Here is a 112,696-nt window from a genome sequence, read left to right as displayed (position 1 = left end):
ATTGAGAAGCGCTTGGTTGCGCGAACGAAACCTGGAGGCTTGGTGACGTCGGCGTCCCCCCGCGGTCGGCCCGGCGGCAGGAGCGCCGCCGCGGTGAAAATCCGGAAGTCTGAAAGTCTATTCGTCGTGATCTTGCTCTTGATGCGGGGAAGAATCAGCGGTGGCTTCCGTTTCGCGAAACACCAGTTCCAGAAGGATTCCCGTGGGCGTCTGGATGAAGAGGCGCCGCTCGCCGAGTTCCGGTAGCTCCATCCGCGAATAGGAGAGGCCGAGGCCGTCCAGCTTGCGGCGCATTCCATCATGGTCGGCAAGACGAAAGCCCACGTGGTCGATGGTCTCGCCAGCTCGATCGACTGGCCCGCCATGACCTGGAATCAAGTGCACAACAGGCCCGTCATCGGCATAGAGCCAATAGCCGGGAAAGGAGAAGGCCGGCCGATAGCCTGGCTTCAAATCCAGTACGACTTCCAGGAAGGCACGTGTGCCTTCAAGATCGTGGGTTCGCAGTGTGACGTGATCAAGCATGATGCCCTCGCGCAGTGATGTCGCGCAACATATCTCTTCTCGATTTTGGATATTATCCTGCGATAATTGGATATACTATCCACCAACGGGAAAGTATCGAGAGGTGGCCATGCTCGACGATATCAGCGAACTGCGCACATTCGTCCGTATCGTCGGGGCGGGGAGCCTGTCCGCTGCCGGCCGGGAGATGAGCCTTGCACTCAGTGTCGTCAGCAAGCGGCTAGCAATGCTTGAACGCCGGACAGGGATGCGCCTTCTTGCCCGCAGCACCCGTCACCTCGCGCTGACGGAAGAAGGGCAGACTCTCTACGACAGAGCCCAGCGCATCCTAGCCGAGGTCGACGAAGCGGAGGCGGCGCTGACGAATGGGAGCGTCGAGCCGCAAGGCGTGTTGCGTGTGAGTGCACCGGTGGCGCTTGGCCGCGCCCATGTCAGCCCGGTCTGCCGGGATCTGGTTGGCGCGCATCCGAAGGTCTCCATCGACCTCACACTGACCGATCGGCTGGTGGAGCTGATCGACGAGGGAATGGATGTTGTCGTTCGGATCGGCGCGCCAAAGGACTCCGGCCTGGTCATGCGGAAGCTGGTCGACAACCATCGCATTGTCGTGGCGGCGCCGGACTATCTCATGCGTCGAGGCGCCCCCACGGCGCCGGCAGACCTGGAGGGTCATGAGTGTCTGCAGTACCGCGGCGTTGGAATCCAATGGAGCCTGGTGGGGCCTGGCGGGGAGGCGGCCCAGATAAAGGCCACGTCCCGTCTGCGGTGCGACAATGGCGAGGTCGCGCATGATTGGGCGCTCGCCGGCTGCGGCCTCATCTTCAAATCCTGGGTGGATGTGGAGCCGGATCTGCGCGCACGCCGCCTTGTACACGTGCTGCCCGAGTGGCGCAGTGATCCTGCGCCCGTTTGCGCACTCTTTCCTTCGAACCGCCAGCTTCCGACTCGCGTGCGGCTCTTCGTCGATGCCATGGTGGATCGGCTCAGCAGGTTTGCTGGCGGCCGCCTCGAGGTTGGTTCTTGACCGGTACGGTGCCTCTTCCGCCGACATTTGCCTGCGGTGGTGCCAGTCCCATCTTTCCCGTCGCCATGGCTGCAAGTCGGACAACGAGCCTTCTGGGCAGCAGCCGAGGCAGCCAGGTGGCGAACCGCACGCTCGGCCGTCCAGGATAGGCCACGGCCTTTCCCTGGTCGAAGGCGCGAAGGATCCCACGAACCACCATTTCGGGCGTGTCGAAAGACCGGTCGGACATCGTCGTCGGTGTGCCTTCGAAAAAGCTGGTCGCTGTCGGTCCAGGACAGGCCGTCATGACCCGAACACCTCTCGGAGCCAGTTCATGGTGTAGCGCTTCGCCGAAATGCAGGACGAACGCTTTCGACGCAGCGTAGGTCGCCATATAAGGCAGAGGTTGGAAGGCCGAGTTGGAGGCAATGTTGATGATGCCACCACGCCCGCGAACCGACATGGCCTGGCCGAAGCGATGGCTGAGACCAACCAGCGCCTGTACGTTGACTTGAATGCTGGCCTGTTCCTTGGAGTGGTCATGGTCGAGGAAATGGCCTGACAGACCCAGCCCCGCATTGTTGATCAGAAGATCGACCGGCATGCCCTGCTCGGTCAATTCCGCAAATATGTCATCGATGGCCCTGGGATCGGCGAGATCCGCCGCGATCACGTGACTCCTGACGCCATAGCGGGCGGTCAGCCGAGCCGCGAGTGTATCCAACGCGTCTTTGGAGCGAGCGATCAGGACCAGATCAGCGCCGCGCGCGGCGAGCTCTTCCGCAAACACCAGCCCCAGTCCCTTGGAGGCGCCCGTGATGAGGACTGTCGAACCTTTATAGGTGAACATCTCAATCTCCCTGAGCCGTCAGGCGGCTTGCTGCATGGGTGAGTAATCGGTGTAGCCGTGATCCTGGCCGCCAAAGAGCGTGGCGGGGTCAAAATCGGCGATCGGAAGCCCCTGCGCGAGGCGCGCGGGCAGGTCGGGGTTGGCGACAAACGGACGTCCGAAAGCGACAAGATCCGCATAACCGTGTTGAAGGACCCAGTTAGCTCGCTCGACATCGTAATTGCCGGCCACGATGATCGTGCCCCTGAAGCGTGCGCGGACTTGCCTGCGAAACTCCTCTGTGAACTGCGGCGCGTCATCCCAGTCGGCCTCGACCAGATGCACGTAGGCGACCTGCTGGGCCTCGAGAAATTCGACGGCCTCCAGGATGGTGGGCAGGATATCCGGGCAAGCCATGCCGCGGGCGGTGAGAAAGGGCGCCAGGCGGATGGCCGTTCGATTGGCACCGACCTCCGCCGCCACTTCGCAAACCAGCTCCTTGAGAAAACGCAAACGGTTTTCCCGCGAACCGCCATATTCGTCTGTCCGAACGTTCGACGTCGTGCGCAGAAATTGATCGACGAGATAGCCGTTGGCGCCGTGGATCTCGACGCCGTCGAAGCCCGCGTCGATCGCGTTCCGCGCAGCGCGTCTGAAGTCCGAGACAATGTCGCGGATCTCGTCCCTGTCCAAAGCTCGCGGCGTTGGACAGTCGACCATTTCTCCCTTTCCCGTCGCCGGGTCCACCTTCCAGATCTTGCCTTCAAATGCCACGGCCGAGGGCGCGACGGGCAGGTCGCCATTGTGAAAATCGGCATGCGACATCCGGCCGACATGCCACAGCTGTGCAAATATGCGGCCGCCCTCGGCATGAACGGCCTCGGTCACCAAGCGCCATCCCGCGATCTGTTCGGGGCTGTAGATCCCCGGCGTGAACGAGTAGCCCTTGCCTTGCGGTGAAACCTGGGTGGCTTCTGTCACGATGAGGGCGGCGGAGGCGCGCTGCGAATAGTAGCGGGCGTTCATGGCGTTGGGCACATCGCCCGGCTGGGTGCTTCGTGCCCGGGTCATCGGCGCCATCACGACACGATGTGTCGCCTGGCGGCCGCCGACATGAACCGAAGTGAAAAGAGGGGACGACATTGCAGGGCTCCTTCTGTTGCCCTTGATTTAAGCCTCCTCGATTCCATAGCCAATCCACCGTATTGGACATATATCCTCCACGTTTTGGAAAGAGTAACGGGGGCTCGGGGATATTGGGGAACGGAGACTCCCTAAGATTGCGGCGGCCAGCGGCGCGCGACCTCGGGTAAATCGCCATCATGAATTGACCCCCCGCATCCGCGACAACATCAAAGGCATAGCGTGTCGATCGGCATCCGAACCACATGCTGAATCACGGCACAGGACTTCAACACGTCAGAAATGCGAGCGCTTCGATAGGTCTATGCAGGTGTAATCAAAGAGATTTTGCTATTTCTGGCTTAACAAAACTTTATTTATCATATTCATAACCTTGGCATTGCGTTATATTCCCTAAGATTATGTCTTTCCTTCTCTCCTCACTAGAGCTGGTGCATCCCCTGAACAAGAAAAAATCTGACGGGCCGCCGAATTATATAATCGGTATGTCCCGTAGCAAATATACGTTTACCTCATAACTTTGACTTTTACCGGCTACGTTATGAAATTCAGCGCAAATATTGAGGTGTGACAATTTTAGAATCTTTGGTTTTCTCGGGCCAATGGTAAGTTAGCTTGCGCTTCGCATGCAGAGATTAACTGTGCCTGGGCTAGTCGGGGCGACGCGAGATCTAATAGCTAGCTTGGATGCACCGATTATTTTGATAGTCTCGCCCATCTAATTGCAGATCGGGCGCAACATCAGAGTGTGCCAGATTCGCATGTGCAGCGAATACTTCTACTCGACAAGAGTTCAACAAGAGATTTAAGGTGATATCGCACAACGTTAGAAAGTGTCCTTAAAGTATATGAATACCACCTCACCCTATGAACTAGCTTCGCACACTACATTTGCTCGTGTTTTCCGGTCTGGAAAACTGACGCTGGGTTTCATCATGCCATTGGAAGCCTACCCTGATGGGCCTTTGCCAACTCTGGCGGATCACGTTGAACGTGTGCAACAAGTTGAGGAGGCAGGCTTTGCAGCCCTTTGGTTGCGGGACATTCCCCTACTTGATCCTCACTTTGGAGATGCTGGCCAGGCCCTTGATCCTTTCGTGTATATGGGATTCCTTTCCGCAATTACGTCACGAATTGCGATTGGAACGGCGGGCGTTGTACTTCCGCTTCGTGACCCTCTCATATTAGCCAAGCAGGCAACAAGTGCCGACTATCTGTCTGGCGGCCGTCTTTTGCTTGGGCTTTCTTCAGGCGACAGAGCTTCGGAATATCCCGCCTTTGGCGTTGAATTTGAGACACGTGCCGAGCGCTTTCGCGATGCGTTTGACGTCCTCGGCGTTGCGACACGGCAGGCCTTCCCCTCTCACCAATCGAAATATTATGGGCTTCTGAGCGGTGCTCTCGACCTTATTCCGAAACCGACCTCTGGCCATATACCGTTCATAGCCATTGGTCGCTCGGGTCAAGAGCTCGAGTGGCTCGCGGCCAACACGGATGCCTTGATCTCATACGGAGGAGACGCTCGGCGTTTGTCAGAACTTGCGGCTCGATGGCGTGAGTTTTATCCCGACCAGATATCAAAGCCGTTCGGCTATGGCACGATGTTCGACTTACTTGACGATCCGCACGCTCCTCTTCAACAGGGTCCCGTTCTCCGTATAGGCCGACATGCACTCATCGATGTCCTGCAGCGCAACCAGGCCGAAGGCATCGCACATGTAATGCTCAATATGAAACCGTGTCGTCGGCCGGCCGTCGCCGTAATCGATGAGCTCGCAGAGTTCGTCCTGCCGTTCTTTCCTACACCTTAAAGCGTTTTACTTTCAGGTCGAATCACCAAGAATCGCAAAATGCTTTTGATGCCTGTGAGTTAATTTCGAAATTCGCTCCTACCTGAACGCATTTTGCTCTAGCTAGCCGAACTGTTGGCCGCCGTCGACCAGTGGGATCTTCTTGACGGGCGCTATGTGGCACGAGGCGCACCTTGGTGGAGGGAGAAGGGATCGAACACTTCGCCGCGTTCGTGACACGGTAATTGATGGGCCATGGCATGCCCGACTGCTCGCTGTCGTGAGGCTTGGCCGGCGCTAGGGCTGCTTTCCGATCTTCGAAGCCGTAGGCTACTCGACCTTCTCCCTCCTAGGACAATCTCCTCGATCATTCTTGCCAAACCTGGAATGGGGGAGACCCCACGACGATTAGGAAGGTTGATGGGAGTGGATCGGCACTTCGAGCACCATCGATCATCGAATGCGGCTGTCGTCTCCCAAAGGGGGGCCGAACCCATTTGCTATGCCGGTGTAAGGGGATGTGCAGCCTTCTACTCTAGACGTTCGCTCCCTGCTGAACCGAACCTACAGGATAGGGCTTATGGTGGCGCAGGCATTTTGCACGATCCGGCGTGCGCCTGACCAGGCGCGCACACTCGCTTCGTCAATCGGCACCGACTCGGCGATGTAGGCCATTTGTCTCTGCCTCACCTGCCCCGTGATCACAGGGTCACGCAGGAGTACGTCGTTCTCGAAATTGAGGTCGAAGCTTCGCACGTCCATGTTGGATGAACCGAGGAACGTCACTTGCCCGTCAATGGTCAGCGTCTTGGCGTGCAGCAGCCCGCCCTCGAACTCGTAGATTTTCGCGCCGGCCGCGAGTAGTCGTTTGTAGTGGCTTCGGCTGGCCAGGGCCACGAAGCGAGAATCGTTGCGTCGCGGGAGCACCAGGGTCACGGCGATGCCGCTCGCCGCGGCTCCGCACAGCGCGCTGGCGACTGTCTCGTCCGGCACAAAATACGGCGTTGAGATGATGAGTTCCTGCCGAGCCTGGGAGATCAGCTTGCTGAAGAGCTGAGCAGTCGTACCGTGCTCGACCGTGGGGCCTGTGCCCACCACCTGAGCATAAAAACCTCCTTCCAGATCTCCCTCGAACTCGGGGAAGTCGGTCAAAGCTCCATGGCGTTCGGTAAACCAGCCTTGGGCGAACAGGGCCTGCATCTGCCCCACCACCGGGCCTTCGAGGCGCAGCATGATGTCGACCCAGGGTGCGAAGCGGGCCTTTGGAAGAAAGGCGGCGTCGGCACAATTCTGACTGCCGCAATAACAGGTCTGGGCGTCGACAATCGTGATCTTTCGGTGGTTGCGCAGGTCCAGGCGATTGGCGGTCAACAGCGTGAGTGGCGTTGGCAGAGGCAGGGCCGCCACCAATTCAACGCCAGCATCACGCATGGCCTGCCAATGTTCCGAGCGGATGAAGGCGCGCGAACCGAGCGCGTCCGCCATGATCCGGCAGCGCACACCTCGCCGGGCAGCACGTATGACCGCCTGCGCCGTGCTTACGCCCGTGTGGTCGCTAAGCCAGATGTAGTAGAGGATGTAGACGTGATCGCGGGCGCCTTCGATATCGGATATCAGACGCTGCCTTGCCTCTTCGCCTCCTGACAACAACTCCGCTCTATTGCCCGGGAGTGCAGGGAAGCCATTGATCGACGTGGCGTAGGCAAAAGCAGTGCCCGGCTCCTGCACACCAGGGAAATCCTCGGGTTGCCCGATCATCTTCTCCAAGTGATGAACACGTTCGAGGAAACGCTTCGAGAGCCTGACCTCGCCAAAGAAAAAGTAGACGAGCAACCCCGTTATCGGCAGCAGCAGCAGGAGAAGGACCCAGGCAACGCGCGTGGTCGGTGAGATGTCGTCGCGCAGCATGATGCGCAGGACGACGAGGCAAGTCGCCATAAGGTGCAGCACCAGCAGTAAGAACGCTATCATTCGTAGCTCGCGAGAATATCAACCGACTCAAGCCTTCCATGTATGAATAACCGATGGCGATAAGCGCCGCATTCATTGTTCTATGGTGTCCCAATTAGAGTGGGAGCGCCCGAGGTGGTTCAGCGCGTGAGCATGTTTCTTCGTCGCGCGATCTGCAGACCTGGCTTGAGCGACGCCAGCAGGAAGACGAAGCGCTTGGCGGGATCTCCAGCCTATGTGGCAGCAATGGTGAATTTGCGTCTGCCCTCGCAACGTGCGCCTCAGGCGTGCCGGTATATTGAAGGCCTCTGCTGATCAGGGCTTCTCAGGCGTCGAAGGCCCCCAGGCCGTCCGCTATCAGATTGGTAGCGACCACGAGCGAGATGATCGCAAGGGCGTTGAAGGCCACGACCCACCAGAAGCCACCGGTCAGGAAGCCGTAGCCATCGGCGATCGCCAGCCCCCAATCGGGCGAGGGGGGCTGGATGCCGAGGCCGAGAAAGCTCAGGGTCGCCACGGTGAAGAAGGCATAGCCCAGCCTCACAATGCCTTCGATCAGGATCGGCTGGCGCACGTTGGGCAGGATCTCGGATAGCATGATCGAGAGGGCCCCCGCGCCGCTGAGCCGGGCGGCACTGACATAGTCACGTTCGCGCTCCGCGCGCACGGCGGTCCGCACCGTGCGGGCCACCAGAGGCGCATAGACGAGTCCGATGACGGCAATGACGGCAAGGTTCGAGGAACCGACGGCCACGAGCGTCATCAAGGCAAGGACGATCAGGGGCAGGGACATCAGGGCGTCGAGAAGGCGGCCGACAATCGCATCCGTGATGCCGCCGACATAGCCCAGAACCAGGCCGAGGATGGAGCCGACGCCGACGCCGAGCACGGTAGCGAGAGGGGCGATGGTGAGGATGTCGCGGGCACCGACGATGACGCGGGCAAAGACGTCGCGGCCGAGCTGGTCGGTGCCGAACCAATGTGTCGTATCAGGCGGCGTCAGGCTTGACAGTATATCGTCGGCGTAGGGGTCGATCGGCACGAGCGAGGGGCCGAAGACGGCGCACAGGACCCAGAAGGCCAGGATGGCCGTTCCCAAGAGCAGGCCCGGGCGCAACTCCCACTGCTCCGATACTGGGCGATCTTGCGATACCCCTCCGGTTTCCAGCGACGCGGCGCTCATAGCGCCCCCGACCGGCGCAGGCGAGGATCGAGCACGGCCTGGAGCAGGTCGCCAACCGCTGCTCCGATAGCATAGACCGCAGCCATCACCATGACGCCGGCTTCGAGCATGGGGAAATCATGTGCCTTCGCGGCGCTCAACACGAGATTGCCGAGGCCCTGGATATGGAAGAGGGACTCGATCACCACCAGGCCGCCCAGCAGGTAGCCGATCTGCGTGGCGATGACGGTGATAGTCGGCATCAGCGCATTGCGCAGCACGTGCCGGAGCAGCACCGTGCGGGTCCGCAGCCCTTTGAGGATAGCGGTGCGCGTGTAGTCGGCGCCGAGCGCCTCGACCATGCCGGCGCGCGCCATGCGGGCGATATAGCCGGTATAGATCAGCACGAGGGGCAGGGCCGGCAGGATGAGATAATAGATTCCCGCCCACAGGCCCGAGCCGTCCGGCGCCACGCCGGTGATTGGAAACCAGCCGAGCCAAAGAGCGAGGATCATCAGCAGAACCAGCGCGGTGACGAAATCCGGCACGATCGCCGCCGAGACGCTGGTCAGGATGATCAGGCGATCGGTGAGGGAGCCAGCGCGCAGTCCTGACCAGACACCCGCGCCGATACCGATCGGGACCACGAGCAGGAGCGCCACGCCAGCCAGCGCAGCCGAGTTCCGGAGGGCCTCGATCACGAAGGGAGCCACCGGAGCCCGCAGGGCGAGGGAAGTGCCGAAATCGCCCTGCAGAGCCTGGCTCAGCCAATCCCAGTATTGCACGAACACCGGCCGGTCCGTGCCATATTGGTGATTGATCGCCGCCACGGCCTGCGCATCCGCCAGGGGACCGAGCAAAGTCCGCCCGACATCACCGGGCAGGACCTGCGCGCCGATGAAGATGGCCGCGCTGACCAGCCAGAGCGTCAGAACCAGGAGCGCGAGACGGACAAGGATGAAGCGGCCGAACCTCAAGTGGAGTGCCTTCCCGTCCGCTTCACGACACGAAGGACGCGCGATCGAGCAACAGGTGGGAAATCGCGGTGAAGCGCACGCCCTGGACCTTGGCACTGGTGATGCGGCTATATTGCGAGAAGTAGGCAATCACCACGGGTGTCTCATCGAGCAGCAGGGTCTGGATCTTGTTGGCTGCAAGCCTTTGCGCCTTCAGGTCGCGGGCTGCGCCGTAATCTGCCAGCAGCGCGTCATAGGCCGGGTTGTTGAAATGGGCGGCGTTCCAGGTCCCCGTACTCTTGAGCGTGGCATTGAGAAAGATGTCAGGCGTACCGCGGTGGCCATAGTCGGTGATGCCGAAGGTGGAATCGAGCCAGTCGGACTTGCCGAAGACAGCCTGGCCATAATAGGCGTCCTGGGGTTCGATATTCAGCGTGACCTCTATGCCGATCTGCTTGGCGAAATTCTGGACGAGAACGGCATAATCGGGGATTTCATAGGCGCGCTCGGTGGTCAGGGTCACCGGGAAGCCGTTTGGTACCCCCGCCTCCGCGAGCAGCCGCTTGGCCTCGGCGATATCCTGCTTGCGCTGGGGGATGCCGGTATCGGTGGAAGGAAAGACAGGCGCGAAGGGAGTGTCATTGCCGACGATGGCACGCCCGCGGAACAGACCCTTGACCAGGGCCTCGCGGTCGATGGCCAGCGCCAGGGCGCGGCGCACGCGCTTGTCCTTGAAGGGGTTCTGGTCGATGCGGAAATGCAGCTCGTCGTGCGAACTCGCCTGCACGCTCAGGATCTTGAAATTGGCACTGTTGCCGATCGAAAGGGCCGTGCGCGGCGTGTAGGGGATGACATCGACCTGCCCCGCCTGCAGAGCGACGAGCTGGGCCTGCGGATCGTTGTAGAATGAGATCTCGACGCGATCGGGCAGGGCCTTCTCACCCCAATAGTCGGGATTGCGCACGAAGCTCGCGCCCTGCTTGGGGCGGAAGCTCTCCAATTTGAAGGGACCGGTGCCCGGGAAGGTCTTCTCGAAATTGCCGGCATAGTCGGCGGGAAGGATCACGGCATTGACCACGTCCGAAGAGACGTAGAACGGGAAATTGCCATTGGGGACGTCGAGCGTGAAGGAGACGGTGTGATCATCGAGAGCCTTTATCGCGCCCTTGGAGAACAGCCCCTTGTAGGCCGACAAGGCCGAAGAGCCGCTTGAGGGGTCGATCAGCCGGTCGAAGGTCGAGACGACGTCCTTGGCCGTCAGGACATGTCCGTCATGGAACTTGACGCCCTCGCGCAATTTGAAGGTCCACACCCTCGCGGCCTCATCCGCCTCCCAGGACAAGGCCAGGGCCGGCTGCAGCCCCTTCTCGGAATCGTCAAACAGCAGATATTCGCCGACCTGGCTGATAACGCCGATGCTGGCCGGATCGGTAACGGCGACCGGGTCGATCGCAGCCGTGGGCTGGTCGAGGGCGACACGCACGGTGCCGCCTGCCGCCCCGGTGGCCGCGTGCGCCGAGCCCGGCAGCCCGAAGTTCTGCGAGGCGGCGAGGCCCGTCAGGCCGATGAGACCGGCGTAACGGATGAGCTGGCGCCGGTTGAGATGACCCTGCAGATATTCATCGACGGCGACGTTCCAGATATCGCCGGAGAGGCCGCGCAACTGGTTGAGATCGGTTTTCTTTGACATGGCTTGTTCCAATCGGAGGAAAAATCAGGCGACGCGTTCGCCGTCGAGCCGAATTTCGTCGACGGCGTCGGGATAGAAGGCAATCAGGCCCTTGATCTTGGGAATTTCGGGAATGGGGTTGCCATATTCCCAGGCGACATCCTTGCGGATCGTGCCGTCCTTGAGCCGGGCCGACCAATAGGAGGCGAGGCCCTTGTAGGGACATCGTGTCTGGCTGTCGGACGGCACGAGACGGTCGAGCCGGACATCCTCGTGCGGAATGTAGAAGCGCGTCGGCAGATGGGTCTCGAAGACCAGCACCGGCTTGCGGCTGTCGGCGATCAACTCGCCGTCGAGCCAGACCTGGACATGGCTGGTGCTGTGCAGTGTGTCGACCCGCGCATAGGGATCGCGGGCATGCACGAAGACTTCCTCGTCCTCCTCATACCAGTGATCCGCGGCGTTCCACACGAAGGCGATATAGCCGGCGAGCGGCGCAAGTGTCGGATCGATAGGGGCTGGAAACGACCACGCGGCATTCTCGGCACGCCGGTTGCCGACCTTCAGTGTCCAATACTGTGCCTTTCCGCCCAACTCATGCTGGCTGCGGTGCTCGGAAGGCACCAAATGCTGTTCGGTGACCGCGGCGCGCGGGAAGTAATAGACTGGCAGGAACTGGTTGCTGCGCAGCACGAGAACGTTGCGGCTGTCCGCGATCGTCTCGCCGTTGAAGGTCACGCGAATGCGCTTGGGACTGTGCAATAGGTTGACGAGCCGCGGCGTGTGGGATTCGCGTGGCTGCAGTTTGGGGCGGGGAGTGATTGCGACGTTCATGACGGATCCGGGTCTCGTGGTTCAGGAAGCGGCGCGATGGGTGTCGCGGGCGGTAGCGAAGCGATTGGCCGGACGTGGCAGGCCAAGCCGATCGCGCAACGTCCCCGGCTCATATTCCTGGCGGAACAGGCCACGGCGCTGCAGCTCCGGCACGACCTGTTCGGCGAAGTTGACCCAGTCCTCCGGCAAGAGCGGGAACATCAGGTTGTAGCCATCGACGGCGCCCGTCACGAACCAGGCCTCGAGCTGATCGGCGATCTGCGACGGCGTTCCCGTGACCGGATGGACGGAGCCGGTATTGGCGAGCTTGCGGGCGATCTCGCGGATGGAAAGGTTCTGCTCGGTCCAGTCCTTGACGCGGTTGAGGGAGGTACGGCCGCCATTGAAGGTGCTCTCGTCGGGAAGTGCAGGCAGCGGACCGTCCGGCGGATAGGCCGAAAGGTCCAGGCCCGCCCAGCTCGAGAGCAGGTCGATGGCGACCCGGTCCGGCAGCAGCGTGTCAAGGAAGGCCTGCTTTTCCGTGGCCTCGTCGGCCGAGGAAGCGACGATCGGCAGGATGCCAGGCAGGATCTTGAAGCTCTCCGGTTCGCGGCCGAACTTCTTCAGCCTTGCATTGATGTCCGCCCGGTAGCGCAGTCCATCCTCATTGCTGCGGATGATGGCGAAGTGCACGTCGGCATAGCGGGTGGCGAGGTTCTTGCCGGCCTCCGAAGAGCCAGCCTGGACGATCAGCGGGTGTCCCTGGGGAGGCCTGGGCACATTGAGCGGCCCGCGCACCCGGAAATGCTGGCCCGTGTGGTCGACGCGGTGCACCCGATCCGGATCGGCGAAATAGCCGGTCTCCTTATCGATGAGGACGGCATCGTCTTCCCAGGAATCCCACAGGGCCGTCGCAATATCGAGGAATTCGCCGGCACGGGCATAGCGGAAACCGTGCTCGATATTGCCGTCGCGCCCGAAATTGAGCGCCTCCTCGTCCATGGCTGAGGTCACAACATTCCAGGCCGCACGGCCGTTGCTGACATGGTCGAGCGAAGCGAACAGGCGCGCAAGATTGTAGGGCTCGTAATAGGAACTCGAAGCTGTGGCGATCAGACCGATATGCTTGGTGACCGCGGACAGCGCCGTGAGCAGGGTCAGGGGTTCGAGCCGTGCATTGGCGTAATGGGCGACGCCGCTCTCTACCGAATCCCAGATCGCCACATGGTCGGCGACGAAGATCGCATCCAGCTTGGCCCGCTCGGCGGATTCAGCCAGGCGGCGATAATAATCAAGGCCGAAAATCTCCGCGAACGGCGCGCGAGGATGGCGCCAGGACATCCGGTGATCGCCCTGCGGGTTGAAGAAGAACGCGCTCAAGATCATGTGTCGGCGGGCCATGGAAATTCCTCGATGCCGGGATGACGGCGTGGCAGGGGGCTGCGCCTTCAATCCGATTTGCTTGCGCTATAGATTTATCCATATAATCTACAAATCAAGTAGAAAATTATGAACACACCATGGCGGTCATGACGGTGGGATTTGAAGATGCCGGGACAGCGACCGGCCCGGTGCTCGACATTGGCGATCTGTCGATCTGGTATCGGCAGGGCCGGGCCTGGCGCCCGGCCGTGCAGTCGCTTTCCCTCACCATCCGCAGAGGGGAGGCGTTCGGCCTGGTGGGCGAATCGGGATCCGGCAAGAGCTCGGTCGCCATGGCGGTCTTGCGCTATCTGCCGACACACGCCCGCTCAGCGGCTGAGCGCCTCGTCTTCGAGGGGCGGGAGATCTCCACCTTGCCACCGGTCGAGCTGCGTCGTCTGCGTGGCAACCGGATCTCCGCCGTCTACCAGCACCCAGGTTCGGCCCTGAACCCGAGCCTGACGATCGGCAGGCAGATCGCCGAGACGCTTGTGGAGCATCGCGGCGCAAGCTGGTCCGAGGCGCGCCAGCGGGCCGAGCAGCTCCTCGCGCGCGTACGCGTGCGAGACCCTCGGGCCGTGCTCGACCTCTATCCGCACCAATTGTCAGGAGGCATGCAGCAGCGGGCCACCATTGCGATGGCTATTGCCCTGGAGCCGTCGCTGCTGGTGCTGGACGAGCCCACGACCGCCCTCGACGCCAGTGTCCAGGCCGAGATCATCGCCATACTCGATGATCTGCGCCGTGAGCATCGGACGAGCCTGCTGCTGATCAGCCACGACATCGGCCTCATCCGTCGCGCCACCGACAGGGTCGGCGTCATGCAGGGCGGCGTCCTGGTCGAACAGGGCGATACGCCCGCCGTGCTGAACCGGCCGCAGCACCCCTATACCCGTGGCCTCATCGATAGCATTCCGCCATGGGACTTCACCAAAAGACATGGCCGGCTGCGCGGCATGGCCTTGGATGGCGGGCTCGAAAGAGCTGCCCCCTTCTCCAAGCAGGGAGCGGCGCCAGTTTCCGCTTCTTCCGGAGATGGCCTGGACACGGCGGCCCTGCAGTGCCGCGGCGTTTCGCAGAGCTTCGGAGGTCATAGGGTGCTCCAGGGTGTCGATCTCGATATCGCCCCCGGAGAGACCTATGGCCTGATCGGGGAGTCGGGGTCGGGCAAGTCCACGCTCGCCCGTATCGTGACCGGCTTGCAAAGGCCGACATCCGGCACGGTCTCACTGTTCGGGAATGTCCTCGCGCCGCGGGTCGAACGTCGTACGCTGCAGGACAAGCGTAGCGTCCAGATGGTGTTCCAGTCTCCCGACATGACCCTCAACCCTCGTCAGAGATTGCGACGCATCCTTGCCCAGCCCCTGCGGCGGTTGGCGGGGTTGCGCGGCAAGGAAGTTGCCACCCGCCTCGGCGCGTTGCTCGAAGCGGTCCGCCTGCCGGGCGATTTCGCCGCGAAGCGGCCCGCCAACCTGTCCGGCGGACAGCGCCAGCGGGTCGCCATTGCCCGTGCTTTCGCCGGCGCACCACGCTTGGTCGTCCTGGATGAGCCCACATCGGCGCTGGACGTATCGGTGCAGGCCACCATCCTCAATCTCCTCAACGATCTGCAGCGAAGCAACGGCACCAGCTTCCTGTTCATCAGCCACGACCTGAAAGTCGTGCGCTACATGGCGGATCGGATCGGTGTGCTCTATCGCGGCCACCTCGTTGAATCCGGCCCCTCAGACCGCATCTTCCACGGTCCAAACCATCCCTATACCAGGCTGCTGATCGCGGCTTCAGCCGAAAGCGGGCGAGATGCGGCGTCATCACAAGACGAGGACCTGGCGGAGACGGCATCGGGTCAACCGGGGTGCGCCTTCGCTCCACGCTGCCCGCTAGCCGAGCCGCGCTGTTCGCACGAAAAACCACCGCAGCGGTTCGATGGATCCAGCCATCAAATCGTGTGCTGGCAGGAGGTCGACAAGCTCGCGGACCAGTCGATAACGAGGCGGGCGCCGCGAGCCCTCACTGAGGTCACGGGGCAGCTCGAAATATACCCATAGGACTTCGATCCTGGCTGCCTCCGGCGGTGGATGATTGCAGCGCACGGCTGCGTGATTGCTGGCACGAAGCCCCTGGGGTCCGAATTAAGCTGTGGCGCCCCAGAAGGTTGAGTTTGCGGAAATGCTGTCGCGCCTGGTGGGATGCGAGGCCGAGTGAGCCTCCAACTCTGAAGCATCTGCGCATATTCCGGAATAAACCTCTCTTGACAAAACCGTCGCAATTGGGCGGGGTCCATATACATCCAGACATGACAATGCCAGGCGAAGGCTGAGCGGCAAACGAATATACAAACACAACGCGTGAGCAATGATCGCAGGCGAGAAACGGTGACGTGTATAGCGGATCTCGGGTTCGGGCATGCGAGCGCATCAAACCTATTATCCTCTGCACCGAAGGCAATGTGATAACGTCGGGCCAAGATCGTAAAGCTTTGTAGCGGGCCGAAGGACCACATTCTGCATTACTCCCTACCAGCTCGAAGCTCTAACAACAGGTCATCGGATCGTGGCTATGCAGAGCGGCAAGGCACAGCAGATCGACACGCCGCTGAACCGTTCTGTGGCAGGTTTCTTCGGCAGCCCGCCAGTTACTTTTCTCAACGCTGCGCCGACCGTCGATGACACGGGCCTCGAAGGCAACGGATTTCGACCAAAGGCCGATGGCATTCCGGCGATAGCTCTCAAGTCGTGCGGCGGATCCGAAGAGGTGGGCCTTCGCCTGGAGCAACTGCGCATCGCTTCGCCGAGTGAAAACGATCAGGCAGGGGCCTTGTGCGGCCGCATCAACCTGATCGAATCTTTGGGGTCACAGACCATGGTTCGAGTCCAGGTCGGCGAGAAACCGGTCATCGCTCAATTTGAGTGGCGACCGGTGCTTGGGGTCGGTGACGAGGTCCCCTGCATCGGATGGACAGAAACTTCCATGCCTTCGATCGAGGGAGCGGTCGGTCCCTGCTTGCGCATTCCTGATTCAGCGAAAGGTGGTTTGGGCGATGAAGAAGCTTATCAATAATCCTCGTGATGTAGTTCGCGAGATGCTGGAAGGCGCCGTTGCATTGGCACCGGGTCGAGCGCTGCTTGATACCGAAACGGTGATCATTCGCTATCCCTTGCCGGTAGACAGGCCAGTGGCGGTCCTTTCCGGAGGGGGTAGCGGCCACGAACCGGCACATGCCGGTTACGTTGGCGAGGGAATGCTGACGGCGGCGGTTGCGGGTGACGTGTTTACTTCGCCAAGTGCGGATGCAGTGCTGGCGGGGATCAAAGCTGTCGCCGGTCCGGCTGGCGCCGTGCTGATCGTCAAAAACTACACTGGAGACCGGCTCAATTTCGGCCTTGCCGCTGAGATGGCTCGGACCGAAGGCATTCCGGTCGAGGTCGTCGTCGTTGCCGATGACGTGGCTCTTCGCAACACAGTAGAGAGGGATCGCAGACGCGGTATTGCCGGTACGGTCCTCGTGCATAAGATCGTCGGTGCAGCGGCTTTGTCGGGCAAATCGATCGAAGAGGTTGCGGAACTGGCGCGGGCGGCGGCTCGGGAAATAGGCTCCATGGGCGTTGCTCTGGGGCCTTGTACGCTTCCGGCTGTCGGCCGTCCGGGATTTCTGCTTGCCGAAGACGAGATCGAACTCGGCTTGGGGATTCATGGCGAAGCAGGTGTCAAACGCAGCAAGCTGTTGCCGGCCGATCAACTCGTTGAGACAATGCTGGCGACAATCGCCGAAGATCTTGGCCTTACCATGGGCGATTGCGTCGTGCTGCTGGTCAACGGGCTGGGCGCGACACCACCAATGGAGCTCGATATCATCACGCGCGCCGCCCTTACGGGCCTGCGACAGCGGGGCCTTGATGTGGCTCGTGCCTGGTCTGGCACCTTCCTGTCCGCTCTCGACATGCCAGGCTGCTCTCTCTCCATTTTTCGTGTGAACGAAACGCAATTGGCCCTGCTCGATGCGCCAACCGATGCTCCGGCCTGGCCGGGGAAGGGGGCAGTCAATTTTGAAGTGCCTGTAAAGGCAACTCTGAATGTTCGGCCGGCCCCGCAACCAGGCTCTGCGTCGCTTTCGCCAGAGGGAGAACGGGTCCGTAGCGCTGCAATGGCAGCCGCGGGAGCTTTGATTGCCGCAGAGGCAACCTTGACCGATCTTGATACGAAGGCTGGGGACGGTGACCTGGGCAGTAGCATGGCCCGTGGCGCAGCTGCCATTCAGGCGCTTCCTTCTGCGGCGTGGCAATCACCCTCTATCGCCCTGTCTTCGATGGGCGATGCCTTGCGCCGTTCGATCGCGGGTAGTTCAGGTCCTTTCTATGCGACGGCACTGCTCCGCGCGTCCCGGCACATCGCTGACAATCAGCCCCCCACGTCCGCCGTTTGGGCCGAGGCGTTCCAACTCGCGGTGGAGGCCATATCGGATCTCGGAGGTGCGAGGCCAGGCGATCGAACGATGCTTGATGCACTCAAGCCGGCGGCAAATGCTTTCTCCGAGAGCATTTCGAGAGGGCACTCGATTGAGGCATCGTGGAATGCCTCCATTTTTGCGGCGCAGGAGGGTGCGCGCGCAACGGCGGCCATGAAGCCAAGACTTGGGCGTGCCAGCTATTTGGGTGATCGTGCCGTTGGTGTACCCGATGGCGGTGCGATAGCCGCCTCGATTTGGATCGAAGCTCTCGGAACGAGCATCGCAAGGCGCTGAAGTAAAGCAAGTTCTTTCTGGCCGGTTTCGTACGCGGCAAGCGTGATTCACAAGCCAAGAGTGCCGCTCTCCAACTGAACGCCTGCTCGGCACCATGGAGATGCTGAGGTGATTAGCCTTGGCTCTGAATCTATAGTGAGATGTGAACCTCCTCGTCGGCGGGTCCGCATCTGACCAAAGACAGATTGCGACCCGAAGAAACGTCCGTTCGTCGTCGCTGTCTTCAGCGGGCAGTTTTTTTGCTTGCTTTGTTTATAAATAAGCATTTCAATAAACAAACGGCTACCGAGTTGACGCTAGATCAGGACCGGTGGCGAGGGAACGCAAGTTGTTGAACATTCGGCCAAATGGTCGATTGGGCGGTACGCTTATTTGAATAGCGACCGCGGAAAGCAGGCGAGACAGAGGGAGGGAATCAGCATGAGGAAAGTATTGGCATTGGCGGCGATGGTCGCCGCAGCTTTGGCGGTTGCCGCTCCGGTCGAAAAAGCGCACGCACAAGGAAAATCGCTCACCTTGTGTTGGGCCGCTTGGGACCCCGCTAATGCCCTGGTCGAGCTCGGCAAGGATTTCACGGCCAAGAGCGGCATCGAGATGAAGTATGAGTTCGTTCCATGGACGAGCTACGCCGACCGCTTCCTCAATGAGCTCAACACACACAGCAAGCTTTGCGATCTCATCATCGGCGATAGCCAATGGATCGGCGGATCGGCGGAGAACGGGCATTATGTCAAACTGAATGAGTTCTTCGACAAAGAAGGCATCAAGATGGATGACTTCATGCCCGCGACAGTGGTCGGCTATTCGGAATGGCCGAAAAACACGCCGAACTATTGGGCCCTGCCGGCAATGGCCGATGCGGTCGGCTGGACCTATCGCAAGGACTGGTTCTCACGCCCAGAGATTCAGGCGGAGTTCAAGAAGAAATATAATCGCGACCTCGCGCCACCCAAAACCTACGAAGAACTCAAACAAATTGCCGAATTCTTCCAAGGGCGTGAGATCGACGGCAAGAAAGTCTACGGCGCCTATATATTTACCGAGCGTGGCTCGGAGGGCATTACGATGGGCGTGACCAACGTGCTGTACGACTACGGCTTCGACTACGACAACCCGAAAAAATCCTACGAAATGGAAGGTTTCGTGAACTCGGAAGGGGCTGTCAAGGGTCTCGAGTTCTACAAGGAACTCTATAAGTGCTGCACAGCGCCTGGCATGACCAATGCCTACATGTCCGAGGGGCTCGACGCGTTCAAGTCTGGCCAGGTCGCCATGCAGATGAACTGGTTCGCCTTCTTCCCCGGACTTTACAAAGACCCGAATGTGGGAGGGGACAAGATCGGCTTTTTCGTCAATCCGGGCGCCAAGTTGCACTTCACGCAGTTGGGCGGTCAAGGCATTTCGGTCGTGTCCTATTCCGACAAGCGCGATGATGCGTTGCAATACATCAAGTGGTTCGCGCAGCCGGCGGTACAGCAAAAGTGGTGGGAACTGGGAGGCTACTCCGCCCTCAAGGCTGTCGTTCAGGCGCCGGGATTTGCGAAGAGCGCGCCCTTCGCGCCGGACTTCCTGGAGTCGATGGGGATCGTCAAGGACTTCTGGGCGGAGCCCTCCTATGCCGAGCTGTTGCTCGACATGCAGAAGCGCGTTCATGATTACGTCGTCGCCGACAAGGGGACTGCCAAGGAGGCGCTCGATCTTCTGGTGAAGGACTGGGAAAAAGTCTTCAGGGAAGATGGCAAAATCAACTGATCCGCCGTCTTCCTCAAAAGCCTGTGCTGGGCTCCACTTCGTTGCCGTAATGCGGCGTATGGAGCCCACTCCCCAAGGCTCTGATGGGTGATGCGAATGCTGGAAATGCGCCCCGTTGAGACGCTGGCCGAACGAACCGCTGGCTTGACCTCCCCAAAGATCGCCAAGCGTGTTCGCGGGCTCTCGGACCGGGCGATCGCCTGGCTTTTCATCACCCCAACCATGCTGCTGCTTCTGGCGATCAACATCTTTCCTTTGATCTGGACCATTCGGCTGTCGTTCACCAATTACAAGGCGAACAGGCCGAATGCGCCGATAAAATGGTTGGGTGTGGAGCGTTATTCCGACCTGCTCAGCGATCCCGACATCTGGCACGGCATGCAGGTCACGGCACGCTTCGTCGTGTCCACGGTCGCCATCGAGACGGTGCTCGGCTTCGCGCTCGCTTATTTGATCGATCGCAAATTCAGGGGACATGGATTCTGGACGACAGTGATCCTGATCCCGATGATGCTGTCGCCGGCCGTCGTCGGCAATTTCTGGACCTTCCTCTACCAGCCGCAGACCGGCCTCTTCAATTACATCATTGCCTTCTTCACGGGCGTCGATCCATCTTCCTTTCAAATGATTGGTGACGTGCGTCTGGCACCCTGGTCGATCGTCATCGTCGACGTGTGGATGTGGACGCCCTACGTCATGCTCATCTGCTTGGCGGGCCTGCGCTCAATTCCGGATTACATCTATGAGGCTGCCGAGGTCGACCGCGCGTCGAAATGGCGGCAGTTCTGGTCGATCACCCTGCCGCTCGCCCTGCCTTTCATCATGCTCGCCGTGTTGTTTCGCGGCATCGAGAACTTCAAGATGTTCGATATGGTCAATCTGTTGACCAATGGCGGCCCCGGTTCGACCACGGAACTGGCCTCGATCACCTTGAAACGCGAAGCCTTCGAGAAATGGACGACGGGCTATTCCTCGGCCTTCGCGGTCATCCTGTTTGTGACCATCTTCGGCCTCGCCAATATCTATGTGAAGGCGCTCAACCGGGTGAAACAGAAATGACAGGTAGCATCGCCGCTCACTCGATCGTCGAACCGAGCCGTCTCACCAAGCTGATCGCTGGCGCGCTCGTCATCCTCTACGCGGTCGTCTCGATGGTGCCGCTGGTGTGGATCGTTCTGACCGGCTTCAAGACGCCTCCGGACTCCATCAGCTACCCTCCCAAGATCTTGTTCGAGCCATCGCTGGAGGGTTATGTCAATCTATTCACGACGCGCACCCGCCAGACGCCAGACTTCATCGCAACGCTGCCGCCGGCCCAGACTTGGTACAATCGGCTGGTACGCTCGCGCAACATGGTGATCGCAGGCCCATCCAAATACATTCCGCGCTACATCAACTCGCTCATCATCGGCTTTGGATCGACCTTCCTCGCCGTCGCACTCGGCACTTTGGCCGCCTACGGTTTCTCCCGCTTCAAGGTGCCGCTCAAGGACGATCTGCTGTTCTTCATTTTGTCGACCAGGATGATGCCTCCCATCGCGGTCGCAATCCCGATTTATCTCATGTACCGAGAACTCGGCCTCACCGACACCAAGCTCGGCATGATTCTTCTTTATACGGCGGTCAACGTCTCGCTCGCGGTATGGCTCCTGAAGGGCTTCATCGACGAGATTCCGCGTGAATATGAAGAAGCAGCGATGATCGACGGCTACACGCGCTTGCAGGCCTTTCGCAAGGTCGTGCTGCCGCAAGCCGCGACCGGTATTGCCGCGACCGCGATCTTTTGCCTGATCTTCGCCTGGAACGAATACGCCTTTGCGGTTCTGCTTACATCGGGCGATGCACAGACGACACCGCCCTTTATCCCCTTCATCATCGGCGAGGGCGGTCAGGACTGGCCGGCAGTCGCTGCAGGCACGACTTTGTTCCTGATCCCCATTGTCGTGTTCACGATATTGCTGCGCAAGCACCTGCTGCGGGGCATTACATTTGGGGCAATGCGCCGATGACCATGATCAAGCAGGAAGCAAAGACGCAGGCGGCGCCGCGGCGGCGGCTCTTCCGTCGTGGGCCGTGGGAGAATGTCGCGACCGCAATCATCACGCTCGGCGTCGTGATGCTCTGCCAGCCCTTCCTTTTGGTGCTTTACACCTATTCGTTCGTGACGATCCTGATTGGCGTCGTGATGTTTACGATTGTCACCAAGCTACCTGATTGAGGCTCGCGCAATGGCGGAAATCAAGGTCGACAATCTCCAAAAGGCCTTCGGTGATTTCGTCGCTGTCAAGAACTCGACCTTCACGATCCAGGATGGCGAGTTCTTCTGCCTGTTGGGTCCGTCAGGCTGCGGCAAGACGACGACGCTGAGGATGATAGCCGGCCTCGAATTGCCGACTTCCGGGTGTATTTTTCTTGACGGGGAGGATGTGAGCCTCAAGCGCGCGGCGCAGCGCGATATCGCCTTCGTCTTCCAGCTCTTCGCGCTCTATCCCCATATGAGCGTTCGCCAAAATATAGGCTTCCCGCTCAAGAGCCAGGGCATGGGCCGCGCTGAGATCCGCGAGCGCGTCGCGCAGGCGGCCCAGATTTTACAGATCCCCCATCTCCTCAATCGTTCGGTGTCTGGACTGTCCTCGGGCGACCGCCAGCGTGTCGCACTCGGGCGTGCAATCGTGCGCCAGCCCAAGGCCTTCCTGATGGACGAGCCGCTCGGCGCCCTCGATACGGAATTCCGCCATGTCATGACCGGCGAGCTGCGCGCATTGCACGACCGGCTCAAGTCGACGACGATTTATGTGACACATGATCAGCTTGAGGCCATGGCAATGGCCGACAAAATCGCCGTGATGAACGGTGGCCTTATCGAACAGCTCGACACGCCCCGCAACATCTACGACAAGCCGGCGAGCTTGTTCGTCGCCGATTTCATTGGCTCGCCTCCGATGAATTTCCTGAGCTTCCATGGCAATGTTGAGAAGGGCGCGGAAAAAGTTCGCGTCGAAGGCGGCGAGATCGGCGTCCCAAGGATCCATGAAAGTTTGGGCGAAGGCGAATTCATCCTGGGCGTGCGTCCGGAACATGTGCAATTCGCCGATGGTGGCGCCCTGCGGGGTGTCGTCTTTGGCGTCGAATACCTCGGCACGACCCAGATCGTCACCATGACGACTCCCCACGGAACTCTGCGGGCTCGCGCGCCCGCCGATTTCATTCTGAGCATTGGTGAGCGGCTGAGCCTCGCGCTCAAGCCGGAGAAGCTCTCGCTCTTCGACAAGGCGAGCGGACGCGCGATCTCGACGGCTCTAACCGATGGGCCTCTTCATGGCTGATGTCGTCCTTGCCAATGTGACGAAGCACTTCGGCGATACGGTCGCGGTGAGTGACCTTACGATCGAAATCGCCGACGGCTCCTTCATGGTTCTGCTCGGGCCGACGGGGGCGGGCAAGACCACCACGCTGCGTCTTGTCGCGGGCCTTGAGGTGCCCGACCACGGGCGGGTGGCCATAGGGGACCGCGACGTCACGGCGGCGCCGCCGGCTGCGCGAGATGTAGCCTTCGTTTTCCAGCAGTATTCACTCTATCCACATCTGTCAGTGTACGACAATCTCGCTTTCCCCCTGCGCTCCCCGACGCGGCGAACGCCTGAAGACGAGATCCGGCGCAAGGTGACGGAAACGGCCGCGCTGTTGCACATTGAGAGCAAGCTTGGCAATCGCGCGACGAACCTATCGGGTGGCGAGATGCAGCGTGTGGCGCTGGGTCGGGCGCTGGTGCGCCGCCCCGCCATCTATCTGATGGATGAACCCCTGTCTTCGCTCGATGCGAAACTACGCGCCGATCTGCGGCTCGAGCTTAAGCGCATTCAGATGGAGCTCGGCGCGACCCTTCTCTATGTAACTCACGATCAGATCGAAGCAATGACAATGGCGACCACGATCGGCGTCATTCAATCGGGGCGAATCGCGCAGATCGGCACGCCGCGCCAGATATACGAGACTCCCAACAGCCTCTATGTCGCGGCCCGCCTCGGCCAGCCCTCGATAAACCTCTTGCCACGCCGCCTCTTGCCGGGCATTGCCGCGCCCTCGGAGGCTACGACAATCGGCGCGCGCACCGAGCACCTTCGAATCGCCAAGGCGCGGGGAGCCGAGGCGCATGGCCGTGTGACCTGGATCGAGCATCTAGGCGACCAGAACCATCTGCACATCAAGATCGACCAACACGAAGTCGTCACGCTTGTTGACCCTGACGCTGGCCTCGCGGTGGGCGACGAGGTCGGCATCGTTCTCGTCAGACCGCTGTACTTCGACCAAAATGGAATTCGAATTGCAACGTGAAGGCCCCTGATATGCGCGCCCTAAGAAAAAACAACATGCGCTCGATCGGTCAGATGGATCCCGCCGCCCGCTCTTCGTCACCTGTGATCGCCGCTTTTGCGAGGAGTACGGAGAAAGCTGATGACCAATGTTGGCATAGTCATTGTATCGCATTCCCCCAAAGTGGCCGAAGGCGCTGCGGACATGGTGCGTCAGATGGTCGGCGAAGACGTTCGCATCGCCTGGACTGGCGGCGATACGGCTGGCGGCCTCGGGACGAACTTCCAGGCTATCACGGAGGCTATTCATCGCGCCTGGTCAGAGGCTGGAGTTGCCATCCTTGTCGATCTTGGAGGAGCAGAGACCAATAGCCAGATGGCGGTTGAAATGCTTCGCGAGGACTGGCGCGACCGCGTTGTGATATGCAACGCCCCGATCGTCGAGGGGGCGGTGATCGCCGCGACCGAAGCCTCGGGCGGCGCCAGCCTGGCTACGGTGCGACACATTGCGGAGGAGTGGTCGCGATGACCGCCCCCGCGCGACAAAGGCCGTTTCGCATCGCGGTGCCATCGCCACGATCAGGCATGTCCTGGTGGTATCACATGCATAGGATCGAGACGTTACATGGATGACTTCACGGCGACCTCGTCGACGCCACTGACGAATCCAATCGGGCTTCATGCGCGGCCTTCTGTAAAGCTCACCAGGCTCGCCAAGACCTTTGCGGCGCATGTTGAGGTCGCAACAGCGCCAAACGGCCCGTGGGTCGATGCTAAGAGCATCGTCAAGGTCATGGCGATAAAGGCAAGGAAGGGTGCGGTCCTTCATTTTCGCGCCACCGGCCATGATGCCCGTGCCGCGCTTGCCGCGCTGCAGGAGCTGGTCGCTCTCGACTTTCACGAGGATAGGGTAGGTCACAGCGATGACGGAGCTTGATAGGCACATGAGCGAGCTTCGTTTCACTGACAAGATTGCGCCGGGTGGACTTGCCGACGGGCACTTTGCCGGGGTCAAGAACGCCTGATGAATAACGCTCCGAACCCCAGCAGCAAGGCCGCCAGAGTCGAGACCTACAAGAGGATTCTTCGTGATATCCTCGATCAGCGTCCCTCCGGCACTCGGCAGCGGCTTGCAACCGCTCTAGGAAAAAATCGCAGCTTCGTCTCGCACATTTCCAGTCCGGCGTATCCGGTACCCATCCCGGCCCCGCATCTCGAAATCATTTTCGAGATCTGCCATTTCTCGCAAGCCGAGAAGAGCACCTTCCTGGACGCGTTCACGCGTGCTCACCCGAACCGGCTGAAATCGGTTCGCGGCGGACCCAGTTTGCGCAGCCTGAAACTCGATGTCGTCGACTTCGGTGATGCGGCGAAGAATCGCGAGTTCGACGAACTTGTGCGTGAAACCGCGCGCCGCCTTGCACGGCTGATACGGCACGGTGAGTAACCTCCAGTTGAAAGTTGCGCTTCAGACATAGCTCTCCGTTGGCACTGTCAGGTTATCGCGACTTCATCGCGCCAGCGCACTGGAGCCTTTTGAGATCATCGAGAGCAAAATGACGGCTTGATACCCCCAGCTCCTTTATACTTCCTCGTCTGGAATGGCTTTGTTCGCATAGCGCCTTTTATGGGCCGGCTCGCCTCACGAGAGTCGCTTCGATCTCCTTGGTCAGCTTCAGGGAAGCAACCGGGCGAGGGAGAGGTAGCCGCCAGGTTGGACAAATGCGAGGCTAGCGGAAGCTACGACCGCTCCAATCAAGGCGAAAGAGAACAATGCCGGGGCGGAGGAAGAAGTAAGGGTAACGGCCCCGGCCACCCATGACTTTCTGCGCCGTGCCTGGTTGAAAGCCAGGTTGGCTCCTCACACCTGCCCGATGCGCCATTGATAGGGCGGCGGCGTGCCGTTGACGGCGAAGTCGCCGACGATGCGGTCTTTATAAATGCGGGGGTTGTGTGAGGACAAGGTGCGGGCGTTGCGCCAATAGCGGTCGAAGGCGCTTGTTCGCTGGGTGGCGGAGGCGCCGAGGGCGTCGAACAGCAGGGTCGTAGCATCGAGAATCAAGTTCGAGACTACAGTCTGCGCCTGCGCAACTTCAAGTTCGGCGATCGCATTGGCCTTTTCCTCGGCCGCGGCATCGCTCTGGAAGTGAGCATCAAAGGCACGCTGCAGGGCCTCTGCAGACTTCAGCACGATGGCGCCTGCCGAATAGGCTGCACCGCGGATGCGCCCGACGATTTGCAGCACTTGCGCGTCCTCTGCCGGGTGCGGGGAGGGGGCGTTTGAATAGCTGCGCCGCCGAGCCTTCACTGCCTGAGCGACATCGTCCGTAACAGCCCGGCCGATGCCGGCAAGGGTGGTCAGGTGCACCAACTGGTAGAAGGCCGCCGAGTATTTGAAGCGCTCGTCATCGATGATGACGTCCTGCGCGTCCACGGGTGCATCGGTGAACGTGGTGGTGCCGCTGGCGGTGAGGATCTGACCGAAGCCGTCCCAGTCATCGATGACGTTGACGCCCGGCGCATGGCGCGAAACCACGGCAGAGAGCGAGGTACCATCTTCGCCGCTGGCGCCGATGTCGATCCAGTCGGCAAAGAGGGAACCGGTGGTGTAATATTTGGCGCCTGTGACATGCGCCTTGTCCGCCCGCCGCTTGACTATTGTAGAGAAGGCGGCCTGTTTGGCCTCGCCGATCTCCGTCCAGGCGCTGCCGGCGATCTCCCCCTTGGCGAGGCGCGGCAGCCAGCGGTCGCGCCGGTCCTGCGAACGCGAATTGACGATGTCTTCGGCAAAGCCGAAATGGGCGCGCAGAGCCTGGGTGACGTTGGAATCGGCCTGGGAGAGCTCGGCTAGCAAGGCGAAGAGCTGTGGCAGGGTGGCGCCGAAGCCGCCTTCCTCGGCCGGCACGCGCAGTGCTCCGAAACGGGCATCCTTGAGCCAGGCGATCGGTTCGTGCGGCAGGGTGCGATTGAGTTCCCGCGTGACGGCACCCTCGCGAATCCTGGCAAAGACCGGCCGGAACTGCGACGCCAGATCCTCGTAATTGCCGCCGGGGCCGCTGCCCCATCCTGCTTCCACCGTCGAGTGCGACTGCGTCATCCTATTGTTTCTCTTTGATTTTCAGAAAATTTGCCCGCCAGGTTCAGGCGGTCCGTCCAGAGGCAGATGAGCCTCAAGTGTCAAAGCTTTATATATTTTCTATAAAAATACTAGACATTTGAATCGAGCGACGTTTTCATAGCGTATTCGATGCGGCGTCCCGGTGCGGCGCTGCACTTATTTCAGCTTTGGAGACCAGCATGGCGCGCCAGATCCGTTTCAACGCCTTCGACATGAACTGCGTCGGCCATCAATCGCCGGGCCTGTGGGCGCATCCGCGCGACAGGTCATGGAAATACAAGGATCTCGATTACTGGCAGGATCTCGCCCGCACGCTGGAGCGCGGCATTTTCGACGGCATCTTCATCGCCGACGTCGTCGGCTATTACGACGTCTACAAGGGCTCCAACTATCACGCCATTCACCAGGCGGCGCAGATCCCGGTGAACGATCCCCTGCAACTCGCCGCGCCCATCGCGCTCGCCACGGAACATCTGGGCATCGGCATCACCGCCTCCACCTCTTTCGAGCACCCCTATACCTTCGCCCGACGTCTCGCCACGGCCGACCACCACACCAAGGGGCGCGTCGGCTGGAACATCGTGACCTCCTATCTGGAGAGCGGTGCCAAGAACATCAGCCAGGGTGGGCTGCGCCAGCACAACAACCGCTACGAAGTCGCCGAAGAATATGTCGAGGTGCTCTACAAGCTCCTGGAGGGCTCGTGGGAGGAGGGCGCGGTATTGCGCGACCGCGAGCGGCGCATCTTCACCGATCCCGCCAAGGTCCATGAGATCGGCCACAGGGGCAAATTCTTCGAGGTGCCCGGCTATCAGCTCACCGAGCCCTCGCCCCAGCGCACGCCGGTGCTCTACCAGGCCGGCGCCTCCGGCCCAGGCAAGGCCTTTGCTGCCGGCCATGCCGAATGCGTCTTCGTGGCGGCGCCTACCAAGTCGCTGCTCAAGGCCTATGTCGCCGATATCCGCCGCCAGGCCGCGGCGGTCGGGCGCGATCCCCGCAAGATTCTGATCTACAACCTCACCACCGTCATCGCCGACGAGACGGACGCCAGGGCGCAGGCCAAGTTCAGGGAGTACCAGTCCTACGCCTCCTATGACGGCTCGCTGGTGTTCCTCTCCGGCTGGAGTGGTATCGATTTCGGCCAGTATAAGCCGACGGACCCGATCAAGAAGGTCGAGACCAACGCCATCATTTCTGTCGTCGAGCACTTCGCCGGCGAGGACAAGACCTGGACCATGGAGGAGCTTGCCCTCTGGGGCGGCATCGGCGGCCTCGGCCCTGTTTTTGTCGGCTCCGCCGCCACGGTTGCCGATACGCTGCAGGAATGGGTCGAGGAGACCGACGTCGACGGCTTCAACCTTGCCTATGCGGTGACCCCGGAAAGCTTCGAGGACGTGGTCGGCTATCTCGTGCCGGAACTGCAGAAGCGCGAGGCTTATGCCGAAGCCTACAAGCCCGGTACCTTGCGTGAGAAGCTGTTCGGGGCCGGGCCCTATCTTCCAGAGAACCACCCCGCTCATGCCTATCGCGATATCGAGGCGGTGAAGCGCCGCGAGGCGGCCGAGCGCGAAGCGGGTGTCTCCCGTCTTGCTACAGGCCGGTGACAACAATGTCGGCGCCGCTACTCCAGCTTCACGATGTCTCGCTCTCGTTCCGGGGCATCAATGCCTTGAGCCGGCTCAGTTTCGATGTGGCCGAGGGCGAGATTTGCGCCCTGATCGGGCCAAACGGCGCCGGCAAGAGTTCCCTGCTCAATGTCATCAACGGTGTCTACCGCGCCAATGAGGGGGACGTGGTATTCGACGGCACCCGTTTCGAGGCGATCCACCCTTACAAGGCGGCGCATCTGGGCATCGGCCGTACCTTCCAGCACAATGCCCTGTTCGATCGGCTGACTGTCTTTGAGAATGTATTGGCCGGGCTTGCCCAGCATGGCCGCGCTACCTTTGTCGAGAACATCTTTAGGGTCGGGCGCGACGCGACGGAGCGACGGAGTTTCAATGCCCGCGCTCTCGAAATCCTGGCTTTCGTAGGCCTGGATAGCCATGCGGACACCATCGTCTCAACCCTGCCCTATGGGCTGCAGAAGCGCGTCGATCTCGCCCGGGCGCTGGTGGCAAAACCTAAGCTTCTCCTGCTCGACGAGCCGATGGCCGGCATGAACCAGGAAGAAAAGCAGGAAATGAGCCGGCTCATTTCAGAGGTCAACACCAAGCTGCGCACCACCATCGTGCTGATCGAGCACGATGTCGGCATCGTCATGGGCCTCGCCCACCATGTCGTCGTGCTCGACTATGGCCGCAAGGTTGGCGACGGCCCGCCCGACGAAGTGCGCGCCAACCCTGACGTCATCGCCGCCTATCTCGGCACGGTCCATTGAGGCTGCCATGAACTTCTTTCTCGAAACATTGGTCAGCGGACTCCTGGCGGGCGTGATGTATTCGCTCGTCGCCATCGGCTTCGTGCTGATCTACAAGGCCTCGGGCGTGTTCAATTTCGCGCAGGGCGCCATGCTGCTCTTCGCCTCACTCACCTTCGTGACCCTGGTCGAGCACGAGATCCCCTTCTGGCTTTCGCTCGCCGCCACAGTGGTGGTGATGATCATAGGCGCTGCGTTGATCGAGCGCCTCGTGCTGCGCCCCCTGATCAATCGCGATGCACTGACCCTGTTCATGGCGACTCTTGGCCTCAGCTTCGTGATCGAGGGGCTCGCCCAGCTCCTGATGGGCTCGGATGTCCACATGCTCGACCTCGGCATCGACGATATCCCCATCTCGATCGGTGGCCTCTCGATAAGCCAGTTCGACCTCTTTGCGTCTGGCAGCGCGCTCGCCATCGTCCTGGCCCTCTCCATCCTGTTCGACCGCACTCGCATGGGCATTTCTCTGCGAGCCGTGGCCGACGACACGCTGGCCGCCCAATCCATCGGTATCCGTCTGCCGACGATCTGGCGCATCGTCTGGAGCGTCGCCGGCGTCGTGGCGCTGGTGGCCGGCCTGGTCTGGGGCGCCAGGCAGGGCGTGCAATATTCGCTCTCGCTGGTGACGCTAAAGGCTCTGCCGGTGCTGATCATCGGCGGCTTCTCTTCGGTGCCCGGCGCTATTGTCGGCGGGCTGCTGGTAGGCGCCACCGAGGCGCTCGCCGACATTTATATCGGGCCGCTGCTGCAGGGCAGCGTCTCCACCTGGTTCGCGTATATCCTCGCCGTGGCCTTCCTGCTGGTGCGTCCTGCCGGGCTGTTCGGCGACCGTGCCATCGAAAGGGTCTAGCCGATGTCGTTCGTGTCCCAACGCACCGACGGCGCGTTGCTGCCTGAGGGCGGAAGCCTCAACCCCCGCCTGTTCGCCATTGCCGGCGGGCTTGCCGTCGCTCTCGGCATAGTCCCGCTGCTGGCGAGCGATTACTGGCTGTCCTCGATCATCATCCCAACCCTTGTGATGGGCGTAGCCGGCATCGGGCTGAACCTGCTCATGGGCTATGCGGGCCTGGTTTCGCTGGGCTCGGCCGCCTTCATGTCGATCGGCGCCTTCGCCACCTATAATCTGCTTCTGCGCCTGCCAGTGTTGCCCCTGCCGGTGGCCCTGGTGATGGCCGGCCTGATCGCCGCCGCGGCCGGCGTCGTCTTCGGACTGCCGAGCCTGCGCATCAAGGGTTTCTATCTTGGAGCCTCGACGCTGGGCGCGCAGTTCTTCTTCGAATGGCTGTTCACCAACTACAACTGGTTTTCCAATGGCAGCCAGTCGCTGACCATCTCGGCGCCGCGCCTGCAGATCTTCGGGCATGATCTTTCCTCCGCTACCGGTCGCTATCTGCTGGTCGCCGTCACCGCGCTGGTGCTGATCGCCTTTGCCTATGCGGTGGTGCGCAGCCGTGTCGGACGCGAATGGATGGCGATCCGCGACATGGACACCGCCGCCGCCGTGATCGGCATCCATGTCGCCAGCCGCAAACTGCTCGCCTATGGCATCAGTTCCTTCGTCTGCGGCATTGCCGGCGCGCTCTGGGCTTTCGGCTATCTCGGCACCTCGGATGCCCACACTTTCGATCTCGACAAGTCCTTCCAGGTGCTGTTCATCGTGCTGATCGGCGGCTCCGCCACGATCTGGGGCAACTTCCTCGGCGCCGCCTTCATCGTGCTGACGCCGATCGTGCTCGACCGCATCGCCCCCTATACCGGCCTCGGCGCCTTCGCCGATCAGGGCGCACTCTCCAACATCCAGCACATCCTTTTCGGGGCGATCATCATCCTCCTGCTGATCAAGGAGCCGGATGGCCTTGCCAGCCTGCTCAGGCAGCTGCGGCAGAACTTGTTGCGAAGGCTCCACGCGCCAGCTTGATCCGACCTCACAGAAAGACGGCCTGAACGGAGGCTTTGGTCCGCCGACAGGCGAAGAATGTCCAAAACCAACCAAAAATAGCAAATCAGCAACGGAGACGAACTCATGCCTTCCACTTTCCTCAAGGCCCTGGCCGTGGCAGCCGGGCTCGGCCTTGCCGGGCTCTCCGCCTCGGCGCCGGCCCTCGCACAGGACCACAAAGGTGAGCAGCTCTACCCGCTCTTCACCTATCGCACCGGCCCCTACGCGCCGTCCTTCATCCCCTTCGGTGCCGGCAATCGCGATTACCTCAACTACATCAACGATGTCGAAGGTGGCGTGGATGGGGTGAAGATTTTCATCCAGGAATGCGAGACCGCCTATGAGATCGAACGCGGCATCGAATGCTACGAGCGCTACAAGAACGGCTATGACGGCGCCCTGACGGCGGCGATCTATCCGCATTCCTCCGGCCTCGACGTGGCGCTGACCGACAAGGCACGCATCGACAAGATCCCGATCGTTTCGCCGGGCGGCGGCCAGAACATTGCTACCGACGGGCGGGTCTTTCCCTATCAGTATCCGCTGATCTTCGATTACTGGAGCGAGGCGCAGATCGTCGTCGATTTCATCGCCCAGAAGGCCGGCGGCTACGACAAGCTCAAGGGCGTGAAGATCGCCACGCTCTATCACGATTCCGGCTATGGCCGCGACACCATCGAGCCGCTCGGCATTCTCTCCAAGAAATACGGCTTCACCGATATCCAGATCCCGGTGCCCCATCCCGGCGAGCAGCAGCAGGCGCAGTGGCAGCAGATCCGCAGCGCGGGTGCCGACTGGGTCTTCCTGCGCGGTTGGGGTGTCATGACACCGGTGGCGATCAAGACGGCGGCCCGTGTCGGCTTCCCCGCCGATCACATCATCGGCGATATCTGGAGCGGTTCGGAAGATGACGCCCGCCCGGCCGGCAGTGTCGCCAAGGGTTATCTTGCCGTCTCGGTGTTCCCGCCCGGAACCGACTACGACATCATCAAGACGCTGAAGGAGAAGATCGTCGATGCCGGCAAGAGCGATCTCAAGGACAAGGCCAAATTCGGCACGGTCTATTACAATTACGGGGTGATCGAGGCGATTACCTTTGTCGAGGCCTTGCGGGTCGGCCACAAGAAGTTCGGCAACCGTCCGCTCACCGCCGAGGAGGGCCGTTGGGCGCTGGAAAATCTCAGCCTCGACGACAAGCGCATCGCCGAACTCGGCGCCAAAGGCCTGATCTCGCCGCTGAAAACGACGCCCGACAATCACAAGGGCGAGACCATCGCGGCCAAGATCATCCAGTGGGACGGCGCCAAGTGGAATGCGCTGACCGACTGGATCAAGGCGGACTCGACGCTCTTCGCCGATACCATCCGCGCCAAGGCGGCGGCATACGCTCAGGAAAAGGGCATCACGCCGGTGGCGCAGACGAACTGAGCGCGACAGACCCCTCTCCCGAACGGGGAGAGGGGCAAGGATGAGAGACTGGACTTAGACGAGTGAGGCGCAAGGATACTTTGCCCCACTCGTTGGAGGCTAGACCCTTATCCGGCTGCCGCCCCTTCTCCCAACTGGGAAAAGGTATCCTTTCCGGAGAGGCCATGAACACCCCATCACCCCACCCCCGACCCCAAGCCTACCTCGATGTCTCTGGCATCGAGGTACATTACGGCCAGGCGATCCTGGCGGTGCGGGATGTCTCGCTTTCCGTCGGCCAGGGCCAGATCGTCGCCCTGCTAGGAGCCAATGGCGCCGGCAAATCCACCACCCTCAAGGCCATCTCCAACCTGCTCGGCCCCGAACGCGGGGCGATCACGCGCGGCAGCGTCTCCTGGCAGGGCGAGCTCGTGAGCCGCCTGTCTCCTTCAACTCTCGTAGGCCGGGGCGTCGTGCAGGTGCTTGAAGGCCGACATTGCTTTCCGCAGCTCACCGTTGAGGAGAATCTTCTCTCCGGCGCCTTCCTGCGCCGGCCTGGACGTCGCGAGCTCGCCGAGGATCTCGAACAGATCTACGCCTGGTTCCCGCGCCTGAAACAGAAGCGCAAGACCAAGGCTGGTCTCACCTCGGGCGGCGAGCAGCAGATGACGGCGATCGGCAGGGCCCTGATGACGCGCCCCAGGCTGATGCTGCTGGATGAGCCCTCCATGGGGCTTGCCCCGATCGTGGTGCAGGAGATCTTCGAGATCATCCGCAGCCTCAACAACGACAAGGGCGTCAGCTTCCTTATCGCCGAGCAGAATGCCAATCTGGCCCTGCGCTACGCCGACCATGGCTATGTGCTGGAAACTGGCAGTGTCGCCGCATCGGGGCCAGCGGCAGAGCTTGCCGCACGGGAGGATGTGAAGGCGTACTATCTTGGAGCGACAACTATGAAGTAGGTAGTTTCGCCGATTCTGTCGCAACCGCGAAGTAGCGCCGCGAAAGGGCCAAGGGACCGATGTTCATGCGGCCAGGATCTTAAACCGCTCGGCCAGCGACGGTGCCGGATTATAGGCGCACTTGACCTGTCGTTTGCGCATCATGTGGACCACCTCAATGCCGGCGAGGACCGTCCCTGCGCAGGCGAGTAATTTAAATCCGAGCCTGGGTCGAACCCGGCGTTCGATGCGCCGATGATCTTACTCGATCCGGTTGTTGAGGTATTGGCTTGGTTGGATGCGATTGGTTTTAGACTGCGGTGGGAACGATCTAACAACCGGCTCTCGCCGTCACAGGCAATAATGGCCTCCCGGTTTGTCTGGCTGCCGTCAATGACGATGTGCTCAGACCGACCATGGCGCTTCAATGCCTTGCAGATGAAGCGCTTGGCCGCCGATCGATCTCGATGCCCGCAGAAGAAGAACTCGACCGTGTCGCCGACGCTGTCGATGGGCTGGATAGGTACATCCATCGACCCCGCATCTTGATGTAGGTCTCGTCGATATGCCATTTGCCAGTGACCGCTCGTTTGCGCTGATTGAACTGTTCAAGCAGTAGCGGCGAGAACCGTACGACCCAGCGATGGATCGTGGAATGATCGACGCAGATGCCGCGCTCTGTCATCATCTCCCCCAGATCGCGAAGGCTGAGGTTGCAAGCCAGATACCAGCGAACGCACGGCAGGATCACCGAGCGGTCGAATTGGCGGCCCTTGGACATCGAAACCGGCCACTGAAACAGAGGAGATTATGTCACGGCTGACATTGATGGAATGTTTGCGACAAAGCCGAATGCATTGCCGGTACGTCACGGTCGAGATATCCTTTAGCTATCGTCGTGAAGGTCATGCTATAGCGGCGCTGATACGTCTCGCATGAGACCTTCGCTCTTTCTAAGGACGGGCAAGCGTTTTCGCGTAGAGGCCCTGCGAGGCCACAGCAATGAGGCATGCGGGCATGTGTTGAAGAAACTGGTCGCCGCTGTCGTCTTCCTTGCAATCGTTGGCTTCGCTACATCGCAGTTGAGCCCCTGGCCGTCCGCGCTCTTCTACCGCTATTTTTTCGACAAGAACGGTGTCGCGATGAATGAGGCGCTCGCCAGGCATGCGCCTGCCAGCGTCACGACCCGCGCCGATATCAGCTATGGCGCCGAGCCGCTGGAGAAGCTGGATATCTACCTGCCCGCAGGCGTCGATGGTTCTGCGCGCGCCTTGCCGACAATCCTTTGGATACACGGCGGCGGCTTTCTGTCCGGCGACAAGAGCCAGATATCCAACTATCTCAAGATAATCGCGGCCGCCGGCTACGTTGTCGTGGGCATCAATTATACGCTGGCGCCCGCCGCGCAGCATCCGACACCCACCCGCCAGGCGAATGCCGCCCTCGCTTTTCTAAGGGCCGATGCGGGAAAGCTGAATATCGATCCCGATCGCATGTTTCTGGCTGGCGACTCCGCTGGTTCCCAGATCGCCGCGCAATTGGGAATAGCGATCACCGAGCCGGCGTTTGCCAGATCCATTGGCCTCGTGCCGGCAATCCCACCTGTGGCCCTGCGCGGACTCGTTCTTCATTGTGGCATCTATGACCCAGCCAACTTCAAGTTCGACGGCAAGATGGGTAGTTACCTGAAAACTCTAGTTTGGTCTTACTTCGGCAGCAAAGACCTGCGCGTCCCCGCCATGCCAGAGCAATTTTCCATCGTGCGCAACATCACGCGGACGATGCCGCCCCTTTTCGTAACGGCGGGCAATGCCGATCCGGCGCTGGTGCATTCCAAAGCCCTCGTGGAGGCAGCCGGGAAAGTCGGCGTGAGTGTTGACACCCTCTTTTTCCCGCAGGACTACACCCCGCCGCTTCAACACGAATACCAGTTCGATCTCGACACCGCAGCCGGCCAGCTTGCCCTGCAACGCTCGCTCGCGTTCATTGCTGAACGCTCCCAATTGTGACCGGTGAAATGGTGTTGTCAGGATAACTGGGATCGTTCGCAGTAGCTCTCAAAAAGTGACGGGTCCTGGGTTTGGCCGCCCACGCAGGTATCGCCTGGTTTTATTTCACGCGCATGTGCTTCGATCGCCGAGATGAAGTGTTCTATAAAAAGAAGCTATTCAGGAGGCACGGCGTGACTTTAGAGATTATTGGACGGAGGGCCTTTCTCACGCTTTGCGCGAGCTTGGCGCTCGGAAGCTGCGCTACCTCCTATGCCGGTGTGGCCAGCCTTCCCGTCATCAGGGCGGTTCATGTCATCGGCGGCGGCAATCTGTGGCTGCAGACCATGCCGCCCTTTGTGCAGCGCAGCCTCATCCAGCAACTCGGCCCGCGCTACCAGCCCGGTGCAAGGGGCGGAGCAACGCTGACGGTGCAACTGACTGACATCAGCTTTCCCACCGCATCCAACGCGGGCTTCGGCAGCGTCGATACGCTGGATGGGCGGATAACCCTTGCCTCAGCCTCGGGCGCCGTGCTGCAGAGCTTCCCGCTGTTTTCGTCCACCGCTTCCATCGATGCTGCGGCAGAAGTCACCGGACCGACTCCGCGGCGCTATGACTGGCTCGCGTCAAGCTATGCGCACTGGGTGTTGACCAAGCTGGCGTGATCGTCTTTCGCGAGCGGACACGCTGCTGGAGCTGAAGGGACCAGATGGTGTGGAGGCAGGCGCCGGCATTGTCACGGCAACTCGTCGGAGCCGCGGCACGGGCAGGCAGCGGCCGATTTCACGCCGGGATCGCAGTCGAGCGACGCCACTGCCGCAGAGCTGCGGCTCGTAATTGCTTCAGATATCTCCGAGAGATGAGGTGCCGTTTCCCGCGCAAACAGCGGCCCGAACCTGGCGATCCAACGACGAATGGTTTCATAACAAATGTCGAGCCCTCGCTCCGCCAGAAGATCCTCGATGTCGCGATAGCTCAAGGAGAAGCGAAGGTACGACCAGACGGCGTGTTGAAGGACCGCGGGCGGGAAACGATGGCGGGCGTAGGAAATTGACGTCATCCCCGACCATACCTCAGCCTGGACGTTGCCGTGACAATGCCCTCTCCAGTGCGAGAGGCTCTTTCGCGTCAGATACGCTTCACTGCCAGCCGCACGCCAGTGTCAGGGCGGACAGTCATCAACATGGTCGGCGTCGGCAAGGAATGCGGCCCCAGCTCGAAGCGGAAGCGCGCGAGGAGCGTAGCCAGGATGATGTGTGCCTGCATCATCGCAAAGTTCGCGCCGACGCAAACGCGTGGTCCCGCGCCGAACGGAAGATAAAGATAGCGATCGCGAGCACGCACGGCTCCCGATGAAAACCTGTCCGGGTCAAATTCATTCGGGCGTTCCCACCACATCTGATGCCGATGGAGTGCGTAGATCGGGAGGAACAGCACGTCGTTCGGTTGGATCTGCCGGCCGCCGAGGGTGTCGGCTAGTCGGACATTGCGCGCCAGCATGCCGACCGGCGGATAAAGACGCATGGCCTCTTCGATCACCTGCCTCACATAGGGCGTCGCTTCGAGGTGACTGGCGCCTGCAGGCGCATCCCCGAGGGCTGCGCGAGCTTCTGCTTGCGCCCGCTGCTGCGCCTCCGGATGCAGTGCCAGAAGAAGCAGCGACCAAGACAGCGCCAGCGCCGTCGTTTCGTGGCCGGCCACGATGAAGAACTGCATGTTGTGCAGAAGATCCGTCGGTGACATGCGTCTGCCTGTCTCCGGGTCCTGAGCCTTCAGCATATGGTCGAGCAGGTCGTCGGCACCACCATTTGCCTCCCGTCGCCGGGCTTCTATTGCCCGGGCTACCATGCTGTGCATGGTTCGAACCGCGCCGAGACCGAGCAGCACCCCGGGCCGAGGGATCCAGTTCGGCACCCGAAGAAAGTCAAGCAGGGACGCCTTCCCAGCGGTCTGGAAATATCTGAGGATGGCATGGCTATAGGCGTCGGCGTCGAAGTGCTCGCGGCCAGACAAGGCCACCTCGCAGATGACGTCAAAGGTGGCTGACAGCATCTCTCCGACCAATTCGGGATATTCGCTGGCAAGCATGAGCCGCTCTGCCGCTCGCTCGGCTGTTGCCGTCATCACCGGCGCCAGTGCCACTACGTTGCGTTGTGCGAACACCGGGGCGACCGCTCTACGTTGCCAGCGCCACGAGTCACCTTCCGAGGTGAACAGGCTATCGCCGACGGCGGGGCGCAGCATGCGCAGCATCACCTCTGATTTTGGATAGTTCTCGACGTTGTCCAGGAGGACCCGGCGAAGCGCGCCCGGATCCTGCACCATATGCCAGCGCGCACCCATGCGCCCTGACACCATCGGCTGGCGGTAAGCCAGCTCCGGGATGATCTCGAGCACGTTGCGCCGGGCGGCCCGGATGGATTGTAGGATGGAGAGAGGACGCGTTGGAGGCGCAACGGTCGGCGGCAAGACCTTGGGTGAGTACAGCATGTTCGAGCGCCTCAATTGTGAATTCCGTGCCGGTAAGAGTACCCGAGTCCGAAGATACGTCTGACGAGTGCACGAGAGTGACGTTTTGTGCGTCCCAAGGAAACGCGACCCTGCCTATTTCGGGGCACTGTCATGCACGAAGATCAAGGCGAGCAGCATCCTCAGGTCTCATAGACTGGAGCGGGGCTCGTAGCGCCAGCCCATTCACGCGCTGCGATGATGAGAAGCGCACCGGCTAGGGCAAAATCTTTCTCAAAGTGCAGAAGCTGATTCGCATCTGTCCAGTCCATGTGGAAGATCAACGCCGTGCTTGCACAGAAGAGAGCGAGAATGAACTCCGCGTAGCGCAGTCCGACGCCGGATATCAGCGAAAGCCCGCCGAACAGCTCTACGAACAGGGCGCCCGGCAGCAGGATCGCAGGCAGGCCATATTGCGCCATGTAGGCGATGGTCAGGTCCAGATGTGTGATCTTGAACCAGGATTCATGCAAGAACAGCACGGCGATCAGGATACGGCCCGCGATGACGCCGTAACGGTTGAGACTTTCCATTATAGTATCTTTCCGGATGGATTGATTGGGCATCGCACCCGCAGGGAGGGGGAGCACGGGATACAGGTGCAAAGAATGATGGGGTGAAGCTTTCCCGGACTACCTGCTCTTGGCGACCTTGCTCAGCGCCCGCTCAAGATCCTCGCGTTTCTCGCAACCATTCGGGCAAAGCGTCTTGAGCCGAGCCAGATTCTGGTGCGCCTTCGGGATATCGCCGCTCTCGGTGTAGAACTCGCCCTGATATTCGACAGTGTCCTTGTCGTTGGGGTCGGAGTCGAGCGCCTTGTTGTTGAAGGTTTGCGTGCCCTGCTCGGCGCGGATCTTGGTGAGATCCGGCAGATCACTGGGGCTTGGCCTATCCACCGCCCAGGCGGCAGTGCTGATCAAAAGGCCAGCGAAGGCAAGGCTGATGGTGCGAAACTCGGTCATATGAAGCTCCTGTGCGGGTGCCCGATGCTGGGGTGACAGAAGCAAGGACAGTTACCGAGGAGGCTTTATTCCCCATTTGCGGGCAAAATATTTTTCCTGCGATGCGAATAAATTGACGTCTAGATGTGAAGCCTCGAGAAGCTGTCCTCGGACAGGCCGAGTCTGCTGATAGGAGTTTGAGATTTCATGCCGCCGTGTAGGCGATGCCAATTATATCGATGCAGCCTGATTGGCAGCTCTTCGGCGCGGCTTCGAGCCATCAGCCAAGTAGGTAAGGGGCCAAGAACTCACGCGGCCCTTGAATTGAAGATTGCATGCAAGGCGTCTGGCTTCAGGTGTGTATATCGCCTCAGCAACTTCCAATCCTTGTGCCCGGTGACGAGCGCGATCACGGCCGAATTTGATCAATCGCTCGCGGTCGAGGGCAGAAATCTTGCATTTTCCGAGTTCTCGCTTCAGAAGATCAAGCGCTGCAGCCTTAGATCGAAGCGGTGTCTTGTCGACAGCGGTCATGTCCTGGATGTGGAGATCGATAAGTTCGCCGAGGGTCTTGATCTTGGCGATGCGGGAACTGATCGGAGTCTCGCCGCGATCAGCCTTGACGTCGGCACCCAGAGCCCAGCGCCGGGCATCTTCGGGGCGTTGGAAGGTCTCGCTGACACCACGACCCTTGCGCCGAATTTGGACGCGCCAGGAGCCGGAAGGGAGCTTCGTGAACGTAGCCATTTTTCGTGTGCAATCCCTGTGCACTCGGAACTGAAATCGGGTCGAACGGGGTCAAAACGAGGCGTAAAATCGGGTGCCTCAAATTGATCTAAAAATTTGATGTTACGGAAAAAATGAAGCAATATCAGGTACATAGATTTTCAGTGGCGCCTATGATGGACTGGACAGACCGGCATTGCCGCTTCTTCCACCGCATCCTGTCGAAGCGCGCTCTGCTTTATACCGAGATGGTGACCACCGGGGCCGTTGTTCATGGCGACCGGCAGCGTCTGCTCGGCTTTTCGGGCGAGGAGCATCCGGTCGCGGTGCAGCTTGGCGGCTCCAACCCGAAAGACCTCGCCTTGGCGGCCGGCATCTGCGCCGATCTTGGCTATGACGAGATCAATCTCAATGTCGGCTGCCCCTCCGATCGGGTGCAGGAGGGGCGCTTTGGCGCCTGCCTGATGGCCGAGCCGGAACTGGTGGGCGAGTGCGTGGCGGCGATGAAGGCGGCGGTGAGCCTGCCTGTCACCGTGAAGTGCCGCATCGGCATCGACGAGCAGGATCCCGAAGCGGCGCTCGATCGGATCACGGCGGCGGTACGCGCGGCGGGTGTCGACGCGCTCATCGTGCATGCCCGCAAGGCTTGGCTGAAGGGTCTCAGCCCTAAGGAGAACCGCGATGTGCCGCCACTCGACTATGGCCGTGTCTACCGCCTGAAGCAGGCCAATCCGGATCTTCCCATTGCCATCAATGGCGGCATCAAGGATGTCGACGCCTGGCGCGAGCATTGCGCGCATCTCGATGGCGTGATGATCGGCCGCGAGGCCTATCAGAGCCCCGAGATCCTGCTCGCGGTCGATCCCGTGCTGTTCGACGAGCCGGCGCCGGTAGCCGATGGCTTCGAGGCGATCGAGGCGATGGCGCCCTATATCGAGGCGCGGCTGGCCGAGGGCGTCAGGCTGAGCTCGATCACCCGCCACATGATAGGCCTTTTCCCCGGCCGCCCGGGCGCGCGGCTCTATCGCCGGCATCTGGCGACCGAGGCCGTGAAGCCGGGCGCAGGGCTCGAGGTGCTGTTCGACGCGGCTGGCCATGTGCGCCGCGCCATGGAGACGAAGGCGGCGGCGTGAGACGCACCGCCGATCACTTTCTCTCGACCCGGATGGGGCACCTTCGCCGGTCCTGACGCGACAGGCCGGGCTTGCGCCGAAACGTTTTGTGGGCGCTTCATTTTTCCCGCAAACCCGTGATTGCCCGTCCGGATCTTTCCGTCACGATGTAGCACTCAGCTACTACCCAACACCCGCCAAGTCGCGCTACAACACCCTGATGGGGAAGCGGCAGCAAGCAGAAACGGTCCGCCGACAAGGACGTCTGCCGCACCTGGGACCACTGAGATCTGGGAGGGTTCGATGGTCGAAATCATATCCAGACGCGATGGCCCGCGCCGCGAGGACGCCGCGTTGCGCCGCATCATCGGCGACAATCGCGCCACCATCACCCGCCTTGCCGATCATCTCACCGGCGGTGGCTATTCGGCCTCCAAGGCCCCGAAGCCGGCGCCCAAGCCGCAGGGCCTGATCATCCACGATCTCGGCTCCGCCAGGCCGGCGGAGGAACCGCATCCCGTGGTGCGGATCAGCCTCAATGGCCGCGTCATTCTGGTGGACGAGAACTCGAGCCGGCAGATGCATCACCTCGGCGATATCCGCTCCCGACAGGGGCGCGAGGTCTTCGTGCTCGCCACCGGTGAGAACGGCTTCTTTGCTCCGGTCGATGCCGAGATTGCCGGGATGCTCGCCGAGCTCGACGGTTGCGTGCTGGACGGCGAGGAGGGCGAGCAGGAGCTGGCGGCAGAAGTCGGCAAGCGTCTTGGTCTCGCATGAGGCGCGGGTCCGGTCAGTGCAAGCAATGGAAATCACATTGGCAAGGATGACATTCGAACAAGCGATGTGAAGCACTCATGGCGATAGATGTCGGTTCAGATGGAAAGCAGCCCTTGATCCCGCACCCTGCCGATCAGGCGCGCCCGCTGGCGCTTGCGGAACTCGACTATGACGAACGCCGCACGATGGCCGCCTGGGAGAATCTGCTCTCCGGGGAGGCGGGCCTCTCCCGCGGCCGCGCCCCGGTGCGTACGCTGATCCAGGATTCCTGGCTGCGCTGCACCAGCGGCGGCATCAATGCACTGCAGAACGAGGCGCCGCTCACCAGCGACCAGGAGGAGATCGAGAGGCTCAGCCGCTCCAGCAAGGAACTCGTCCTGGCGGCGCGGCGCTCCTTCTTCGCGCTCGGCCAGCTCCTGCAGGGCACGGGCGCCATGCTGGTCCTCGCCAATGAGGACGGTACCTTGATCGATGCGGTCGGCGACAAGCGCACGCTGCATGACGGCATGGATATCCACCTCGCCGTGGGCGGCACCTGGACCGAGGGCGTCGTCGGCACCAACGGCATCGGCACGGCGCTATGGACAGGCGAGCCGGTCTTCGTGCATGCAGCCGAGCATTTCTGCGCCGGCATCAAGAGCTGGACCTGCGCCGGCGCCCCGATCCGCGATCCCTTCGACGGCAAGATCATCGGCGTGGTCGATCTCTCCGGCCATCCCGATATCTTCCGGCCGCACAACACCGCCCTGGTGGCGGCCGCCGCCCGCGAGATCGAGAAGGCGCTCGCCGACCAGCAGAGCGAGGAGCGCACGCTTCTTCTCGAAACCTTCATCACCTCCGCCCCGCGCTACCAGCGCTCGGACGGCCTGATGATCGTCGATCACCATGGCCGCGTCGTCTACACCGCCAACCTGCCGCAGCGCATCGAACAGGGCCTGCTCGGCCAGCCCCGGCAGGGCACGCCGCGGCGGCTGACCGATCTCAGCGATCCGCGCGGCCTCGACGAGCTGGTGAGTTCGCTGCCGCGGGAATTCCGCTCCTGCCACGTCAATCCGCTGGAGCTCGACGGCGACCTGCGCGGCGCCGCTTTGGTGTTCCCGCCGACGCCTGCCGCCCCGCATGTTTCGCTGCGCGATGGCGGCCCCTCGGAACGATTGCGCGAGGTCGCCTCCCTGATCGTCGGCGAGAGCGAAGCGATCCGCAAGGCGGTGGACGTCGCCTGCCGGGTGTCGCAATTCGCGGATCTCACCTCGCTCCTGATCGAGGGGGAGACGGGCGTGGGCAAGGAGCTCTTCGCCAAGCTCGTGCATGCCGGCAGCCGGCCGAGCCGGCACGCTCCCTTCATCGCCGTCAATTGCGGGGCGATCACGCGCGAATTGTTCGGCAGCGAATTGTTCGGCCACGTCGCCGGCGCCTTCACCGGTGCGGCGCGCGAGGGCAAGCCGGGCGTGTTCGAGCTCGCCAATGGCGGCGTGCTCAGCCTCGACGAGATCGGCGAAATGCCGCTCGACATCCAGCCCTTCCTGCTGCGTGTGCTGGAGGACAGGGTGGTCAACCGCATCGGCGACAGCCGCGGCCGGCCGGTCGATGTCCGCCTCATCGCTTCCACCAACCGCGATTTGCGGGGCGAGGTCGAGGCAGGCCGCTTCCGTCGAGACCTCTATTACCGCATCAGCGCCGTTTCCATCCAGGTGCCGCCCTTGCGCGAGCGCGGGCAGGACATCCTGCTGCTCCTCGAGCATTTCAACGCCAGGCTCGCGAGCCGGATCAACGGCGAGCGGCTCACCTTCAGCAATAAGGTGCTGGATGCCCTGCTGGCCTACCAGTGGCCGGGCAATGTCCGCGAACTCAGGAACCTCGTCGAGAAACTGCATCTTCTCAGCAATGGCGGCGACGTTACCCTTGGCGACCTCCCTGCGGAGATCACGCAAGGTGGCAGGCTGGTGACACCGGGGCTCCCGCCACCCGGTCGGGTACCCGAGGGTGGCCCCCACACCCTGGAGGCGGCGGAGGGCGAGGCGATCCGCAACGTCCTGGCCGCCGAAGGGGGCAATCTCAGCCGCGTGGCGCGCCGGCTCGGCATTTCGCGGCCGACGCTCTATCGCAAGCTCGAACAGCACGGCATCCGCCGCGGGTTCGTGTAGGGGGCGAACCGAACTTGAGGCGAAGGGCGCGCCGCGAGCCTCCCCCACGAAGCTGGGGGAGGTGGCCGAACGGAGTGAGGCCGGAGGGGGTGTGGGCAGAATTGAGCGCGTGAAATGGAGACCAAGTTTAGCGCTTCCTGCGCCCTGTTCTGCCCACACCCCCTCCGAGCCGACTTCGTCGGCCCACCTCCCCCAGCTTCGTGGGGGAGGCTTTCGCGTCGCGCCTGTTACGCCCGTCCCAGCAACTCCGCCCCACCGCCTAGTGCCGGCCCAACGGTTGGATCCTCGTCCTCCGCCAGATCGCCCACCAGCGTTTCCGTTGTCAGGATTAGCTTGGCGACCGAGGCGGCGTTCTGCAGGGCGGCGCAGGTCACCCTGACGGGGTCGACGATTCCAGCCTCATACATGTTCTGGTAATCGCCAAGCGCGGCGTCGTAACCAAAGCCGCCATTCACCGCGCTCACCTTCTCCACCACCGCCTCCGCGTCGCCGCCCGCATTGGTCACGATGCGCCAAAGCGGCCTGGTCAGTACGGACCGGACCAACCGCACGCCTTCGGCGACATCGCCCTTGGTGGCGGCGAGCACGGGGTCCAGTACCGGCCCGATCTGGGCGAGAGCCGTGCCGCCGCCCGCCACGACGCCTTCCTCGATGGCGGCGCGCACGGCGGCGAGCGAATCCTCGATCAGCTGGATCGTGCGCTTCTGCTCCACCGGCGTCACGCCACCGGCATAGAGTATGGCCGTGCCGCCCGAGAGTTTCGCCAGACGCTCGCGCAGCTTGTCCTGCTCGATATTGGGCGGCGCATTGTCATGCTGGCGCTGTACTTGCACGCGCCGCGAGGCGATGGCCGCCTTGTCGCCGCCGCCATGGATCACGCTGGTATGGGTGGCGTTCGTGCGCACCCGCTCGGCGCTGCCGAGATCCTCTTTGGTGACATTTTCGAGCTTGCCGCCGAGATCGCGGGCAACGACACGCCCGCCGGTGAGGATGGCAAGATCCTCCAGCAAGGCCTTGCGCCAATGGCCATATTCCGGCGGATGCACGACGAGATATTTACCCGGGCCGCTCTTGCCGAGCAGGGTGACGACAACCTCCGGCGAGACCTCCTCGGCCACGATCAGCAAGGGCCGCCTGGCCTCGTCGGCAATGGCGCGCGCGGCATCGAGCGAGGCGGGGTCCTTGATCTTGAGGTCGGTCATCAGGATCAGCGGCTTCTCCAGCACCGCTTCCATCTTCTCTTGGTCGGTGACCATGTGATGCGACAGATACCCCCGGTCGAAGGACATGCCCTCGACCACGTCGAGCGTGGTCTGCGTCGTCACGCTGAAATCGGTGGTGATCACGCCGTCCTCGCCGACCCGGTCGAAGGCATCGGCCACGAGCTTGCCAAGCTTGGGATCGGTCGCGGCAATGTTCGCCACGGCGGCCAGGGTGCCGTTGCCCTTGACGGGCCTGGCGGACTTGCGCAAGGAGGCGATCACGGCGTCGACCGCGAGGTCGATGCCTTTGACGAGATCCACGGATTTGGCGCCGCGCTCATTGGCCTCGACCCCTCTCTGTACCAGGGCATTGGCGAGCACGATGGCGGTGGTGGTGCCGTCGCCAGCCACTTCGTTGGTCTGCATCGAGACCTCGCGCACCACCTGCGCGCCCATGTTTTCGAAGCGGTTATGCAGTTCGATCTCGGAGGCGATGCTGACGCCGTCGCGCGTCACGATCGGCGTACCGATCGGCCGGTCGATCATGGCGTTCATGCCCCGCGGGCCGAGGGTGGGTTCGACGGCCGCTGCAAGCTGGGCCACGCCGCGGGCGAGCGCGCGGCGGGCATGGGAATTGTGGATGATCAATTTGGGCATCAGTCCTCCTTCCGCCTTCTGCCGGCGGTCAATTGCTAAAGCGTTTTGCGATTTGACGGCATCGGCAAGAATCGCAAAGACGCGTCGAAACAAAGAGTTAGAGCAAAGCAGCGTTTGCGCCTAAACGAGCTTTGCTCTAGTCCGTCTCAGCCGGCCGGCGTCGACGGCGCCGGGCTCGGCACGCGGTTCATGATGAAGTCGACGAGGGTCGGTTCCCCGTCGACGAATTCCGCTTGCTTGTAACGGGTGGTCTTCAGTCCACGGCACAGCGCGCCGTTGAACTCCATGTTGATGCGGACGCTGCGGAGTTCGCCGAGATAGGCGCCGAGAGCCTTGATCGCCTCGCCGTCCCAGGTGAGGAAGGCGCGGTCCTTCAGGGCGATGGCCGGCCGGCGCTGCAGCAGCGCCTGGCGGTAGCGCCGCTGATGGAACCCGGCCTCCGGATCGGCGAAGGTCAGAGCCTCGTAGCCGGCGAGCGACAGGCGGACGATCGCCTCATCCGCCATGCCGGCCTGCCTGAGGTCGAGGATCGCCCCTTCCTGCCGCCGCTTATAGGCCTTCATCTGGAAGGTCTCGCGCAGCGCCTGCACGTCGCAATCGCCGGAGAGGTCGCCGAAGATCTGGCCGAAGCTCTTGCCGGCGGCGATGCCGGCATTCACTTCATCCGCAAACATGTGATCCTGCAGCCGGACCTCATAGGCTGGACGCCACGACAGGTTGTCGAGGGCCTCGCGCACGCCGTCCAGCATCAGGAAGGCGAAGTTCGGCGAGCACCAATAGGTCGGCAGGCGGAAATCGACGACGACTTGGCCGTCATCGGCGACCTCCGCCCGCTCGACAAAACCCATGTCGGTGATGGGCTCGTCGAGTTCGGGATCGTCGACCTTGGCGAGCCGCCGCCAGAGCTCGTGGTTGCGAGGCTCGTCTTGGCGGCGGGCTTCGGGCTGGACGAGCGCCATTCTCTCTACTCCGCCGCGATGTTGAAGGGCGTGCTGGCGAGAGCCCGCTTCTTGGCCGCGATGTCGATATCGTAGATGCGGGCAGCGTTGAGGCCGAGGATCTTCTCCTTGACCTCGTGCGTGAGGTCGACGCCGCGTTCCTGCTTGATGTCCTCGGGCAGCTCGAAGGCCCAGAACTTCTCGATCAGCCAGCGTGGCGTCCAGATGGCGTAGTCGGAGCCGAACAGGATCTTGTCCGGACCGATCCAGAACAGCAGCTCGGCGATGATCTCGGCGAAGTAGCGCGGACGGGAATGGATGAAGGGCAGGGCGACAGCAAGGCCGCCGAAGACATTGGTCTCCTGCACGGCGATCCAGCAGAAATCATCGAGGCGCGGCAGGCCGCAATGCTCGACGATCCAGTTGAGATTCTGGAAATCGGTGGCCGCGTAGTCGACGTCCTCGACGTTGAAGGCGTCCTTGCTCAGGGGGATGATGGTTGGCCCCTTGTGGACGTGGATGTTGCGGATGCCGAGCTTTTCGCACAGTTCGAAGCATCGGTAGGCGTCGGGATCGTTGAGCTTCCAGCCCTTGGAGGCCCCGTTCCACTCGGCCGTGTACATCTTCACGCCCTTGATGTCGTAGGTCTCCTTCATGAAATGGATGTATTCCAGCGCCTTCTCGCCATCGCGCGGATCGAAGGAGCCGTTGACGATGAAGCGCTCGGGATAGCGCTTGGCCACTTCGGCATTGCGCTCGATGGTGTTGAAGCCGTTCTTGTAGAAATCCTTCAGATAGGTCGACTGCACGATGGCGACGTCGTCAGGCCCGTCGATGAAGAGGTCGCGATAGAGGTCGTCGGCGCTGTATTTCTCGAATTTTTCCTTGGGCCAGAGCTGCTCCTTGGGGCTCAGCGCGGTGTGATACGCATAGAAGCACTCGACGAACTGCTTGCCGTGGATGTTGCGCTGGTTCGCGGGGCTGCCATCCCAGAAATGGGTGTGCCCGTCGACGACGAAGATCTCTTTGCCTTCCGGTGTGGTGTACATGGCTATCTCCTTCAACCTCTTCTGATCGTTTGTTGCTGGGGCGGCGGGCAGGGCCCACCAGCCGGATTAAGGCGCGGCCTCCAGGGCGCGCTGGGCGCGGGGAGGCAGGCGGCTTGGGGGCGAAGAGTGCCGCCCGCTCAGGAAGCAGCCTGGGCAAGGTTGCGCGCGCGCGTGCGCGCACCCGCGTGCGAGCGGAGCGGCTGCGCCGGCCGGATCCGCGTTTGCGGACAGGGATGGGGCGCCCGCCGGCGCCGCGGCGGCATGATCATCGCGGCAGGTCTGAAAGGGTTTGCCGATCATCGGCCCGCTCCTTCGTCGAATTTTGGAAGGCACGGGGAGGCAGCGCCGCCGGGGCGCTCCTCCCCGGCTGCCACGTCAGATATATTCCATGACCTCGTCCATATTGCCGAACAGGATCACCGTATTGTCGTCGACCCGCACCATGCGTCCGTAGTGGGTGGACGTATTGACCTCGAAGATTTCGGCGGTCATGTCGCGGCCGAGATATTCGCTGATCTCGTCCATCTTGAAGATCAGCTTGCCGTCACCGTCGATGCGGATGAGGGCAGGCTGGTAGGTGATGGTTACGCCGGGCTTCTTGCCCATGAATTCGGCGATGGCGCGCGCTTCGACCGAGTCGTTCATGGTCACGCCGCACTGGTGCGAGATGGTCTGGTCGAAGGTGATGTCCTTCATCGCCTTGAAGATGTTGCTGTGCGAGGCGTCGCGGGCTGCAAGTGACATTGTGCTTACTCCGTTGGTGATGATTGCCGTTCAGCCCTGGAGACCGAGCTCGCCCAGGATCTGGCCGATGCGCTCCTGCGAGCGGGCCTGCGCGTCCTCGAACGAAACGGGTTTGGAATGCGGCTGCGACCAGATTGGCTGCAGGCCCTTGGCGGCCTTTTCGGCGAGCGGCCGGTGCTTCTTCAGCCAGGAGGTGAAGAGCTTCTGGTTATCGGCCGCATACTTCTCGTCATGGGCGAGCAGGTACATGAGGTCGATGGTGTTGGCGAGGTTGCGCTCGTAGTCGGCCTCGGCGGCCGAGATCACCGGCGGGGTGATGAAGTCATGGTTGGCCGCGGCTGCCTGCATCAGGAAGCCGGAGCGGAAGAGCTCGCCCACCAGGGGTTCGAACACGATGTTGATGGCGAAATACTGCTCCAGATAGTCTGCAGTGCCCATGATGGTCTCGACCGCTTCGCGCGTGCCCTGCCAGACACCGTCCTCCAGCCAGGCCTTCTTGCCGAGCTCGTCGTTCCAGCCGGGGATATCCATGCCGATCTCGGCCAGATAGAGCGTGATGTCCTGGGCCAGGCGCAGCTTGTAGGAGGAGTTGGTCAGCGTGGCGTTGTTGATCATCTGGGTGTAGCCGTAGCGCTGCGCCTGCATCAGCGAAGTGCCCAGCCCGAATTCGGCATGTTTCCAGGCGCCCAGATGCGTCTGCAGGATTTTGATCCATGCCTTGTCGAAGCTCTTGGGCGCCCCGGACTTGCGGCCATTGGCGATTACGCTCTGCACCATGGTCTCGATCTTGGACTGACGCTGGTAATGGGTGCGCTCCCACTCCTGGTCGGGCGCCCGGAAGGCATGCCAGTTAGAGCTCCTGGCATGGGTATAGTCCTTCATATAGGCGCCGCGCCCGTCGGCGAAATTGATGATCCAGTTCTGGATGAGGTAGCGCTCGGGATCGGGCTGGACGTCGACCGTCACGTCTTCGTAGTGGGTGGCGCGCTGGCCGCGCGGATCGAAGTAGCGATATTTCCGGCTATCGGAATCGGCGAAGATGGCGGCGCCCGCGGCGCCCGATCCGACCGAACTCGAAACTGCAGGCATGGTATTCACTCCCTTGCTGTGGTGGTTTGGTCCGTTGGCTAAGTCTTTGTCATCGAGCCGTTTTTCGGCCCGAAACGTTGGGAGACGCCGGAGGTAGGTGCTCTGTCATCCCCGGCGGCGCCGAAGGTGCCGGGAAGGGCATCCAGGGGCCGCCAGTGGTGCCCTTAGCCCCTGGATCCCCTTCCCTCGGCCTTTGGCCTCGCCGGGGATGACAGCTCTATCGAGGCGCTTGTTCTCCAAAGTCTCCTTATCCTGCGAGGTCTGCTTAATGGCCGGGCGTTGCACCCGCCGAGGTGGTGAAGCGGTCGAAGAAGACGTGTTCCTGCTCGTAGCCGTTCATGAAGAGCACCGGCTGGAGCGCGTCGATCATCGGCGGCGGGCCGCAGGCATAGACGTCGCCCTGTCCGTCGAAGCCGAGTTCCTTGAGCCTGGCGTCGACGCGCTCATGCACGAAGCCGCGCTCTCCCTCCCAGCCTGCGTCCTCCCCGGCATGCGAGAGCACGGGGATGAAGCTCACCTCCGGATGGCGCTCGAGCAGGGCGGCGATGCGGTCGAGATGGAAGAGGTCGTCCTGGGTGCGCGCGCCGTAGAAGAAATAGACCGGCCGCTGCTCGCCGCTCGCCAGGTGATCGTTGAGGATCGACCAGACCGGCGACATGCCCGAGCCGGCGCCGACCAGGATCAGGGGTCCTTCGCGCTCTTCCCGTCGGAAGCAGGTGCCATAGGGTCCGGTGACGCTGATGTCGGCGCCGACCCGGATTCCGCCGGCGTCGAGTTCCCCGGAGAATTTCCCCTGGGGGTATTTCTTGATGATGAAGGAGAGTTTCTGGGTTTCGTCCGGCGTATTTGCCATGGAAAACGAGCGCGTAAGCGTCTCCCCTTTTTCCGTGGTGACTGTGATGTCGACATATTGGCCGGCCCAGAATTTCATCGGGGAACTGAGCGTGATCTCGATACCGCGAATGTCGTGGGTGAGGCGTTCGATCTTCTCGATCCGGCCCCGGTAGCTCTTCACGGCGATGGCTTTTGCGAGGAGTTCCTCGTCATAGTTGAGGAGCTCGACTTCCATGTCCGAATAGGCGATCGAGCGGCACAGCAGGATGTGGCCGCTGTCCTTCTCCATGTCGTTCAGCGCGAAGGTCGAATATTTCAGCATGTCGACTTCGCCATCGAGCAGGACGCATTTGCAGGCCGAGCATTGCCCTTCCTTGCAGCCATGCGGCAGCGCGATGCCCTGGCGAAAGGCGGCGTTCAGCACGGTCTCGCCATGCTCCACCTCGAATTCAACGCCGACCGGTTCAAGGCGCACAGTGTGGGCCGCGCTCATCGGGCCTTCCTCCAATACTGTCCCGTTCCCCCTCCCGGCGTCGGGAGGGGGCCGTGATTCCTTGGGCCGCGGAAGCCATGAGGCCTCCGCCGGCATCGGCTCAATGGCAAGGGTTGATCGTGAAGCCCGCCCGGTACTCGGCCAGGTGCTTCTCGCGATCGGCCGGGGACATTTCGCGCAGCAGCGTCAGCGGCGAAAGGATGGTGTGTCCCTTGACGTCGTCGAGGGTCCACATTTCCTCCGGGTCGAAGCGCAGATGCGGCTGCGGGATCAAGGTCTTGCCGTCGGAGCGGACGAAGTTCAGGTCCTTCATCGCATCGGCGAGATCCCAGCCGTGATACAGCGTCTCCCATTCGCGCTTGCCGCTGAAGCGGCCCATCGCCGGGGTCGGACGTCCCTGATACTCGTCGGAGAAGGCTTCCACCGCCGTCCAGCGATCGAGTTCATGGGCGAAGGTGTGCAGCTTGCCGTCGATCTCGTCGACGACGATGTCCTCGCGGATCAGGCAGGGGACGAGGCAGCTCCAGCAGCGATGCGGATAGACATAGCCCACCTGCTCGTTGAAGGTGAGGATCTTCTCGCCGCGGTGGCTGAGCTTGTCGTGCCACTTCCAGAATTCGCCGAACTGCGCATACCAGCCCGGATACTTGTACTCGAACCACTCGAAGTCCTTGTCCGTCTGGGCTTCGATGCGCCAGAAGTTGAGCGGCCAGCCGACGGTGAAGAACTGCGCCACCTTGTGGACATAGAACTTCTCGGTGATGCGCTTCCAGGCTTCCTGGACATCGTCGTGATGGATCTTGATGCCGTATTTCTCGAGCGGCAGCATGTAGGTGCGGTAGTAATCCTCGAAGATCCAGCGATGCCACATCTCCGCATAGGACTCCTTGGTCTTGTCGCGGTTCGTGGTGCCATATTCGATGAAGGTGCCGATGGCGGCGTCGACGATGGCGTGGTTCTGCCAGAAAGCGTAGCGCAGGTCGCGCTCGAGCAGGAGATGGTTCTCGGGCTCCTTGAGGGCGGCCATCAGCAGCGAGTGGCCGTTGCCGATATGGCGGCTCTCGTCGGACTGCACCGAGAGGAAGACGGTCGGCAGGGCATAGTCGCCGTTGCGGGCGGCTTCCGAGGGCATGGCGACGAAGAGCGTGTTGGTGAAGGCGGTCTCGGCCACGACCGTGAGGTACATGCAGGCCGCAGTCATGGTATCGCCGGTGATGAACCCTTCGCCAAACTGTCTGCCGATGGTGGTGGCATAGCATTTGCCGAAGGCTTCCTCGGTAATGTCGAAGCCGGCCGGATCGATATAGTTCTCCATGTACCACTTCTTCAGATTCATCTGAATCGTGGAATGGCGGAATTCATCGACCATCTGCATGGTGAAGCCGGTACGCAGGTCTTCGCCGGGCGCCAGGCGGGCAACCATTGCCATCGAGCGGGCGGCCGAAATTTCCGGGAAGGGGATGATGGCCAGGAACAGCTTCATCCATTCCACCCAGCGTGGCTCGACATTGCGGAACATGTCGCCGCGCAGCGCCGCGTCGAGCGCGCCATAGACGCGATTGTCCTTCTCTTCCTGCATGGGGAAGTAGGAGCGCAGCACCTGCTTCATCGGGTCGCGCGGTGCCTTGTTGATCTTGTAGTCCGTCGGGAAGGTCATCGCCTCCTGGACGTAGGTCGGATTCCAACCAAGATCTGCGATCTTCTTGGTCGCCTCGCCCACGGAGATGCCGCGCTGCGAGGTAATCTTGTTGAGCGTCAAAGACGTCATAGCCATAAGCCTCCACCAGATTGCGCCGGGCGCCCCTATGGCTCCGGCGGGAAGCGGCCGAAACAGCCGCTGCAAGGAGTGCGGACGAGGCGCGAGGCAGCGTGCTGTGCACGCCGGGCCAGGCGTTCGCCCAAGTGGATCGCGGCAAAGGTGCAGGGGGAACGGCCGGAACTCTCAGGGCGCCCCGACGGTGCGAGGGGCGCGACAAGGTTCCCAACCGGATTTCCTCCATTCCTTCGTTCTTCTGGCATCGCGCAAAAAGGCGATGGGCTTCTTATGAGAAATGGTGGAGCAAGGAGCGTGCCAAGTTCTGAATATTTCTAAAGCGGGCGTTTCGTCGGCAGCTCTCCCGAGTAAATCGTTTTCCTCAGAATTGCTTGTGTAACGATACGTTACAAGTGTAAAATTCAACTGTAATGTTTACATCTTTATTCGCAATTGCAGCAAAACATTGTGCGAATGCGAAATAAATTCTTATCGACATTTGCGGCGTCCTCTATATTTTGAGGACAACGGTGCTTATTTAATTTTGTTCTACGGGATCGTTGCGATGTCACGCACCAACGCCCCATCACCGGACTTCGAACCGCCGCATGGTGATGTCTCGACCGAGCTCCTGGGCCTGATGTCCCGCGACCTGATCTTCGCGATGAAGTTCCTGGGCGAGAGCCAGTTCCGTCTCCAGCGCCATTTCCAGGATTTCATGATCGCCGAGCTGGCGGCCACGGGCGTGACGCAGGAGACCCATCCCCTCATCCACCTCTTCCTTGAGCGGCACGCCATCCTGCTGCGCGACTTCGTGTTCTCCGGTGTCGCCCTGTCGCGCCAGTTCCATATCGAGGACATCGAGCGGCTGACCGGCGATACCTCTTCGCTGCTGCGCGTGGATATCTGGGACCAGCTTCGCAGCCATGTGCAGATGGCCGAACGGCAGTTCCTGACACAATTGCCGAATTTGCCGGCGCTGCTGGCGGGCCTGGAAGATCCCATGCGGGTAGGAGGGGCGCCATGAGCGATCTGGACCTCCAGCGTGCGGATCTGCTCGCCCGCCGGCTTGCAGCCGTCGGGGAGGCTGCCGCCCTGAATGCCGAGGCCTTGCGGCTGACGCAGAAGCTCGCCGGCATCGAGATGGAGCTCCTGCGCATCGAGCTTGAGCTGGATCGCCATCCCGGGGACTGCGAGCTGGCCGAGGCCATGGAGGCGACGCGCGAGCAGCTTGCCACGATCGAGCAGAAGCAGAACGAGTGCGCCGACCTCTACAGCCAACGCGAGCAGGAGATCGCCGAGATCGATCACGAGCTCGCGGCGGCGATGGCCGGACTTGCAGGAGGTGGAGCATGAACGAGCACAGCAGGCCAGGCCTTGGCCTTTTCGAACTTCTCGGCCGGCACTGGCAGCGTCCCACGGGCATCGCCGCCGTCCGTTTCAGTCCCGATCTTTCGGCGGTGGCTTTTGCAGCGTCCGACGGCTCGATCGCGCTTGCCCCCGTAGCCGAGGCGGAGCCGCCCGAGAATCGCATCCGCATCAGCAGCGACCTCGGGCAGATGCGAATCCTGCCGCGCAGCAAGCCGCCCGCGCCTCTGTCGAGCGTCAGCGTGCAATCGGGCTCGCCAGCCCCACTGGTGCCCTATGTCGCCGCCTCCTTCCTCGTCGGCACGGATCACGGCGAAGTGAGGCGCCTGAGCGGGCAGGGCGAATTGGGCGATACCCTGTTCACCGCCGCCGGAGCGGTCACGGCCCTCGATCACTGGGGCGCCCTGGCCGGCTTGACCTCCGCCTCGGATGGCCGGCATCTCTATGTCGCACGCGGCCGCCAGGCCGTGGTGCAGATCCGCTTCGAGGAAGAGGATCCAATCAGCGCCATCGCGATCTCGCCGGACGCCCGACGGATCGCCGCCCTGTTCGGCCGGGGCCTGGCGGTGTGGACACTGGAAGGCGCCTCGCTTTCCCTGAGGGTGACGGCCCTGCCGGCGGCGCCGATTTCCCTGTGCTGGAACGAGGGAGGCAGCCATGTCGCCTGCGGTCTTGCGACCGGCGGCTTCAGCCTGGTCGGTGCCGCGCGCGGCAGCACCCATACGGTGATGAATTTCCCGGCGCCCGTGCGCAGCCTGTCCTGGAGCAGCCCGGCCAATGCCCTGATTGCCTCGGGCGCCTATCGCATCGCGGCCTGGCTCCTGCAGGACGGCATGGCCGGCGAGGCGATTTCCACCGGCCGTCCCGGCCTGGTGTCGGTGGATGCGGTCGCGGCCCATCCCCGCCGCGGTCTCGTGGCGGCGGGCTACGCCGACGGCCAGATCGTGGTGGCGCAATTGCGCGCCTCCGACGAACTCGTTGTGCGGGTCAGCGGGCCACCAGTGACGGCGCTGGTCTGGTCCGAAGATGGCCGGCACCTGGCGATCGGCGACAGCGAGGGCGGCGCCTCCATCGTCACCTTCCCGCCCCAGATTTTCAAATAGGCGGCATGCCTTCAACACGTCAGGAGATCGACATGGCAGACCAGACATTATCCGAGCAGGAGAGCAAGGATCTCTTTTTCAAAGAGCTTGAGGCCATCGCCCAGAGGATGGTCGAGAGGCACGGCAAGGATTTCGCCATGGGCGCGCTCGTCCTCACGGCCCGCTGGATCGCCGAGGACCGCATGAAGAAGCCAGAGCATGTGAATTGAGGGAGAGGTGTCAGAGTCTGGCTGTAGATCGCGGGAACCTCGACCTTTTGTCATCACCGGGCTTGTCCCGGTGATCCAGGGGGCACGTCGTCGGCTGGAGTTGCGGCTGGATGCCCGGGACAAGCCCGGGCATGACAAAATCAGCGCCTTCCTCGGTCAACTCGCGAATTTTGGATCAAGTTCCTCAGGCCCGCCCGGCCGCAAGGCGTCCTTCCTGGTAGAGCAGGCATACCGTCCGCAACACGGAGGCGAAATTCAGCATCTCGTCATGGAATTCCAGCGCCTCCTCATGCAGGGTCGAGACGAGCCTCGCCGTCGTCGTCCCCTCGTCTTCGGCGATTTCGTCGAGCACGGCCCAGAACGCATGTTCGAGCCGCACGGTGGTCGACTGGCCGGCGATTCGCAGCGAGCGGCTCACCTGCTGGAAGCGGCGCGGGCTGTGACTTGTGATCACGCCACACATGGCGGTCCTCCCCATTATTTCCATCCTTTTTTTGACGTTTCGACCGGAACGGCCGCCGCCCCCCACTGGAGGATCGGCCGCGGACACAGCGCTCGCAACGAGATCTGCAATCTGGAAATCTGCACTCCCTCCGCCGCCGGGAGGCCCCGATGGCGACATGGCGTTCCGGCGCGTCGCCGGCACTCAGGCGCACAATCAGGGAATAAGCACGGCGCGCCCGTGGATGCGGCCGTTGTGGAGGTCATGCAGGGCCTTGTTGGCGTCGGTGAGCGAGTATTCCACTGTCGTGAGCTCCACCAGCCCGCGATCGGCCAGCGCCATCAGCTCGACCAGTTCGGCCCAGGTGCCGACCAGATTGCCGATGATGTTCTTCTCGGTGATCACCATGTCCACCGTGGGCACCCTGATGTCCTCGCCATAGCCGACGACGTAATAGCTGCCGGCGGAGCGCGTCATCGCCAGGCCCTTGGCGGTGGTGCCCTTCTCGCCGACGAAGTCGATCACCGCTTCCGCGCCGGCGCCCCCCGTGAGGGCGAGCACGGCCTCGACCTCGTTGCCATCGGCCTTGACGAGCTTGTCGGCACCGATCTTGCCCGCGAGCTGCAGCGAGGCATCGGATTTGTCGACCACGATGACATCGGCCGCGCACATCGCCTTAAGGCACTGGATGCCGATATGGCCAAGGCCGCCGGCGCCGATCACCACGCAGCTCTCGCCGGGCAGGAGGTGGCGCGTCGCCTTCTTCGCGGCGCGATAGGCGGTGAGGCCGGCATCCGCATAGGCGGCGACGTCCTTCGGCGCCAGCGAGCGCGGCAGCGGCACGATATTGCGCTCCGAGGTGCAGAGATATTGCGCATAGCCGCCATTGCTGTCGAGGCCGGGGAAAGTCCCGGGCGCATGCATGTCCATGCCGCGCCGGCAGGCCAGGCAGGTGCCGCCCGAGATCTTGGGATGCACGATCACGGGATCGCCGACCTTGATGCCCTCGACTTCCTTGCCGACCTCTTCGACCCAGCCGGCATTTTCATGGCCCATGATCAGCGGCAGCAGCTTGTTGGCGTTCGGGTCCATATGCGGGCGCCAGACGCCTTCGATGATGTGCAGGTCCGTACGGCAGACGCCGGCACCGCCGATGCGCACGATGACATCGTTCGACTTGGCGATCTTGGGATCGGGCACGTCTTTCAGCGTCACCCATGCGTCCGACTTGAGGTCGTCGTCATATCGTTCCAGGACCTGGGCTTTCATGTCGTCTCCTCCACAAGCTGCGCCTTGACTGGGCAGTCCAGGGAGAACAGCAACCGCCATGCCAGGCCGTTGAAGCATTATAAATCAATGGCTTATGTGCCTTTCCGCTTCGATCCTGCGTCCACGGGCTGGACAGGCTGGACAGGAGGACTGTCCAGTTTCTGGTCATTGCGGTTGGCGCCATTCGGCCGATACTTTGTGAAACCATAGGATGCTGGGAGGAGCCATGCAGCATCTATCGGGCATGGATCGTGCACGATCCGCACTGGAACGCGGCGAGCGTTTTCCCGCTGGCCTGCTGCCGGAGCTGGTTGCCGAAAGCTGGCAGCGTTGCCGGGACATCGGGCTCGACCCGAATGCGACGCCGCGCGAAGAGGTACTGCCCTTTGCGCAAGTCCGGCGCAAGCGGGAGGAGACGGAGGGACTGCGCCGGCTCGCTTTGGCGGAAATGCAGCTCCTCTATTCGCAGATCGCCGGCTCGAACTTCATGATCGCGCTGGGGGATGCCTCAGGCATGGTGCTTGATACAATCAGCGACCCCGTCTTCGCCGAGAGCGCGGCAGGGCGAGCCATCATTCCCGGCAGCCGGTGGGACGAACGCAACCGGGGCACCAATGCGCTCGGCCTTGCCGCCATGGCTGGCCAGCCCGTGGCGATCTACGGCCGCGAGCATTATTTCGCCAGCCACGCGCATTTGAGCTGCATGGCCGCGCCAATCGTCGATTCACACGGCCGGGTGCTCGGGCTTCTCGACGCGTCCTGCGCCAACGAGGCGCGCCAGCAGCATACCCATGTGCTGGTGCGCATGGCGGCGGCGCAGATCGAGAACGGGCTGATCTTCCAGGAGTGTCCGGAGAGCTTCATCCTCGCCTTCCATCCGCGCGGGGAATATCTCGACACCCTGTCGGCTGGCCTCCTGGCGATATCGCGCGACGGCGTGGTCGCTGCCCTGAACAGGCCGGGTATCGCGCTGCTCGCCGGCCTGCCGGCCGCCGCGGGCAGCCACTTCCAGGACCTCTTCGACGGCGATTTCGGCCGGACCATCGATACGCTGCTCAATGGCGGGGTCGCCGCCATCCGCGACCAGGCCGGCAGCGCGGTGCTGATGGTCTGCCGCCAGATCGGCCAGCGCCGTCCGCGCCTGCTGTCGGCAACCACAGTGCCGGTCCGTGGCGTTTCGCAGGCCGGCGCACGGACGCCGGATTTCATCTGCGAGGACGAAGGCCTGCGCCAGGCGATCGCAGACCTCCCCGAAGCCGTGGCGATGCAGATGCCCATCCACCTCACCGGCGAGACGGGAACCGGCAAGGAGCTGATGGCGCGTCATATCCACGAGGTCAGCGGGCGCGAGGGCGCCTTCGTCGCCGTCAATTGCGGCGCCATCGCCGAGCAGCTCTTCGTCGCCGAGCTCTTCGGCCATGAGCGCGGCGCTTTCACCAATGCGCGCCATGAGGGTTCGGCCGGCCTTGCGCGCGCCGCCCACAAGGGAACGCTCTTCCTCGACGAGGTTGCGGATATCCCGCTGGCCGCGCAGACGGCGCTGCTGCGCTTCCTCGATTCAATGGAGGTCCGTGCCGTCGGCGGCCAGCACAGCCACAAGATCGACGTGCAGATCGTCTCCGCCACCAACCGGGACCTGCGCGAACTGGTGGCGGCGCGCGCCTTCCGCTCCGATCTCTTCTATCGCCTCGCCGCGCTCACCATCGCCCTGCCGCCGCTGGCCGTACGAACCGACTTCGCCCTGGTGGCCCAGCACCTCGTGCAGAAGCTCGCGCCGGGAACCGCCATCACCGACGCCGCCATCGCCCTGCTGCGCCGGCGAGCCTGGCCGGGCAATATCCGCGAACTGCGCAGCGCCCTCCAGAAGGCGCTGATCCGCGGCAAGGGCGGCTTCATCGACGAGGCCGCGCTCGATGACGCCTCGCAGGAGAGGGCCAGCGCCACGGCCTGTCCGGCCTGCCGCCAGAACCCCCTGGCCAGCCGCCGCTGCAGCGAGATCCGCGCGATCTTCGCGGCGACCGAGGGCAATATCTCCGCCACGGCCCGCCAGCTCGGCCTGTCAAGGACCACCGTCTACAAGCATGTGGCGGAGGAGCGGCCACTTCGCGAGGAAGGCCGCCCCTGAGGGCGTAGTGGCTTTAGACCCGATCGCCAAACGAGACAGGAGAGGCTGTCATCCCCGGCGCGCGTAGCGCGGGAAGGGGATCCAGGGGCCGGGGTCTCTGCCTTATGGGCCCCTGGATCCCCTTCCCCTCATTCTCTCTCGCTGGCGCTCGTGAGCACACTCACAAGCAAAGCTTGTGAGGATACGGCCGGGGATGACAGCCAAAGCAATCGAACCTAAAGCCGCCACGCTCCAGAATTCCTGCCGCGCCCGGTTCCTGAACCCGCGACATCAGCCGGGCAGCGTTTCGCCCACGGCGCCGCTTGCCACCAGGGCGTCGATCTGGTCGGCCGCATAGCCGAATTCCGCCAGGATCTCACGCGAGTGCTGGCCTACCAAGGGGGCGGGCTTGGCGATTTCGGCAGGGGTTGCGCTCATCTTCACCGCCGGCGCAACGACCTTGACGTGGCCGGCCACCGGATGTTCGTAGCTGGCGATGGCCTGCATGTGGCGCACCTGGGGGTCCTGCTCGGCCTGGAGATGCGTCTTCACTTCGCCGCACCAGATATCCACCGCCAGCAGCGCCTTCATCAGCTCGGCCGTGCTCCAGGCCTTGGTGCGCTTGGCTAGCTCTTCCCAGACCTCGTCGCGCCTCTCGAACAGGGTCTTGGGATCGTCATAGACCAGCAGGTTGTCGTCGCCGAGCACGCCGACGAGCCGCTTGAATGGGCTCATGGCGATGGTCACCCAGCCATCACTGGTGGGATAGACGCCGAAGGGCGCATCCATGCCAGGATGGCCGATGCCGGAGCGCGGGCGCTGGAAATCTTCGTGGAAATTCATCGCCATCAGCATTTCCTGGCCCTGATGGGCGAGCATGGCCGACATCAGGTCGACCTTGATCTCCTGGCCCTCGCCGGAGCGCTCCCGCCAATAGAGCGCGGTCAGGATGCCGTAGACCATGTTCATGGCGCCGATCTGGTCGGAAAAGCCCGAGCCGACCGGCACTGGCGGTCCGTCGCCCCGTCCGGTGGCGGCGGCGATGCCGGTCAGGCCCTGCAGCAGCATGTCCTGGCCGGGGCGGCTGAGATAGGGGCCGCTATCGCCGTATCCCGAGCCGGAGCAATAGATGATGCGGGGATTGATCTTGCGGAAATCCTCGTAGCCGAAGCCGAGCTTCCCCAGCACGCCGGGCCGGAAGTTCTGCACGACGATATCGGCCTTCTCGGCGATCTTGTAGAGGATGGCCTTGGCGTCCGGGGCCTTGAGGTCGAGGGCGAGCGAACGCTTGTTGCGGTTCCAGGCCAGGAAATTCGGGCTCTCGCTGCCGCCGACCCAGCGATTGTTGAAGGTCAGCGTGCGGAAGAGATCGCCCTGGCCCGGCCTTTCCACCTTGATGACATTGGCGCCCATGTCGGCCAGAAGCTGGGTGGCGAAGGGGCCCTGCAGGAGGTGGCTGAGGTCGAGAATGGTGACGTCGGCAAGAGCCTTGGGCTTGTCGGTCATATCGATAGTCCTTGGTCAGAAAAGCGGGCCGCGGCTCGCCTGGCGCGCCTGGCGCCAGCGCTCGCGCAGTTGGGAGAGAGTGGTAGATTCGGGCTGCCGGGCCTCCAGGGCGGCGCGGATCAGCGCGGCGGCATCGGTCTGGAAGGCGATGTAGCCGTCGAAGCGTGGGCGTACCCAGGCGCCCTCGGTGGTTGCGGCAGTGGCGCGATAGAAGCCACCCCATTGCGCGTTCACCGGAGCGGCCTGCCAGGCTTCGCGCAAGGAGGGCTGGCCGTCGTGATCGGGAATGAAGCCGCACTGGGCGCCGATGCCCATCAGCCAGCGCAGATGCGCCAGCAGGTCGCCATCGGGACGGAACCGCCTGGTGAGGGCGATGCCGGTGCCGCCGAGCACGCTGCCGCGTCTTTTCGGCTTGCCTGCCGGTGCCTCGGCAAAACGCAATGCCTTGCGACCCGGCGCGCCAATTGCATAATTCACATAGCCATAGACCAGCGGCACGCAGGCGATGCCCTCGCCGTGGGCCATGGCCTCGAGCAGGCCGATTGGATTGAGGCGCCGACTGAACTCCGGCGTTCGGTGATAGAGCTCGGCCAGAAGCGCCAGCGCCACGCGGCCGGTTTCCTCGTCCACGAGATCCTCGCCGCCCGGTTCGCGGCCGAGTGAGACGATGATCGAGAAGAGGTTGAGCACGGCGTGGGGACCGGCAACCGAAAGAGCCAGCGGCATGCGCCGGCTTAGTGCCACCATGCCCTGCCAATCGTTCGGCGGCACACCGACATCCGCAACGCGATAGGCGCAGACCTGCGTGGCGATGTCGAGCGGGATCGCCCATTGTCGGCCTTGCCAATGATAGCTCGCCATGGTCGAGCCCATGGTGGCCTTTTCCCAGTGCGTCAGCTCCTCCGGACTGAAGAATTCGTCGAGAGGAAGCAGGCAATCCTGCGCCACCGCCTCGCCGATATGGGGATGATCCAGCACAAGGAGATCGTAGCGGGCGGCAAGATCGGCAATGGGATGAGATTCAAAGCCTTCGAGCGGCTGCTTGTCCCAATGCAGCAGGCCGGGCGGGGCGACTTCGCGTGCAGCGGCGGCGAGCGCGTTGTACCCGCGCGGATGGTCCCAGGTCAGGCCGAGATATCTGGCTCCGCTCATCGGATGGAGGCCTCTACGCGCTGGCCCGAAGCCGTGTCAAAGAAATGCAGCTTGGCACGATCGAAGACGATGCCGATCGGCGCGCCGATGACTTGCCCTTCGGTCGGCCCGGTCTTGACGTTGACAATCTCCTTGCCGAGCTGGACGGCCACCAGGGTTGAATCACCCAGAAGCTCCGACGAGAACACGCTGCCGGCAAAGTCGGCCTGGCTTGGGGGTGCCAGGCGCAGATCCTCCGGGCGCTGGCCGAGGGTGAGATCGCCCTGCAAGCCGTCTGGCAGGTCATTCAACCGCCCGGCCGAGTGGTTGAAACTACCACCCTGCATGCTGCCGGGAATCAGGTTCATCGGCGGGGAGCCGATGAAGCCGGCCACGAAGGTGCTGGTCGGCCTGGCATAGACCTCGGCCGGGCTGCCCTGCTGCTCGATCCGGCCCTTGTTCATGATGACGATGCGGTCGGCCAGCGTCATCGCCTCGACCTGGTCATGGGTGACATAGATCGTGGTGGTGGCGAGCTCTCGCTGCAGGTGCTTGAGCTGGGCACGCATCAGCGTGCGCAGCTTGGCATCCAGGTTGGAGAGCGGTTCGTCCATCAGGAAGAGGCGGGGCGTGCGCACGATGGCGCGGGCGAGGGCCACTCGCTGGCGCTGGCCACCGGAGAGGGCGGCCGGCTTGCGCTGCAGGAGAGCTCCAAGTTCGACCTTTTCGGCCGCGGCGGCGATGCGCGGCTGGCGCGCGGCCCAGGACAGTCCCTTCACCTTCAGGGGATAGCCGATATTGTTCTCCACCGTCATGTGCGGATAGAGGCCGTAATTCTGGAACACCATGGCCAGATCGCGGTCGCGCGCCGGCTTGTCGTTGACGCGCGCACCGTCGATGAGGATGTCCCCGGAGGTGGGATCCTCCAGCCCGGCGATCATGCGCATGGTAGTGGTCTTGCCGCAGCCGGAAGGGCCGAGCAGGACCAGGAATTCCTTGTCGGCGATGTCGAGCGAGAGATCGTCGATTATCCTGAGCGAGCCGAAGCTCTTCCTGATATTGGTGAGCGTGACGGTTGCCATCTCACTCTCCCTTGATCAGCAGGCCGCCATCGACGCGCAGGATCGTGCCGGTGATGAAGGAGGCGCGGTCGCTGGCGAGGAACAGCACGGCCTCGGCCACTTCCTCGGGCTGGCCGAAGCGGCCGAGCGGGTGGGCCTCGTTCCAGGTGCGGATCAGGGCCGCGGGGTCGGGATGCTCGGCAAACACCTTCTCGTTGAGCGGGGTCATGATGGTGCCGGGAGCCACTGCGTTCACCCGGATGCCATGCGGCGCGAGATCGACGGCCGCCTGTTGGGTCAGCGAATTGATGCCGCCCTTGGCCGCGGCATAGGCGGCCCAGCCCGAAAAGCCGGTGAGGGCCTGCACCGAGGACATCGAGACGATGGAGCCGCCACCGCGTTTCCTCATCGCCGGCACGGCAGCCTTCATGCCGCGCCAGACGCTGGTGAGGTTGGTGGAGATCACGATGTTCCAGTTCTCTTCGTCGATCTCGTCAACCTTGCCGCCGATGGCGCGCGCGGCATTGTTGACGAGGATGTCGAGCCCGCCGAAGCGGCCGGTCGCTGCCTCTACGGCCGCCTCGATATCGCCGAGCGAGGTCACGTCGGCGCGGATGAAGTGGACCTGCCCGCCTGCTTTCGCAATCGCCCGGCAGGTCGCTTCGCCGGCTTGCGTGTCGATATCGGCCAGCACCACGCTGGCGCCTGCACCAGCCAACGCCTCCGCGCAGGCCTTGCCGATGCCCATGGCGGCGCCGGTGACGAGGGCGACCCTGCCCTTCAGATCGGATTGCGCCATCTCACTCACCCTTGAATTCCGGTTTGCGCTTGTCGAGGAAGGCGGCGATGCCTTCCTGCCCGTCCTGCGTGCCATAGAGCCGCGCCAGCACTTCCTGCTCAAAGGCGAGGGCGGTCGGCAGCGCGGCATCGGGCCCCTGACGGATCAGGCGCTTCATCTCCCTGGCCGCCAATGGGGAGACCTTGAGCACGCCGCGAGCCCGCGTGAGCGCGGCCTCCAGAAGCTCCTCCTCGGCGACCACCTCTGCCGCCAGTCCGAGCTGGAAGGCGCGCTCGCCTGAAATGCGACGGGCGGCGAGCATGATGTCGGAGGCCATGTATTTGCCGACGGCCCGGGTCAGGCGCTGCGTGCCGCCACCACCGGGGGAGAGGCCGAGCAGCCCTTCCGGCAGGCCGAGCTGGGCGGAGGCGGTGCAGATCAGGATGTCGCAGCACAGGGCAATCTCGAAGCCGCCGCCGAGGGCATAGCCGGCAATGGCGGCGATCACGGGCTGGGGCAGGGCTTCGAGCTTGTCGAAAACGCGGCGGCTTTCGAACTGGTAGGCGTTGAAGGCGGCCGTCCGGTTGCCACGATATTCGGCGATGTCGGCGCCGGCCACGAAGGCCTTGCCGCCGGCGCCCTGCAGGATGACAGCGCGCACCGAAGCATCGGCGGCGATGGCATCGATCGCGCTCTCGAATTGCCGGACCATCGGCGTCGACAGGGCGTTGAGCTTGTCGGGCCGGTTGAAGGTGAGGCTGACGACGCCTGGCATCGGCGCCTCACGCAGGATGAGATTTTCGCTCAAGGAATCAGCCTTTCCAAGGCACTAGCCTTTGACCGCGCCGGCAGTGAGGCCGGCGACGAATTGGCGCTGCAGGATCATGAAGACGAGCACGACGGGCAGGGAGATCAGCACCGAGCTCGCCATCAGCTCGCCGTAGCGGATGCCGTATTGGCCGATGAAATCATTCATGCCGACAGGCAAGGTGCGCATCTCCTTGGTGGAGGTGAAGGAGAGGGCGAAGAGGAATTCCTGCCACGTGACGATCAGCACGAAGACGGCGGTCGCGGCGATGCCGGGCCGGCACAGCGGCAGGATGATGTCGACGAAGGCACGGAACGGTCCGGCGCCGTCGATCGCCGCCGCTTCCTCCAGCGTGACGGGCAGACGGGAGAGGAAGCCTCTGAGCATCCAGATCGCCACCGGCAGCGTCACCGCCACATAGGCGAGGATCAGGGAGACATAGGTGTTGAGCAGGTTCGCCGCCCGCATCATGCGGTAGATCGGGATGATGATGGCGCTGCCCGGGAACATCTGCGCGATGATGACGAGGCCGAGCAGCGCCGACAGGATGCGGAGCCCGGACCGGGTGAAACTGTAGGCGGCCAGCAATGCCAGGGTGACCGTGATCACCACCGTGGAGAGCGACACCACCACGGAATTGAAGAAATAGGTGCGGAATTCCGGCCGGAAGGCGCTGATGTAATTGTCGAAGGTGGGGTTTTCGGGCCAAAGCCGCGCCGGGATCGAGAAAGGCTCGGTGGCCGGCTTCAGCGAGACGGAGAGCATCCAGAAGAAGGGCAGCAGAATGATCACCGCCAGCACGATCTGGAGCGCCAGCAGCGCTGCCTTGCGGGAGGTAGGGATGCGCCGGCTCATGCCTCGACCCTCCGTCCACGCGCCTGGATCAGGAAGTAGAGCGGAATGAGCACACCGAGCAGCAGGATCGAGACGACGCCGTAGGTGGCGGCCTCGCCGAAGCGGAACTGGCCGAAGCCGAGCTCGTAGATCTTGGTCGGGAAGATGTGGGTGGCGTTCTGCGGGCCGCCGCGCGTCAGCACCCAGATCATGTCAAAATAGTTGAAGGTGAGGATCGCCGTCAGCACGAGGTTGATGGCGATGATCTCCTTCACCGCCGGGATGACGATATCAAAGAGGCGCCGCACCGCTCCGGCTCCGTCGATGATGGCCGCCTCGATCTGCTCTTCGTCGACATTCTGCAGGGCGGCGAGATAGACGACCGTGGAGAACGGAAAGCCTTTCCAGACCGCGGCGATGATGGTCGAGGCCAAAGCGGTGGAGGCATCGGCCAGCCAGGGAATGCCATGGCCGCCAAGGCTGATCAGGAAGGAATTGATCAGGCCGAGCTGGGGATCATACATGAAGCGCCAGAGGATGGCGGCCACCACCCCCGGCAGCACCCAGGGCAGCAGCACCAGCGAACGCATCAGGGCTTGGCCGGGCAGGCGCTGGTTGAGCAGCAGGGCAGCAAGGAAGCCCAGCAGGTTCTGCAGGAAGACGACGCCGACCGTCCACAGGATCGAGTTGAGCACGATCCGTCCGAAGGCGCCGTCGCCGAACACGGCGCGATAGACCTCCAGGCCCACGAAGCGCGGATTGGGATTGATGAAGGAGGTCGAATAGAAGCTCTCGATCACCGTTCCCACCATGGGATAGTACATCAGCACCGCGATGATCAGCAGCGCGGGGGCAATGAACAGCCATGTCAGCCAGGGCGTGCGCGTGAGCATTGGAGCCTCGTGGAGAAGGGCGTGGGTGCCTTCTCCACTTCATGGAGAAGGCTTTCGCGTCCCTACTTCAACGCATCGATCTTGGCGCAGGCATCCTTCGCCGCCTCGACCGCATCCTTGCCGCCATAGACGTCCTGGGCCAGCGTGACCTCGACATCCGACAGCTCCAGATAGCGGGGTGAAAGCGGGCGCGGTGCCGCGTTCTCGAGCAGCGTCATGATCTGCTCGGGACCCTTGCGGTTCTTTTCCAGAAAGGCCTTCGCTGCCTTCACATTGGCAGGGATCAGGTCCACGACATCGCCGTTGACGTCCTCGCGCGTCAGGAACTGAATGAACTTCCACGCCGCGTCCTGATGGGCCGAGGACTGGAAGACCGCAAGGTTCCAGCCGCCATAGGTACCGACCGGCTTCTTGCCGTCAGGCGCGTGGCCGGGCACGAAATTCCAGTCGAGCTTGGACTTCTGCAGCGTCGGCTGTTCCAGGGCCGGCCAGAATTCCATGGCAAGCGATTGGTTGAGGAAGAGCTCGCGCATATTGCCGGAATTGGCGTTGTTCATGCCCGAGGGTGCAAACGGCACCAGCGACTGGAGATATTTCAGCGCGCCCACGGCCTCCGGGCTGGTGAGGGCGCAGGAGCCATCCTCGTTCAGCACCTTGCCGCCGTTCGAGAAGATGAAGGAATCGAGCACAACCACCGTGTCCTCTCCCTTGCCGGCGAACAGGCCGACGCCGAAGCGGCCTTTGGATGCATCTGTCAATTTCTGGGCGGCCGCCTTCAACCCATCCCAACTGCCGAGGCTGGCCGCATCCACGCCGGCCTCCTTCAAGAGCGCATTGTTGTAGAAGGAGAAGGACCAGACATCGACATTGAAGGGCATGCCCCACAACTTGCCGTCATAATTGGCCGAGTCCCAGGCGCCCTTGAAGAAGGTGTCGGCCTTGATGCCAGCCTTGGCGGCATAGTCGTCGAGCGGCGCCAGCGCGCCGGCCTTGGAGAAGGCGGCGATCCAGATCTGGTCGAGCGTGGCGACGTCAGGCGCATTGCCGCCCTGCACGGCCGTCAGCAGGCGCTGCTGGTATTCCGGGTAGGGCACCGTGGTGACCTCGATCTTGATGCCCGGATTTTCCTTCTCGAAGCGCTGGACGGCGGCCTGCTGATACTGGCTGAGGCCGGATTCGGTCTGCTGATTGTCCCAGAACTTCAGGGTGACGGTGTCGTCGGCCAAGGCGCCGGTCGATATCAAGGCGCTGGTCGACATCAGGGCCGCGGCGACGGCGGCAAGCAGAAGGCGTTTCATCCCAGTTTCCTCTTGTCTCTTGTTTATTTGCGGCCTGTGGCGGGGAGCCTGTCCGGGGAGGCGGACAGCTTCCCCGCCACGGGTTCGGCTTCGAGGTCCGCCAGCGTCACGCGCAGGCCCGCGGAGCTGCAGGCCAGGCGGTCGGCGGGCAGGGACCCGGAATCGGTGATCAGTTCGGTCAATTGCCGAAGCGGCACGATGCGATGGCTGGCTTCCGCGCCGATAAGCGAATGGTCGGCAAGCACGAAGACCTCACGCGAGGCGTCGGCGAAGCGCCTGGTCGCGAGAGCCAGGCGTTCGTCGCGAGCGGAGGCTCCGAAGCGCACCGACAGGCCATCCACCGAGAGAAAGGCCTTGTCGACGCGAATGGTCTCGAACAGCGCGCCAAGGCTCGGGCCGACCAGGCAGCGCTCTCGCGCGTGATATTCCCCGGAGGTCAGGATGACCTTGAGCCCGGCGCGGCCCGAAAGATGTTCCAGCACGCCGAAGGCATTGGTGATGACGGTGACATCCTTGAGATCGGCGATCGCCTCGGCCAGGACCTTGGCCATGACGCCGGCATTGATCAGGACGGTGTCGCCTGGATTGACGCGGTGGATCGCGGCCGCGGCGATCCGGCTGCGCAACGAGTGGATCTCGCGGGCGATGCCCGCGGTTGGCGCCGAGACGCGCAGTTCCAGTCCAAGTTCGCCGGCGCGCCGCTGCAAAGCGCGCGCCATGTTGCGATACCAGTCATGCGCCGGATAATGTGGCACGAAGCCGATGGAACGCCCCTTGGATTGGCGCCTCGCACCGGCGAGCGCGGTCGGCAGGCCGAGCAGGGTGGGCGCCTTGGGTGTGAGGACAAAGCCGTCTCCGTCCCGTCCGTAATAGGCGGATAGCGTCTGCATGGTCAGGACGACATGCGGCGTGCGGATCTCCGCGGGCAGGGGAGCGCCGGCAAAGGCATCCGCCAGCGCATCGACCGCCCGCATCGCCACGATCTCCGGAAAGAGGGCGGCGCAGGCGTGCAGGCGGTCGCCGCGCGCGAGAATCTCGAAGAGGCCCGCTCCTTCGCCGCCAACCGAGAAGGCAAAGGGCTCGATGCCGGCCCGGCCCGCCGAATCAAGGGCTGCGAGGACCGAATGGTCGTTGACGCCGAAGACGATGTTGATGCCCGGTACGGCGTTGAAGACGTCGAGACTTGCCTGCTGCGATATGCGGAAGCTGCCCTCGCCATTGATGCGCCAGTGCCTTGTCGGGCCCCCGAATGCGGCGGCAAAGCCATCGAGAAAGCCGTCGCACCTTGCCTTGGTGTTGGCGAGATGGTCGATCGCTACCGCCAGGATACGGGCCTCGGCCAGCCGCCCCGCCAGCATTCGCCCCGCGGTGACACCGAGATCGTGGCCCGCGGCGAAATTGTCGGGCCCCAAATAGATCCCGCCATTCTGGGGCGCCGATTCCGCCAGGAAGGGAATGTGGCGCCGCTGGGCCATCAGGCGGAGCGTGTCGGCCGTGCGCCCCTCGATGGGTGGGAGAATGATGGCATCGACGCCATCGATCGTGTCGTCAGGCTCGGCAAAATCCTCGGCAGCCGGCACAGGCGCAGCCTTGGCGCCGCCATGCGTGCGGACGAGCGCGCCCTGCTCCGCCAGCCGGGCGATGTCGCGCCGGATGGAAATGGACGAGACCTCCGGAAAGGCCGCGCCAATCTCGTACAGGCTCAGAGGGGACCTCCCGGCGAGGAGCTTCAGAATGCCGGCTTGACGCGGTGTGATCATTTTGATCATTCTTTAAGTACAATTGTCACCGTCCTATAGCATTCATGATCTTCTTGTACAAGGATGAAATCAAATTCGAGGAAATTTGACAATATTTAATGATCATATTGATCATTTTGTTGTGCTCGTCGATTGCTCGTCTTTGAATGCGGTGCGACCCAGGCGCAAGTCCGTGCGGCCTCGGGGCCGCTCGCGCCAAAGTGAATCGCGCTGCCGTCGGGGATGATTATGCTGCGCCATGCTCGAGGGGCAGGAGTTCTGACAATGACTTATTCTTATTGGCTGGGCGGCGCCGTCGCGCTGGCCTTGATCATGCCCGCCGCTGCTCAGGATGCGCCGCGCAAGATTTTCCGGGGCGAGGTTGCCTCGCTCGATGGCCAGACGCTCGGCGTCAAGACCAAGGACGGCCAGACGATCTCGGTGACGCTGACGCCGGATTGGCGCGTGCGCGTGGTGGTGCCGATCGGCGTGGAAGCGATCCACACCGGCAGCTTCATCGGCACGGCGCAGGTGCCCCAGGCCGATGGCGTGGGCCGTTCGCTGGAAGTCCATGTCTTCCCGCCGGGCGTGAAAAGCGGCGAGGGCGAGCGCGACTGGGATTCGCAGAAGGGCGCGCGCATGACCAACGGCACCGTGACCGGCGAAGTCACCGCCGATGCCAAGGGCCGTGAGCTGACGCTGACGTTTCCGGGCGGCAGCCGCAAGATCGTGATCCCGCCTGACGTGCCTGTGGTCCAGTTCAACCCGGCTCAGCACGCCGACATCAAGCCGGGCGTCCAGGTCTTCATCGTCGCCATGGGTGACGGCAGCAGCGGCTGGAAGACCAACAACATCGCCATCGGACAGAATGGCGCCGCCCCGCCGATGTGAGGGGCGACGGGCCTTCAAAGCTGATTCTTCGTGGGATGTTTGCGGTTCCATGCCGATCCGGAGATCGGCACACCAAGGGCGCCACTGTGGTGTGCCGACCTCCAGGTCGGCACGTTTCCTGCCGCGCCAGGGTTAGGAGTCGAGTCTGCACCCGCCCCCCAAGTCCGCCTCACACGTCGATCACCATGCCGTCTTCGGCCAGATCGAACAGCGACCGGTCGACCTGGTCGCGATAATCGAGCATGTCTGGGCCCATATGGGTCAGCACCACGCGCTTGGCGTCGAAATCGCCGCGCCGGGCGAGCAGGCGCGTATAGTCGAGATGCGGCGGCGTCTCCTCGATGGCGAAACATTCGAGGAAGAGCAGGTCGGCTCCCTTGGCGATGACGGGGAGGGCTTCCGTCCATTCCGTGTCGCCCGAATGCACGAAGACCTTGCCGCCGGCCTCGAGCCGCACGGCGGTGGCCGGCGCGCCGCAGGGATGGATCACTTCGGTCGTACTGATGGAAAAGCCCTGCGCCTCGCGTTGGGTGCCGGGCGCCATGTCCTCGACGCTCCAGGCAAAGCTCCAGGGCGTCTCCATGGTGGCGCCGGCGAACAGGGCCTCGATGGTGACGGAGACACGCTCGATCGTGCCGGGCGGGCCGATGATGCGCAGCGAGCGGGTGCGATTACGCACCCACTGTGCGTCGAGCAGCAGGAAGGGAATGCCGCCGAAATGGTCGCCATGCAGATGGGTGAGCATGATCAGGTCGATGCAATCGGGGTCGATGCCCATGGCGCTCAGCGCCGTCATCGTGGTGGCACCGCAATCCAGGAGGCAGACGCGCTTGCCCTGATGCGCATCCTCGATCTCAACCAGGCTGGCGGTGTTGAACCTTCCGCCGGAGCCGAAGGCATCGCCGCATCCCACGACGGTCACGCGCATGGCCGTTCCTCCTGCCGTGCTGATATGCCTATCGGGGCGAAGGAATGCTGTGTCTGCCTCATGCCAAAGTCTGTTCTGTTTTGGTTGACCGCGTCGTCTGTTTTCTTATTGCGCCGACGCAGGCCGGCCACCTTGGACTACCTACCCGCATGACGGGTATGACCCAAAATATCCGCAGACTTCAACTTAAAGAAAGCAGGTTGACGCGCGTAAGCCCCGTAGCTCGGGCAGACGACACAAATCGATTGAACTGTCTGTGCGAAAACGCACACGGCGAGCAGGGGAGGCAATCAATTTTTCGCCAAAGCGGTTTCAGTGGAGGTGGACAGGATTTCCTGTCATGAAAATCAGTCGTCGTAAAAATTCACGAGGGGCGTCGCAAATCGATGGCGCCCGATCCGTCTCAATACTTGCGGGCAGCCGGTTCGATCACCGCGCGGAAGGGACCGAGGCCGGTTTCGCCGCGCGCATCGATCTGGCCCTTGACGCTGGAGCCAAAGCCGGTCTGCTTGCCGAAGCCAGCCTGGCTGCGGATGCCGTAATCGGCGCGCAATTCGCCGCTGACCTTGATGCACATGCCGGTATCGGGCGAATACATGAAGCCTTCGCCATATTGGCTGCAGCGCGGATCAGTCTTGTCTCCGGCAAGGGCGGGCACCGCAAGGGCAAACAGGGCGGCGGCGGCAGTAATCGTCCTCAACATCAACAGACTCCCTCGATCCCCTTTCGCGTCTAACGTGCGATCGTGATCACTTTGCGGCAAAGACTGCCTTATCCATACACAGAATGTAACGCTTTATTACGCCTTGTCGGTCACGCCGGCCTGCGCGAACGTCGCCATGCCGGTATGGCAGGCCAATGCCGCCTTGATCAGCGAAACGGCGAGCGCCGCGCCCGATCCTTCGCCGAGTCGCATGCCAAGATCAAGCAAAGGCTTCTTGCCGAGGCGTGCCAGCACGTCGGCATGGGCACCTTCGGCTGAGACATGGCCGGAGACGCAATGGTCGAGCAAAGCTGGATCCATGGCGTGCAGGACCGCGGCGGCGGCGCAGACGACATAGCCGTCGAGCACCACCGGAATGCGCTGGCTGCGGGCGGCCAGGATGGCGCCGGCCATGGCGGCGATCTCGCGACCACCAAGGCGCCGCAGCACTTCCAGCGGATCCTTCACATGGCTCTGGTGGAAGGCGACGGCATCGCGCACAGCCGCCGTCTTGCGGACGAGACCGGCATCGTCGATGCCGGTGCCACGGCCGACCCAATGTCCCGCCTCGCCGCCGTAGAGGGCGTGATAGATCGCGGCGGCGATGGTGGTGTTGCCGATGCCCATCTCGCCGAGCACGAGCAGGTCGATGCCGCCCGACACCGCTTCCATGCCGAAGGCCATGGTGGCGGCGCAGGCCTTCTCATCGAGCGCGGCCTCGACGGTGATGTCGCCGGTCGGGATATCGAGCGCGAGGTCGAAGACCTTGAGACCGAGATCGAAGGTGGTGCAGATCTGGTTGATCGCCGCCCCGCCGGCGGAGAAGTTCTCCAGCATCTGCCGCGTCACTTCCTGTGGATAGGGCGAGACGCCACGCGCCACCACGCCGTGATTGCCGGCGAAGATCGCCACCAGCGGGCGGGACACGGTGGGTGTCGCCTTACCCTGCACCGCGGCGAGCCATTCGACGAGGCTCTCCAGCCGTCCCAGGCTGCCCGGCGGCTTGGTGAGCTGGCTGTCGCGCTGGCGCACCTTGGCCACCGCCTCGCTGTCGAGGGCCGGCATGGCGCGGGCGAGATCGCGGATATCGTCGAAGGGCAGGGCGGTGCCGGCAAGAGCCATGGGGACGTGCTTTCGGTTGAGCGGGAAAGTGGCGCTTATAGACCGCCGCGGCCTTTGCGCAAAGGCCGCAAGGCGACGATGGCTACACCGGGGGCGACGGGTAGGGATGACTTGCCGGGGCAATGGGACGGCGAGTCTGGTCAACAAGCGTGGACGCATCATCATTCCGGCTGGAGCGAAGCGGAAGGCCGGAATCCATGAACACTGTCCTTAATCCATAACACTGTCTTTTGAGGTTTGTGTTCATGGATTCCGGGTCTCCACTCACAAGCGAAGCTTGTGAGGATACGGTCGCCCGGAATGACGATGCGCCGCTCCCGAGCATCACTCTTCATTTGACATGAGAGGCCAATACAAGGCACGGCTGTGCTCTCCCGATGATTGTCCGGAACCGCTTCTCCCGTGAACGATATTCCCGCCAGCTTTGTCCAGGCCCTGCGCTTCTGGTCGCGCCTGCCCGTGCCGGCGTTCGATTTCGAGGCGGATCCGCATGGGCGGCCGGATATGGAGAATCTGGCCCCGGTGACGCCGCTGGCGGGGGCCGTGCTCGGTGTCGTTGCTGCTATCGTGCTGGTGCTCGCCAGCCTCCTGGGGCTGCCGGCTACGCCTTCGGCCATCTTCGCCGTCGCCGCGCTGGTGGTGATGACGGGCGCTCTCCATGAGGATGGTCTCGCCGATCTCGCCGATGGGTTCGGCGGCGGGAGGACGATGGAGCGCAAGCTCGAGATCATGCGCGATTCGCGCATCGGCTCTTATGGCGCGACGACGCTGGTGCTTGGACTGGCGGCAAAGATCTCGCTGCTCGCCGCCCTCGTCACAGCTACCGGCGCATTCTGGGCCGGTCTGGTGCTTCTCGCCGCCGTTGCCGTCTCGCGTATCGCCGGGCTGCTGCCTCTCGTGCTGCTGCCGCCCGCCCGCAGCGACGGCGCTGGTGCCGCGGCGGGGCGGCTGTCGCTGGACGCCTGGCGGCTCGGCGGGATTCCCGCCCTGATCGCCGGGGCCGTCCTGGCCTGGCTTGGGACCGGCCATATCGCCGCGATCCTGGCGCCGGCGCTCGGCTTCCTGGCCGCCTATGGTGTCGCCCGGCTCGCCGAAAGGCAGATCGGCGGCCAGACCGGCGATGTCTGCGGGGCGGCCGTCATGCTGGCGGAGATCGCCTTTCTTGCCGGGGCACTGGCGCCGCTCGGCTGGCACGCCTAAATAGGAACGAGTGAAGAGAATCCTGGTTTCATGCAGATCACCTCTACCCCTTGCATCACGATTTGCCGGATCGACCCGGCCACCGGCTTTTGCATAGGCTGCGGCCGCACCAGCCTCGAGATCGGCCGTTGGGTGGAGATGGGCGAGCCCGAACGCCTGGCCCTGATGGACACGCTGCCATCCCGCTTCAGCCAGACACCGGCGCTCCAGGCCGCCCGAGAGGCTCACGACGCCATGATGGCGTCGCGTGTGCGCACGAGGCGGCGCAGCCGCATATGAACGCCACATTTGCGTGACCGACTGCCTGACATGACAGAGCAGGGTACGACATGCGCGTGATCCGCTTCCTCGCCGCCAGCCTCGCGGGACTGATGCTGCTGGCCGGCCCCGCGATGGCCAAGGACTGGAAGATGATCAGGATCGCCACCGAGGCCGATTACGCCCCCTTCAACTATCTCGATGCGCAGGACCAGCCCGGCGGTTTCGACGTGGATATCGCCAAGGCTCTTTGCGCCAGGATGCAGGCGCAATGCAGCATCGAGGCCGCGAATTGGGACGCCCTGATTCCCGCCCTCAATGCCGGCAAATATGATGCGGTGGTTTCCTCCATGGCGATCACCGAGGACCGCAAGCGCCAGGTTGCCTTCACCGACAAATATTACGACCGCCCGTCGAGCTTCGCCGCCCGAAAGGACAGCAAGATCACGGCCTGGGACGCCCCGGGCCTGAAGGACAAGGTGATCGGCGTGCAGGCCGATACCGTGCAGGCTGCCTTCCTCAAGGGCGAAATCCAGTCGGGCGGGGCGCAGGTCAAGCTCTATCAGACGCAGGACGAGGCGGATGCCGATCTCGTCATCGGCAAGCTCGATGCCGTCTTCGCCGACAAGATCCTGCTCTCCAATTGGCTGAGCCGGCCGGACAGCCTGTGCTGCGAGGTGAAGGCGGACGCCGATCTCGTGCGCTACGCCAAATATTTCGGCGAGGGCGAGGCCATCGCCCTTCGCAAGAATGACACGGATCTGAAGGAAAAACTGAACAAGGCAATTGCCGATATCGTCGCGGATGGTACGTACAAGACCATCAACGACAAATATTTCCCCTTCTCGATTTACTGATTCAAACCGGCGGCCACGGCCTGCCGCTCAGATCCCGGAGTTTTGCGATGAAAGTGGCGTTTCTCGGCCTTGGCGTGATGGGCTTTCCGATGGCGGGGCATCTTGCCGTGCGCGGTGGCCATGAGGTGACCGTCTACAACCGCAGCGCCGCCAAGGCGCAGGCCTGGGTCGAGAAATACGGCAATGCCAGCGCGCCGACCCCGGCTGAGGCCGCTGGGGATGCCGACATCGTCTTCGCCTGCGTCGGCAATGACGACGATCTGCGCTCGGTGACGACAGGCCCGGACGGCGCCTTTTCCGGCATGAGGAAGGGCGCCATCTTCGTCGACCACACCACCGCCTCGGCCGATGTCGCCCGCGAGCTTTACGAGGCCGCCGGCAAGCTCGGCCTCGGCTTCGTCGATGCGCCCGTCTCGGGCGGCCAGGCGGGAGCCGAGAACGGAGCCCTGGGCGTGATGTGCGGCGGCGATCCCGATGTCTATGCCAAGGCCGAGCCGGTGATCGCCCATTACGCGAAGGCCTGCCAGCTCATGGGCCCTGCCGGCGCCGGCCAGCTCACCAAGATGGTCAACCAGATCTGCATCGCCGGCCTGGTACAGGGCCTGTCGGAGGGCATCCACTTCGCCAGGAAGGCCGGTCTCGACCTTGAAAAGGTGATGGGCGTGATCTCGAAGGGTGCCGCCCAGTCCTGGCAGATGGAGAACCGCTGGAAGACCATGAACGAGGGCAAGTTCGATTTCGGCTTCGCGGTCGACTGGATGCGCAAGGACCTCGGCATCTGCCTCGCCACCGCCCGCCACACCGGCGCCCAGCTACCGGTGACGGCGCTCGTCGACCAGTTCTACGCGGACGTTCAGGTGATGGGCGGCAAGCGCTGGGACACCTCGAGCCTGGTGGCGCGGCTGGAGCGGAAGGGCTGAAAGGCGAGGGTATCCTCTTTTTTCGATCGGTGCCTATGGGCGAGCTTTGCGAAGGTCCCGATCCAGCGGCTTTCGCTCCCGTATGGTTGCTTGTAAGGCAGGCACGGTCCGTTTCTGAAAAGCCCTGCCCTTAACAATTCGCCAAAAAGATTTAGATAGCCGCTGAGCGCTCATCCGGTACCCGCGTCGCTGCCGCGGGCCAGCTAACGGGCGTCGCGGCGCGTTCTGACAGTTCTGCGGGCAACCGCAAGGAAGTTACGAGTATGCCTATCAAAGTTCCCGATCGGTCCCCCGCGGAAGCCGCACTTCAGCAGGAAGGCGTCGAGGTCATCCCGGATGCCACCGCACTGCGGCAGGATATCCGGCCATTGCGCATCCTCCTGCTCAATTTGATGCCGACCAAGATCGCGACCGAGGTGCAGATTGCGCGGCTGCTCAGCCATACGCCGCTGCAGATCGAATTGAGCCTACTCACCACCGCGACCTATCAGCCCCGCAACACGCCCTTCGAGCATTTGAAGGCCTTCTACCGCACCCTCGACGAAGTGAAGGACGAGCGCTTCGACGGGATGATCGTCACCGGTGCGCCTGTCGAAACCCTGCCTTTCGAGAAGGTGGATTACTGGACGGAGCTCAAGGAGATCCTGGCCTGGTCGCGCACCAACGTGTTCCGGCGTTTCGGCATCTGCTGGGGCGGACAGGCGCTGCTTTATGCCGCTTATGGCGTTGAGAAGATCCAGTATCCCGAAAAACTGTTCGGCGTGTTCGAGCAGCGTGTGCAGGCGCCGCGCTCCGAACTGATGCGCGGCTTTCCCGACAGCTTCCCGACGCCGGTATCTCGCTGGACCGGAGTCGATCCTCGGGGCATTGCGGCCAAGCCGGAACTGCGCGTGCTTGCCGACTCCCCGCAGACGGGCATCGGCCTGGTCGAGCATGTGCCGACGGGCGATGTGTTCTGCTTCAACCATCTCGAATACGACACCGAGACCCTGCGCAACGAGTTCACGCGCGACGTCTCGCTCAATCCGACCACGGCGCTGCCTCACAATTACTTCCCCGGCAACAGCGCCGCCGCCGATCCCGCCAACACCTGGCGGGCTTATGGCTATCTGATGTTCATGAACTGGATCACCACGCTCTACCGCGACACGCTCTACGATCTTTCGGCGCTGTCGCCGCGTCCGGAGAATGACTGGGGCGCGGGGATCTAGCCATTAGGCGCTAGCCTTGCAAGGCAAAGCGCAGGAGTGGAGTGTCAATCTCCGATCGACAACCTTGGAAACGAGACACTTGCCAGGGAGGAAGATGGGGGTCAGTGACCGCCACTCCGCGTTTGGCCATCTCTTTGCACATAGCGACAGGCCTCCAGCCTGCTCGAACCATCCGTGGTCGGTCGCCATTTCCCAATCAGACCGTCGACGCGCTAGGCTCCGCCGTCCTCGCGCAGACCTCCTTGTAAGCCGCCTGCAGCTCGGCGAAGACCGAACGGCCCGGGTCGGGCGCGCCCAGATGCATCATGCGCAATTCGTCCATGAAGGCATCCCACAGCGGCTGGCCGCCTTCCTCCAGCAGTTGGGCGCGGATGGAAAGAGCCTCGGATACGGGCGTATGCCGGCGGCCCCAGGCGCCCATATGGGCGAGGAGCGGCACCAGCTGGATCGCGGGCTCGGTGAGGCTGTAGATCGCCTTCTGCTTGTGGCTCGGATCGTCGCGGCGGCTGAGCAGGCCGAAATCGACCAGGCGCTTCAGCCTGTCCGCCAGGATGTTGGAGGCGATGCCTTCCTCGGATTGGTTCAGAAGCTCGCGATAATGACGCCGGTTGCCGAACATCACGTCGCGGATGATGATCAGGCTCCAGCGGTCCCCCAGCATTTCGATGGTCAGATTGATCGGGCAGCCCGACCTGTGCGACGCATCCATGGAAATCCTCTCGACACTGCTTGCAAAATAGGATCAGTCGACGTAAAAGACAACTGATTGCAAATCGCAATCGGATTTCAGTTGCAGGAGAGCCGCAATGGCGCTGACGCTCTACGCTCATCCCTTCTCGTCCAATTGCTGGAAGGTGTTGATCGCCCTCTATGAGAACGCCACGCCCTTCACCTTTCGCATGCTGGAGGACGCCGGGAGCATGGCCGAGCTCGAAGCGCTGTCGTCGCTCAAGCGTTTCCCCATCCTAACCGACGGCGATCGGACGGTGATCGAGACCAGCTGCATCATCGAATATCTGCAGCTCTATCATCCCGGCCCTGCGCCGATGCTGCCAGATGATCCGAAGGCGGCGCTGGAGGTGCGCATCCTCGACCGTGTCTTCGATCACTATGTCTCCCATCCGCAACAGAGGGTGGTGTATGACAGCCTTCGGCCCGAGGCCGAGCGCGATCCACGCGGCGTTGCCGAGGCAAAGCGCCTGCTGGACACCGCCTATGGCTGGCTGGAGACCACGCTCGCGGGGCGCAGCTGGGCCGCGGGCGAGACCTTCTCGCTCGCCGATTGCGGCGCAGCGCCGTTCCTCTTCTATGCTGACTGGACCCATGAGATCGGGCCGCAATATCCGGTTCTGCGCGCCTATCGCTCGCGGCTGCTGGCTCGCCCCTCGGTGAAGCGGGCGGTCGATGATGCACGTCCCTATCGTCACTACTTCCCCCTTGGCGCCCCCGATCGGGACTGAAGGCAGAGAAGGTCGGCATGACGGAGCAAAGCAATCTGGCAGCGGCCCGCGCCTGCTATGGGGCCTATGTGAGCAAGGATCGAGCGGCGATCGAGGCCCTGATCGCAGAGGATTTTCATTTCACCAGCCCACGTGACAACCGCATCGATCGCCAGACCTATTTCGAGCGCTGCTGGCCGGGCGGGCAGGATATCGAGGCCTTCGATTTCATCCATCTGGCGCCAGCCGGCGACCGCGTCTTCGTGACCTATGAGGCGCGTATGCGGGGCGGGAGGCGTTTTCGCAATACGGAAGTCCTGAGGCTCCGCGACGGCCATATAGTCGAGGTCGAGGTCTATTTCGGCTGGTCTCTGCCCCATGCGGCGCCCGATGGAGGCTTTATCGACGGGCAGGCTTGATTCGCAGATTTCGTTGGCGGCGACACATCGCCAGGGCAATTGGGTGAAGGTCTTTATGGTCGTGCCGTGCGTGCCCTCTCTTTGCTCGCTAACCCTGAACACACCATCAAGGCAATCGCTTCGGGTTAATTTGGCTCGTTCCTCGCCGTCATTGCGAGCGCAGCGACGCAATCCAGGAGCAACGGACACTGCCCTACGACCCCTGGATTGCGTCGCTGCGCTCGCAATGACGGGTGAGCCTCCGCCAAGCCCTATCATCCTTGGGTTTCGTCAACCTGGTTCACATTGAACATATCATAAACATATATTGACGTACGTGCGATTCCATGTCCTACTCCTGCGTGGAATGAAGCGCAGCGCCGATCCGGATCGGCCCGCCGCTTCCGCCCACCCCGGTTGATCCGGTTCATGCCAGCGGCACGCCAGCCGCGTCGCTCTTTCCGCCCGATACGTCCTGGCCGCAAACCAGGACGGGGCGCGGGAGCGGGGATCAGCAGGCCGGCTCGTCGCCTTCGGGCGGCGAGGGATTCTCGCCTTCGGCTGTGCCGCGGGTTCGATCCGGTCCGTTCGGCCTGAGCAACGGGGCTTGATGAGGAACCTGTTGGATCGGCGGCCCGTGGAGCCGCCATCAGGGCGTTTCACGCCCTGGGGATCCATATGCGATGGGAATTGGGAACCTCTGCCGGCCTTGCCGGCAGCGGCGGTGGCGACAGCGAGGACAGGGCTGTCGGCGCCGGCAAGCGGAGCGAGAGATCGCGCCGCACGCCCCGGTTTCCCGCGCCCGTTCCGTGGGCGAGACGATGAACCCGTGCGCGGGCTTCCCTGGCTCGGAAGCCACAGCGACGGACGTCGGCTGACCGGCATGATGGGAAGCTGGAGGGGCCGCGCCCTCCGGTCCCCGGCATGCCTTCCATCTGGCGGCTTGGGAGCGAAGCAGCGGTCAGGCCGAGAGGCCGGCCGTGACGAGCCCCCGAGCGATGGAAACAACGTCCTGGCCTTGCCGCGTTGATGTCGGCGCGCGGGCCGGGAACGAAGAAGAGGCGACGGCGGCCGCATCGACAGGCAGCCAGGCCCTCCACGGATACTGGATTCGCGGCCGCTCTGCGGCCGCCGTCGCCTCGATCTTCTTCATGCTCCGGCCCGCACAGGGCGCGGAAAGGCGAAGCCGTGTCCTAGAAGAGGGTTGCCGTGTCTCAGCCAGCGCGACGCAAGCCTCCCCCACGAAGCTGGGGGAGGTGTCACGACGAAGTCGTGACGGAGGGGGTGTGGTCAGGATAAGGCTCGGAAAACGTCGTATCTGAGTTGCGTTTCCTGTGCTTAATTCTGACCACACCCCCTCCGTCATTGCTTCGCAATGCCACCTCCCCCAGCTTCGTGGGGGAGGCTTTTACGGCTATGCCGTGCCTGCCCCGCGCCGGTGCGTGTGAAGATACCTCCAGGATGACATTTCGCCCTTTATCCGATTGCGCCTTGCAATCGACACACTGCCTTCCTATATGGCTTCTAAGGGTGATCCGGCGGACGCGTCAGGTACCCGATCGAGAGGCAGCTCTACCACGGATGTACTGGGGGGCAGGCGTATCGAAATGAAATGGCCGGCGTTTCGCCTTTGGGTTTGATCCCGGCCTTTGTCGCAAGGCAACCCCGTCAGCAATGGCGGGGTTTCGTTTGTCCGGGGTACCCGTCGGCGAGGTGGGTGTGTTCCCCGACGATGCCCTGAAGCGATGAATACCCGCTGCAGGAAGCTGCAATGGTGCTCAAAGATCTAAGCAGCCTTCGCCTTCATCGTTTTCTTGCGGACCGATATTTTCAGAACTTTATCATCGGTCTTTCAGGACCAGGCTGCTGTTTCCATGGAATAGTCTTGCCGGGCGTGAGGGAGAAAACAGGGCACTTCCAAACGGTGTCAGAAACAGTCGCCGCAGACTTTCCTGCATATGGTTCCTGAACCTTTGCCTTTTTCATGAAGGTTCAATCCTTCTTGCTTTGGCGCGATCGGATTGAACGCAAGGCTCCTCCGCCAATCCTGTGCGGAGCATCGTCGTGCGACCGGATGATGGCGTCGACATGAAATGCGGTGGCTCGACGATCGGGGGCGAGCGTGTCGAGATTCCAGGCCAATCTATTGCTTCTGCTGGCGGCCGCCATGTGGGGAGGAGGCAATGTTGCGCAAAAAACCATCCTCGAGGATATCGACGCCCTCAGCGCCGCCGGCCTGAGATCGTTGATCGCCGGCCTGCTTGTGGCGCCGCTCCTGCTGTTCGTCGAGGAGGGCGAGAGGGGACAGAAGGGCTGGTGGCGGAGCCTGTTCCGCGTCTCGGCCCTGTTCGCACTGGCGCTCGTCGTGCAGCAGATTGCCTATCTGGACAGTTCAGTCACGAATGCGAGCTTCCTCGTCAATACCGATGTGGTGATCACGCCGCTGTTTGCCTGGCTGCTCATGAGCGCACGTCCCTTGCCCAGCACCTATCTCGCCGTGGGCATGACTTTCGCCGGCCTCTGCCTGATGTCGGACGGCGGCGTTGCGGGCATCGGCAAGGGCGATTTCACCGCCCTGCTGTCGGCCGTCATCTATGCGCTCTGGCTGGTGGAACTGGAGCGGCACATGCGCCAGTTCGGCCGCCCCATTGCCACCTCCGTAGTGCAGTTCCTCGGTACGGCGGTGGTGGCGCTGCCACTCGGCGCCCTGAATGGGGGCGTAACCCTGCCGGGTCTCTATGGAGCGGCGCCGGAACTCGTCGTGCTCGGTGTGTTCTCGACGGCGCTCGGCTTCGGCCTGATCACCCTCGCCCAGCGCTTCACCACGGCGACCCATGCCGCGATCATCGTCGGCGCCGAATGCATCTTCGGTGCTTTGGCGGCCTTCCTGCTGTTGGGCGAGCGGCCCTCCACCGCGGCGCTGGCCGGCGGTGCGATGATTGCGGCGGCAATCGTCGTCGTGGCTCTTTCCGGTCGGAGCACTGAGCCTGCCGTCGTGCCGGCGCAGAGCTGACCTCTGTCTGGCTTTGAAGAAGAGGACCAGTGGGCCTCAATGCCTGCGAATGAAAAAGAACCAGCCGAAATAGGCCGCGATGGCAAGTCCGATCAGCAGGGTGATGATCTCCTTGCTGTCGGCGCTCAACGCAGCGTCGCGCTGGGCCGCGGCATAACGGCTCGCCATCTCCGGATTTGTCCCGACATAGATTGCGGCGACGGCGATGACGGCAAACAGCGTGAGAAGGATCCAGCGCGAACGGAACAAGATGAGGCCTCTTCTTCGGTGGACAGGTATCTTCGGACAAATAGCCCCCGAAGGCACGTTAGGAAAGCGTAACCTACCACACGGGATCTTCGACAGCCGAATATCGCTCGCCACGCTGCCGAGGCATGTGATGAAAAGGCTCAGACTTTTTCCACCTGTCGGGACCCTCCTGGCTTGCCTCTACCGCCCCTCGAAGCGGGGCGGTCTCTTCTCCAGGAAGGCGGCAACGCCCTCCTGGAAATCCCGGGAAGCGCCGGCCTTTTGCTGCAGCGCCGCCTCGAGCGCGAGCTGGGCGTCGAGATCGTTGCCGTCGCTGGCGAATACGGCTTCGCGTATCAGCCGATAGGCGAGGGCGGGCCCCCTCGCGAGCTTTTCGGCAAAGGCGGCAACGTCTGCTGCGAAATCGGCGTCCTCATAGACCTTGTAGACCAGCCCCAGCCGCAAGGCTTCCTCGGCCGGCACCGGCTCGGCCGTAAGCATCAGGGCAAGCGCACGCCTGGGACCTGTCAGGCGTGGCAGCAGCCAGGTGCCGCCGGCGTCGGGGATCAGGCCGATGCGGGCAAAGGCCTCCTGCAGGCTGGCGGAGCGCGCGGCCAGCACGATGTCGCAGGCGAGCGCGATGTTCATGGCGGCGCCGACGGCCGGGCCGTTGAGCGCGGCGATGATGGGCTTGGGCGCCGCGACGATCTGCTTGATCAGCGGATTATAGTCGCGCTCGAGCGCTGGGCCGAGATCGATGCGGCCGGCGGCATCGCGCGGCAGTTCCTCGGTGAGATCCTGGCCCGAGGAGAAGGCGCGCCCGGAGCCGGTGAGCACCACGGCCTTGACGCCGTCGTCCTGCATTGCCAAGGCCAGGGCCTCTCGCAACTCGGCATGGAGGGAGGCGGTGAAGGCGTTGAGCTTGGCGGGACGGTTCAGGGTCAGCGTGCGCACCGGACCTGCATTCTCGACCACCAGCTCATTCATGGCATTCCCTCGTTCAGCCACCGCCATCCCGCGCCAGGGCCGCCTCGATGGCACGGCGCCGGCGTATCTCGCGTTGCGCGGCATAGAGACCGCTGATGGTGATCAGCACCATGCCGAGCGCCGTCCACACATCGGGCAAATCGCCGAACACCACAAGCCCGACGATCACCGCAAGTGCGATGGCGGAATAGCGGAACGGGCTGACCACCGAGACCTGGACGCCGCGATAGGCGGCAATGACCAGCGCATGGCCGCCGACCAGGCATAGGCCGCCCAGCATGACGATCACCAGGTTATGCGCGGTGAGGGGCTGCCACTCCGCGAAGGCCGAACCGCCGAAGCCGGCGAGCGAGACCACGACCGTGGTGCCGAGCGTGGCCAGCAGCGTCGGCACCTTCGCGCCCATGCGATGGGTCACGAGGTCGCGTAGCGCAGTAAGGACGGCGCAGGCGAGGGAGGAGAGGATGAAGAGATTGAGCCCGTTCGCGGTGGGATGGGCCACGAGCATCACACCGGCAAAGCAGACCAGCACCGCCAGCCAGCGCCGGCCGTCCACCCGCTCTCCCAGCAGGAAGGCGGAAAAGGCGAGCAGCAGGATCGGCGTGATCTGTCCGACGGTGGTGGCCGTGCCGAGCGGCACATGGGTCAGGCCGACGAGCGAGGTGACCGCCACCATCACTTCCATGCAGCCGCGTATCAGCACTGGCCATTGGAAAATCCGGCGAAACTGCGGGCCGAGGCCACTGGCGAAGATCAGGCCGAGTACGAAAAGCGAGGCGAAGACGCCGCGAATGGCGATCACCTGGCTCACCGGCATCAAGCCTGTCGCGAGCTTGGCCAGGGCATCATTGCCCACGAAGCTCGTCATCGCCCCGATCATCAGGAGAATGCCGCGCTGGTTGGCACGCTGCTGGCCGAGATCGGCCTGCGTAAAGGGCACGCTGCTCATCAGGCCACCGCTTCCTGGACCTGGCGCGAGCGGACAAAGAGCAGGGCGATGCCACTGCCGACGATCAGCACCATGCCGATGACGGCAAGGCTGTTGGGCACCTCCCGCCAGACCACGAAACCAGCCGTCACCGCCCAGACCGTGAAGCTGTAATAGTAGGGCGCGACCACGCTGGCCGGCGCCCGGCGATAGGCCAGGAAGATCGCCATCTGGCCCAGCGTCACGATGAAGCCGGAGGCGATCATGGTGAGCCATTGCGCCGGGCTCGGCGGCATCCAGGGATGGAGGGCCAGGGCGGCCGCGCCGGTCGTCAGCGAGAGGATGAGGCCGCTGGCCGATAGCACCACGAAGGTGGGGATCGAGGAGGGGACGCCGCGTGTGAGAAGGTCCCGCATCGCCACCGTCATCGCCGTCAGGAAGGCATAGACAGCTGCCGGCGAAAGCCCGGCGCCCGTGGGCTGCGCCACCAGCACTGCCCCGAGGAAGCCGGCGCAGACCAGGACGAGGCGGATGGCGCCGATGCGCTCGCGGAAGATCACCGCGACCGCAATGATCACCAGGAGCGGCGCCGTCTGCCCGATGGCGATGGCATCGGCGATCGGCATGTTGGCCAGAGCCGCCATGTAGAACAAGGTCGAGGCGGCTTCAGACGAAGCGCGAAGCAGCACGCGCCAGTGGAATGCGCCGCTGATCTCGCGCCACTGCCCCATGACCAGCACAAACACTGCGCTGCAGATGAAGCCGAAGAAGCAGCGCATGAACAGCACCTGGAAGGGCTGCTGCAGCGCCTGCGCGGTCAGTTTCAACATGGAATCGGAGACGATGAACAAGCCCGTCGCGAGAACGACCGCGGCGATGCCAAACCAATGGGAACGGACGGATGTCATGAAGGATGCAATCAGAACACTGCCCTCGCGGAAAAAAGCGATGCTGCGGGGGCGAAGAAAGAATATTGCTCTATTTATACTTGTGCCAGTGATTTGGCAAAGACAAGCAGCCCGAATTTCAAGCAAAACGTCGCAGGCTGAACATGTCGAGGTCGAAGCGGCTGCGTCCCGATGTCGCCAGTTCCGCCAGGGCCTCGCCGATGGCGCTGGCGAATTTGTAGCCATGGCCGGAACACGGCGAGGCGACGATCACCTGCTCGAAGCCAGGCAGGGTGTCGATGATGAAATGCTCATCCGGCGTCATCGTGTACATGCAGGCCTTGAGGCCGAGCAGGTCGCCATTGGCGGCGGGAATATGCTTGGCGAGGCAGGCCCGCAGCAGGTCGCGCTGGGCGAATGAAGGCTGGCGGTCCGGCAGATGGGGATCGTAGGGCTCGCCACTGAAATGGGGCGAGCCGAGCTTGAAGCCCGGATGCTGCCAGAGCGGGAAGCCGTAGAAATGCCCCTCCTGCGCCTCAAGGGTGAAGACCGGAAAACGGGTCATGTCGAAAAGGGACGGCCTGAGCGGGCTGAACCAGCCGAGCGTCTGTCGCACCACCTGCGTCGAAGCCTGGAGGGCCGGCACGAGGTCGCCGATCCAGGCACCCGGGGAGAGGATCAACCGGCCCGCCTCGTAGACGCCGCGGTCGGTGGTCACGCGCACGCCGCCACCCGCGGTCGGCTTCCAGTCCAGCATGGCCTCGCAGCCATGGATCTCGGCGCCATAATAGAGGGCAAGAGTGACATGGGCGAGGATGGCGCGCTCGGAGGCGACGAAGCCCGATTGCGGCTGGTAGAGGCCGATATGGTCGGTATCGAGCGCGAAGGCCGGGAAGCGCTCTTCGATCGCCCTGCGGTCGAGCAGTTCATGGGAGAGGCCGTATTTCTCGCTGGCGGCGCGGGCGTCCTCGATGACGCCCGAGCCCTCCTGGCCGATATCGAGCGCGCCGACTTCGTAGAAAAGCGGCTCGCCGGTGATCTTACCGGTCTCGAGCCAGAGCTCGCGCGCCCGCTGCACCAGCGGCACATAGGCTTCGCCCTGGAAATAAGCGAGGCGAAGGATGCGGCTCAACCCATGCGATGAGCCCATGGCGTGGCCGATCTCGAATTTCTCGAGCCCCAGCACCCGCACGCCACGCCTGGCGAGCTGGTAGCAGGCAGCCGACCCCATGCCCCCGACACCGACGACGATGACATCATAGGGTCCGGGCATGGGCAGTACTTTCGCAGTTCAGGGACGCAGGCTCGCGCGCTAAGAATCAGTTTGCCCCGTCCTGACCGCCCGGTGCGATCAGGCGAAATGCCTTACCCGCCGGTCACGCTCATGTGGCGGCTGACGGAGGGCTGGCGGGTGCGCCGGTCGATGATGAAGTCGTGGCCCTTGGGCTTGCGGGCGATGGCGCGGTCGATCGCGGCGTTGAGGATATCGTTGCCCTCCGAGGCGCGCAGCGGCGCGCGCAGGTCGGCGGCATCCTCCTGTCCCAGGCACATGTAGAGTGTGCCGGTGCAGGTCACGCGCACGCGGTTGCAGCTTTCGCAGAAATTGTGGGTCATCGGCGTGATGAAGCCGAGGCGCCCGCCGGTTTCCTTGACGCGCACATAGCGGGCCGGGCCGCCGGTCGCATAGGGGATGTCTTCGAGTGTATACCTGTCCATCAGCTGCGCCCGCAGCATGGAGAGTGGCAGATACTGGTCGACGCGGTGGCCGGAGACGTCACCCATCGGCATCACCTCGATGAAGGTGAGATCCATGCCGCGGCCATGCGCCCAATCGATCAGGCCGCCGGCCTCGTTTTCGGTCATGCCCTTGATGGCGACGGCGTTGATCTTCACTGCCAGGCCTGCTTCCTGGGCCTTGTCGATGCCATCCATTACCTTGCCGAGATCACCCCAGCGCGTGATTGCCTTGAAGGCGGCGGGATCGAGCGTGTCGAGCGAGACGTTGACGCGCTTCACGCCGCAAGCCTTGAGCTCGGCGGCGTATCTGGCGAGCTGCGAGCCGTTGGTGGTCAGCGTCAGCTCATCGAGCCGGCCGGTATCGAGATGGCGAGAGATCGAATGGAACAGCGCCATGATGCCGCGACGCACCAGCGGTTCGCCACCGGTGAAGCGCAGCTTGCGCACGCCCTTGCCGATGAAGGCGGTGCAGAGCCGATCGAGTTCCTCGAGGGTCAGCAGATCCGCCTTCGGCAGGAAATTCATGTCTTCCGACATGCAATAGACGCAACGAAAGTCGCAGCGGTCCGTCACCGACACGCGCAGATAGTTGATCGCGCGCCCGAAGGGGTCGATCATTGGCAGCCCGCCTGCCATGATATGATCATCCAACACTTGGTAACTCCGAGGGGCATGTCCCCTTTGTCATTCTTCTAAGGCGACGGATAGCAGTCGTAAAGGCTGGCGCGCTACGTCAAATCCGGCTTGCGCCGCCCCATTCACGTCCTTATGTGGCGTGTAATCTCTCAAAAGGAAGATGCCGTGAGCGCCTGGCCCACCGAATTGCGCCTGTCCAAGGACAAAAAGACGCTGACCGTGACCTTCGACGACGGGAGGTCCTATACGCTCGCCGCCGAATTGCTGCGGGTGATGTCGCCCAGTGCTGAGGTGCAGGGTCACAACGCCGCCGAGCGCAAGACGGTGGGCGGCAAGATCAATGTCGCAATCCTGGCGGTCGATCCCGTCGGCAATTACGCCGTGCGCCTTTCCTTCGACGACATGCACAATACGGGGCTGTTCACCTGGGCCTATCTCGCTGAGTTGGGACGCGACAAGGACGAGCGCTGGGCGGCCTATCTGGCAGAGTTGCGGGAGAAGGGCCTGTCACGGGAGCGGCCCGGGCAGAGGTGAGACTGGGAGCGCGGACATCTTGTCCGCATCTTCCCATCCTTCACCTCTTGCGTTTCCAAGAGGCGGACAAGATGTCCGCGCTCCCAGTGTCTTAGGTCGGATCCTCGCGATGCAAATCGTGGATCGCCACCCCGCCTGCTGCTTCCGCTGGCGGCAGCAGCCATTGCTTGTGGCGCAGGGTGCGCTGCGTGTCTTCCAGGCCCATGCTCCAATGCTCGCGCATCGAGGTGCCCGAGAACTCGTAGTCCTTGGCATGGCCCTCGTAGTTCTTGTGCTGGTAGATGAGGTGCACGATGTTGACGGCGCCCGGCTTCACATGGGTTTCGATCAGCTTCTGCTCTTCCCTGGTCAGCATGTCCTTCGGTACGCGCTTGAGGGCATCGATGAGATGCGTCCTGATGCCGTGGATGCGCTTGAAATTGTCGGTGTTCTGGCGCGTGCGGCTCGAATACATGATGTCCTTGTGGCGCGACAGCACGTCCGGCATCGAGCGCGGCAGCACGCCTCGGGCGCTGAAGAGGTCGACCTGGAACACCAGCGAGGAGCGCTCTTCCTCCTGGTCGAGCAGATATTGAAGCGGCGTGTTCGAGACGATGCCGCCGTCCCAGTAATATTCGCCCTCGATGCGGATGGCGGGGAAGGCGGGGGGCAGGGCACCGCTGGCCATGATGTGCTCAGGCCCGACATGCACCTCGTCGGTGTCGAAATAGACGAAATTGCCGGTGCGCACATTGACCGCTCCGACGCTGAGACGCTTCTTGCCGTCGTTGAGGATGTCGAAGTCGATCACTTCCTCCAGCGTGTGGCGCAGTTCCTCGGTGTCGTAGAAGCTGGTCGCTCCTTCCGCACCGGACTGCTCGAACCAGGGATTGGGCGCGCGAGGCTTGAAGAAGCCGGGCTGGCCCTGTGTCATGGTCATCCAGGAGGAGGTACGGTTGCGGATGTCGCGGTAGATGTCGCCTTCCGGCGTGTAGGCCCAGATCTTGCGGCCGGAGATCTTCTGCCAGAACTGCTCCAGGCGCTGCAGCCGGTGGCGCGGTTCGTTGCCGGCGATGATCGAGGCATTGATCGCGCCGATGGAGACGCCCGACAGCCAGTTCGGCTCGCAGCCGGCATTGGCGAGAGCCTCGTAGACGCCGGCCTGATAGGCGCCCAGTGCGCCGCCGCCCTGGAAGACCAGCGCAATGCGGTCATACTGGGCCGAGATTTCTTCGATGGTGGCGCGGGCGGCCTTGTCTCTGTTGCGTTCAAGCACGGAGCTGTTCCTCGGAAAATACGCAAAAGGTTACATGCAGGGCGCTTTTGGTGTGCCGGTCTTCAGACAGGCACACCGAAAATCCTTCAGCCCTGGGAGACGATCGGATCGAGCATCGTCTTGGCGATGGGCTCGCGCGCCGGCTGGTCGGCCAGGTAATCGTGGATGACTTCGCCCAGGCCGAGGGTGAGGTCCGCCGTGAAATGGACGGCCGAGACGACTTCCAGCACCGGCAGCTTGGCGACATCGGCCATGACGTGGGGATGCAGGTCGAGGGCGGCCGGCGCCGTCCAGGCGTCCTTCAGGTGCACGTCGATGAGGTGGTAGCGCACCAGCTCGCAGATGCGCAGCGTGCCGTCGACATGCGGGATAATCTTGATCAGGTAGTTGGGCGCCTCAAGCGCAGCCTTGATGGCCTCCGGATCGGCCGCCTTGTGCTTGTAGCCCATGGTACCGGTGGCGCAGAGCACGCTGCCATAATGGAGCGTGCCGACCACGACTTCGCCCTCATGCACGATCTTCGGCCTGGCGAGCTTCTTGGGAAAGCCCCAGAGTTCGCGGCCGCCGGCGATGGGCGCATCGTCGTCGAGATACATCGAGTGGACATAGGCGCCGTGCTCGCCCTTGAAGCGCACGGGGATGACCTGTCCCGTTTCGGTATAGTCACCGAAGCCGGTGGAGTCGGGCATGCGGATGAATTCGTACTTCACCAACGGCTCGTCGATCTCGAGCGGCGCCGGGACCACCTTCTCCAGCGCCTCGCGCGTGGTGCGATAGGTGATGATGATGTATTCGCGATTGAAAAAACGATAGGGGCCGGGGGGATAAGAGGGATTGGTGAGCGGCATCGCATAGGCGCGCTTCAAAACGTCGGCTTGTTCCACGGGATATCCTTTGGGATCGGAAAAAGGGGATGGACGGGCAAGCGTTCATTTTGTTGCACGGCAGCATGACAGGCCCATGTCCATTCCGCAGTGCACAGGTGCTGTAATAAGGGCGACATCTGCGCGTGCCAGCCTTCGGTGCTTGGGCGCGTCCGCGTCCCTCCGTTTTCCCTTCCAAGAGATTTGAAATGGCTGTTCTCACGTCCAAGAATGCCCTGGTGACCGGTTCGACCAGCGGCATCGGCCTCGCCATCGCCCGTGCTTTTGCGGCCGAGGGCGCCAACGTCACCATCAACGGCTTCGGCGATGCGGATGCCATCGAAAAGGAACGCGCCAGCATCGAGGCCGATTTCGGCGTGAAGTGCCGCTATTCCGGCGCCAACATGATGAATGGCGAGGAAGTCACCGCCATGGTCAAGGATGCGGAAGCGGCCTTCGGCAGCCTCGACGTGCTCGTCAACAATGCCGGCATCCAGTTCGTCTCGCCGATCGACGAGTTTCCCGACGACAAATGGGAAGCGATCATCCGCATCAACCTGATCGCCTCCTTCTACGCCATCAAGGCCGTCCTGCCGGGCATGAAGCAGCGCAAATGGGGCCGCATCATCTCGACATCCTCGGCGCATGCCCTGGTCGCCTCACCCTTCAAGTCGGCCTATGTCTCCGCCAAGCATGGCGTGACCGGCCTGACCAAGACGGTGGCGCTGGAAGTCGCACGCGACGGCATCACCGCCAACGCCATCGCGCCCGGCTATGTCTGGACGCCGCTGGTCGAAAAGCAGATCCCGGACACCATGAAGGCACGCAACATGACCGAGGAGCAGGTCAAGAACGACGTGCTGCTCGCCGCGCAGCCGACCAAGGAATTCGTCACGGTCGACGAAGTCGCCGCCATCGCCGTGTTCCTGTGCACCGACTCGGCCAAGCAGATCACCGGCACGACGCTCTCCGTCGACGGCGGCTGGACGGCGGAATAGGCCTTCGGCGTATCTTGCAGAAACGGGTTCCGGCGAGCGCATGCGCCTCGCCGGAACCCGTTTCGTTGTTGTCCGATATCACGCCGCCAAATCTCAGGCGGCCAAATCTCAGCGCGTCTTACCCTCAGATCGAATCACCAAGAATCGCAAAATGCTTTTGATGCCAATGCGCTAACCTGGGAATCCGCTCCTACCTGGACGGATTTTGCTTTAGGCAGCCTTGTCGAGGACGACGAGGATGTCGGTGACTTCCCGGTCATGCAGCATCAGCGTCGTGTGCCTGTCGTCCGACCAGCCCGCGAGCTTGATGACGCGCCCGGTCATCTTGCCATCGTCGCCGGCCTCGGCCGGTTCGAGGATGATGAGGCCGCTTTCATCGATGAAGAAGGTGTGATTGCCGAACTGGCTGTTGAAGCGAGGCATCATCGGATGATCGTCGGGAATGGCTCTCGCCGGATACTGGCTCAGGGTACGCTCGACATGAGTGGACGTCAGTTTCATGGCACGTTCCTTTCTCCTTCCGCGGGCAACGAACGGCCCGCCAGGCGCAAGAACGCTAGAGACGAAATCTGTCCATCGTCCGATGCCGGCGCGACCATTCGATGAAAGCTGTATGGCCGCAATGTGCAGGGCGCTCCGACTATCGTCGTCATGACGCGGCCGCTCAGCCGCGGATGATCACCACGCGGGTGCCGACCTGCACGCGGTCGTAGAGATCGGTGACGTCGTCATTGGTCATGCGGATGCAGCCGGAGGAGACCGCTTGGCCGATGGTCTGCGGCTCGTTGGAGCCGTGGATGCGGTAGAGCGTCGAGCCCAGATACATCGCCCTTGCGCCGAGCGGGTTCTGGATGCCGCCCGTCATATAGGCCGGCAGATCCGGCCGGCGCCGGCGCATCTGGGCCGGCGGGGTCCAGCCCGGCCATTCCGCCTTGCGCGTGATGCGGTGCACGCCGCCCCATTCGAAGCCCGGACGGCCGACGCCCACGCCGTAGCGAATGGCCGTGCCGTCATCGAGCACCAGATAAAGCCGCCGCTCGGGCGAATTCACGATGATGGTGCCCGGCTTTTCGCCGCCATTATAGCGCACCACCTCGCGCGCGACGGGCGAGACGGCCGCCACCGCGCCTGCATTGGCAGGCTGGCGCGGGGTACCGAACAATGTCTCGAAAATAGTGGCCGCGTTGGCCGAAGAGGAGACGGCGCTGAGGCTCGAAACAACGAGCAGGCCTGTCAGAAGACGACGCATGATGGAAGCCCCGGATGGTTGAACGGAATCAGCCCCGATTCCAAGAAATTCAACAGACCAAGCAATGTCGCGATTGTCGGATTCTGCAACGGGAGGGTGCTTCGTCGAGGGCCCTGCGTCACGAAAATCAGGGGCTGTGTCCTGCCAACAACACATCCGAGGGCAGGGCGCCGCATGGTTCCCCGGGAAGGAGTTGGGCGACGCGATTGGCGTGATCTTGACGGACTATGGCAATCCTGCCAGGGGCGGGAAGGGCTCGACCTGCGGTAGAACATCGCCATTGGCAATAAGGAGGTAAAGATGAGTTCCGTCAGTGAGATTCCCGCCGCTTCGGCCAGCGCCGCTATCGAGCATTTCGAGCGGCGTCTGGCGCTCGAGACCGATTGTTCCGACGTGGCGCAGGCGCTCGGCGCCGGTGAGCAGGATTTCGTGCTGCTGCATGTGGTCGGCACGCCCGAGGCCTATCGGCGGCGCCATGTGCCCTGCGCGCTGCACCTCCCGCATCGCGAGATCACGGCCGAGCGCCTGTCTGAATGGCCCGAAGACACGCTGTTCGTCGCCTATTGCGCCGGCCCGCATTGCAACGGCGCCGACCGTGCCGCCCTCAAGCTCGCCCGGTTCGGCCGCCACGTGAAGATCATGATCGGCGGCATCACCGGCTGGGAGGACGAGGGCTTGCCCTTCGCCACCGGCGCCGAGCCCGGAAGCTTCAGGCGCGCGGCCTGACTGCAACCTTTGATTACAGAGCTAGCCTCTGCCGACAAAAGGGAACGCGGCCTTGCTGATACCGCGCCCCCGACTGAGGCTGTATGGCTCCGCTTTTTGGGTCACCCAAGGCCCGTCAATCGCGATGCCGCCTCTCTCGCAAGACGAGAAGATATCAGTCACAGCCGGTCCCCAGTTTACTAACCGGCAGATATCCCACCCTCCTCAATACTCCTGATAATCATCCCCCTGATCGCCATCATCATACTGCCGATAGCGCGGCGGCTGGTAATCATACCTCGGCTGCTGATAGTCATACCGTGGCTGCTGATAGCCATACCTTGGCTGCGGATCGTAATAATATTGCCGCTGGTAAGGGTGCTTGCGCAGATAGTGGCTGAGCTTGCAGCCGCCATAGCTGGTTACCTTGTAGCCGGGCGGGCAGGGGGCGTATTGAGCGAGGATGATCTGAAGAGCAGAGCCGGTCCTATCCGGAGCTGAAACCGGCATGGCCGAGGCTGCTGAGGCGGCCAGGACCATGGCGGCGGCCAGGGACGCGATGGAGTGGGGGCGGGGCATGGTTGCCTCCTTGTTGTACACGCCAGGGTGGCAGCGTCGCATGGCGAGGATGAACAGGGCTTGAATGACGCCGGCGAAGGTTGCAGCCGAGCGTATCTTTCGGACGGCTCGGCGCGACCGGATGGAGAATACCCGTTGCGTTGGCGCGTCGGCGCGCTGGTTCCGCATAAGGCACACTGTGTTTCGCCCTCTTGACAGGGTGCCGGTTGTGTGAGGAATATCGTTAGTACACAAACGATATTGCGGGCCTCCTTTCGAAAGGGCGTCGATGGCCATATCTGCTCAAAGCCGCGCTCGCGGCGCGCTTCTTGGCCTGGCGATCGGCGATGCCTTGGGCATGCCGACGCAATATATGCCGCGCGCCATCGTGGCGAAGCGCTATGGCATACTCGACCGTTTCGAGCCTGCACCCGAAGACAATCCCATCAGCCGCGGCATGAAGGCAGGGTGCGTGACCGATGACACCGACCAGGCGGTGATCCTCGGTGAGTTGCTGGTGGAAGGCGGCGGCTATGTCGATCCGCGCCGCTTCGCCGATGAACTCCTCGCCTGGGAAACCCGGATGATCGCGGCAGGTTCGGCCGATCTGCTCGGCCCCTCCACGCGCAAGGCATTGACGCTGATCGCCGATGGCATGCCGACCGACGAGACCGGCAAGACCGGCGCGACCAATGGTGCGGCAATGCGCGTGGCTCCGGTTGGCATCGCCTTTCCGGCAAGGCCCGTGGAAGGGCTCGTCGATGCCGTGTTCCAGTCCGGCCATGTCACCCACAACACCACCATCGGCCTCGCCGGCGCCTCCGCCGTGGCTGCAGCGGTCAGCGTTGCCATTGATGGCGCGAGCGTGAGCGAGGCCCTGCAGGCGGCGATCGAGGGAGCCCAGCATGGCGCCCGGCGCGGCTATTACTTCGCCGGTGGCGACATCGCGGCCCGTATCGGCTGGGCCATCGGCCTGGTGCGCGGCAAGACACAAAGCGAGGCGCTGGACCTCATCTACGATATCGTCGGCACCGGGGTTGCAACGCAGGAGGCCGTGCCGGCCGCCATGGCGATTCTCTCCCTCGTGCCTGAAGATCCCTGGCTCGTCTGCCGCCTGGCTGCCAGCCTCGGTGGCGACTGCGATACGGTCGCCGCGATTGCAGGCGCCGTCGCCGGTGCCTGCCACGGTATCGAGGGCTTCCCGCCGGCAGTGATCGCGGATCTCAAGACCGCAAACCCCTCGCTCGATCTCGAAGGGCTGGCGGATCGGCTGCTGTCGCTGCGCGGCAAGGCCTCGATCCTGCCGCCATCAGCCCACACGGGAGTGCGCAGCGCATGACGGCGAAGCCTAACCCGACCAGACTCTTGTCGGTGGGCAGCATCATCGCCGATGTGCGGATCGACGTGCCCATTCTGCCACCGCGTGGCGGGGATGTGCTGGGCTCGGGGGCATCCATCAGCGCCGGCGGCGGTTTCAATATTCTTGCCGCGGCGGCGCGAAACGGCCTCAAGGCCGCCTTCGGCGGTCAGCATGGCAATGGCCCTTACGGCGAGCGCATCCGTGCCGCGCTCCAATCCGAGGGGATCGAAGCGCTGATGCCGGCCAGCAGGATGGCGGACAGTGGCTTCTGCGTCGTACTCGTCGAACCGGACGGCGAGCGCACCTTCGTTACCAGCCCCGGCGTGGAGGCTCGCCCAGGGACGATGGCGCTGAGCGAGATCGCGCTTGGGCCAGCGGATGCCTTGTTCGTCTCGGGCTACGATCTTTGTTATCCGGATCTCGGACCGGCTATTGCGGACTGGATCGCTGTCCTGCCGACCAGCGCATGGGTGATGGTCGATCCAGGACCGCTGGTGACCGATATTCCCGTGGCGATCATGGCGGCGGTTTTTGCCCGGGTCGATGTGTTCACGCTCAACCGCCGGGAGGCAGGCCTTCTTTCCCAACGCCAGGATATGTCCGCAGGCGCCGCTGTCATCTTGCGCCGGCTGCGATCCGATGCTCTCCTCGTCATTCGCGATGGGCCGGCCGGCTGCTGGCTCTTTGGCGGACGGTTTGGCGCCGAGGGGCGGCATGTGCCCGCGCCCATTGTCCGCATGGTGGATTCCACCGGCGCGGGCGATGCCCATACGGGCGTGTTCCTGGCCTCGCTCGCGGCGGGACATGATTTTCTCGAGGCTGCCAGGCGTGCCAATGCCGCCGCCGCTTTTGCCGTAACCCGGAAGGGGCCTGCCACCGCCCCGCGCAAGGAGGAGCTGGACGCCTTCCTGGCGGCATAAGACAACAAAAACAATAAGATAGGGCGGATTTCTCGTAAGAGAAACGAACGCCCAGATGGGTCAAAACAATAAAAGCTGCTGTCACCATCGATCAAGGGAACCGGAACCATGAGCTATCAGATCAACCGCCGCCGCTTCACCGTCGCCTTGGGCGGCGCCGTCCTTGCCGGGGCCTGGGCCCGCCCGGGCTTTGCCGACGCCAAGGAAATCACGGTCCTCAACTGGAAGGGCTATGGCACGGACGAAAGCTTCGCGCTGAAGGCCTTCGCCGATGCCACCGGCATCACTGTCAAGCACGACTATTTCAACTCCGAGCCGGAGATGCTGACGAAGCTGCGCACCAATCCGGGCGCTTACGACGTCGTCCTCATCAACAGCGCCCGCATCCAGCAGGCGCAGGGCGAAGGTCTCATCGATCCGATCGATTTCGCCACCATCCCCAACACCGCCGCGCTGTCGCCCGCTCTGAAGGAGCACGCCAATCTGAAGGCGGATGGCAAGATCTATGGCTGCTCGTGGGTGTGGGGCATGAATTCGCTCGCGGTGCGCAAGGGCATCACCACCGACACCTGGACGATCTTCTCGGATCCCAAATATGCCGGGAAGCTGGCCCTGTTCGACGATGCGGTCACCTCGGTCGGCATCGGTGCCTTGTTGACGGGCCAGGACGCCAACGATCCCAAGGACCTCAAGGCCGTCACGGGCGCGCTGAAGGCGATGAAGCCCAATGTCAAGCTGATGTGGTCGAGCGAGGACGAGTGGAACAAGGCCTTCGCGGCCAACGCCTTCGACATCTCCGTCTACTGGTCCGGCGCGGTGGTGCGTTCGATCCGCCAGGCCAAGCTGCCGGTCGAGTTCGTCGTGCCGAAGGAGGGCGCGATCGGCTGGCTCGATAGCCTGGCGGTGCCGGCCACGAGCTCGAAGAAGGACGACGCGCTCAAATTCATCAACTACATGATCGATCCCAGTTTCTACAAGACCTGGACCGGTGTGGCGGGCGCCCCGGCCTCCGCCAACCAGGCGGCGATGGATCAGCTCCCGGCCGACGACCTCAACCGCCAGATCCACAAGCCCGAATACCTCACCAAGCTCACCTTCATGTCGGCGCTGCCGGATGACCGGCGCCAGTCTTTCGCCGATTTGTGGGAAGAGGTGAAGGCGTTCTACGCGAAGTAAGAAAAGACAAGGCAGGGCAGGGGTTTGGGTCTTTGTCCTGATTCTGGGCTCTCGAATTCGCGCACCACTTCAAGATAGGTCGAGCAGCCCCTCACCTCTATCCTCTCCCCGTAAGGACGGGGAGAGGGGACTTCGACGTAGCGCCTTTTTCGCAGAGCGCTCATCTCGCACAACGGTTGCGCGAGATGAGACGCGATCTGACAAGTCTCTGCGATTGCGCCCCTCGCCCCGTCCTTGCGGGGAGAGGATAGAGGTGAGGGGCTGCGCGACGATGCCGGATACCCAAGACTTACGCTTTTCTCGAACCCAGTCGCGTCAGGGCGCAGCAATGTCGACAGCGAACGAAACCGCCACACCGCCGAGACGACGCCTGGGTCCCGGCTGGGCCACCGCCGCCCTGCTGACACCGGCCTATGGCTGGTTGACGCTCGCCGTGTTCCTGCCGCTTTGCGCCATGCTCTTCTTCAGCTTTCTGAAGAGCTCGCCGATCCCGGGCCGCCCGCTGGTCTATACGATCGACAACTACCTTGCCTTCATCAAGCGTCCCTATCTGTTCGACGTCGCCTGGACGTCGATCGAGATCGGCCTGTGGACCACCGGCCTGTGCGCGCTGATTGGCCTGCCGGCTGCGCTGGCGCTGGCAAGGGCCACGACCGGGCGATCCAAGCACATCCTGTTTCTCCTCATTATCCTGCCTTTCTGGACCAACGGGCTGGTGCGCGTCTTCTCCTGGACGATGGTGCTGCGAGAAGGCGGCATTCTCGACTATGCCCTCCATTGGGTCTTTCCGGCAGCGCCGACCTTCTCGTTGCTCTACAGCTTCCCGGCGATCATCATCGGGCTGGTCCACGCCTACCTGCCCTATATGATCCTGACCTGCTATCTCTCGGCCTCCGCGATCGAGGATGCGACCATCGAGGCCGCTCGCAGCCTCGGCGCCCGGCTGCCCGTGGTGTTCTGGAAGATCCTGTTGCCGCTCTGCCTGCCGGGACTGATCTCGGGGTCCATTCTGATCTTCGTGCCGGTGATCGGCAGTTTCATGGAGCCGCGCATCCTGGGCGGACGCATCGGCGTCACCATGGGCACGGTGATCGAGGATCAGTTCACGGCGGCCTTCAACTGGCCGCTCGGCGCGGCCCTGTCCTTCACCATGCTGGCGGTCGTCCTCCTGATTTTCGCCGCTTCCTCGCGCGTCCTCGCCGGGCGCGTGGGAACGCAGTAGGAGGCCATGATGATCGCACTCGGCCGTTCCTTCCTCGGCGCCACCCTGGTCTTCCTCTATCTGCCCATCCTGGTGATGGTGGCGATGGCCTTCAATGCCTCGCCGCTCTACACCCTGCCGATCGAGCCGACCTTCCATTGGTTCGGCGTGCTGGCCGAGAATGGCCCGCTGCTCTCGGCGACCTATAACAGCCTGCTCATCGCGCTCGCGACCTCGATCATCGCGACCGCCGTGGGCACGCTCGCCTCTCTCGCCCTCAATCGGCGCAGCTTCCGCGGGCAGTCCCTGCTCAAGGTGCTGCTGCTGCCGCCGATCGCCATTCCATGGCTGATCACCGGCACGGCCATGCTGGTGTTCTTCTTCTGGACGGGGATCGGACGCGGCCTGCATGCCATGCTGATCGGCCATGTCGCGCTCGCCATTCCCTATGTCGTGCTGATCGTCGGCACCGGCATGCAGGCCCTGAGGGCGGAGCTCGAGGAGGCGGCCATGAGCCTCGGCTCGACCCCAATCCATGCCTTCCGGGCGGTGACCCTGCCGCTGCTGGCGCCCAGCATCATCGCCGCGTTGCTCTTTGCATTCGCGGTGTCGCTCGACCAGTTCGTCGTCTCCTACTTCCTGGCGACCCCGGGCGTCAGCACCTTGCCCGTCGAGATCTACACCTCGATCCGAAAGGGCTTCACGCCGGAGATCAATGCGATCTCGGCCATCTTCCTCGGCGTTTCGGCGGTGCTCGTGCTGATCTTCGCCCAATTGTCCAACCTCGGAGGCAATCGTGATCGGCGTTGATGTGGCTTCGATCAGCAAGGGATATGGTTCCCTGCGCGTGCTGGACCAGGTGAGCACCTCCTTCAAGGCAGGGCAGTTCACCAGCCTGCTCGGGCCCTCCGGCTCCGGCAAGACCACGCTGCTGCGCATCATCGGGGGCTTCGTCTCTCCCGACGACGGCAAGATCCGCTTTGGCGGTGAGGACGTGACCGACGTGCCGCTCTGGCAGCGCAAGGTCGGCATGGTCTTTCAGTCCTACGCGCTGTTTCCGCACATGAACGTGCATGACAACGTCATCTTCGGACTCAACCGTCAGGGCATCAGGGGAGAGGCGGCGCGCAAGGAAGTGGCGCGGGTTCTGGAGATGGTGCACCTCACCGGCTTCGAGCAGCGCAAGCCCAAGCAGCTGTCGGGCGGGCAGCAGCAGCGTGTTGCCCTCGCCCGCGCCATCGTCACCAAGCCCAAGGTGCTTTTGCTCGACGAACCCCTGTCGGCACTCGACCGGCGCCTGCGCCAGGACATGCAGATCGAGCTGCGCCGCATCCAGCGTGAGAGCGGCCTGACCACCATCTTCGTGACGCATGATCAGGAAGAGGCGCTGACGCTGTCCGATACGGTGGCGATCCTCGATGGCGGGCGCATCATCCAGGAAGGCGAGCCCCTCGACATCTATGAGCGCCCGCGCAATCGCTTTGCAGCCTCCTTCCTGGGGGATGCCAACTTCTTCAAGGGCAAGGCGACGACCGAGGGCGTCGAGCTTGCCGGAGCGCTCCTGCGCACCGCCGACAGGCTGCCGCCGCCGGGAACGCAGGTGACACTCGCCGTTCGCCCCGAAAAAATGCGCCTGGTCGAGGAGGGCAAGCCGGCCGATGGCGAGAACCTCTATACGGTCACGATCCGCGAGATCATCTATGCCGGCGCCGTCTCGACGTTTCTCGCGCAGGGCGCCGATGGCACCGAGATCAAGATCCTCTCGCAGAACCGGGAAGTCAGGCAACTTGCCGCCGGCCAGACCGTAACGCTGGCCTGGTCGCCTGCTAACACCATCGTGCTGGCGGACTGACATGCTGACAGGCGCGCGGGCGGTTCATCTGTGCATCGACATGCAGCGTATTTTCGCCGAGGAGACGCAATGGCATACGCCGACCTTGTTCGACATCGTTCCCAACATCGCCCGCATCGTGGCGGGGAAGCCCGGGCATACGATCTTCGCGCGTTTCACCGTTCCGCACACGCCTGACCTCGCGACCGGAAGCTGGCAGACCTATTACCACCGCTGGTCCAGCCTGACGGGTGCGAATCTGGCTCCCGGCATGATCGACCTCGTCGAGCCGCTCGCGGCCCTTGCCGAAAGCGAGGAGATCTTCGACAAACCAACCTATTCGCTGTTCGGCGAGAACAGCCTCGACCAGAGGCTCAGGGCGCGCAAGGCCGATACGCTGATCATCACAGGCGTGGAAACCGACATCTGCGTCCTCGCGACAGTCTTCGATGCCGTGGACCTGGGCTACAGGGTGATCCTGGTGCGGGACGCCGTCACCAGTTCATCGCTCGAATCCCACAAGGCAACCCTGGAGCTCGTCCTGCCCCGCATGCCGCAGCAGATCATCATCGCCGGGACCGCTGATGTGGTCGGGAGCTGGAGCCCCGCATGATCGCTGCTTTGCCCCCTGTCGCGACGCCGCGGCGCCAAGCACTCATGGTTGCCTGACATGCCCGGGAGCACGAACATCCCACTGGACCGGGCCTGGAATACGTGGTCGAGCCGGCCGGCCGAAATGGTCTTCCTGCCCCTCGGCGTGCGCCTGACGCCGCTGGCATTCGCGACCAGCAGCGGCAAGGCCACGTTGTTCGACCATCCGGACAGCGTACGCCTCGGGCGCCACCATCTCGACGCTTCGCTGGTGGAACTCGATCTCAGTCACGCCGGAACCCGGCTTGCCTGGCGCTATGGCAAGACCGATCCCTTCTGCCTTTCCGGTTCCTGGCGGACGATCCGCTCGGGCGAGTGGGGCCTGCGTTTCTGGATCAATCTCTGCTTCTCGGCGGATGCCGGGGAGACGGTCCGGTTCGATGCCTCCCGCAATGTAGCCATCATTCGGATCGGCCATCGCTTCGTCGCGCTGGTCACCGCCGAGCCGCCGGTCCAGGTAACGGGGCACGAGAGTGTTGCGGACGCCCTGTCCGACTACGAGACCCACGGCTACTTCTACAAGGGCTCACTTTCCGACGCGGCGCCCGTCCTGATGCTTCGCTTCAACCTGGAGATGATGCGAGAGAACCGTTTTGGCCTTGCCATCGCCGATCGCGAGGATATCGCCGTCGAGCGGGCAAGCTCTCTGGCTGCCTTGCCCGATGATGGCCCGGCTGTGCCGGCCGACAGCAGTTCGCCGGCCGTCGCGCTCGATGCGCTGCGCGACGTTGTCGCCTGGAATACGGTGTGGGACGGTATCAACCAGCGCTCCTATACAGCCATCAGTCGGAACTGGGACCTCGGTAAATTCGGCGGCTTCGGCGTCTGGCTGAACGACCAGTTCTACGCGGCCCTCATGGCGGGTGAATTCGATGCCGGGCTTGCCCGCGAGAACTTCGCCGTCGCGCTGTCGAACGCCACGCCGGAAGGCAATCTTGCCTGTCTCCTCACCGCGAACGACGCCTGGGTCGATCGCAGCCAGAGCCCGATCGGCAGTTTCGTCGCCTGGCTGCTTTATCTGAGGTCCGGCTCGCGCGATTTCCTGGAGGCCTCCTATGCCGCACTGGCCCGCAACCACGCCTGGTGGTGGCGCGAGCGCGACCCCTCCCAGTCCGGGCTCGCCTCCTTCGGGACCTCGGATGTCGGCGACGGGCTCTACAAGGGCACCTCCTTCGGCGCCCGCAACGAGTCAGCCATGGACAATTCGCCGGTTCACGACGAAGCAAGCTGGGATCCCAATACCCGTACGCTCGACTGCTGGGACATCGGGCTCAACAGCCTGCTGGCTCTCGACTCGGAAATGCTCGGCCTGATCGCAGCAGAACTCGGATATGGCCGCGAGGCGGCCGAGCATACTTCGCGCGCGGAGGCAACGCGTATGTGCATCCGAGAGCGCTTGTGGGACGCTGATCGCGGCATCTTCGCAAACCGCCTGCATTCCGGCACCTTCGTGCTCAGTCTGGCTCCGACAAGCTTCTATCCCCTGCTGGCCGGGGCCGCGACGCAGGAACAGATCGAACGGCTGCTCGCCCATCTCGACGATCCCGCTACCTTCGGCGGCGACCCGATCATTCCGGGCGTCAGCCGTGCCGATCCGGCCTTTGCCGACAACAGCTACTGGCGCGGCAGGATCTGGCCGCCCTTCAACTATCTGGTCTATCTGGGTCTGAAACGCTCGGGCGCGGAGGCGAAGGCTTCGGAGCTGGCGCAGCGCAGCTTCGCGCTGTTCCGCCGCGTCTGGGAAAAGGATCGCATCTGCCCCGAGAACTACAATGCCGAGACGGGCGAACCGCTCGACCAACCCGATACCGAGCGTTTCTACAGCTGGGGCGCCTTGATGGCCAAGCTCGGCATCGCCGCCATCACCGACATCACGCCGTGGGGCGGCTGGGAGATCGTGAATGACGGCTTGGCCGCCACTCTAGGTCCCTTCGCCAGCCCGGTGGGGCGGACGCAACTGACGATCGATGGGGCAGGACATCTCAGCATCATCCAAGGCGATACGGTCCTGTTGCAAACCGATATTCGGGGACGGATCAGTCATCTCTCGTTTCAAACCAATACATTCTCGATGCGCCTGCCGCCGATTTCCAAGGAGTCCTATCTGCTTTTCCCGACCATACCGCCTGCATCGGTCCTTGAGGTGAGTTTGAACGGCGAGGTCCCAGCGCTGACCGACAAGGACGAGGGGAGTCTGGTCGTGCTGCCACCGTGCGACGATCCGCGCGAATTCGTGATTCGAAGGCGAGGCTGATCGAGGGCTGCGCCAGGCTTCACCAAATATACCGCACCGCAGCATTCCGATCTGGCCCACGGCTTGCATAGGAACGTCCGTCACTGAAACGGATTTCACATGCCCGCCTTCGAAGATCTCGCTGCCTTCGTCCAGTCGACCGACATCCACCGCATTCCGCCTTCCATCCGCCACCAGACCGGTCTGGTGCTCGCCGATACGCTCGGCGCCATCCTGGCCGGCTGGCGGGAGGCGGATGTGCGGGCGATCGGGCGGCGCTATGCCGATGCGGGCGAAGCGGATGTCTTCGGCCGGAAGCGCAAGGCGGATGCGGCCTCGGCGGCTTTCCTGACGGGCTTTGCCGGCACGGCGGTGGAACTCGACGAGGGCAATTATGCTGCCGGCGGCCACCCGGCCATCCATGCCGTCGCCGCGGCTCTCGCCGAATGGAGCGTGCGGCCGGAGCTTCCGGGCGAAGCTTTCTTCAATGCCGTGCTGGTCGGCTACGAGGCAGGCGCGCGCACCGGCATGGCCACCAGCCTGCGCCCAGCGGCGCATCCGCACGGTACCTGGGGCGTCATCGGCGCCGCGGCCGCGGTGGCGCGGCTGCGCCATTTCTCGCCCGAGGCGACCCTGACGGCGCTCGAACTCGCGGCGAGCCTCAGCCTTGCCACCAGCGTCACCGCCAGCCTGCGCGGCAGCGCCATTCGCAACATCTATGCCGGCGTGGCGGCGCAGAACGGCCTACTCGCCTGTGATCTCGCCGAGGCCGGCATGAGTGGCGAACCCAATGGCATTGCTGTGGTTTTCGGCTCGGTCAGCGGGTCGCGCTTCTCGCATGAGAAGCTGGTGGATGGGCTCGGCGAGCGCTGGCTGATCACCCAGCCCTTCCTCAAGCTCTCCTCCTCCTGCCGCGAAACCCAGGGCGCGCTTGAAGTGATCGAGACGATGCTGGAAGAACGCGACATCGATCCGTTCGAGATCCAGGCCATTCGTGTCACCACCTTTGCCCCGGCCGCCGCCCTGAAGGAGACCGGGCCGATGACGCCGATCGGGGCCCGCTTCTCGATCCCCTTCGTGCTGGCGCTGCGCCTCATGCACGGCTCGGTATGGATCGATGCCTTCGCGCCGGAGAAACTGCGTGATCCCGCCATCCGGGCCCTGGCCGAGCGCATCCAGGTGATCGAGGATCCGGCCATGACGCGCCGCCTGCCGACCGAGCGGCCCTGCCGCATCGAGATACGCTTTGCGAACGGAAAAAGCCGCTCCGCCGAGAAGACGGATGCCCTCGGCGATCCCTCCCGTCCCCTGCCGGAGGCGGCCCTGAAGGCGAAGTTCCTGCGCATGGCCGAGGGGCTTGATGATGCGGAGGCGGCCTGGAATGCCGCCCGCATGCCCGACAAAATTGCCGGATTCGATGCGTTTTCGCGGCTATTCCTGCACCGATAGCACGATATGATCGAGGTGGTGCATCATCAGGTGCACCGCCATGGCACCATCTCCCGCGCGCATGGCATCGACGATGGCGATATGCTCGGAGGGCGAGCAGTCGGTGTCGTGGCGGGTGGCATGGGTGGCGAGGGCAAGCGCCGTGCGCCAGACCAGGTTCTCGATGATCGAGGTCAGCACGGGATTGCCCGCAAGCTCTGCCACCAGGCGGTGGAACTCGCCCGAGAGACGGATGATGGCGCCGGGCTGCTCGGCGGCCCGGGCATGCGCCTCCTCATCGAGATGGGCGTCGAGACGCGCCAGGGCCAGCGTGCGTGCCGGCTCGGGCAGGGCGGCGACAAGCGTCGCCGTCTCGCTTTCGATGACGCGGCGGGCATGGAAGAGGGCGATGCTTTCCGCCTGGCTCGGCTGGGCCACGAAGGCGCCGCGATTGGGCTCGAGCGCGATCAGCCCGCGCTGGGACAACAGCAGCAGGACCTTGCGGACCCGCGCGCGGGTGACGCCGAAGATATCGACCAGGCTTTCTTCGGTGAGCTTGGTGCCGGGCGGCAGTCGACGTTCGGCAATGGCGCCGAGAATGCGCTCGAAAATCTCCCTCTCGGTCTGAAGACCGGAGTTTTTATTGGACGACAGCCCAGAATACTCGATGTCGAGCATGACCTTAGCAGACCATAACCTGCAAATTGATATGGTTTTTAAGGTTGAACGCCGGTTGCCCGAAGCTTGAAGTTGCGTTCAACCATCACAGTATTCCATCTCACGCCCGTCGACGCCGATTTGTCAAGACGGTCAAATACTCATTGTCGACAATCCCAGGCACGTTGTGGCACTGCAGCATGAGGCTATTTCTGCCGAACCTGCTCAAATATGTTGCACATCGACGTACAATATTTTGGCACTGGCCTCAGAGTAAATCTTAATGCGTTGAAGAATCACGCAATTTCACTTGGCACGGCCCATGCATAGGGATTGTCGACAATCCTGAATGAGGCTCGGCGTGGCAAATAACGCAACTGAAACAGGCAAGGCCAAGGGGCTGATCGAGTTTGCCTCCGTGACCAAGGCCTATGGTTCCTCCAAGGCGGTCGACGCCATCAACCTCAAGATCCCGGCCTCGACCTATTGCTGCCTGCTGGGCCCTTCGGGCTGCGGCAAGACCACCTCGCTGCGCATGCTGGCGGGCCATGAGATCGCAACCTCCGGCGATATCCTCCTCGACAATATTGATGTCACCGACCTTGCTCCCGCCAAGCGCGGCACGGCGATGATGTTCCAGAGCTATGCGCTCTTCCCCCATCTGACCGTGGCCGAGAATGTTGCCTTCTCGCTGAAGATGAAGGGCGTCTCCAAGCCCGAGCGGCTCGAGAAGGCCAGGACCATGCTCAAGGTGGTGGAACTGGAGAAGTTCGCCGACCGCCTGCCGTCTCAGCTCTCGGGCGGCCAGCAGCAGCGCGTGGCGCTGGCCCGTGCCTTGATCACCCAGCCCTCGGCGCTGCTTCTCGACGAGCCGCTCTCCGCGCTCGACCCGTTCCTGCGCATCCGGGTGCGCGGCGAGCTCAAGCGCCTGCAGAAGAATCTCGGCATCTCCTTCGTCCATGTCACCCACAGCCAGGACGAGGCCCTGGCCCTCGCTGATCTCGTGGTGCTGATGAACAATGGCCGCATCGAGCAGCAGGGCACGGCGGGGGATGTCTTCAACCGCCCGCGCACGGCTTTCGTGACCCGTTTCGTCGGCGGCCACAACGTCATCGATCTCGGCGACCGCGCCATCGCCGTGCGCCAGGATCGCGTGAGCCTGGCCCATGGCGAGACGGAGGCCACGGCCTCGAGCCGCTTCGTCAATGTCGCCGGCATCGAGTTCGCCGGCACCGGCTATTCGGTCCAGGTCAAGGACGACCGCGGCGGGGAGATGACCGCCATGGTGACCGAGCAAACATTCCTGTCGCAACCCTTCGAGGAAGGGGAGCGCGCCACGCTTTCGTGGGCGCCGTCGGACGCCCACCAACTTGAAGGCGGCGCCCACTAGAGCAAAACAAGACGCTCTAAGGGCCCGTAATCAAAAGAGAATCCGATCCAGAAGGGGATAGTCGATGAAGAAAGAGCAAAAGGGCGGCCTCTCGCGCCGCGACCTCCTGAAGGGAGGCATTGCGCTGGCGGGCGCCGCTGCCGGCGCGAGCGTGCTGGCAGCCCCCGCGGTGCATGCCGCCGACCCGATCACGCTGCGCTACCTCTCGACCGCCACCAACCAAGCGCCGGCCATTGCGGACCAGGCCTTCAAGGATACCGGCGTCAAGATCCAGTATGTCTCTGTTGATACCGATGACGTCACCAAGCGCATCATCACCCAGCCGAATTCCTTCGACCTCGTCGACACCGAATATTTCAGCCTCAAGAAGCTGGTGCCGTCGGGCAATCTGATGGGCATGGACGCCAAGAAGATCAAGCTGGTCGACAAGCTCGCCACCGTGATCACCAAGGGCGAAGTCGACGGCAAGAAGATCGGCGACCAGGGCACAGCACCCAAGAAGGTGTTCTATCTCGAAGGCCAGCATTCCAAGAAGTTCTCGGCCGATCCGACCGAATGGATCACGCTGATCCCGACCACCTACAATGCCGATACGCTGGGTATCCGTCCCGACCTGATCAAGCGTCCGATCTCCAGTTGGGCCGAGCTGCTCAACCCTGAGTTCAAGGGTAAGGCGGCGATCCTCAACATCCCCTCGATCGGCATCATGGATGCCGCCATGGTCGTCGAAGCCACCGGCAAGCACAAATATGCCGACAAGGGCAACATGACCAAGGACGAGATCGACCTGACGATGGCGACCTTGATCGAAGCCAAGAAGGCCGGCCAGTTCCGCGCTTTCTGGTCGGATTTCAACGAGAGCGTCAACCTGATGGCCTCAGGCGAGACCGTGATCCAGTCGATGTGGTCCCCGGCTGTCACCGCCGTGCGCCTCAAGGGCATCGAGTGCAAGTTCCAGCCGCTCAAGGAAGGCTACCGCGCCTGGGCCTCGGGCTTCGCCCTGCCCAAGACGCTGAAGGGCAAGCAGCTCGACGCCGCCTATGAGTTCATCAACTGGTTCCTCTCGGGCTGGGCCGGCGCCTATCTCAACCGCCAGGGCTACTATTCGGCGGTGCTCGACACCGCCAAGGAGCATATGGAGCCCTATGAGTGGGCCTACTGGATGGAAGGCAAGCCTGCCGAGAAGGACATCCATGGTCCGGATGGCGGCCTGCTCGAGAAGGCGGGCGCCACCCGCGACGGCGGTTCCTATGCCGAACGCATGGGCGCCGTGGCCTGCTGGAACGCGGTCATGGATGAGAACGAGTACATGGTCAAAAAGTGGAACGAGTTCATCGCGGCTTGATCTAGCGCAATGCAAAGCCTTCTCCGCATCGTGGAGAAGGCTTACGCGGCTTCCTAGAGCAAAATGCTTTCAAGCGGGAGCGGATTTCCAAAATAACTTCCTGGTATCAAACGCATTTTGCGATTCTTGGTGATTCGATCTGAAGGTAAATCGCCCTAGCAAAGGTTCTCCATGGCGGTCACGACAGCCACGTCCTCCACAGCAGCCTCCGTCTCCGCCCCGCCGCGCGCGCGGACCAGCAAGCCCGCCTTGTCCCGCTGGGCCTCCTATTGGCAGGCCGCGCCGCTGACCATCGTCTTCGCGACCTTCTTCATCCTGCCCTTGCTGGCCACCTTCATCGTCAGCTTCTGGGACTATACCGAATATTCGATCGAGCCCGATTTCAAGCTGCAGAACTATGTCGAGGTCTTCGACAAATGCGTCTCGGGCCTGCCGGACCTGTGCACGACCTTCAAAACCTATCTGTCGACCCTGAAATTCTGCCTGATCGTCTGGCTCTCCACCCTGCTGATCGGCTTCACGGTGTCCTATTACATCGCCTTCGAGGTGAAGAAGACGACGACACGCCTCGTACTGGCGCTGCTCTGCACCATTCCGTTCTGGACCTCGAATGTCATCCGCATGATCTCCTGGATCCCGCTGCTCGGCCGGAACGGCTTGATCAACCAGACATTGATGAATATCGGCATCACCAGCCAGCCCCAGGATTGGCTGCTCTATTCCAACTTCTCGGTGATCCTGGCCTTCGTGCACCTCAACACGGTGTTCATGATCGTGCCGATCGTCAATTCGATGTCGCGCATCGATCGCTCGCTGGTCGAGGCGGCCTATGACAATGGCGCCTCGGGCTGGCAGACCCTGTGGAATGTCATCATCCCGCTCTCCAAGACCGGCATCGCCATCGGCTCGATCTTCGTGATCACCGTGGTGATGGGCGACTTCATCACTATCGGCCTGATGGGCGGCCAGCAGATCGCCTCGATCGGCAAGGTCATCAATGTCGAGATCGGCTACCTGCAATTCCCGATCGCCGCCGCCAACGCCATCATCCTGCTCGCGGTCGTGATGATGATCATCGCGGCGATGGTGCGCTTCATCGACATCCGGAAGGAGCTCTGAGATGAGAGAGGGCAGGGGTCTCACCTTCTACATCCTGACGGCCGTCTTCGCGCTCTATGTGCTGTTCCTCTACGGGCCGACCATCACCATCCTGATCCTGTCGTTCCAGGGGCCGGATGGCGGCCTGACCTTCCCGATGAACGGGGTGTCCCTGCACTGGTTCCACGAGCTTTTCTATGGCGATACGGTGAGCGGCATCGGCGATGCCTTCTTCCGCTCGCTTGGGCTCGGCCTGCTGGTGGCCTTCCTCACCGTGGTGATTTCGGTGATGGCGGGCCTCGCCTTCCGTCGGCGCTTCTTCGGGTCCAACTTCCTGTTCTACACCGCCATCGCCAGCCTGATCCTACCCTCGATCATCGTGTCGCTCGGCATCGCGCTGGAATTCAAGATCGTCGACGACACCATCAAGGCCATCGGCGACACCTATGAGATCGAGTGGATCCAGGACAATTACCAGACGGTGGTCGGCATCTTCACCTCCGGCCTCGGCGCCCACCTGACCTGGACGCTGCCTTTCGGCCTGCTGATCATGTTCGCCGTGTTCAACCGCTTCAACCCCTCCTATGAGGAAGCGGCGCGCGATCTCGGCGCAACGCCCTGGCAGACCTTCTGGAATGTCGTGCTGCCGATCATCGCACCCTCTCTGGTCGGCGTGGCGCTGTTCGGCTTCACGCTCTCCTGGGACGAGATCGCTCGCACCAGCCAGGCGATCGGTGCCGAGAACACGCTGCCCCTCCAGCTCGAAGGCATGACCACCACGGTGACGACACCGGTGATCTACGCGCTGGGAACGCTCACCACCGCAATTTCGATGGCGGTGATCCTCGGCGCCATCACCATCCTGCTGCTGGTCCAGCGCCATCGCGCCAGGCACGGATCGGATGCTGGGAACGGCATGGTGTAGCTGGGAACGCGGACGACCTCGTCCGCTCTTGAAATGTAGCGTAAGGCAAGAAAGGCGTAGCCTGGATAATAGACCACGCCCTTCTTTGTGGCTTCGCCTTAACGACCGTCCCTAATGCCTTGAAACGTCTGCGGTTCAAGAGCGGACGAGGACGTCCGCGCTCCCAGCTACTCCGCCGCCGCCGCTCCATCCTCCAGCGCCAGGAACCCGCCTGACTGCCGGCTCCACAGCCGCGCATAGAGCCCGCCCCTCCCAATCAGTTCCTCATGCCGGCCTTCCTCAACGATACGCCCTTCATCCAGCACGATCAGGCGATCCAGCTCCGCGATGGTGGAGAGGCGGTGGGCGATGGCGAGCACGGTCTTGTGCTGCATCAGGCTCTTGAGCTGACCCTGGATCGCCGCCTCCACTTCGGAATCGAGCGCCGAGGTTGCCTCATCCAGCACCAGGATGGGCGCATCCTTCAACAGCACGCGCGCAATGGTGATGCGCTGGCGCTGGCCGCCCGAGAGCTTCACGCCGCGCTCGCCCACGCGGGATTCATAGCCGGCGCGCCCGTCCTGGTCGCCGAGGCCGATGATGAACTCATGCGCCGCGGCCTGGCGGGCGGCCTCTTCGATGGCCACGCGGTCGACCTCCGTACGGCCATAGGCGATGTTGTCGTGGATCGAGCGATGCAGCAGGGAATTATCCTGCGTCACCACGCCGATCTGCCGGCGCAGGCTGTCCTGTGTGACACCGGCGATGTCCTGCCCGTCGATCAGGATGCGCCCGCCCTGGATCGCATAGAGACGCAGCAGCAGATTGACGAGCGTCGACTTGCCGGCGCCTGAAGGGCCGACGATGCCGATCTTCTCGCCCGGCCGGATGGTGAGCGACAGGTCCTCGAACACCGGCCTGGCGCCGCCATAGCCGAAGCGCACATGGTCGAAGACGATCCCGCCGCGCGGTACGGCGAGCGCTACGGCATCCGGATCGTCGACGAGGTCGTGCGGCTTGGCGATGGTGAGCATACTCTCCTGCACCGTGCCGATATTGTCGAAGACGTCGCGCACCAGATACATCAGCCAGCCCGAAAGTTGGACGAGGCGCAGCACCAGGGCGATACCTGCGGCACCGATGCCGCCGGTCATCGCGCCGCGAGTCCACAGCAGCAGCGTGATGCCGGCCGTGCTGACGATCAGCAGGCTGTTAAGGATCTGCAGCAGGAAAGTGGTGCCGAGGATCAGGCGCTGGAGCGCCAGGAAGGCATCGTTCCAGCGCTTGAGGGACTCGCGCACGGCCGAACGCTCGAGGTCGCCGCGCGCGAACAGTTTCACGGTGAGGATGTTGGTGTACGAATCCACGATGCGGCCCGTCGCCGAGGAACGGCCGAGCGAATTGGCTTCCGATCGCTCCAGCGCCCGCGGCACGAAGAAACGCAACAGGGTGGCATAAGCGACGAACCATACGATGACAGGCAGCGTCAGCCAGATGCTGACCGAGCTGAAGAAGCCGATGGTGACCGAAGCGAAGATGATGCCGTACCAGAGGTCGCCGATCATCGCGACGGCGGCAGAGCGGATCGACTGGCCGGCCTGGATGACGCGCGCGGACAGGCGCCCGGCGAAATCGTTCTGGAAATAGGTCAGCGAATGGCCGAGCGTATAGACATGATTGCGCCAGCGGATCTGATTGGTGAGAGATGGCACCACGATCTGGTTGGTCACCAGCTGGACGAGGAAGAAGAGGACCGGCCGCAGGATCACGATGAGCAAGGCGGCGCCGACGAGACGCCAGCCAAAGTCGCGGAAGAGGGTCTCGGCGGACTGCTTGTTGAGCAGGTCGACGAACCAGCCGACCATCAGATAGATCGAGGCCTCGACGGCGCTGAAGGCAAGCTCGATCACCATGATCGCCACGAGCCAGCCCTTCACCACCTTCAGGTGATGCCACATGAAACGCCACACGCCCGTCGGCGGCGTCTCGTGCTCGTCGAACGGTGCAAAGACATCGATGCGGCTTTCGAGATGCCGGAACAGGCGAGACAGCATTACGGACGTGACCCTGATTCAACTCGCACATGGCAATGGCATGGCCAGAGGGCAATAAGCTTGGGTCAAAATGATGGTGCGCGCCGATTCCCGAAATAGCGTTGGCTGTTCAGGCCGCGTCCATCTTCGCAGCGGCTGCATTTGTCGGCGCTACGTCACGCCGTTCGAAAATCTCTCCTTCGAGACTCGCCCGGCAGGGACCGTAGCTGCTGATGAGGCTGCGGGCGCCGGTAAGACGGAACGCCGCCTCCGAGAGCCCTGTCGGAGAGGCGCGCTGTTCCGTGCCATCTGCGATTACGGTCGGTTTTTCACCCACCTGGTCGAGGCACGTCATCGCGAGATGCGGGACCATATCGGCCTCGAACTGGGTGGCCTACAGGGGCGCGCGGTCGCATTCGGCATCGCCCACCGCCATCACCATCACATGCGGATCGCTCACCGGCTTGCGGGCATAGATCTCACGCATGGTGGTGTCCAGGCCGCTGCGGATCATCACTTCCGCGATCGTGCCCATCGATCCCGTAACGTCGCTGGCGAGGATGATCGCGGT

Annotated in this window: 108 protein-coding genes and 3 pseudogenes (2 of these 111 only partly in view); 56 read left to right on the top strand and 55 right to left on the bottom strand. The window is 62.9% G+C overall.

The window, feature by feature from the left end; genetic code table 11:
- Positions 1–5: the 3' end of a helix-turn-helix domain-containing protein gene (locus QQL24_RS25995; protein ID WP_284315203.1), read on the top strand. The gene continues 934 nt to the left of window position 1, outside the view; only the last 5 of its 939 coding nucleotides appear in the window; its start codon lies beyond the left edge, outside the window; it ends in the stop codon at positions 3–5.
- Positions 6–117: 112 nt separating this feature from the next.
- Here QQL24_RS25995 and QQL24_RS25990 read toward each other — a convergent pair whose 3' ends face one another.
- Complete coding sequence (locus QQL24_RS25990) at positions 118–525, bottom strand: VOC family protein (protein WP_284315202.1); 408 nt, start codon at positions 523–525, stop codon at positions 118–120.
- 109 nt (positions 526–634) lie between these two features.
- Between QQL24_RS25990 and QQL24_RS25985 the strand changes: the two genes are divergently transcribed.
- The gene (locus QQL24_RS25985) at positions 635–1,549 is read left to right on the top strand and encodes a LysR family transcriptional regulator (RefSeq protein ID WP_284315201.1); all 915 of its coding nucleotides are present in this window, start codon (positions 635–637) and stop codon (positions 1,547–1,549) included.
- Here the strand turns inward: QQL24_RS25985 and QQL24_RS25980 are convergent.
- Positions 1,509–2,378, bottom strand: a complete 870-nt coding sequence (locus QQL24_RS25980) for an SDR family NAD(P)-dependent oxidoreductase (protein WP_284315200.1) — start codon at positions 2,376–2,378, stop codon at positions 1,509–1,511. The genes QQL24_RS25985 and QQL24_RS25980 overlap by 41 nt on opposite strands.
- Positions 2,379–2,396: 18 nt before the next feature.
- Positions 2,397–3,500, bottom strand: coding sequence for an alkene reductase (locus QQL24_RS25975; protein ID WP_284315199.1), 1,104 nt, complete (start codon positions 3,498–3,500; stop codon positions 2,397–2,399).
- Positions 3,501–4,348: 848 nt separating this feature from the next.
- Between QQL24_RS25975 and QQL24_RS25970 the strand changes: the two genes are divergently transcribed.
- Entirely contained in the window at positions 4,349–5,311 is a 963-nt protein-coding gene (locus QQL24_RS25970) for a TIGR03571 family LLM class oxidoreductase (RefSeq protein WP_284315198.1), read from the top strand.
- Between the two features lie 543 nt (positions 5,312–5,854).
- Here QQL24_RS25970 and cls read toward each other — a convergent pair.
- The 6 genes from cls to QQL24_RS25940 all read right to left on the bottom strand — a co-directional run bounded on the left by cls (position 5,855) and on the right by QQL24_RS25940 (position 13,241).
- Positions 5,855–7,261, bottom strand: coding sequence for a cardiolipin synthase (cls, locus tag QQL24_RS25965; protein WP_284315197.1), 1,407 nt, complete (start codon positions 7,259–7,261; stop codon positions 5,855–5,857).
- A gap of 304 nt (positions 7,262–7,565) precedes the next feature.
- Positions 7,566–8,423, bottom strand: a complete 858-nt coding sequence (locus tag QQL24_RS25960) for an ABC transporter permease (RefSeq protein WP_284315196.1) — start codon at positions 8,421–8,423, stop codon at positions 7,566–7,568.
- The gene (locus QQL24_RS25955) at positions 8,420–9,379 is read right to left on the bottom strand and encodes an ABC transporter permease (RefSeq protein WP_284315195.1); all 960 of its coding nucleotides are present in this window, start codon (positions 9,377–9,379) and stop codon (positions 8,420–8,422) included. Before QQL24_RS25955 ends, QQL24_RS25960 begins: the two co-directional genes overlap by 4 nt.
- A gap of 22 nt (positions 9,380–9,401) precedes the next feature.
- Positions 9,402–11,048 carry an ABC transporter substrate-binding protein gene (locus QQL24_RS25950; RefSeq protein WP_284315194.1) on the bottom strand — a complete coding sequence of 549 codons (1,647 nt, stop codon included), beginning with the start codon at positions 11,046–11,048 and terminating at the stop codon, positions 9,402–9,404.
- A 24-nt stretch (positions 11,049–11,072) separates the two neighbouring features.
- On the bottom strand, positions 11,073–11,861 hold the full coding sequence (locus QQL24_RS25945; protein ID WP_284315193.1) for a DUF427 domain-containing protein: 789 nt from the start codon (positions 11,859–11,861) through the stop codon (positions 11,073–11,075).
- 21 nt (positions 11,862–11,882) lie between these two features.
- A complete protein-coding gene (locus QQL24_RS25940; RefSeq protein ID WP_284315192.1) occupies positions 11,883–13,241 on the bottom strand; it encodes an LLM class flavin-dependent oxidoreductase in 1,359 nt (452 codons plus the stop codon).
- Between the two features lie 119 nt (positions 13,242–13,360).
- On the opposite strand from QQL24_RS25940, the gene QQL24_RS25935 reads away from it, so the two are divergent.
- The 12 genes from QQL24_RS25935 (at position 13,361) to QQL24_RS25880 (ending at position 25,515) form a co-directional block, all read left to right on the top strand.
- Positions 13,361–15,310: a dipeptide ABC transporter ATP-binding protein gene (locus QQL24_RS25935; RefSeq protein WP_284315191.1), complete on the top strand. Its 1,950-nt coding sequence runs from the start codon at positions 13,361–13,363 to the stop codon at positions 15,308–15,310.
- Between the two features lie 511 nt (positions 15,311–15,821).
- Positions 15,822–16,322, top strand: coding sequence for a TOBE domain-containing protein (locus QQL24_RS25930; RefSeq protein WP_284315190.1), 501 nt, complete (start codon positions 15,822–15,824; stop codon positions 16,320–16,322).
- Positions 16,303–18,003, top strand: coding sequence for a dihydroxyacetone kinase family protein (locus tag QQL24_RS25925; protein ID WP_284315189.1), 1,701 nt, complete (start codon positions 16,303–16,305; stop codon positions 18,001–18,003). The genes QQL24_RS25930 and QQL24_RS25925 overlap by 20 nt, the downstream gene beginning before the upstream one ends.
- Positions 18,004–18,450: 447 nt before the next feature.
- Positions 18,451–19,755 carry an ABC transporter substrate-binding protein gene (locus QQL24_RS25920; protein WP_431310761.1) on the top strand — a complete coding sequence of 435 codons (1,305 nt, stop codon included), beginning with the start codon at positions 18,451–18,453 and terminating at the stop codon, positions 19,753–19,755.
- A gap of 144 nt (positions 19,756–19,899) precedes the next feature.
- Entirely contained in the window at positions 19,900–20,814 is a 915-nt protein-coding gene (locus tag QQL24_RS25915; protein WP_431310759.1) for a carbohydrate ABC transporter permease, read from the top strand.
- On the top strand, positions 20,811–21,764 hold the full coding sequence (locus QQL24_RS25910) for a carbohydrate ABC transporter permease (protein WP_284315241.1): 954 nt from the start codon (positions 20,811–20,813) through the stop codon (positions 21,762–21,764). Before QQL24_RS25915 ends, QQL24_RS25910 begins: the two co-directional genes overlap by 4 nt.
- A gap of 2 nt (positions 21,765–21,766) precedes the next feature.
- The gene (locus tag QQL24_RS25905) at positions 21,767–21,973 is read left to right on the top strand and encodes a hypothetical protein (RefSeq protein ID WP_431310760.1); all 207 of its coding nucleotides are present in this window, start codon (positions 21,767–21,769) and stop codon (positions 21,971–21,973) included.
- A 10-nt stretch (positions 21,974–21,983) separates the two neighbouring features.
- Positions 21,984–23,081, top strand: coding sequence for an ABC transporter ATP-binding protein (locus tag QQL24_RS25900; protein ID WP_284315186.1), 1,098 nt, complete (start codon positions 21,984–21,986; stop codon positions 23,079–23,081).
- Positions 23,074–24,090 (top strand): ABC transporter ATP-binding protein, encoded by a 1,017-nt coding sequence (locus QQL24_RS25895; protein WP_284315185.1) that lies wholly within the window; start codon positions 23,074–23,076, stop codon positions 24,088–24,090. Before QQL24_RS25900 ends, QQL24_RS25895 begins: the two co-directional genes overlap by 8 nt.
- 120 nt (positions 24,091–24,210) lie before the next feature.
- Entirely contained in the window at positions 24,211–24,597 is a 387-nt protein-coding gene (gene dhaM / locus QQL24_RS25890) for a dihydroxyacetone kinase phosphoryl donor subunit DhaM (protein ID WP_284315184.1), read from the top strand.
- Positions 24,598–24,693: 96 nt separating this feature from the next.
- On the top strand, positions 24,694–25,005 hold the full coding sequence (locus tag QQL24_RS25885) for an HPr family phosphocarrier protein (protein WP_284315183.1): 312 nt from the start codon (positions 24,694–24,696) through the stop codon (positions 25,003–25,005).
- Between the two features lie 87 nt (positions 25,006–25,092).
- Positions 25,093–25,515 (top strand): hypothetical protein, encoded by a 423-nt coding sequence (locus QQL24_RS25880; protein WP_284315182.1) that lies wholly within the window; start codon positions 25,093–25,095, stop codon positions 25,513–25,515.
- 414 nt (positions 25,516–25,929) lie between these two features.
- On the opposite strand, the gene QQL24_RS25875 is transcribed toward QQL24_RS25880, so the two are convergent.
- Complete coding sequence (locus tag QQL24_RS25875; RefSeq protein WP_284315181.1) at positions 25,930–27,165, bottom strand: acyl-CoA dehydrogenase family protein; 1,236 nt, start codon at positions 27,163–27,165, stop codon at positions 25,930–25,932.
- Positions 27,166–27,365: 200 nt separating this feature from the next.
- Between QQL24_RS25875 and QQL24_RS25870 the strand changes: the two genes are divergently transcribed.
- From QQL24_RS25870 to QQL24_RS25845, 6 genes are all read left to right on the top strand, one after another.
- A complete protein-coding gene (locus tag QQL24_RS25870) occupies positions 27,366–28,790 on the top strand; it encodes an LLM class flavin-dependent oxidoreductase (protein ID WP_284315180.1) in 1,425 nt (474 codons plus the stop codon).
- Between the two features lie 5 nt (positions 28,791–28,795).
- Positions 28,796–29,566 (top strand): ABC transporter ATP-binding protein, encoded by a 771-nt coding sequence (locus QQL24_RS25865; RefSeq protein ID WP_284315179.1) that lies wholly within the window; start codon positions 28,796–28,798, stop codon positions 29,564–29,566.
- 7 nt (positions 29,567–29,573) lie between these two features.
- On the top strand, positions 29,574–30,455 hold the full coding sequence (locus tag QQL24_RS25860) for a branched-chain amino acid ABC transporter permease (RefSeq protein ID WP_284315178.1): 882 nt from the start codon (positions 29,574–29,576) through the stop codon (positions 30,453–30,455).
- Between the two features lie 3 nt (positions 30,456–30,458).
- Positions 30,459–31,523 carry a branched-chain amino acid ABC transporter permease gene (locus tag QQL24_RS25855; protein ID WP_284315177.1) on the top strand — a complete coding sequence of 355 codons (1,065 nt, stop codon included), beginning with the start codon at positions 30,459–30,461 and terminating at the stop codon, positions 31,521–31,523.
- Positions 31,524–31,628: 105 nt separating this feature from the next.
- Positions 31,629–32,972: an ABC transporter substrate-binding protein gene (locus QQL24_RS25850; protein ID WP_284315176.1), complete on the top strand. Its 1,344-nt coding sequence runs from the start codon at positions 31,629–31,631 to the stop codon at positions 32,970–32,972.
- A 164-nt stretch (positions 32,973–33,136) separates the two neighbouring features.
- Positions 33,137–33,913, top strand: a complete 777-nt coding sequence (locus QQL24_RS25845; RefSeq protein ID WP_284315175.1) for an ABC transporter ATP-binding protein — start codon at positions 33,137–33,139, stop codon at positions 33,911–33,913.
- 63 nt (positions 33,914–33,976) lie between these two features.
- Here the strand turns inward: QQL24_RS25845 and QQL24_RS25840 are convergent.
- Positions 33,977–34,673 (bottom strand): annotated as a pseudogene (locus QQL24_RS25840) (IS6 family transposase).
- A gap of 238 nt (positions 34,674–34,911) precedes the next feature.
- Here QQL24_RS25840 and QQL24_RS25835 point away from each other — a divergent pair.
- Positions 34,912–35,901: an alpha/beta hydrolase gene (locus QQL24_RS25835; protein WP_284315174.1), complete on the top strand. Its 990-nt coding sequence runs from the start codon at positions 34,912–34,914 to the stop codon at positions 35,899–35,901.
- Between the two features lie 173 nt (positions 35,902–36,074).
- Positions 36,075–36,548, top strand: a complete 474-nt coding sequence (locus QQL24_RS25830) for a hypothetical protein (RefSeq protein ID WP_284315173.1) — start codon at positions 36,075–36,077, stop codon at positions 36,546–36,548.
- Positions 36,549–36,757: 209 nt separating this feature from the next.
- On the opposite strand, the pseudogene QQL24_RS25825 reads toward QQL24_RS25830, so the two are convergent.
- The 6 genes and pseudogenes from QQL24_RS25825 to QQL24_RS25800 form a co-directional block, all read right to left on the bottom strand.
- Positions 36,758–36,943 (bottom strand): annotated as a pseudogene (locus tag QQL24_RS25825) (IS6 family transposase); the annotation flags it as partial.
- Positions 36,944–37,011: 68 nt separating this feature from the next.
- Positions 37,012–38,373, bottom strand: coding sequence for a cytochrome P450 (locus QQL24_RS25820; RefSeq protein ID WP_284315172.1), 1,362 nt, complete (start codon positions 38,371–38,373; stop codon positions 37,012–37,014).
- A 161-nt stretch (positions 38,374–38,534) separates the two neighbouring features.
- On the bottom strand, positions 38,535–38,924 hold the full coding sequence (locus tag QQL24_RS25815; protein ID WP_284315171.1) for a DoxX family protein: 390 nt from the start codon (positions 38,922–38,924) through the stop codon (positions 38,535–38,537).
- Positions 38,925–39,023: 99 nt separating this feature from the next.
- On the bottom strand, positions 39,024–39,353 hold the full coding sequence (locus QQL24_RS25810; RefSeq protein WP_284315170.1) for a hypothetical protein: 330 nt from the start codon (positions 39,351–39,353) through the stop codon (positions 39,024–39,026).
- 119 nt (positions 39,354–39,472) lie between these two features.
- Positions 39,473–39,610: pseudogene (locus tag QQL24_RS25805) on the bottom strand (IS481 family transposase); the annotation flags it as partial.
- Positions 39,564–40,079 (bottom strand): hypothetical protein, encoded by a 516-nt coding sequence (locus tag QQL24_RS25800; RefSeq protein ID WP_284315169.1) that lies wholly within the window; start codon positions 40,077–40,079, stop codon positions 39,564–39,566. The pseudogene QQL24_RS25805 and the gene QQL24_RS25800, both read right to left, overlap by 47 nt.
- A 113-nt stretch (positions 40,080–40,192) precedes the next feature.
- On the opposite strand from QQL24_RS25800, the gene dusA reads away from it, so the two are divergent.
- From dusA to QQL24_RS25785, 3 genes are all read left to right on the top strand, one after another.
- A complete protein-coding gene (gene dusA / locus QQL24_RS25795) occupies positions 40,193–41,191 on the top strand; it encodes a tRNA dihydrouridine(20/20a) synthase DusA (protein ID WP_284315168.1) in 999 nt (332 codons plus the stop codon).
- Between the two features lie 282 nt (positions 41,192–41,473).
- Positions 41,474–41,947: a hypothetical protein gene (locus QQL24_RS25790; RefSeq protein WP_284315167.1), complete on the top strand. Its 474-nt coding sequence runs from the start codon at positions 41,474–41,476 to the stop codon at positions 41,945–41,947.
- Positions 41,948–42,060: 113 nt separating this feature from the next.
- Positions 42,061–44,091, top strand: a complete 2,031-nt coding sequence (locus QQL24_RS25785) for a sigma-54-dependent Fis family transcriptional regulator (RefSeq protein WP_284315166.1) — start codon at positions 42,061–42,063, stop codon at positions 44,089–44,091.
- A 227-nt stretch (positions 44,092–44,318) separates the two neighbouring features.
- On the opposite strand, the gene QQL24_RS25780 is transcribed toward QQL24_RS25785, so the two are convergent.
- The 7 genes from QQL24_RS25780 to QQL24_RS25750 all read right to left on the bottom strand — a co-directional run bounded on the left by QQL24_RS25780 (position 44,319) and on the right by QQL24_RS25750 (position 52,871).
- Positions 44,319–45,950: a molecular chaperone GroEL gene (locus QQL24_RS25780; RefSeq protein WP_284315165.1), complete on the bottom strand. Its 1,632-nt coding sequence runs from the start codon at positions 45,948–45,950 to the stop codon at positions 44,319–44,321.
- 146 nt (positions 45,951–46,096) lie between these two features.
- Entirely contained in the window at positions 46,097–46,909 is an 813-nt protein-coding gene (locus QQL24_RS25775; protein ID WP_284315164.1) for an iron-sulfur cluster assembly protein, read from the bottom strand.
- 5 nt (positions 46,910–46,914) lie between these two features.
- A complete protein-coding gene (locus QQL24_RS25770; protein ID WP_284315163.1) occupies positions 46,915–47,937 on the bottom strand; it encodes an amidohydrolase family protein in 1,023 nt (340 codons plus the stop codon).
- Between the two features lie 375 nt (positions 47,938–48,312).
- Positions 48,313–48,681 carry an MmoB/DmpM family protein gene (locus QQL24_RS25765; RefSeq protein WP_284315162.1) on the bottom strand — a complete coding sequence of 123 codons (369 nt, stop codon included), beginning with the start codon at positions 48,679–48,681 and terminating at the stop codon, positions 48,313–48,315.
- Positions 48,682–48,711: 30 nt separating this feature from the next.
- The gene (locus QQL24_RS25760) at positions 48,712–49,770 is read right to left on the bottom strand and encodes an aromatic/alkene monooxygenase hydroxylase subunit beta (RefSeq protein ID WP_284315161.1); all 1,059 of its coding nucleotides are present in this window, start codon (positions 49,768–49,770) and stop codon (positions 48,712–48,714) included.
- A gap of 265 nt (positions 49,771–50,035) precedes the next feature.
- Positions 50,036–51,097, bottom strand: coding sequence for an NADH:ubiquinone reductase (Na(+)-transporting) subunit F (locus QQL24_RS25755; protein WP_284315160.1), 1,062 nt, complete (start codon positions 51,095–51,097; stop codon positions 50,036–50,038).
- 100 nt (positions 51,098–51,197) lie between these two features.
- Positions 51,198–52,871, bottom strand: coding sequence for an aromatic/alkene/methane monooxygenase hydroxylase/oxygenase subunit alpha (locus tag QQL24_RS25750; RefSeq protein WP_431310758.1), 1,674 nt, complete (start codon positions 52,869–52,871; stop codon positions 51,198–51,200).
- 544 nt (positions 52,872–53,415) lie between these two features.
- On the opposite strand from QQL24_RS25750, the gene QQL24_RS25745 reads away from it, so the two are divergent.
- Genes QQL24_RS25745 through QQL24_RS25730 form a run of 4 tightly spaced genes read left to right on the top strand, consistent with a single transcriptional unit; the run spans position 53,416 to position 55,530 of the window.
- On the top strand, positions 53,416–53,877 hold the full coding sequence (locus QQL24_RS25745; RefSeq protein WP_284315158.1) for a hypothetical protein: 462 nt from the start codon (positions 53,416–53,418) through the stop codon (positions 53,875–53,877).
- Positions 53,874–54,206, top strand: coding sequence for a hypothetical protein (locus QQL24_RS25740; protein ID WP_284315157.1), 333 nt, complete (start codon positions 53,874–53,876; stop codon positions 54,204–54,206). The genes QQL24_RS25745 and QQL24_RS25740 overlap by 4 nt, the downstream gene beginning before the upstream one ends.
- Positions 54,203–55,321 (top strand): WD40 repeat domain-containing protein, encoded by a 1,119-nt coding sequence (locus QQL24_RS25735; protein WP_284315156.1) that lies wholly within the window; start codon positions 54,203–54,205, stop codon positions 55,319–55,321. The genes QQL24_RS25740 and QQL24_RS25735 overlap by 4 nt, the downstream gene beginning before the upstream one ends.
- 32 nt (positions 55,322–55,353) lie before the next feature.
- Positions 55,354–55,530 carry a hypothetical protein gene (locus tag QQL24_RS25730; protein ID WP_284315155.1) on the top strand — a complete coding sequence of 59 codons (177 nt, stop codon included), beginning with the start codon at positions 55,354–55,356 and terminating at the stop codon, positions 55,528–55,530.
- A gap of 184 nt (positions 55,531–55,714) precedes the next feature.
- On the opposite strand, the gene QQL24_RS25725 is transcribed toward QQL24_RS25730, so the two are convergent.
- Positions 55,715–56,008 carry a ribbon-helix-helix domain-containing protein gene (locus QQL24_RS25725; protein WP_284315154.1) on the bottom strand — a complete coding sequence of 98 codons (294 nt, stop codon included), beginning with the start codon at positions 56,006–56,008 and terminating at the stop codon, positions 55,715–55,717.
- 180 nt (positions 56,009–56,188) lie between these two features.
- Positions 56,189–57,241: an NAD(P)-dependent alcohol dehydrogenase gene (locus QQL24_RS25720; RefSeq protein ID WP_284315153.1), complete on the bottom strand. Its 1,053-nt coding sequence runs from the start codon at positions 57,239–57,241 to the stop codon at positions 56,189–56,191.
- Positions 57,242–57,467: 226 nt separating this feature from the next.
- On the opposite strand from QQL24_RS25720, the gene QQL24_RS25715 reads away from it, so the two are divergent.
- Entirely contained in the window at positions 57,468–59,366 is a 1,899-nt protein-coding gene (locus QQL24_RS25715; RefSeq protein WP_284315152.1) for a sigma-54-dependent Fis family transcriptional regulator, read from the top strand.
- Between the two features lie 270 nt (positions 59,367–59,636).
- Here QQL24_RS25715 and QQL24_RS25710 read toward each other — a convergent pair whose 3' ends face one another.
- The 9 genes from QQL24_RS25710 to QQL24_RS25670 all read right to left on the bottom strand — a co-directional run bounded on the left by QQL24_RS25710 (position 59,637) and on the right by QQL24_RS25670 (position 69,414).
- On the bottom strand, positions 59,637–60,851 hold the full coding sequence (locus QQL24_RS25710; RefSeq protein WP_284315151.1) for a CaiB/BaiF CoA transferase family protein: 1,215 nt from the start codon (positions 60,849–60,851) through the stop codon (positions 59,637–59,639).
- Positions 60,852–60,866: 15 nt separating this feature from the next.
- The gene (locus QQL24_RS25705; protein WP_284315150.1) at positions 60,867–62,003 is read right to left on the bottom strand and encodes a type 2 periplasmic-binding domain-containing protein; all 1,137 of its coding nucleotides are present in this window, start codon (positions 62,001–62,003) and stop codon (positions 60,867–60,869) included.
- Positions 62,000–63,064, bottom strand: coding sequence for an ABC transporter ATP-binding protein (locus QQL24_RS25700; RefSeq protein WP_284315149.1), 1,065 nt, complete (start codon positions 63,062–63,064; stop codon positions 62,000–62,002). The genes QQL24_RS25705 and QQL24_RS25700 overlap by 4 nt, the downstream gene beginning before the upstream one ends.
- Position 63,065: 1 nt before the next feature.
- Positions 63,066–63,842 carry an SDR family NAD(P)-dependent oxidoreductase gene (locus QQL24_RS25695; RefSeq protein WP_284315148.1) on the bottom strand — a complete coding sequence of 259 codons (777 nt, stop codon included), beginning with the start codon at positions 63,840–63,842 and terminating at the stop codon, positions 63,066–63,068.
- 1 nt (position 63,843) lies between these two features.
- Positions 63,844–64,629, bottom strand: coding sequence for an enoyl-CoA hydratase/isomerase family protein (locus QQL24_RS25690; protein WP_284315147.1), 786 nt, complete (start codon positions 64,627–64,629; stop codon positions 63,844–63,846).
- A 21-nt stretch (positions 64,630–64,650) separates the two neighbouring features.
- The gene (locus tag QQL24_RS25685; RefSeq protein ID WP_284315146.1) at positions 64,651–65,484 is read right to left on the bottom strand and encodes a carbohydrate ABC transporter permease; all 834 of its coding nucleotides are present in this window, start codon (positions 65,482–65,484) and stop codon (positions 64,651–64,653) included.
- Positions 65,481–66,356 (bottom strand): carbohydrate ABC transporter permease, encoded by an 876-nt coding sequence (locus QQL24_RS25680; RefSeq protein ID WP_284315145.1) that lies wholly within the window; start codon positions 66,354–66,356, stop codon positions 65,481–65,483. The genes QQL24_RS25685 and QQL24_RS25680 overlap by 4 nt, the downstream gene beginning before the upstream one ends.
- 62 nt (positions 66,357–66,418) lie before the next feature.
- A complete protein-coding gene (locus QQL24_RS25675) occupies positions 66,419–67,654 on the bottom strand; it encodes an ABC transporter substrate-binding protein (protein WP_284315144.1) in 1,236 nt (411 codons plus the stop codon).
- Positions 67,655–67,677: 23 nt separating this feature from the next.
- Complete coding sequence (locus QQL24_RS25670) at positions 67,678–69,414, bottom strand: DeoR family transcriptional regulator (protein ID WP_284315143.1); 1,737 nt, start codon at positions 69,412–69,414, stop codon at positions 67,678–67,680.
- Between the two features lie 264 nt (positions 69,415–69,678).
- Between QQL24_RS25670 and QQL24_RS25665 the strand changes: the two genes are divergently transcribed.
- Complete coding sequence (locus QQL24_RS25665; protein WP_284315142.1) at positions 69,679–70,284, top strand: hypothetical protein; 606 nt, start codon at positions 69,679–69,681, stop codon at positions 70,282–70,284.
- Positions 70,285–70,453: 169 nt separating this feature from the next.
- Here QQL24_RS25665 and QQL24_RS25660 read toward each other — a convergent pair whose 3' ends face one another.
- From QQL24_RS25660 to cobT, 3 genes are all read right to left on the bottom strand, one after another.
- Entirely contained in the window at positions 70,454–71,212 is a 759-nt protein-coding gene (locus tag QQL24_RS25660; RefSeq protein WP_284315141.1) for an MBL fold metallo-hydrolase, read from the bottom strand.
- A gap of 403 nt (positions 71,213–71,615) precedes the next feature.
- Positions 71,616–71,915 (bottom strand): porin, encoded by a 300-nt coding sequence (locus QQL24_RS25655; protein ID WP_284315140.1) that lies wholly within the window; start codon positions 71,913–71,915, stop codon positions 71,616–71,618.
- A 96-nt stretch (positions 71,916–72,011) separates the two neighbouring features.
- A complete protein-coding gene (gene cobT / locus QQL24_RS25650; RefSeq protein ID WP_284315139.1) occupies positions 72,012–73,037 on the bottom strand; it encodes a nicotinate-nucleotide--dimethylbenzimidazole phosphoribosyltransferase in 1,026 nt (341 codons plus the stop codon).
- Between the two features lie 402 nt (positions 73,038–73,439).
- On the opposite strand from cobT, the gene cobS reads away from it, so the two are divergent.
- The 5 genes from cobS to QQL24_RS25625 all read left to right on the top strand — a co-directional run bounded on the left by cobS (position 73,440) and on the right by QQL24_RS25625 (position 77,483).
- Positions 73,440–74,237 carry an adenosylcobinamide-GDP ribazoletransferase gene (gene cobS / locus QQL24_RS25645; RefSeq protein WP_284315138.1) on the top strand — a complete coding sequence of 266 codons (798 nt, stop codon included), beginning with the start codon at positions 73,440–73,442 and terminating at the stop codon, positions 74,235–74,237.
- A 30-nt stretch (positions 74,238–74,267) separates the two neighbouring features.
- On the top strand, positions 74,268–74,516 hold the full coding sequence (locus QQL24_RS25640) for a DUF1289 domain-containing protein (RefSeq protein ID WP_284315137.1): 249 nt from the start codon (positions 74,268–74,270) through the stop codon (positions 74,514–74,516).
- 50 nt (positions 74,517–74,566) lie between these two features.
- The gene (locus tag QQL24_RS25635; protein ID WP_284315136.1) at positions 74,567–75,352 is read left to right on the top strand and encodes a transporter substrate-binding domain-containing protein; all 786 of its coding nucleotides are present in this window, start codon (positions 74,567–74,569) and stop codon (positions 75,350–75,352) included.
- 47 nt (positions 75,353–75,399) lie between these two features.
- Complete coding sequence (locus QQL24_RS25630) at positions 75,400–76,272, top strand: NAD(P)-dependent oxidoreductase (RefSeq protein WP_284315135.1); 873 nt, start codon at positions 75,400–75,402, stop codon at positions 76,270–76,272.
- Between the two features lie 263 nt (positions 76,273–76,535).
- On the top strand, positions 76,536–77,483 hold the full coding sequence (locus QQL24_RS25625; protein ID WP_284315134.1) for a homoserine O-succinyltransferase: 948 nt from the start codon (positions 76,536–76,538) through the stop codon (positions 77,481–77,483).
- Positions 77,484–77,679: 196 nt separating this feature from the next.
- On the opposite strand, the gene QQL24_RS25620 is transcribed toward QQL24_RS25625, so the two are convergent.
- Entirely contained in the window at positions 77,680–78,192 is a 513-nt protein-coding gene (locus QQL24_RS25620; protein ID WP_284315133.1) for a winged helix-turn-helix transcriptional regulator, read from the bottom strand.
- A gap of 97 nt (positions 78,193–78,289) precedes the next feature.
- On the opposite strand from QQL24_RS25620, the gene QQL24_RS25615 reads away from it, so the two are divergent.
- Together QQL24_RS25615 and QQL24_RS25610 are read left to right on the top strand one after the other, a co-directional pair.
- Complete coding sequence (locus tag QQL24_RS25615) at positions 78,290–78,943, top strand: glutathione S-transferase family protein (RefSeq protein ID WP_284315132.1); 654 nt, start codon at positions 78,290–78,292, stop codon at positions 78,941–78,943.
- A gap of 17 nt (positions 78,944–78,960) precedes the next feature.
- Positions 78,961–79,341 (top strand): nuclear transport factor 2 family protein, encoded by a 381-nt coding sequence (locus QQL24_RS25610; protein ID WP_284315131.1) that lies wholly within the window; start codon positions 78,961–78,963, stop codon positions 79,339–79,341.
- Positions 79,342–80,281: 940 nt separating this feature from the next.
- Here QQL24_RS25610 and QQL24_RS25605 read toward each other — a convergent pair.
- Positions 80,282–80,473, bottom strand: coding sequence for a hypothetical protein (locus QQL24_RS25605; protein ID WP_284315130.1), 192 nt, complete (start codon positions 80,471–80,473; stop codon positions 80,282–80,284).
- 969 nt (positions 80,474–81,442) lie between these two features.
- Here QQL24_RS25605 and QQL24_RS25600 point away from each other — a divergent pair.
- Positions 81,443–82,333 carry a DMT family transporter gene (locus QQL24_RS25600; protein WP_284315129.1) on the top strand — a complete coding sequence of 297 codons (891 nt, stop codon included), beginning with the start codon at positions 81,443–81,445 and terminating at the stop codon, positions 82,331–82,333.
- Between the two features lie 36 nt (positions 82,334–82,369).
- On the opposite strand, the gene QQL24_RS25595 is transcribed toward QQL24_RS25600, so the two are convergent.
- From QQL24_RS25595 to moaA, 6 genes are all read right to left on the bottom strand, one after another.
- Positions 82,370–82,582 carry a hypothetical protein gene (locus QQL24_RS25595; RefSeq protein WP_284315128.1) on the bottom strand — a complete coding sequence of 71 codons (213 nt, stop codon included), beginning with the start codon at positions 82,580–82,582 and terminating at the stop codon, positions 82,370–82,372.
- A 180-nt stretch (positions 82,583–82,762) separates the two neighbouring features.
- Positions 82,763–83,548 carry an enoyl-CoA hydratase-related protein gene (locus tag QQL24_RS25590; protein ID WP_284315127.1) on the bottom strand — a complete coding sequence of 262 codons (786 nt, stop codon included), beginning with the start codon at positions 83,546–83,548 and terminating at the stop codon, positions 82,763–82,765.
- Between the two features lie 13 nt (positions 83,549–83,561).
- Positions 83,562–84,497, bottom strand: a complete 936-nt coding sequence (locus QQL24_RS25585; protein ID WP_284315126.1) for a DMT family transporter — start codon at positions 84,495–84,497, stop codon at positions 83,562–83,564.
- Positions 84,497–85,384: a DMT family transporter gene (locus tag QQL24_RS25580; RefSeq protein WP_284315125.1), complete on the bottom strand. Its 888-nt coding sequence runs from the start codon at positions 85,382–85,384 to the stop codon at positions 84,497–84,499. The genes QQL24_RS25585 and QQL24_RS25580 overlap by 1 nt, the downstream gene beginning before the upstream one ends.
- A 118-nt stretch (positions 85,385–85,502) precedes the next feature.
- On the bottom strand, positions 85,503–86,636 hold the full coding sequence (gene solA, locus QQL24_RS25575) for an N-methyl-L-tryptophan oxidase (RefSeq protein WP_284315124.1): 1,134 nt from the start codon (positions 86,634–86,636) through the stop codon (positions 85,503–85,505).
- 92 nt (positions 86,637–86,728) lie between these two features.
- Positions 86,729–87,736, bottom strand: coding sequence for a GTP 3',8-cyclase MoaA (moaA, locus tag QQL24_RS25570; protein WP_284315240.1), 1,008 nt, complete (start codon positions 87,734–87,736; stop codon positions 86,729–86,731).
- A gap of 132 nt (positions 87,737–87,868) precedes the next feature.
- Between moaA and QQL24_RS25565 the strand changes: the two genes are divergently transcribed.
- Entirely contained in the window at positions 87,869–88,270 is a 402-nt protein-coding gene (locus tag QQL24_RS25565; protein ID WP_284315123.1) for a gamma-butyrobetaine hydroxylase family protein, read from the top strand.
- 91 nt (positions 88,271–88,361) lie between these two features.
- On the opposite strand, the gene QQL24_RS25560 is transcribed toward QQL24_RS25565, so the two are convergent.
- On the bottom strand, positions 88,362–89,525 hold the full coding sequence (locus tag QQL24_RS25560; RefSeq protein ID WP_284315122.1) for a patatin-like phospholipase family protein: 1,164 nt from the start codon (positions 89,523–89,525) through the stop codon (positions 88,362–88,364).
- Positions 89,526–89,611: 86 nt separating this feature from the next.
- Positions 89,612–90,409, bottom strand: a complete 798-nt coding sequence (locus QQL24_RS25555) for an acetoacetate decarboxylase (RefSeq protein ID WP_284315121.1) — start codon at positions 90,407–90,409, stop codon at positions 89,612–89,614.
- A gap of 188 nt (positions 90,410–90,597) precedes the next feature.
- Here QQL24_RS25555 and QQL24_RS25550 point away from each other — a divergent pair, with 188 nt between their 5' ends.
- Entirely contained in the window at positions 90,598–91,386 is a 789-nt protein-coding gene (locus QQL24_RS25550) for a 3-hydroxybutyrate dehydrogenase (protein ID WP_284315120.1), read from the top strand.
- 210 nt (positions 91,387–91,596) lie between these two features.
- Here QQL24_RS25550 and QQL24_RS25545 read toward each other — a convergent pair whose 3' ends face one another.
- Both QQL24_RS25545 and QQL24_RS25540 read right to left on the bottom strand, forming a co-directional pair.
- A complete protein-coding gene (locus QQL24_RS25545; protein WP_284315119.1) occupies positions 91,597–91,887 on the bottom strand; it encodes a hypothetical protein in 291 nt (96 codons plus the stop codon).
- 163 nt (positions 91,888–92,050) lie between these two features.
- Complete coding sequence (locus QQL24_RS25540) at positions 92,051–92,635, bottom strand: L,D-transpeptidase (RefSeq protein ID WP_284315118.1); 585 nt, start codon at positions 92,633–92,635, stop codon at positions 92,051–92,053.
- A 300-nt stretch (positions 92,636–92,935) separates the two neighbouring features.
- On the opposite strand from QQL24_RS25540, the gene QQL24_RS25535 reads away from it, so the two are divergent.
- Positions 92,936–93,361: a rhodanese-like domain-containing protein gene (locus QQL24_RS25535; protein ID WP_284315117.1), complete on the top strand. Its 426-nt coding sequence runs from the start codon at positions 92,936–92,938 to the stop codon at positions 93,359–93,361.
- 204 nt (positions 93,362–93,565) lie between these two features.
- Here the strand turns inward: QQL24_RS25535 and QQL24_RS25530 are convergent, their stop codons facing one another.
- Positions 93,566–93,919, bottom strand: a complete 354-nt coding sequence (locus tag QQL24_RS25530; protein ID WP_284315116.1) for a hypothetical protein — start codon at positions 93,917–93,919, stop codon at positions 93,566–93,568.
- A 268-nt stretch (positions 93,920–94,187) separates the two neighbouring features.
- On the opposite strand from QQL24_RS25530, the gene QQL24_RS25525 reads away from it, so the two are divergent.
- From QQL24_RS25525 to QQL24_RS25485, 9 genes are all read left to right on the top strand, one after another.
- Positions 94,188–95,237, top strand: coding sequence for an ADP-ribosylglycohydrolase family protein (locus QQL24_RS25525; RefSeq protein WP_284315115.1), 1,050 nt, complete (start codon positions 94,188–94,190; stop codon positions 95,235–95,237).
- The gene (locus tag QQL24_RS25520) at positions 95,234–96,178 is read left to right on the top strand and encodes a PfkB family carbohydrate kinase (protein WP_284315114.1); all 945 of its coding nucleotides are present in this window, start codon (positions 95,234–95,236) and stop codon (positions 96,176–96,178) included. The genes QQL24_RS25525 and QQL24_RS25520 overlap by 4 nt, the downstream gene beginning before the upstream one ends.
- Before the next feature lie 108 nt (positions 96,179–96,286).
- Complete coding sequence (locus QQL24_RS25515; protein WP_284315113.1) at positions 96,287–97,354, top strand: ABC transporter substrate-binding protein; 1,068 nt, start codon at positions 96,287–96,289, stop codon at positions 97,352–97,354.
- 328 nt (positions 97,355–97,682) lie between these two features.
- The gene (locus QQL24_RS25510; RefSeq protein ID WP_284315112.1) at positions 97,683–98,576 is read left to right on the top strand and encodes an ABC transporter permease; all 894 of its coding nucleotides are present in this window, start codon (positions 97,683–97,685) and stop codon (positions 98,574–98,576) included.
- Between the two features lie 9 nt (positions 98,577–98,585).
- Positions 98,586–99,365, top strand: coding sequence for an ABC transporter permease (locus QQL24_RS25505; protein ID WP_284315111.1), 780 nt, complete (start codon positions 98,586–98,588; stop codon positions 99,363–99,365).
- Entirely contained in the window at positions 99,352–100,407 is a 1,056-nt protein-coding gene (locus QQL24_RS25500) for an ABC transporter ATP-binding protein (protein WP_284315110.1), read from the top strand. Before QQL24_RS25505 ends, QQL24_RS25500 begins: the two co-directional genes overlap by 14 nt.
- A 1-nt stretch (position 100,408) precedes the next feature.
- Complete coding sequence (locus QQL24_RS25495) at positions 100,409–100,999, top strand: cysteine hydrolase family protein (protein WP_284315109.1); 591 nt, start codon at positions 100,409–100,411, stop codon at positions 100,997–100,999.
- A gap of 57 nt (positions 101,000–101,056) precedes the next feature.
- Positions 101,057–103,291, top strand: a complete 2,235-nt coding sequence (locus tag QQL24_RS25490; RefSeq protein ID WP_284315108.1) for an MGH1-like glycoside hydrolase domain-containing protein — start codon at positions 101,057–101,059, stop codon at positions 103,289–103,291.
- A 99-nt stretch (positions 103,292–103,390) separates the two neighbouring features.
- Positions 103,391–104,719 (top strand): MmgE/PrpD family protein, encoded by a 1,329-nt coding sequence (locus tag QQL24_RS25485; RefSeq protein ID WP_284315107.1) that lies wholly within the window; start codon positions 103,391–103,393, stop codon positions 104,717–104,719.
- Here the strand turns inward: QQL24_RS25485 and QQL24_RS25480 are convergent.
- A complete protein-coding gene (locus tag QQL24_RS25480; RefSeq protein WP_284315106.1) occupies positions 104,702–105,376 on the bottom strand; it encodes a GntR family transcriptional regulator in 675 nt (224 codons plus the stop codon). The two genes, QQL24_RS25485 and QQL24_RS25480, sit on opposite strands and share 18 nt — an antisense overlap.
- A gap of 340 nt (positions 105,377–105,716) precedes the next feature.
- Here QQL24_RS25480 and QQL24_RS25475 point away from each other — a divergent pair, with 340 nt between their 5' ends.
- The 4 genes from QQL24_RS25475 (at position 105,717) to QQL24_RS25460 (ending at position 110,113) form a co-directional block, all read left to right on the top strand.
- Entirely contained in the window at positions 105,717–106,745 is a 1,029-nt protein-coding gene (locus tag QQL24_RS25475) for an ABC transporter ATP-binding protein (protein ID WP_284315105.1), read from the top strand.
- Between the two features lie 64 nt (positions 106,746–106,809).
- On the top strand, positions 106,810–108,090 hold the full coding sequence (locus QQL24_RS25470; RefSeq protein WP_284315104.1) for an ABC transporter substrate-binding protein: 1,281 nt from the start codon (positions 106,810–106,812) through the stop codon (positions 108,088–108,090).
- A 171-nt stretch (positions 108,091–108,261) separates the two neighbouring features.
- Positions 108,262–109,209, top strand: a complete 948-nt coding sequence (locus tag QQL24_RS25465) for an ABC transporter permease (RefSeq protein ID WP_284315103.1) — start codon at positions 108,262–108,264, stop codon at positions 109,207–109,209.
- 1 nt (position 109,210) lies between these two features.
- Entirely contained in the window at positions 109,211–110,113 is a 903-nt protein-coding gene (locus QQL24_RS25460; protein ID WP_284315102.1) for an ABC transporter permease, read from the top strand.
- Between the two features lie 167 nt (positions 110,114–110,280).
- On the opposite strand, the gene QQL24_RS25455 is transcribed toward QQL24_RS25460, so the two are convergent.
- The 3 genes from QQL24_RS25455 to QQL24_RS25445 all read right to left on the bottom strand — a co-directional run.
- Positions 110,281–112,146 carry an ABC transporter ATP-binding protein gene (locus QQL24_RS25455; RefSeq protein WP_284315101.1) on the bottom strand — a complete coding sequence of 622 codons (1,866 nt, stop codon included), beginning with the start codon at positions 112,144–112,146 and terminating at the stop codon, positions 110,281–110,283.
- Positions 112,147–112,255: 109 nt separating this feature from the next.
- Positions 112,256–112,498, bottom strand: a complete 243-nt coding sequence (locus QQL24_RS25450; protein WP_284315100.1) for a hypothetical protein — start codon at positions 112,496–112,498, stop codon at positions 112,256–112,258.
- Positions 112,499–112,519: 21 nt separating this feature from the next.
- Positions 112,520–112,696 carry the 3' portion of a hypothetical protein gene (locus QQL24_RS25445; RefSeq protein WP_284315099.1) on the bottom strand. It continues 168 nt past the right edge of the window, so only the last 177 of its 345 coding nucleotides appear in the window; its start codon lies beyond the right edge, outside the window; its stop codon occupies positions 112,520–112,522.

Origin of the sequence: Labrys miyagiensis, from assembly GCF_030160835.1 — a bacterium.
Classification (GTDB): Bacteria; Pseudomonadota; Alphaproteobacteria; order Rhizobiales; family Labraceae; genus Labrys; species Labrys miyagiensis.
The sequence above is the reverse complement of the archived record's forward strand: the minus strand, read 5'-3'. Positions and strand labels throughout refer to the sequence as shown.

Bases quoted from the DNA above. Each gene is read 5' to 3' on its own strand.
- moaA (WP_284315240.1), bottom strand. From the start codon at position 87,736: ATGGCAGGCGGGCTGCCAATGATCGACCCCTTCGGGCGCGCGATCAAC.
- QQL24_RS25625 (WP_284315134.1), top strand. From the start codon at position 76,536: ATGCCTATCAAAGTTCCCGATCGGTCCCCCGCGGAAGCCGCACTTCAG.
- QQL24_RS25905 (WP_431310760.1), top strand. From the start codon at position 21,767: ATGATCAAGCAGGAAGCAAAGACGCAGGCGGCGCCGCGGCGGCGGCTC.
- QQL24_RS25735 (WP_284315156.1), top strand. From the start codon at position 54,203: ATGAACGAGCACAGCAGGCCAGGCCTTGGCCTTTTCGAACTTCTCGGC.
- QQL24_RS25670 (WP_284315143.1), bottom strand. From the start codon at position 69,414: ATGATCACACCGCGTCAAGCCGGCATTCTGAAGCTCCTCGCCGGGAGG.
- QQL24_RS25460 (WP_284315102.1), top strand. From the start codon at position 109,211: ATGAGAGAGGGCAGGGGTCTCACCTTCTACATCCTGACGGCCGTCTTC.
- QQL24_RS25685 (WP_284315146.1), bottom strand. From the start codon at position 65,484: ATGAGCCGGCGCATCCCTACCTCCCGCAAGGCAGCGCTGCTGGCGCTC.
- QQL24_RS25515 (WP_284315113.1), top strand. From the start codon at position 96,287: ATGAGCTATCAGATCAACCGCCGCCGCTTCACCGTCGCCTTGGGCGGC.
- QQL24_RS25855 (WP_284315177.1), top strand. From the start codon at position 30,459: ATGTCGTTCGTGTCCCAACGCACCGACGGCGCGTTGCTGCCTGAGGGC.
- QQL24_RS25850 (WP_284315176.1), top strand. From the start codon at position 31,629: ATGCCTTCCACTTTCCTCAAGGCCCTGGCCGTGGCAGCCGGGCTCGGC.
- QQL24_RS25845 (WP_284315175.1), top strand. From the start codon at position 33,137: ATGAACACCCCATCACCCCACCCCCGACCCCAAGCCTACCTCGATGTC.
- QQL24_RS25870 (WP_284315180.1), top strand. From the start codon at position 27,366: ATGGCGCGCCAGATCCGTTTCAACGCCTTCGACATGAACTGCGTCGGC.
- QQL24_RS25770 (WP_284315163.1), bottom strand. From the start codon at position 47,937: ATGTACACCACACCGGAAGGCAAAGAGATCTTCGTCGTCGACGGGCAC.
- QQL24_RS25745 (WP_284315158.1), top strand. From the start codon at position 53,416: ATGTCACGCACCAACGCCCCATCACCGGACTTCGAACCGCCGCATGGT.
- QQL24_RS25540 (WP_284315118.1), bottom strand. From the start codon at position 92,635: ATGCGTCGTCTTCTGACAGGCCTGCTCGTTGTTTCGAGCCTCAGCGCC.
- QQL24_RS25640 (WP_284315137.1), top strand. From the start codon at position 74,268: ATGCAGATCACCTCTACCCCTTGCATCACGATTTGCCGGATCGACCCG.
- QQL24_RS25535 (WP_284315117.1), top strand. From the start codon at position 92,936: ATGAGTTCCGTCAGTGAGATTCCCGCCGCTTCGGCCAGCGCCGCTATC.
- QQL24_RS25580 (WP_284315125.1), bottom strand. From the start codon at position 85,384: ATGACATCCGTCCGTTCCCATTGGTTTGGCATCGCCGCGGTCGTTCTC.
- QQL24_RS25680 (WP_284315145.1), bottom strand. From the start codon at position 66,356: ATGCTCACGCGCACGCCCTGGCTGACATGGCTGTTCATTGCCCCCGCG.
- QQL24_RS25750 (WP_431310758.1), bottom strand. From the start codon at position 52,871: ATGGCTATGACGTCTTTGACGCTCAACAAGATTACCTCGCAGCGCGGC.
- QQL24_RS25655 (WP_284315140.1), bottom strand. From the start codon at position 71,915: ATGTTGAGGACGATTACTGCCGCCGCCGCCCTGTTTGCCCTTGCGGTG.
- QQL24_RS25720 (WP_284315153.1), bottom strand. From the start codon at position 57,241: ATGAAAGCCCAGGTCCTGGAACGATATGACGACGACCTCAAGTCGGAC.
- QQL24_RS25700 (WP_284315149.1), bottom strand. From the start codon at position 63,064: ATGGCAACCGTCACGCTCACCAATATCAGGAAGAGCTTCGGCTCGCTC.
- QQL24_RS25885 (WP_284315183.1), top strand. From the start codon at position 24,694: ATGGATGACTTCACGGCGACCTCGTCGACGCCACTGACGAATCCAATC.
- QQL24_RS25530 (WP_284315116.1), bottom strand. From the start codon at position 93,919: ATGCCCCGCCCCCACTCCATCGCGTCCCTGGCCGCCGCCATGGTCCTG.
- QQL24_RS25800 (WP_284315169.1), bottom strand. From the start codon at position 40,079: ATGGCTACGTTCACGAAGCTCCCTTCCGGCTCCTGGCGCGTCCAAATT.
- QQL24_RS25665 (WP_284315142.1), top strand. From the start codon at position 69,679: ATGACTTATTCTTATTGGCTGGGCGGCGCCGTCGCGCTGGCCTTGATC.
- solA (WP_284315124.1), bottom strand. From the start codon at position 86,636: ATGCCCGGACCCTATGATGTCATCGTCGTCGGTGTCGGGGGCATGGGG.
- QQL24_RS25930 (WP_284315190.1), top strand. From the start codon at position 15,822: ATGCAGAGCGGCAAGGCACAGCAGATCGACACGCCGCTGAACCGTTCT.
- QQL24_RS25875 (WP_284315181.1), bottom strand. From the start codon at position 27,165: ATGACGCAGTCGCACTCGACGGTGGAAGCAGGATGGGGCAGCGGCCCC.
- QQL24_RS25510 (WP_284315112.1), top strand. From the start codon at position 97,683: ATGTCGACAGCGAACGAAACCGCCACACCGCCGAGACGACGCCTGGGT.
- QQL24_RS25610 (WP_284315131.1), top strand. From the start codon at position 78,961: ATGACGGAGCAAAGCAATCTGGCAGCGGCCCGCGCCTGCTATGGGGCC.
- QQL24_RS25970 (WP_284315198.1), top strand. From the start codon at position 4,349: ATGAATACCACCTCACCCTATGAACTAGCTTCGCACACTACATTTGCT.
- QQL24_RS25895 (WP_284315185.1), top strand. From the start codon at position 23,074: ATGGCTGATGTCGTCCTTGCCAATGTGACGAAGCACTTCGGCGATACG.
- QQL24_RS25790 (WP_284315167.1), top strand. From the start codon at position 41,474: ATGGTCGAAATCATATCCAGACGCGATGGCCCGCGCCGCGAGGACGCC.
- QQL24_RS25695 (WP_284315148.1), bottom strand. From the start codon at position 63,842: ATGGCGCAATCCGATCTGAAGGGCAGGGTCGCCCTCGTCACCGGCGCC.
- QQL24_RS25960 (WP_284315196.1), bottom strand. From the start codon at position 8,423: ATGAGCGCCGCGTCGCTGGAAACCGGAGGGGTATCGCAAGATCGCCCA.
- QQL24_RS25730 (WP_284315155.1), top strand. From the start codon at position 55,354: ATGGCAGACCAGACATTATCCGAGCAGGAGAGCAAGGATCTCTTTTTC.
- QQL24_RS25675 (WP_284315144.1), bottom strand. From the start codon at position 67,654: ATGAAACGCCTTCTGCTTGCCGCCGTCGCCGCGGCCCTGATGTCGACC.
- QQL24_RS25900 (WP_284315186.1), top strand. From the start codon at position 21,984: ATGGCGGAAATCAAGGTCGACAATCTCCAAAAGGCCTTCGGTGATTTC.
- QQL24_RS25920 (WP_431310761.1), top strand. From the start codon at position 18,451: ATGGTCGCCGCAGCTTTGGCGGTTGCCGCTCCGGTCGAAAAAGCGCAC.
- QQL24_RS25775 (WP_284315164.1), bottom strand. From the start codon at position 46,909: ATGGCGCTCGTCCAGCCCGAAGCCCGCCGCCAAGACGAGCCTCGCAAC.
- QQL24_RS25470 (WP_284315104.1), top strand. From the start codon at position 106,810: ATGAAGAAAGAGCAAAAGGGCGGCCTCTCGCGCCGCGACCTCCTGAAG.
- QQL24_RS25565 (WP_284315123.1), top strand. From the start codon at position 87,869: ATGTGGCGTGTAATCTCTCAAAAGGAAGATGCCGTGAGCGCCTGGCCC.
- QQL24_RS25525 (WP_284315115.1), top strand. From the start codon at position 94,188: ATGGCCATATCTGCTCAAAGCCGCGCTCGCGGCGCGCTTCTTGGCCTG.
- QQL24_RS25740 (WP_284315157.1), top strand. From the start codon at position 53,874: ATGAGCGATCTGGACCTCCAGCGTGCGGATCTGCTCGCCCGCCGGCTT.
- cobT (WP_284315139.1), bottom strand. From the start codon at position 73,037: ATGGCTCTTGCCGGCACCGCCCTGCCCTTCGACGATATCCGCGATCTC.
- QQL24_RS25520 (WP_284315114.1), top strand. From the start codon at position 95,234: ATGACGGCGAAGCCTAACCCGACCAGACTCTTGTCGGTGGGCAGCATC.
- dhaM (WP_284315184.1), top strand. From the start codon at position 24,211: ATGACCAATGTTGGCATAGTCATTGTATCGCATTCCCCCAAAGTGGCC.
- QQL24_RS25765 (WP_284315162.1), bottom strand. From the start codon at position 48,681: ATGTCACTTGCAGCCCGCGACGCCTCGCACAGCAACATCTTCAAGGCG.
- QQL24_RS25545 (WP_284315119.1), bottom strand. From the start codon at position 91,887: ATGAAACTGACGTCCACTCATGTCGAGCGTACCCTGAGCCAGTATCCG.
- QQL24_RS25950 (WP_284315194.1), bottom strand. From the start codon at position 11,048: ATGTCAAAGAAAACCGATCTCAACCAGTTGCGCGGCCTCTCCGGCGAT.
- QQL24_RS25865 (WP_284315179.1), top strand. From the start codon at position 28,796: ATGTCGGCGCCGCTACTCCAGCTTCACGATGTCTCGCTCTCGTTCCGG.
- QQL24_RS25450 (WP_284315100.1), bottom strand. From the start codon at position 112,498: ATGGTCCCGCATCTCGCGATGACGTGCCTCGACCAGGTGGGTGAAAAA.
- QQL24_RS25505 (WP_284315111.1), top strand. From the start codon at position 98,586: ATGATCGCACTCGGCCGTTCCTTCCTCGGCGCCACCCTGGTCTTCCTC.
- cls (WP_284315197.1), bottom strand. From the start codon at position 7,261: ATGATAGCGTTCTTACTGCTGGTGCTGCACCTTATGGCGACTTGCCTC.
- QQL24_RS25485 (WP_284315107.1), top strand. From the start codon at position 103,391: ATGCCCGCCTTCGAAGATCTCGCTGCCTTCGTCCAGTCGACCGACATC.
- QQL24_RS25810 (WP_284315170.1), bottom strand. From the start codon at position 39,353: ATGACCGAGTTTCGCACCATCAGCCTTGCCTTCGCTGGCCTTTTGATC.
- QQL24_RS25630 (WP_284315135.1), top strand. From the start codon at position 75,400: ATGAAAGTGGCGTTTCTCGGCCTTGGCGTGATGGGCTTTCCGATGGCG.
- QQL24_RS25925 (WP_284315189.1), top strand. From the start codon at position 16,303: ATGAAGAAGCTTATCAATAATCCTCGTGATGTAGTTCGCGAGATGCTG.
- QQL24_RS25935 (WP_284315191.1), top strand. From the start codon at position 13,361: ATGGCGGTCATGACGGTGGGATTTGAAGATGCCGGGACAGCGACCGGC.
- QQL24_RS25585 (WP_284315126.1), bottom strand. From the start codon at position 84,497: ATGAGCAGCGTGCCCTTTACGCAGGCCGATCTCGGCCAGCAGCGTGCC.
- QQL24_RS25820 (WP_284315172.1), bottom strand. From the start codon at position 38,373: ATGCTGTACTCACCCAAGGTCTTGCCGCCGACCGTTGCGCCTCCAACG.
- QQL24_RS25605 (WP_284315130.1), bottom strand. From the start codon at position 80,473: ATGAAGAAGATCGAGGCGACGGCGGCCGCAGAGCGGCCGCGAATCCAG.
- QQL24_RS25615 (WP_284315132.1), top strand. From the start codon at position 78,290: ATGGCGCTGACGCTCTACGCTCATCCCTTCTCGTCCAATTGCTGGAAG.
- QQL24_RS25990 (WP_284315202.1), bottom strand. From the start codon at position 525: ATGCTTGATCACGTCACACTGCGAACCCACGATCTTGAAGGCACACGT.
- QQL24_RS25940 (WP_284315192.1), bottom strand. From the start codon at position 13,241: ATGGCCCGCCGACACATGATCTTGAGCGCGTTCTTCTTCAACCCGCAG.
- QQL24_RS25985 (WP_284315201.1), top strand. From the start codon at position 635: ATGCTCGACGATATCAGCGAACTGCGCACATTCGTCCGTATCGTCGGG.
- QQL24_RS25880 (WP_284315182.1), top strand. From the start codon at position 25,093: ATGAATAACGCTCCGAACCCCAGCAGCAAGGCCGCCAGAGTCGAGACC.
- QQL24_RS25495 (WP_284315109.1), top strand. From the start codon at position 100,409: ATGCTGACAGGCGCGCGGGCGGTTCATCTGTGCATCGACATGCAGCGT.
- QQL24_RS25455 (WP_284315101.1), bottom strand. From the start codon at position 112,146: ATGCTGTCTCGCCTGTTCCGGCATCTCGAAAGCCGCATCGATGTCTTT.
- QQL24_RS25490 (WP_284315108.1), top strand. From the start codon at position 101,057: ATGCCCGGGAGCACGAACATCCCACTGGACCGGGCCTGGAATACGTGG.
- QQL24_RS25760 (WP_284315161.1), bottom strand. From the start codon at position 49,770: ATGCCTGCAGTTTCGAGTTCGGTCGGATCGGGCGCCGCGGGCGCCGCC.
- QQL24_RS25780 (WP_284315165.1), bottom strand. From the start codon at position 45,950: ATGCCCAAATTGATCATCCACAATTCCCATGCCCGCCGCGCGCTCGCC.
- QQL24_RS25945 (WP_284315193.1), bottom strand. From the start codon at position 11,861: ATGAACGTCGCAATCACTCCCCGCCCCAAACTGCAGCCACGCGAATCC.
- QQL24_RS25480 (WP_284315106.1), bottom strand. From the start codon at position 105,376: ATGCTCGACATCGAGTATTCTGGGCTGTCGTCCAATAAAAACTCCGGT.
- QQL24_RS25815 (WP_284315171.1), bottom strand. From the start codon at position 38,924: ATGGAAAGTCTCAACCGTTACGGCGTCATCGCGGGCCGTATCCTGATC.
- QQL24_RS25705 (WP_284315150.1), bottom strand. From the start codon at position 62,003: ATGAGCGGAGCCAGATATCTCGGCCTGACCTGGGACCATCCGCGCGGG.
- QQL24_RS25980 (WP_284315200.1), bottom strand. From the start codon at position 2,378: ATGTTCACCTATAAAGGTTCGACAGTCCTCATCACGGGCGCCTCCAAG.
- QQL24_RS25975 (WP_284315199.1), bottom strand. From the start codon at position 3,500: ATGTCGTCCCCTCTTTTCACTTCGGTTCATGTCGGCGGCCGCCAGGCG.
- dusA (WP_284315168.1), top strand. From the start codon at position 40,193: ATGAAGCAATATCAGGTACATAGATTTTCAGTGGCGCCTATGATGGAC.
- QQL24_RS25550 (WP_284315120.1), top strand. From the start codon at position 90,598: ATGGCTGTTCTCACGTCCAAGAATGCCCTGGTGACCGGTTCGACCAGC.
- QQL24_RS25465 (WP_284315103.1), top strand. From the start codon at position 108,262: ATGGCGGTCACGACAGCCACGTCCTCCACAGCAGCCTCCGTCTCCGCC.
- QQL24_RS25725 (WP_284315154.1), bottom strand. From the start codon at position 56,008: ATGGGGAGGACCGCCATGTGTGGCGTGATCACAAGTCACAGCCCGCGC.
- QQL24_RS25660 (WP_284315141.1), bottom strand. From the start codon at position 71,212: ATGCGCGTGACCGTCGTGGGATGCGGCGATGCCTTCGGCTCCGGCGGA.
- QQL24_RS25910 (WP_284315241.1), top strand. From the start codon at position 20,811: ATGACAGGTAGCATCGCCGCTCACTCGATCGTCGAACCGAGCCGTCTC.
- QQL24_RS25860 (WP_284315178.1), top strand. From the start codon at position 29,574: ATGAACTTCTTTCTCGAAACATTGGTCAGCGGACTCCTGGCGGGCGTG.
- QQL24_RS25620 (WP_284315133.1), bottom strand. From the start codon at position 78,192: ATGGATGCGTCGCACAGGTCGGGCTGCCCGATCAATCTGACCATCGAA.
- QQL24_RS25755 (WP_284315160.1), bottom strand. From the start codon at position 51,097: ATGAGCGCGGCCCACACTGTGCGCCTTGAACCGGTCGGCGTTGAATTC.
- QQL24_RS25710 (WP_284315151.1), bottom strand. From the start codon at position 60,851: ATGACCGACAAGCCCAAGGCTCTTGCCGACGTCACCATTCTCGACCTC.
- QQL24_RS25715 (WP_284315152.1), top strand. From the start codon at position 57,468: ATGCAGCATCTATCGGGCATGGATCGTGCACGATCCGCACTGGAACGC.
- QQL24_RS25590 (WP_284315127.1), bottom strand. From the start codon at position 83,548: ATGAATGAGCTGGTGGTCGAGAATGCAGGTCCGGTGCGCACGCTGACC.
- QQL24_RS25635 (WP_284315136.1), top strand. From the start codon at position 74,567: ATGCGCGTGATCCGCTTCCTCGCCGCCAGCCTCGCGGGACTGATGCTG.